Source organism: Corynebacterium wankanglinii (genome assembly GCF_013601005.1).
GTDB classification, from domain to species: Bacteria; Actinomycetota; Actinomycetes; order Mycobacteriales; family Mycobacteriaceae; genus Corynebacterium; species Corynebacterium wankanglinii.
This window is the reverse complement of record NZ_JABFED010000007.1, coordinates 1-112,987: the sequence shown is the minus strand read 5'-3', so window position 1 is coordinate 112,987 and position 112,987 is coordinate 1. Positions and strand designations below refer to the sequence as shown.

General features: G+C 64.8%; 105 protein-coding genes, 6 tRNA genes, 1 rRNA gene and 1 pseudogene (1 of these 113 cut by a window edge). 80 read left to right on the top strand and 33 right to left on the bottom strand.

Annotation, left to right across the window (positions count from 1 at the left end; genetic code table 11):
• The 4 genes from HMA55_RS09735 to HMA55_RS09720 all read left to right on the top strand — a co-directional run.
• On the top strand, window positions 1–1,013 hold the 3' portion of the coding sequence (locus HMA55_RS09735) for a SpaH/EbpB family LPXTG-anchored major pilin (RefSeq protein WP_181192851.1). 676 nt of this gene lie to the left of the window's left edge; 1,013 of the gene's 1,689 nt are visible here — the last part of the coding sequence; its start codon lies off the left edge, out of view; it ends in the stop codon at window positions 1,011–1,013.
• A gap of 171 nt (window positions 1,014–1,184) precedes the next feature.
• A complete protein-coding gene (locus HMA55_RS09730) occupies window positions 1,185–2,093 on the top strand; it encodes a class C sortase (protein ID WP_181192850.1) in 909 nt (302 codons plus the stop codon).
• Complete coding sequence (locus tag HMA55_RS09725; protein WP_181192849.1) at window positions 2,093–3,016, top strand: prealbumin-like fold domain-containing protein; 924 nt, start codon at window positions 2,093–2,095, stop codon at window positions 3,014–3,016. Before HMA55_RS09730 ends, HMA55_RS09725 begins: the two co-directional genes overlap by 1 nt.
• Window positions 3,017–3,040: 24 nt before the next feature.
• A complete protein-coding gene (locus HMA55_RS09720; RefSeq protein WP_181192848.1) occupies window positions 3,041–6,451 on the top strand; it encodes an LPXTG cell wall anchor domain-containing protein in 3,411 nt (1,136 codons plus the stop codon).
• A 179-nt stretch (window positions 6,452–6,630) separates the two neighbouring features.
• Here HMA55_RS09720 and HMA55_RS09715 read toward each other — a convergent pair whose 3' ends face one another.
• Window positions 6,631–7,062, bottom strand: a complete 432-nt coding sequence (locus HMA55_RS09715; RefSeq protein ID WP_181192847.1) for an HNH endonuclease — start codon at window positions 7,060–7,062, stop codon at window positions 6,631–6,633.
• A 546-nt stretch (window positions 7,063–7,608) separates the two neighbouring features.
• Here HMA55_RS09715 and HMA55_RS09710 point away from each other — a divergent pair.
• The 7 genes from HMA55_RS09710 (at window position 7,609) to HMA55_RS09680 (ending at window position 13,524) form a co-directional block, all read left to right on the top strand.
• On the top strand, window positions 7,609–9,399 hold the full coding sequence (locus HMA55_RS09710; RefSeq protein WP_181192846.1) for a metallophosphoesterase family protein: 1,791 nt from the start codon (window positions 7,609–7,611) through the stop codon (window positions 9,397–9,399).
• Window positions 9,400–9,510: 111 nt separating this feature from the next.
• Window positions 9,511–10,017: a hypothetical protein gene (locus HMA55_RS09705; RefSeq protein ID WP_181192845.1), complete on the top strand. Its 507-nt coding sequence runs from the start codon at window positions 9,511–9,513 to the stop codon at window positions 10,015–10,017.
• A gap of 26 nt (window positions 10,018–10,043) precedes the next feature.
• Window positions 10,044–10,781: a hypothetical protein gene (locus HMA55_RS09700; RefSeq protein ID WP_181192844.1), complete on the top strand. Its 738-nt coding sequence runs from the start codon at window positions 10,044–10,046 to the stop codon at window positions 10,779–10,781.
• 68 nt (window positions 10,782–10,849) lie between these two features.
• Complete coding sequence (locus HMA55_RS09695; RefSeq protein WP_257802556.1) at window positions 10,850–11,563, top strand: sortase family protein; 714 nt, start codon at window positions 10,850–10,852, stop codon at window positions 11,561–11,563.
• A gap of 135 nt (window positions 11,564–11,698) precedes the next feature.
• Entirely contained in the window at window positions 11,699–12,595 is an 897-nt protein-coding gene (locus HMA55_RS09690; protein ID WP_181192843.1) for a hypothetical protein, read from the top strand.
• Window positions 12,596–12,737: 142 nt separating this feature from the next.
• Window positions 12,738–13,022 (top strand): type II toxin-antitoxin system TacA family antitoxin, encoded by a 285-nt coding sequence (locus HMA55_RS09685; RefSeq protein ID WP_181192842.1) that lies wholly within the window; start codon window positions 12,738–12,740, stop codon window positions 13,020–13,022.
• Between the two features lie 73 nt (window positions 13,023–13,095).
• A complete protein-coding gene (locus HMA55_RS09680) occupies window positions 13,096–13,524 on the top strand; it encodes a GNAT family N-acetyltransferase (protein WP_219910519.1) in 429 nt (142 codons plus the stop codon).
• 4 nt (window positions 13,525–13,528) lie between these two features.
• On the opposite strand, the gene HMA55_RS09675 is transcribed toward HMA55_RS09680, so the two are convergent.
• Window positions 13,529–17,338 carry a Pls/PosA family non-ribosomal peptide synthetase gene (locus HMA55_RS09675; protein WP_181192840.1) on the bottom strand — a complete coding sequence of 1,270 codons (3,810 nt, stop codon included), beginning with the start codon at window positions 17,336–17,338 and terminating at the stop codon, window positions 13,529–13,531.
• A 235-nt stretch (window positions 17,339–17,573) separates the two neighbouring features.
• Between HMA55_RS09675 and HMA55_RS09670 the strand changes: the two genes are divergently transcribed.
• Window positions 17,574–18,512: a PDDEXK family nuclease gene (locus HMA55_RS09670; RefSeq protein WP_181192839.1), complete on the top strand. Its 939-nt coding sequence runs from the start codon at window positions 17,574–17,576 to the stop codon at window positions 18,510–18,512.
• Between the two features lie 160 nt (window positions 18,513–18,672).
• Here the strand turns inward: HMA55_RS09670 and HMA55_RS09665 are convergent, their stop codons facing one another.
• On the bottom strand, window positions 18,673–19,110 hold the full coding sequence (locus tag HMA55_RS09665; protein WP_181192838.1) for a MarR family winged helix-turn-helix transcriptional regulator: 438 nt from the start codon (window positions 19,108–19,110) through the stop codon (window positions 18,673–18,675).
• Window positions 19,111–19,155: 45 nt separating this feature from the next.
• Window positions 19,156–19,452: a rhodanese-like domain-containing protein gene (locus HMA55_RS09660; RefSeq protein ID WP_181192837.1), complete on the bottom strand. Its 297-nt coding sequence runs from the start codon at window positions 19,450–19,452 to the stop codon at window positions 19,156–19,158.
• A gap of 19 nt (window positions 19,453–19,471) precedes the next feature.
• Between HMA55_RS09660 and HMA55_RS09655 the strand changes: the two genes are divergently transcribed.
• The 4 genes from HMA55_RS09655 (at window position 19,472) to HMA55_RS09640 (ending at window position 24,529) form a co-directional block, all read left to right on the top strand.
• On the top strand, window positions 19,472–20,173 hold the full coding sequence (locus HMA55_RS09655; RefSeq protein ID WP_181192836.1) for a sortase family protein: 702 nt from the start codon (window positions 19,472–19,474) through the stop codon (window positions 20,171–20,173).
• 123 nt (window positions 20,174–20,296) lie between these two features.
• Window positions 20,297–21,250, top strand: coding sequence for a hypothetical protein (locus HMA55_RS09650; RefSeq protein ID WP_181192835.1), 954 nt, complete (start codon window positions 20,297–20,299; stop codon window positions 21,248–21,250).
• A gap of 25 nt (window positions 21,251–21,275) precedes the next feature.
• Window positions 21,276–22,001, top strand: coding sequence for a hypothetical protein (locus HMA55_RS09645; protein ID WP_181192834.1), 726 nt, complete (start codon window positions 21,276–21,278; stop codon window positions 21,999–22,001).
• Window positions 22,002–22,057: 56 nt separating this feature from the next.
• Window positions 22,058–24,529 carry a hypothetical protein gene (locus HMA55_RS09640; protein ID WP_181192833.1) on the top strand — a complete coding sequence of 824 codons (2,472 nt, stop codon included), beginning with the start codon at window positions 22,058–22,060 and terminating at the stop codon, window positions 24,527–24,529.
• Between the two features lie 387 nt (window positions 24,530–24,916).
• Here the strand turns inward: HMA55_RS09640 and HMA55_RS09635 are convergent, their stop codons facing one another.
• Entirely contained in the window at window positions 24,917–25,450 is a 534-nt protein-coding gene (locus HMA55_RS09635; protein ID WP_181192832.1) for an inorganic diphosphatase, read from the bottom strand.
• A 74-nt stretch (window positions 25,451–25,524) separates the two neighbouring features.
• On the opposite strand from HMA55_RS09635, the gene dacB reads away from it, so the two are divergent.
• The 18 genes from dacB to HMA55_RS09545 all read left to right on the top strand — a co-directional run bounded on the left by dacB (window position 25,525) and on the right by HMA55_RS09545 (window position 45,464).
• Window positions 25,525–26,775, top strand: a complete 1,251-nt coding sequence (gene dacB / locus HMA55_RS09630) for a D-alanyl-D-alanine carboxypeptidase/D-alanyl-D-alanine endopeptidase (RefSeq protein ID WP_181192831.1) — start codon at window positions 25,525–25,527, stop codon at window positions 26,773–26,775.
• On the top strand, window positions 26,775–27,659 hold the full coding sequence (gene tilS, locus HMA55_RS09625; RefSeq protein WP_181192830.1) for a tRNA lysidine(34) synthetase TilS: 885 nt from the start codon (window positions 26,775–26,777) through the stop codon (window positions 27,657–27,659). The genes dacB and tilS overlap by 1 nt, the downstream gene beginning before the upstream one ends.
• Window positions 27,660–27,772: 113 nt before the next feature.
• The gene (gene hpt, locus HMA55_RS09620; protein WP_181192829.1) at window positions 27,773–28,372 is read left to right on the top strand and encodes a hypoxanthine phosphoribosyltransferase; all 600 of its coding nucleotides are present in this window, start codon (window positions 27,773–27,775) and stop codon (window positions 28,370–28,372) included.
• A gap of 11 nt (window positions 28,373–28,383) precedes the next feature.
• Entirely contained in the window at window positions 28,384–30,702 is a 2,319-nt protein-coding gene (ftsH, locus tag HMA55_RS09615; protein WP_181192828.1) for an ATP-dependent zinc metalloprotease FtsH, read from the top strand.
• Window positions 30,695–31,270, top strand: coding sequence for a GTP cyclohydrolase I FolE (gene folE, locus HMA55_RS09610; protein ID WP_181192827.1), 576 nt, complete (start codon window positions 30,695–30,697; stop codon window positions 31,268–31,270). The genes ftsH and folE overlap by 8 nt, the downstream gene beginning before the upstream one ends.
• Window positions 31,271–31,273: 3 nt before the next feature.
• Complete coding sequence (gene folP, locus HMA55_RS09605) at window positions 31,274–32,116, top strand: dihydropteroate synthase (protein WP_181192826.1); 843 nt, start codon at window positions 31,274–31,276, stop codon at window positions 32,114–32,116.
• The gene (gene folB, locus HMA55_RS09600) at window positions 32,109–32,480 is read left to right on the top strand and encodes a dihydroneopterin aldolase (protein WP_181192825.1); all 372 of its coding nucleotides are present in this window, start codon (window positions 32,109–32,111) and stop codon (window positions 32,478–32,480) included. Before folP ends, folB begins: the two co-directional genes overlap by 8 nt.
• A gap of 2 nt (window positions 32,481–32,482) precedes the next feature.
• Window positions 32,483–32,941 (top strand): 2-amino-4-hydroxy-6-hydroxymethyldihydropteridine diphosphokinase, encoded by a 459-nt coding sequence (gene folK, locus HMA55_RS09595; RefSeq protein ID WP_181192824.1) that lies wholly within the window; start codon window positions 32,483–32,485, stop codon window positions 32,939–32,941.
• Window positions 32,938–33,405, top strand: a complete 468-nt coding sequence (locus HMA55_RS09590; RefSeq protein WP_181192823.1) for a DUF3180 domain-containing protein — start codon at window positions 32,938–32,940, stop codon at window positions 33,403–33,405. Before folK ends, HMA55_RS09590 begins: the two co-directional genes overlap by 4 nt.
• Before the next feature lie 10 nt (window positions 33,406–33,415).
• The gene (locus tag HMA55_RS09585; protein ID WP_181192822.1) at window positions 33,416–34,216 is read left to right on the top strand and encodes a DUF6779 domain-containing protein; all 801 of its coding nucleotides are present in this window, start codon (window positions 33,416–33,418) and stop codon (window positions 34,214–34,216) included.
• Complete coding sequence (locus HMA55_RS09580; RefSeq protein WP_181192821.1) at window positions 34,217–34,918, top strand: 6PGD fold domain-containing protein; 702 nt, start codon at window positions 34,217–34,219, stop codon at window positions 34,916–34,918. It abuts the gene before it with no gap.
• Complete coding sequence (locus tag HMA55_RS09575; protein WP_181192820.1) at window positions 34,919–35,710, top strand: pantoate--beta-alanine ligase; 792 nt, start codon at window positions 34,919–34,921, stop codon at window positions 35,708–35,710.
• Window positions 35,711–35,730: 20 nt separating this feature from the next.
• On the top strand, window positions 35,731–36,981 hold the full coding sequence (locus HMA55_RS09570; RefSeq protein ID WP_181192819.1) for a protein kinase family protein: 1,251 nt from the start codon (window positions 35,731–35,733) through the stop codon (window positions 36,979–36,981).
• Between the two features lie 16 nt (window positions 36,982–36,997).
• The gene (gene lysS / locus HMA55_RS09565) at window positions 36,998–38,509 is read left to right on the top strand and encodes a lysine--tRNA ligase (RefSeq protein ID WP_181192818.1); all 1,512 of its coding nucleotides are present in this window, start codon (window positions 36,998–37,000) and stop codon (window positions 38,507–38,509) included.
• 84 nt (window positions 38,510–38,593) lie between these two features.
• Complete coding sequence (locus HMA55_RS09560) at window positions 38,594–40,624, top strand: glucose PTS transporter subunit IIA (RefSeq protein ID WP_181192817.1); 2,031 nt, start codon at window positions 38,594–38,596, stop codon at window positions 40,622–40,624.
• Window positions 40,617–42,308: a phosphoenolpyruvate--protein phosphotransferase gene (ptsP, locus tag HMA55_RS09555; protein ID WP_181192816.1), complete on the top strand. Its 1,692-nt coding sequence runs from the start codon at window positions 40,617–40,619 to the stop codon at window positions 42,306–42,308. Before HMA55_RS09560 ends, ptsP begins: the two co-directional genes overlap by 8 nt.
• A gap of 62 nt (window positions 42,309–42,370) precedes the next feature.
• A complete protein-coding gene (locus tag HMA55_RS09550) occupies window positions 42,371–42,604 on the top strand; it encodes a hypothetical protein (protein WP_374680609.1) in 234 nt (77 codons plus the stop codon).
• 130 nt (window positions 42,605–42,734) lie between these two features.
• On the top strand, window positions 42,735–45,464 hold the full coding sequence (locus tag HMA55_RS09545; RefSeq protein ID WP_235961921.1) for an ATP-dependent Clp protease ATP-binding subunit: 2,730 nt from the start codon (window positions 42,735–42,737) through the stop codon (window positions 45,462–45,464).
• Here the strand turns inward: HMA55_RS09545 and HMA55_RS09540 are convergent.
• A complete protein-coding gene (locus HMA55_RS09540) occupies window positions 45,425–46,873 on the bottom strand; it encodes an alpha/beta fold hydrolase (protein WP_181192815.1) in 1,449 nt (482 codons plus the stop codon). The two genes, HMA55_RS09545 and HMA55_RS09540, sit on opposite strands and share 40 nt — an antisense overlap.
• Before the next feature lie 24 nt (window positions 46,874–46,897).
• On the opposite strand from HMA55_RS09540, the gene HMA55_RS09535 reads away from it, so the two are divergent.
• Complete coding sequence (locus HMA55_RS09535) at window positions 46,898–47,068, top strand: DUF4236 domain-containing protein (RefSeq protein WP_144242453.1); 171 nt, start codon at window positions 46,898–46,900, stop codon at window positions 47,066–47,068.
• On the opposite strand, the gene HMA55_RS09530 is transcribed toward HMA55_RS09535, so the two are convergent.
• Window positions 47,047–47,928, bottom strand: coding sequence for an A/G-specific adenine glycosylase (locus tag HMA55_RS09530; RefSeq protein ID WP_181192814.1), 882 nt, complete (start codon window positions 47,926–47,928; stop codon window positions 47,047–47,049). The genes HMA55_RS09535 and HMA55_RS09530 overlap by 22 nt on opposite strands.
• Here HMA55_RS09530 and HMA55_RS09525 point away from each other — a divergent pair.
• Complete coding sequence (locus HMA55_RS09525; RefSeq protein WP_181192813.1) at window positions 47,927–48,547, top strand: carbonic anhydrase; 621 nt, start codon at window positions 47,927–47,929, stop codon at window positions 48,545–48,547. The genes HMA55_RS09530 and HMA55_RS09525 overlap by 2 nt on opposite strands.
• Window positions 48,548–48,556: 9 nt before the next feature.
• The gene (locus tag HMA55_RS09520; RefSeq protein ID WP_181192812.1) at window positions 48,557–49,264 is read left to right on the top strand and encodes a hypothetical protein; all 708 of its coding nucleotides are present in this window, start codon (window positions 48,557–48,559) and stop codon (window positions 49,262–49,264) included.
• 4 nt (window positions 49,265–49,268) lie between these two features.
• Here HMA55_RS09520 and radA read toward each other — a convergent pair whose 3' ends face one another.
• Together radA and HMA55_RS09510 are read right to left on the bottom strand one after the other, a co-directional pair.
• Window positions 49,269–50,624 (bottom strand): DNA repair protein RadA, encoded by a 1,356-nt coding sequence (radA, locus tag HMA55_RS09515; protein WP_181192811.1) that lies wholly within the window; start codon window positions 50,622–50,624, stop codon window positions 49,269–49,271.
• 89 nt (window positions 50,625–50,713) lie between these two features.
• Window positions 50,714–51,253 carry a hypothetical protein gene (locus tag HMA55_RS09510; RefSeq protein ID WP_181192810.1) on the bottom strand — a complete coding sequence of 180 codons (540 nt, stop codon included), beginning with the start codon at window positions 51,251–51,253 and terminating at the stop codon, window positions 50,714–50,716.
• Between the two features lie 181 nt (window positions 51,254–51,434).
• Here HMA55_RS09510 and HMA55_RS09505 point away from each other — a divergent pair, with 181 nt between their 5' ends.
• From HMA55_RS09505 to rlmB, 9 genes are all read left to right on the top strand, one after another.
• Complete coding sequence (locus HMA55_RS09505; RefSeq protein WP_181192809.1) at window positions 51,435–52,025, top strand: CarD family transcriptional regulator; 591 nt, start codon at window positions 51,435–51,437, stop codon at window positions 52,023–52,025.
• A gap of 1 nt (window position 52,026) precedes the next feature.
• Window positions 52,027–52,704: a 2-C-methyl-D-erythritol 4-phosphate cytidylyltransferase gene (gene ispD / locus HMA55_RS09500; protein WP_235961920.1), complete on the top strand. Its 678-nt coding sequence runs from the start codon at window positions 52,027–52,029 to the stop codon at window positions 52,702–52,704.
• 156 nt (window positions 52,705–52,860) lie between these two features.
• Entirely contained in the window at window positions 52,861–54,345 is a 1,485-nt protein-coding gene (locus HMA55_RS09495) for an HNH endonuclease signature motif containing protein (protein WP_181192807.1), read from the top strand.
• On the top strand, window positions 54,342–54,827 hold the full coding sequence (ispF, locus tag HMA55_RS09490) for a 2-C-methyl-D-erythritol 2,4-cyclodiphosphate synthase (RefSeq protein WP_181192806.1): 486 nt from the start codon (window positions 54,342–54,344) through the stop codon (window positions 54,825–54,827). Before HMA55_RS09495 ends, ispF begins: the two co-directional genes overlap by 4 nt.
• A gap of 62 nt (window positions 54,828–54,889) precedes the next feature.
• Window positions 54,890–56,146 carry a hypothetical protein gene (locus HMA55_RS09485; RefSeq protein ID WP_181192805.1) on the top strand — a complete coding sequence of 419 codons (1,257 nt, stop codon included), beginning with the start codon at window positions 54,890–54,892 and terminating at the stop codon, window positions 56,144–56,146.
• Window positions 56,147–56,155: 9 nt separating this feature from the next.
• Window positions 56,156–56,713: a hypothetical protein gene (locus tag HMA55_RS09480; RefSeq protein ID WP_181192804.1), complete on the top strand. Its 558-nt coding sequence runs from the start codon at window positions 56,156–56,158 to the stop codon at window positions 56,711–56,713.
• Window positions 56,714–57,274, top strand: coding sequence for a hypothetical protein (locus HMA55_RS09475; RefSeq protein WP_181192803.1), 561 nt, complete (start codon window positions 56,714–56,716; stop codon window positions 57,272–57,274).
• A gap of 11 nt (window positions 57,275–57,285) precedes the next feature.
• A complete protein-coding gene (gene cysS / locus HMA55_RS09470; protein WP_181192802.1) occupies window positions 57,286–58,611 on the top strand; it encodes a cysteine--tRNA ligase in 1,326 nt (441 codons plus the stop codon).
• Window positions 58,612–58,614: 3 nt separating this feature from the next.
• Window positions 58,615–59,547, top strand: a complete 933-nt coding sequence (gene rlmB, locus HMA55_RS09465; protein ID WP_181192801.1) for a 23S rRNA (guanosine(2251)-2'-O)-methyltransferase RlmB — start codon at window positions 58,615–58,617, stop codon at window positions 59,545–59,547.
• Here rlmB and HMA55_RS09460 read toward each other — a convergent pair.
• The 6 genes from HMA55_RS09460 to thrE are packed head-to-tail and all read right to left on the bottom strand — an operon-like array spanning window position 59,522 to window position 64,482.
• Window positions 59,522–60,292 carry an alpha/beta hydrolase family esterase gene (locus tag HMA55_RS09460; protein ID WP_181192800.1) on the bottom strand — a complete coding sequence of 257 codons (771 nt, stop codon included), beginning with the start codon at window positions 60,290–60,292 and terminating at the stop codon, window positions 59,522–59,524. The genes rlmB and HMA55_RS09460 overlap by 26 nt on opposite strands.
• A complete protein-coding gene (locus HMA55_RS09455) occupies window positions 60,274–60,972 on the bottom strand; it encodes a trehalose-phosphatase (RefSeq protein ID WP_181192799.1) in 699 nt (232 codons plus the stop codon). The genes HMA55_RS09460 and HMA55_RS09455 overlap by 19 nt, the downstream gene beginning before the upstream one ends.
• Window positions 60,969–61,379: a hypothetical protein gene (locus tag HMA55_RS11345; protein ID WP_181192798.1), complete on the bottom strand. Its 411-nt coding sequence runs from the start codon at window positions 61,377–61,379 to the stop codon at window positions 60,969–60,971. Before HMA55_RS11345 ends, HMA55_RS09455 begins: the two co-directional genes overlap by 4 nt.
• Window positions 61,349–62,626, bottom strand: coding sequence for an alpha,alpha-trehalose-phosphate synthase (UDP-forming) (locus HMA55_RS09445; RefSeq protein ID WP_181192797.1), 1,278 nt, complete (start codon window positions 62,624–62,626; stop codon window positions 61,349–61,351). Before HMA55_RS09445 ends, HMA55_RS11345 begins: the two co-directional genes overlap by 31 nt.
• Window positions 62,627–62,974 carry a hypothetical protein gene (locus HMA55_RS09440; protein ID WP_181192796.1) on the bottom strand — a complete coding sequence of 116 codons (348 nt, stop codon included), beginning with the start codon at window positions 62,972–62,974 and terminating at the stop codon, window positions 62,627–62,629.
• Window positions 62,975–63,027: 53 nt separating this feature from the next.
• Window positions 63,028–64,482, bottom strand: coding sequence for a threonine/serine exporter ThrE (gene thrE / locus HMA55_RS09435; protein ID WP_257802560.1), 1,455 nt, complete (start codon window positions 64,480–64,482; stop codon window positions 63,028–63,030).
• A gap of 66 nt (window positions 64,483–64,548) precedes the next feature.
• Between thrE and HMA55_RS09430 the strand changes: the two genes are divergently transcribed.
• From HMA55_RS09430 to HMA55_RS09420, 3 genes are all read left to right on the top strand, one after another.
• A tRNA-Thr gene (locus HMA55_RS09430) sits at window positions 64,549–64,624 on the top strand.
• A 135-nt stretch (window positions 64,625–64,759) separates the two neighbouring features.
• The gene (locus tag HMA55_RS09425) at window positions 64,760–65,467 is read left to right on the top strand and encodes a response regulator transcription factor (protein WP_181192795.1); all 708 of its coding nucleotides are present in this window, start codon (window positions 64,760–64,762) and stop codon (window positions 65,465–65,467) included.
• Between the two features lie 5 nt (window positions 65,468–65,472).
• Window positions 65,473–66,849, top strand: coding sequence for a sensor histidine kinase (locus HMA55_RS09420; protein ID WP_181192794.1), 1,377 nt, complete (start codon window positions 65,473–65,475; stop codon window positions 66,847–66,849).
• Here HMA55_RS09420 and HMA55_RS09415 read toward each other — a convergent pair.
• On the bottom strand, window positions 66,827–67,243 hold the full coding sequence (locus tag HMA55_RS09415) for an HIT family protein (protein WP_181192793.1): 417 nt from the start codon (window positions 67,241–67,243) through the stop codon (window positions 66,827–66,829). The genes HMA55_RS09420 and HMA55_RS09415 overlap by 23 nt on opposite strands.
• 31 nt (window positions 67,244–67,274) lie before the next feature.
• On the opposite strand from HMA55_RS09415, the gene purD reads away from it, so the two are divergent.
• Together purD and purB are read left to right on the top strand one after the other, a co-directional pair.
• Window positions 67,275–68,522: a phosphoribosylamine--glycine ligase gene (gene purD, locus HMA55_RS09410; RefSeq protein WP_181192792.1), complete on the top strand. Its 1,248-nt coding sequence runs from the start codon at window positions 67,275–67,277 to the stop codon at window positions 68,520–68,522.
• A gap of 8 nt (window positions 68,523–68,530) precedes the next feature.
• Window positions 68,531–69,955 (top strand): adenylosuccinate lyase, encoded by a 1,425-nt coding sequence (gene purB, locus HMA55_RS09405; RefSeq protein WP_374680610.1) that lies wholly within the window; start codon window positions 68,531–68,533, stop codon window positions 69,953–69,955.
• Here purB and HMA55_RS09400 read toward each other — a convergent pair whose 3' ends face one another.
• Entirely contained in the window at window positions 69,956–70,483 is a 528-nt protein-coding gene (locus tag HMA55_RS09400; RefSeq protein WP_181192791.1) for a hypothetical protein, read from the bottom strand. It abuts the gene before it with no gap.
• Between the two features lie 19 nt (window positions 70,484–70,502).
• Between HMA55_RS09400 and HMA55_RS09395 the strand changes: the two genes are divergently transcribed.
• Together HMA55_RS09395 and HMA55_RS09390 are read left to right on the top strand one after the other, a co-directional pair.
• On the top strand, window positions 70,503–71,399 hold the full coding sequence (locus HMA55_RS09395; RefSeq protein WP_181192790.1) for a phosphoribosylaminoimidazolesuccinocarboxamide synthase: 897 nt from the start codon (window positions 70,503–70,505) through the stop codon (window positions 71,397–71,399).
• Window positions 71,396–73,483 (top strand): S9 family peptidase, encoded by a 2,088-nt coding sequence (locus tag HMA55_RS09390; protein ID WP_181192789.1) that lies wholly within the window; start codon window positions 71,396–71,398, stop codon window positions 73,481–73,483. Before HMA55_RS09395 ends, HMA55_RS09390 begins: the two co-directional genes overlap by 4 nt.
• Here the strand turns inward: HMA55_RS09390 and HMA55_RS09385 are convergent.
• Complete coding sequence (locus HMA55_RS09385; RefSeq protein ID WP_181192788.1) at window positions 73,480–74,955, bottom strand: DUF222 domain-containing protein; 1,476 nt, start codon at window positions 74,953–74,955, stop codon at window positions 73,480–73,482. The genes HMA55_RS09390 and HMA55_RS09385 overlap by 4 nt on opposite strands.
• Before the next feature lie 165 nt (window positions 74,956–75,120).
• Between HMA55_RS09385 and HMA55_RS09380 the strand changes: the two genes are divergently transcribed.
• On the top strand, window positions 75,121–75,795 hold the full coding sequence (locus HMA55_RS09380; protein ID WP_181192786.1) for a DUF2334 domain-containing protein: 675 nt from the start codon (window positions 75,121–75,123) through the stop codon (window positions 75,793–75,795).
• Here HMA55_RS09380 and HMA55_RS09375 read toward each other — a convergent pair whose 3' ends face one another.
• The 4 genes from HMA55_RS09375 to HMA55_RS09365 all read right to left on the bottom strand — a co-directional run bounded on the left by HMA55_RS09375 (window position 75,796) and on the right by HMA55_RS09365 (window position 82,233).
• The gene (locus HMA55_RS09375; protein ID WP_181192785.1) at window positions 75,796–76,614 is read right to left on the bottom strand and encodes a metal ABC transporter permease; all 819 of its coding nucleotides are present in this window, start codon (window positions 76,612–76,614) and stop codon (window positions 75,796–75,798) included.
• Window positions 76,611–77,282: a metal ABC transporter ATP-binding protein gene (locus tag HMA55_RS09370; protein WP_235961919.1), complete on the bottom strand. Its 672-nt coding sequence runs from the start codon at window positions 77,280–77,282 to the stop codon at window positions 76,611–76,613. Before HMA55_RS09370 ends, HMA55_RS09375 begins: the two co-directional genes overlap by 4 nt.
• A 10-nt stretch (window positions 77,283–77,292) precedes the next feature.
• Window positions 77,293–78,177: a metal ABC transporter solute-binding protein, Zn/Mn family gene (locus tag HMA55_RS11340; protein ID WP_235961917.1), complete on the bottom strand. Its 885-nt coding sequence runs from the start codon at window positions 78,175–78,177 to the stop codon at window positions 77,293–77,295.
• A gap of 93 nt (window positions 78,178–78,270) precedes the next feature.
• A complete protein-coding gene (locus HMA55_RS09365) occupies window positions 78,271–82,233 on the bottom strand; it encodes an ExeM/NucH family extracellular endonuclease (RefSeq protein WP_181192783.1) in 3,963 nt (1,320 codons plus the stop codon).
• A gap of 259 nt (window positions 82,234–82,492) precedes the next feature.
• Here HMA55_RS09365 and purS point away from each other — a divergent pair, with 259 nt between their 5' ends.
• From purS to purL, 3 genes are read left to right on the top strand one after another with little or no spacing between them, the layout of a single operon-like run.
• On the top strand, window positions 82,493–82,723 hold the full coding sequence (gene purS / locus HMA55_RS09360) for a phosphoribosylformylglycinamidine synthase subunit PurS (protein ID WP_074432067.1): 231 nt from the start codon (window positions 82,493–82,495) through the stop codon (window positions 82,721–82,723).
• Window positions 82,720–83,394, top strand: a complete 675-nt coding sequence (gene purQ / locus HMA55_RS09355; protein ID WP_181192782.1) for a phosphoribosylformylglycinamidine synthase subunit PurQ — start codon at window positions 82,720–82,722, stop codon at window positions 83,392–83,394. The genes purS and purQ overlap by 4 nt, the downstream gene beginning before the upstream one ends.
• A gap of 7 nt (window positions 83,395–83,401) precedes the next feature.
• Window positions 83,402–85,678, top strand: coding sequence for a phosphoribosylformylglycinamidine synthase subunit PurL (purL, locus tag HMA55_RS09350; RefSeq protein ID WP_181192781.1), 2,277 nt, complete (start codon window positions 83,402–83,404; stop codon window positions 85,676–85,678).
• An 11-nt stretch (window positions 85,679–85,689) separates the two neighbouring features.
• Here purL and HMA55_RS09345 read toward each other — a convergent pair whose 3' ends face one another.
• Window positions 85,690–86,697, bottom strand: coding sequence for an acyl-CoA thioesterase (locus HMA55_RS09345; protein ID WP_181192780.1), 1,008 nt, complete (start codon window positions 86,695–86,697; stop codon window positions 85,690–85,692).
• Window positions 86,698–86,721: 24 nt separating this feature from the next.
• On the opposite strand from HMA55_RS09345, the gene HMA55_RS09340 reads away from it, so the two are divergent.
• The 3 genes from HMA55_RS09340 to purM are packed head-to-tail and all read left to right on the top strand — an operon-like array spanning window position 86,722 to window position 89,715.
• Window positions 86,722–87,102, top strand: coding sequence for a sterol carrier family protein (locus HMA55_RS09340; protein ID WP_181192779.1), 381 nt, complete (start codon window positions 86,722–86,724; stop codon window positions 87,100–87,102).
• Window positions 87,103–87,126: 24 nt separating this feature from the next.
• Window positions 87,127–88,635, top strand: a complete 1,509-nt coding sequence (purF, locus tag HMA55_RS09335) for an amidophosphoribosyltransferase (protein ID WP_181192778.1) — start codon at window positions 87,127–87,129, stop codon at window positions 88,633–88,635.
• Entirely contained in the window at window positions 88,636–89,715 is a 1,080-nt protein-coding gene (gene purM, locus HMA55_RS09330) for a phosphoribosylformylglycinamidine cyclo-ligase (RefSeq protein ID WP_181192777.1), read from the top strand. It begins immediately after the preceding gene.
• A gap of 53 nt (window positions 89,716–89,768) precedes the next feature.
• Here the strand turns inward: purM and HMA55_RS09325 are convergent, their stop codons facing one another.
• A complete protein-coding gene (locus HMA55_RS09325; protein WP_181192776.1) occupies window positions 89,769–89,966 on the bottom strand; it encodes a DUF3073 domain-containing protein in 198 nt (65 codons plus the stop codon).
• Window positions 89,967–90,097: 131 nt separating this feature from the next.
• A complete protein-coding gene (gene ygfZ, locus HMA55_RS09320; RefSeq protein WP_181192775.1) occupies window positions 90,098–91,150 on the bottom strand; it encodes a CAF17-like 4Fe-4S cluster assembly/insertion protein YgfZ in 1,053 nt (350 codons plus the stop codon).
• Window positions 91,151–91,172: 22 nt separating this feature from the next.
• On the opposite strand from ygfZ, the gene HMA55_RS09315 reads away from it, so the two are divergent.
• Window positions 91,173–92,066, top strand: a complete 894-nt coding sequence (locus tag HMA55_RS09315) for an aminodeoxychorismate lyase (RefSeq protein WP_181192774.1) — start codon at window positions 91,173–91,175, stop codon at window positions 92,064–92,066.
• Window positions 92,067–92,081: 15 nt separating this feature from the next.
• On the opposite strand, the gene HMA55_RS09310 is transcribed toward HMA55_RS09315, so the two are convergent.
• Both HMA55_RS09310 and HMA55_RS09305 read right to left on the bottom strand, forming a co-directional pair.
• Window positions 92,082–92,750: an FABP family protein gene (locus HMA55_RS09310; protein ID WP_181192773.1), complete on the bottom strand. Its 669-nt coding sequence runs from the start codon at window positions 92,748–92,750 to the stop codon at window positions 92,082–92,084.
• A complete protein-coding gene (locus HMA55_RS09305) occupies window positions 92,737–93,504 on the bottom strand; it encodes an LmeA family phospholipid-binding protein (RefSeq protein WP_181192772.1) in 768 nt (255 codons plus the stop codon). The genes HMA55_RS09310 and HMA55_RS09305 overlap by 14 nt, the downstream gene beginning before the upstream one ends.
• On the opposite strand from HMA55_RS09305, the gene mshD reads away from it, so the two are divergent.
• The 5 genes from mshD (at window position 93,503) to pstB (ending at window position 98,709) form a co-directional block, all read left to right on the top strand.
• Window positions 93,503–94,375, top strand: coding sequence for a mycothiol synthase (mshD, locus tag HMA55_RS09300; protein ID WP_181192771.1), 873 nt, complete (start codon window positions 93,503–93,505; stop codon window positions 94,373–94,375). The two genes, HMA55_RS09305 and mshD, sit on opposite strands and share 2 nt — an antisense overlap.
• A gap of 164 nt (window positions 94,376–94,539) precedes the next feature.
• Window positions 94,540–95,682, top strand: a complete 1,143-nt coding sequence (pstS, locus tag HMA55_RS09295; protein WP_181192770.1) for a phosphate ABC transporter substrate-binding protein PstS — start codon at window positions 94,540–94,542, stop codon at window positions 95,680–95,682.
• A 156-nt stretch (window positions 95,683–95,838) separates the two neighbouring features.
• The gene (gene pstC / locus HMA55_RS09290; protein WP_181192769.1) at window positions 95,839–96,918 is read left to right on the top strand and encodes a phosphate ABC transporter permease subunit PstC; all 1,080 of its coding nucleotides are present in this window, start codon (window positions 95,839–95,841) and stop codon (window positions 96,916–96,918) included.
• Window positions 96,919–96,933: 15 nt separating this feature from the next.
• Complete coding sequence (gene pstA, locus HMA55_RS09285; protein WP_181192768.1) at window positions 96,934–97,896, top strand: phosphate ABC transporter permease PstA; 963 nt, start codon at window positions 96,934–96,936, stop codon at window positions 97,894–97,896.
• Between the two features lie 36 nt (window positions 97,897–97,932).
• Complete coding sequence (gene pstB / locus HMA55_RS09280) at window positions 97,933–98,709, top strand: phosphate ABC transporter ATP-binding protein PstB (RefSeq protein WP_181192767.1); 777 nt, start codon at window positions 97,933–97,935, stop codon at window positions 98,707–98,709.
• A gap of 79 nt (window positions 98,710–98,788) precedes the next feature.
• Here the strand turns inward: pstB and HMA55_RS09275 are convergent, their stop codons facing one another.
• Window positions 98,789–99,520 carry a phosphate signaling complex PhoU family protein gene (locus HMA55_RS09275; protein ID WP_308239993.1) on the bottom strand — a complete coding sequence of 244 codons (732 nt, stop codon included), beginning with the start codon at window positions 99,518–99,520 and terminating at the stop codon, window positions 98,789–98,791.
• A 28-nt stretch (window positions 99,521–99,548) separates the two neighbouring features.
• The gene (dusB, locus tag HMA55_RS09270; protein ID WP_235961916.1) at window positions 99,549–100,709 is read right to left on the bottom strand and encodes a tRNA dihydrouridine synthase DusB; all 1,161 of its coding nucleotides are present in this window, start codon (window positions 100,707–100,709) and stop codon (window positions 99,549–99,551) included.
• Between the two features lie 189 nt (window positions 100,710–100,898).
• Here dusB and HMA55_RS09265 point away from each other — a divergent pair, with 189 nt between their 5' ends.
• The 3 genes from HMA55_RS09265 (at window position 100,899) to HMA55_RS09255 (ending at window position 104,376) form a co-directional block, all read left to right on the top strand.
• Window positions 100,899–102,407 (top strand): acetyl-CoA hydrolase/transferase family protein, encoded by a 1,509-nt coding sequence (locus HMA55_RS09265; protein ID WP_181192765.1) that lies wholly within the window; start codon window positions 100,899–100,901, stop codon window positions 102,405–102,407.
• 52 nt (window positions 102,408–102,459) lie between these two features.
• A tRNA-Lys gene (locus HMA55_RS09260) sits at window positions 102,460–102,532 on the top strand.
• Window positions 102,533–102,672: 140 nt separating this feature from the next.
• Window positions 102,673–104,376 carry an alpha-keto acid decarboxylase family protein gene (locus HMA55_RS09255; RefSeq protein WP_181192764.1) on the top strand — a complete coding sequence of 568 codons (1,704 nt, stop codon included), beginning with the start codon at window positions 102,673–102,675 and terminating at the stop codon, window positions 104,374–104,376.
• Window positions 104,377–104,388: 12 nt separating this feature from the next.
• Here HMA55_RS09255 and HMA55_RS09250 read toward each other — a convergent pair whose 3' ends face one another.
• Window positions 104,389–105,255 (bottom strand): urea transporter, encoded by an 867-nt coding sequence (locus HMA55_RS09250; protein WP_181192763.1) that lies wholly within the window; start codon window positions 105,253–105,255, stop codon window positions 104,389–104,391.
• 61 nt (window positions 105,256–105,316) lie between these two features.
• Between HMA55_RS09250 and zupT the strand changes: the two genes are divergently transcribed.
• The 8 genes and pseudogenes from zupT to HMA55_RS09210 all read left to right on the top strand — a co-directional run bounded on the left by zupT (window position 105,317) and on the right by HMA55_RS09210 (window position 107,989).
• Window positions 105,317–106,105 carry a zinc transporter ZupT gene (zupT, locus tag HMA55_RS09245; protein ID WP_374680611.1) on the top strand — a complete coding sequence of 263 codons (789 nt, stop codon included), beginning with the start codon at window positions 105,317–105,319 and terminating at the stop codon, window positions 106,103–106,105.
• A gap of 68 nt (window positions 106,106–106,173) precedes the next feature.
• Window positions 106,174–106,246, top strand: a tRNA-Glu gene (locus HMA55_RS09240).
• 1 nt (window position 106,247) lies between these two features.
• Window positions 106,248–106,324 (top strand) — tRNA-Asp (locus HMA55_RS09235).
• A 26-nt stretch (window positions 106,325–106,350) separates the two neighbouring features.
• Window positions 106,351–106,886, top strand: a pseudogene (locus HMA55_RS11590) (ATP-binding cassette domain-containing protein); the annotation flags it as partial.
• A 68-nt stretch (window positions 106,887–106,954) separates the two neighbouring features.
• A complete protein-coding gene (locus HMA55_RS11585) occupies window positions 106,955–107,407 on the top strand; it encodes an excinuclease ABC subunit UvrA (protein WP_181192761.1) in 453 nt (150 codons plus the stop codon).
• 63 nt (window positions 107,408–107,470) lie between these two features.
• A tRNA-Asp gene (locus tag HMA55_RS09220) sits at window positions 107,471–107,544 on the top strand.
• 25 nt (window positions 107,545–107,569) lie between these two features.
• Window positions 107,570–107,642, top strand: a tRNA-Phe gene (locus tag HMA55_RS09215).
• A gap of 56 nt (window positions 107,643–107,698) precedes the next feature.
• Window positions 107,699–107,989, top strand: a complete 291-nt coding sequence (locus HMA55_RS09210; protein WP_181192760.1) for a GNAT family N-acetyltransferase — start codon at window positions 107,699–107,701, stop codon at window positions 107,987–107,989.
• A 5-nt stretch (window positions 107,990–107,994) separates the two neighbouring features.
• Here HMA55_RS09210 and epsC read toward each other — a convergent pair whose 3' ends face one another.
• Both epsC and cysK read right to left on the bottom strand, forming a co-directional pair.
• Window positions 107,995–108,594, bottom strand: a complete 600-nt coding sequence (gene epsC, locus HMA55_RS09205; RefSeq protein ID WP_181192759.1) for a serine O-acetyltransferase EpsC — start codon at window positions 108,592–108,594, stop codon at window positions 107,995–107,997.
• 121 nt (window positions 108,595–108,715) lie between these two features.
• Window positions 108,716–109,657, bottom strand: coding sequence for a cysteine synthase A (gene cysK, locus HMA55_RS09200; protein ID WP_181192758.1), 942 nt, complete (start codon window positions 109,655–109,657; stop codon window positions 108,716–108,718).
• A gap of 306 nt (window positions 109,658–109,963) precedes the next feature.
• On the opposite strand from cysK, the gene ramA reads away from it, so the two are divergent.
• Entirely contained in the window at window positions 109,964–110,806 is an 843-nt protein-coding gene (gene ramA / locus HMA55_RS09195) for an acetate metabolism transcriptional regulator RamA (RefSeq protein WP_181192874.1), read from the top strand.
• 44 nt (window positions 110,807–110,850) lie between these two features.
• Window positions 110,851–112,101: a UDP-N-acetylglucosamine 1-carboxyvinyltransferase gene (gene murA / locus HMA55_RS09190; RefSeq protein WP_181192757.1), complete on the top strand. Its 1,251-nt coding sequence runs from the start codon at window positions 110,851–110,853 to the stop codon at window positions 112,099–112,101.
• Window positions 112,102–112,154: 53 nt separating this feature from the next.
• Here the strand turns inward: murA and HMA55_RS09185 are convergent, their stop codons facing one another.
• Window positions 112,155–112,484 carry a hypothetical protein gene (locus HMA55_RS09185; RefSeq protein ID WP_181192756.1) on the bottom strand — a complete coding sequence of 110 codons (330 nt, stop codon included), beginning with the start codon at window positions 112,482–112,484 and terminating at the stop codon, window positions 112,155–112,157.
• 178 nt (window positions 112,485–112,662) lie between these two features.
• On the opposite strand from HMA55_RS09185, the gene HMA55_RS09180 reads away from it, so the two are divergent.
• Window positions 112,663–112,987 (top strand): 16S ribosomal RNA (locus HMA55_RS09180); the annotation flags it as partial.

The window sequence follows — 112,987 nt, the reverse complement described above, 5'->3', positions numbered from 1 at the left end:
CCTACACCCTGAAGTCTCGCGTGCCTTCCGCCCAAGAAGGCCAGGCGCTGAATGACTTCGGTTTCATCGATACCTACGACAAAACCGAGATTAAGTTTGACCTGAATAAGGTCACCGTTGACGCGACGTTGCGGAACGGTCAGGCCGTTACTGCCGACGACTACAAGATCATCGAGCTGACCGAAGAGCAGGCTAAGTCGTACAACAAGGCTGAAAAGGTTAACGCCGGCTACTACATCAAGTTCAACGAGCCGTGGATGCTGAAAGCAGACTCCGAGGTCACCGTGACCTTCACGGGTGCCAACCTCCTTGATGGCGCAGATGACCACATTAACAACACGGTGCGCCTGGTCGCGAACGAGATCACCCCGAAGGAAGGTTGGGATCCGAATAACCCGCCGGAGGACACCCCGCCGGGTGACACCCCGCCGGGTGACACTCCGCCGACGGACGAACCGCCGGTGCCGCCGGTGACGGTCAACACCTACAAGGGCGACATTGTCATCAACAAGTTCAAGGACGAAAACTCGAACGGTGCTAAGGACGGCAACGAGGGCGCTCTTAAGGGTGCGAAGTTCGCGCTGTACAAGAACTGCGATACGACCGACAAGGCAGCCTTGACCGCTGACACTAATTCGGCGAACCTGATCCGCACTGGTGAGACTAATAAGGACGGCAAGCTGGTTTTCAACGGTCTCCACGTCACTGACCTGCAGAATGACACTGAGGCCATTGACAAGAAGTACTGCGTGGTCGAGACCGAGGCCCCGGCAGGCTACATCCTGAACCCCAACGTCTTCGAGTTCACTTTGAAGAAGGAAGGCGTTGAAGCGGGTGAGGATGGCAACCTCGTCATCGAGGCTGCGAAGGATGTGCCTAACAAGCCGGATACGACTACCCCGCCACTGCTGCCTTCCACCGGTGGCATGGGTGTGCTGATCATCGCGCTGGCTGGCCTCGCGATCATCGGCGGCGGTGTCTACGCGGCACGCCGCAACTCCCAGTCCGCATAGGCGCAAGCGCGGACCTAGGTCTAGTGGCTGCTAGCAAGCGCTAGGCCGGACGCCGCCCCGGCGAACCGACCGGGACGCGCACGCCCGCCGGCAGGAGGGCGAAAAATTCCTGCCCCAGTTTGAAACCTGAGGTCGTCGATAGGCGATGACCCCAAAGAGAGGACACGACAGGTGACTACTGCAGTGAAGGCGAAGCACCGGCAGCAGCCGGCGCAGAAGTCGTTCTTCCAGCGCGTCGGCCTGCCTGTCCTCATCATTCTCGTTGGGCTGATCGTGCTGATGTACCCGGTGATTTCCACGCAGTGGAACAACCACGTGCAAGAGCAAGTGGCCAAGCAGTACGAGGAGAAACTGCAGGTCGTGCCGCCGGAGCAGGTCAACCGCGCGTACGAGGCAGCGGTGGAGTACAACCGCACGCACACTGACGGCCCGATCCTGGATCCATGGCTGGCGCGCATCAGCGAGGACAACGCGGAGTACAAGGAGTACGAAAGCCACCTCGCAGGTGTGTCCGCGATGTCGCAGCTGGCGATCCCGTCCATCGACGTTCGCCTGCCTGTCTACCACGGCACCAGCGACAACACGCTGCAAAAGGGCCTCGGCCACCTGTACGGTTCCGCGCTGCCCACCGGCGGCGAAGGGTTCCACTCCGTGATCACCGGCCACACTGGCCTGACCACCGCGACGCTTTTTGACGACCTCGTGGACGTCAAGGAAGGCGATGCAATCTACATCTCCACCTTCGGCAAGCGCCTGAAGTACCAGGTGTACAAGACCGAGGTCGTGTTGCCGGACGAGACCGACAGCCTGCGCGCGGAGGCCGGCCGCGACCTGCTCACGCTGGTGACCTGCACCCCGTACGGCATCAACACTCACCGTCTGCTGGTGCACGCCGAGCGCGTGCCGCTGGATCCGGACGAAGCCAAGGTGCTCGACGAGTCCACCTCCACCGTCCAGTGGTGGATGTGGGTGCTCGGCGCCGTGGCGCTCACTGTTCTGCTGGCGCTGATCTGGTGGATCATCCGCGAGAAGAAGAAAAGCGACCGCAAGGACGCCATGACTAGAGAGGTTCTGTCCTAATGCGCACTTCGAAGTTTGTGGCGGCGCTCGGCGCGGCGTCAGTCCTTGCGTGCGGGTTCTTCGGCCCCGCTGCCGACGCGAAGGTGATCAGCGGCAATGACCGCGACATCCCGGCGGCGAGCGTGGACACCACCCAGCCGATCTCGTTGATGGTGAAGAAAGCGGCGACGAACCCGTACGACGATGTGCCGGCAGGGGAGAAGCCGCCGGCCATCGCCGGTGCGACGTTCAAGTTGTCGTTGGTCAAGGGCGTGGATGTCACCACGGATGAAGGGCGCGCGGGTGCCAAGAAGCTTTCGCTTAACGACGCTAAAGCCAAAGGCCTCACCCCAATCGCCACCGCCCAGACGAGCGAGAAGGGCGCAGCCGGCTTCGACAACCTGAAGCCCGGGCTTTACCTGCTGGAGGAAGACGCCCCGGACGACGGGCACGAGTACCACGTGTCCAGCCCACAGCTGATCATCCTCCCGCTCGGTGACGTGCGTGGCACCCAGTTCAAGTATGAGAACGTGGTGGTGACCAAGTGGGATGGCAGCGACGGCGGCGAGCCGCCAACCTCCACCCCGACGCCGTCGCCATCGACGTCGACGACGACGGAGCGCACGACCGAGAACACCACGGAGAAAACCACCGAGACCTCCACCGAGCGCACCACGGAGTTCACCCCGGTTGAGTCCACGATCACCTCAACGATGCCGAACGGCTCGACCACGGTGATCACCACGCGGCCGTCGACGTACGTGACCACGCAGCCGAACGGTTCCGTCACCACGGTGACGCAGCCGCCAGCAGATAAAGAACGCAGCGGCGACCTGGCCTACACCGGCGCGAACGTCCTGTGGGCGGCGGGCCTGGGCGGCCTGCTGATCCTGGTCGGGTTTGTCCTGGCCCGGCGCAGCAAGAACGTAGAGCAATCACGGTAGAACAGCGGATTTAGGAAAACGATTATGCGAAAGATTTTGAAGCCTGCAGCGCGAACTGCTAGCTCGCGCGCACGTCGCTCGGTCCGCGGCGTTGCTGCCGTGGTTGCCTCCGTGGCACTCGCCGCCGGTCTGGGCTCGTACCCGGTGGACGCGCAGGAGACTGCGGCTGAGACAACGACGAGTGCTGCCGAAACTACTGCTTCCACGACAACCGCGACCGAGACTCCGTCTTCTTCCCAAACGTCTTCTGCTACACCTAAGCCGGCCGTGGCTGAGCCGAACTCTGTGACGGTCGAGCGTGAAGGCGATGTCGACCACATCACCATTCGCGACACAGATGACAACCCCTGGGACTCCGGCCGCAAGGCATCTGACGAGTACATCTGGGGCGTGAAGCGTATCGGTGATGGCGACATCACCCGCATCGTGAAGGTTGTCGCCGACGGCGAAGAATTGGAGCCTGAGTACTTCGGCTACGTCAACGGCGAGGACTTTGACGTCATCGGTATCGACGAGGACGCCTTCTGGACGATTCCGCCGATGAAGATCGAGATCGAGGTCGAAACCACCGAGGCCGGCGAGTACGCAATTGCGGAGCCGGACGAGGTACCGACCGCCCGTGAGCTTTCGGAAACCGGGTACGGACGCACCGACCAGGCTGCGGCGACCGTGAATCCGGAAGGTGTTGGTATGGCGCGTGCTGCGACGCAAGGTAATTCACGGATTGGTCTTTCGCTAAACCAAAAGAGCTACAGTGGTATTTCCGGTCCGAACGGCGATACAGCGCCCCGAGGCACGCTCAAAACGAGTATCGGCGGTCAGTACGCTGCGAGGAACGTGTATCTGACCGAGCTGGTGCTGACCCACAACAACACCTCTGCGAAGTACTCACTTTCCGGACCGATCACCATTCGTAAGAACGGTGGTACCGAAACCTGCGCGGTCCAGCCGCATCAGGTCACCGAGTTGAGCCGTCGTTCCGCAGCGAATGGTGGGTCGGTTAACTCCATTTCTATTGACCTGAGCGCTTGTGATCCCCAGATCGCCGTTTGGCAAGGATCAGGCGACAACATCGAGATTGATTTCAGTGGTCCCGGGACCGGAAACGCACAGTCGGATTACACGATGGAGCTGTATGGGTCGTACGAGTCGGGCGGTGGTAAACGATTCAATGTGGTTGCTGACCCGAACGGCTCGGTTAAGTTGAGCCCGGCGCGGACAGAGGGAGACAACCCTTACACCACCACTTCTTCCTTCGACGATCGTACAAATTTCGAGCGTGCACTCGTAGAAGTGAGTGCGCCCAACAGCTTCCTAGCCGTGGAAAACTACGGTCTGACGATCGATCTTATCGAGAGCGGAGTCACTCTGGAGCGTCGTGTAATTTCGGCGTCGAGCAACTCGGTGACTTTCGAGGTCTACCCAGTCAAGAATGGTAAGCGTGTTGAGAGTGCCCTTGTAGAAAAGGGTGCGAACTTGAAACTGACGACAAGGTTTAGTGACGGACCAGTTGATATTGACGCAAAAGTGACGGTTTTCGGAACTTCAGTTCAGCGGCCGCCGGAAGCGACGGAGCCTGTGTCCGAGCCGGATCGGTCCAATTTTCTTCCCGGACGAGTGCCGAATCCGGCGCTTCCAGAGAAGTGCGGTTTGAAGATCGCAATTGTTGCAGACGTCTCGACGTCGTTGCAATATGCTGATGGCGTCGACGCTTTCGAGAAAACCAGAACTTCAGCCAAATCCTTGGTAGACAAGCTCGCCGGCACCACGACGAAAGTAGGGGTCTACAGCTTTGCTCGTACCGCTCAGACCCAGACTCCCGGCGGTGCAGTATCTATCCAGACACAGCAGGGAGTGAACCAGGTAAAAAATGCCATCAACTCTTGGACGGAGCAGAATGGTGGTGCGACAAACTGGGAGGCAGCTCTGTCTCTTGTCGGCGGCAAAGGTTATGATGCCGTATATTTCATAACGGATGGCATGCCTACCTGGGATGACAGTGGATGGCAACCGCTGCTCAGTGCGAGTAAAGGTCAGATGAATTCCGGTGCGTTTGTGCAGGCAACATCTCTAAAGAATGCCGTTCACGCTGCTAACGAGCTTAAGGCAGACGGAACTAGAGTGGTGCCACTCATGGTCGATCTGAAGTTGCGAGCCGGAAACACGGTCGAAGGCGATTACGTGTTAAAGGACGTTATACCTAACTGGGCGGCACCGAAAGGCGCGCTTGGCATGAGCTCTACCAGGTCACTCCGTTATCCCGAGGATGACCGCATGGTGTACCCGGGGAATGGTTTGGATACGGTAGTGAACGCCAAAGAAGCGGTCGATAGAAAGTATTTGAAGTTCTATATCAAGGACGACCGCGAAATTACTTCCAATCAAAGTTTGTGGACCTACGGCTACCGCAGTGTCGTGACGATGGGTGAAGATATCTCCGGTAATGGCGACGCCATAAGGGTGGCGGGTGGATACGCACAGCTCGGTAAAGAACTAGACGCGATCGCTTCGAAGTTGAAGGAGAACTGCGAAAGTAGCTTCACCGTCAAAAAGAATATCGTCGACCAAGACGGTAAGTTGCTTGAAGAAGGTGCTTCTGACTGGACTTTCAACACTTTGAGTACTTCTGGTTCAGTCCTCGACCCGGGCGACGGAACTCTTACTGCAAACTCCTCCAAGACAACAAACCAGGATGGTCTCGCATCTTGGCGTATCGAGTCCAAGGAAGCCACTAACATTGAGGTGGCTGAGACGCTGAAAGATGGCTACAAACTGCTCCCGATAAATGGAGCAAACGCGAAGTGCACCCAGTCTGTAGGGGATTTCGTTGCGGACGTCCCTATGGTTAACGATGGAGATGCTGGCTTCAAGGTTGAAGTGCCGGTTTTCAGTCATGTGACCTGTGTCGTTTCGAATTACGAGCCCAAGGACGAGTTCGTAAAGCTCGAGCTTGAGAAGCTCGATGCGACCGATATGTCAACGCTTTCGAACGCGAAGTTTGAAGTTCGTTCGGAACGGAAAGGTGAAGGCCCGTTCGCAGTCAATTGGGACGAGGACTCGCAGACGTACAAGACTGAGGCGAAGCTCGGTTCCGCGAAGACGTACTACCTCGTCGAGACGCAGGCACCTACCAAGGATGGCCAGCAGTACTCCCTGCTCGTCGCGCCGGTGGAGTTCCAAATCGTGTCCGGTGAAAACGGATACGTCGTCCAGATTCGTGACGGCGAGGACTGGAAATCGGAATTGATCGGTGCCGGACTGTGGACTGAGCGTCCGCAGGAGTTCGACGCAGCCACCGGATACCTCCAGGTCGCCAACGTCCGCCAAGGCAACATGCCGAAGACCGGTGGCGTGGGTGTCCAACTCCCGATCCTGATCGGCGGTGCGCTCATCGCCGCGGGTGCCTTGATGGGCAGGCGCAAGGTCACAGCCTAAGCACCGGAGTGCGGTCTAACCGAGCGTCGTGGGGGCCCAGCTAATCAGCAATGATTAGCTGGGCGTCTTGGTGTGGCTTTCCGCTTAGAAACCGTCTGGATAAGAGAAGAAAACCTATGCAAAGTTGTTGCAGACCTTGGGGCTGGGAAGTTCTCGTGTACTCCTGCTCGCAGAAGGCATTACGTGAATTCTGGCCGGATCGTACCGTTAACAGTGACGAATTTGAGCCTGCCCGATTTGGCTGCGGGGCTATCTGACAAGTTAAGCCCCTTGGTAGTCAGATAAGATGGAATAGCTTCGATGCCCAGTCTCACGTGCGAGCTGCAATTGTTTTTATGTGCTAGAGCGAGATTTTCATCTTGAGTCAGCCACCAAGGTGTGAGCCCGAAATCCACCACGCCAATGTCAAACGGAACGATATGGGTGACCTGCAATATTCCAGTCTTGCCTTTACAGTGTGCACATTTTTCACCGTCACGTTTGATGATTGCTTCGCGCCGCTTACCTGAAAACCTCCGTGGTACTTCTTTCCTGTAGGTCTCCCATTCACTAGGAGTTAACCAAGTTTGTCCAGAAAAACCGGCTGGATCTTTTAGGGCTGGCGAAGTCATTCTTCCTCACTTCATACCGTAAACGAAAGGAGTCTTAAATTCGGTCGATGGCTATGATTTTAGGGGAACTGGATAGCGCGTGTTGGAAAATGTTTGGGCCACTTCGTTAATACTGGTGTGGTGGGTATCGAGTAGCGCTCGGCCCGGCGCGCCTTCAACGAGAGGTCGGGTAGTGGCTCCACATCAACTGCAGGGGTACCTTGCGCGCACTCTCGCGCATTGGCCACACCATCAGATTGATCGGAGCGAAATTCCCATGAGCATGATTGTCTCCAGGGTGCGTACTTTAGTGTGGTGCAACGCTTGCTGATGCTGAGGGTTTCCGATTCTTTGTGTGCGGGGGCAACCACCGTAGGTCAACGTTTTGGTGAGAGCGTCGCTCAGCAACGCGACACCTTCATCTGGCGAGAGAACCCCCGGTAGTTCAAAAATGGTTGTCGCAATCTCCGGTTAAAACCAGTTTCAGGAATACGGAAGGTGAACGTTGCTCGCCTAACCTCCAAGTTCGCGCTGCGTGATCTCTCAGGTGGCGCTAGTTTTTGACGCATGATGTCCCGCCGCGCACTCGCCGTCACCACCTTTGCCGTTTTCACCGCCACAGCCGCCACCACAACCGTTCCCGCCAACGCCTCCCAGCCGGAGGCGTTCCCCGAATCCACCCGCCCGTACCTGTACTTCCAGAGCTTCGACGGGGCGGACAACCCCGCCCACTTCACGCACGACCTGCCCAAGGGCTGGTCGCAAGACGTCGACGGCGTGACCTCGGGCGAGGCCCGCTGGAACGGGTGGACCGTCTCGGACGTGCGCCACTGGACCTGGGCCGCCGGCACCGACGAGCGCCACTTTTTCACCCAGGGGCACGACCAGTTCGCCATCATCGATTCGAAGCAGCAGCGCCTCGCCGAGCGCGACTCCATGGACGCGCGCATGACCACCGAGCCGATCGACATCGCCGGCCAGAGCAAGGTCGCGCTCGAGTTCGACCAGCACTACCGGCAGGGCAAGAAGGGGCAAACCGCACGGGTTGCGGTGGGTTTCGATGGTGGGGAACCGGAGGTCGTCGATAGGCTAACTAGCGATCGCTACTCCTCCCACGAGTACTTCGAGCTCGACGTGCCGGAAGGCGCCAAGACGATGCAGGTGACGTTTAGCTACCTCGGCGGCAACGACGACTACTGGTGGGCAGTGGACAACGTCGCGGTGCGCGCGCCGTTCACCCAGGCCGCGGAGAAGCCGAACACCGTCATCGACGTCATCTCCGATACGCAGGACGACCCGGAGGATTTCAAGCTGGCTGTCCGGCGCCTCAACGCCATGCCGGAGAAGGCCAGCGCGCTGGTGATCAACGGCGATCTGGTGGATAACGGCAGCCAGGAGCAGTGGGACAAGTTCCTCGCCGCGCGCAAGGAGGTCCCGCACGATTCGGGCGTGGAGCTGTGGACCATCGGCAACCACGAGATGTACGGCAAGGAAACCTCGGAGGTGCACATGCAGCGCTTCCTCAAATACTCCGGGCAGGACAAGCCGTGGAACGAGGTGGTGGTGGACGACACCCCGCTGATCAGCATTAACACGGAGTACTACTCGGACGTCGACCGCGACGGCAAGGAGCCGTTCCAGCGCATCTCCGCCGAGCAGCTGAAGTGGCTGGACGAGCGCCTCGCGCACTGGGATAAGCAGGGCGTGACCGCGCTGGTGTTCACGCACCCGCTGCTGCCGGGGACGGTGTCGATGAGCCATTCCGCCTGGTACCAGAACGATTTCGAGGACGAGCAGGCCATCTCGGATGTGCTGTCCAAGTACAACGACATCGTGGCGTTCACCAGCCACTCGCACTCCTCGCTGAAGCAGAACAACTGGTGGGGCACCAGGCGTTACGACGGCACCCCGCAAGGCGCCATCGGCTTCCCCGTGGTGAACACGGGCGCGATCCTCAACGAGTACCTGCCGGACGGCGACCACGACGAAAAGATCGTGGACGACAAGGCCGCCACCGGCCTGCGCGTGAAGGTTTACGACGACCGCATCCGCGTCGAGGCCTGGGACTTCAAGGACGGCCGCAGCCTACTCAACCCCGACGGCGAGGCAAAGATGCTCAAGTACCAGGACTTTTCAAAGCAGCACCGCCTATCGACGCCTCCGGTACAGCCCCCGGCAGAGCCCACCCCGGACGCTGATGCTGATTCTGATTCGGCGGAGGGCTCCTCTGCCGGAGCGAAGGCCGCCCTGGTCATCGGCATCGTCGCGGCGCTTGGCGGGGCCTTCGCGTTCATCGCCTCGCAGTTTGGCGACCAGTTGCGCGGGTTGCTCCCGGCTCCGATCGCGGGGCTTCGGTAGCGCTGAGGGGTTGCAGCGCGCGTTTCGACGGAACTGCCCGGGGTAGCAATGCCCTAATCAACGGCATATGCTCACACTTAGTTGAACTGGGCTACAGGGAGGAGGAGTTCCGTGAGACTTACCATCGAACAAGCCGCATCTGGATATCGCGTGGATGCGTCGTTGCTGCAAGGCATCGTCGATAAAGGGTTGGTTGCTCTGGATGCGAACGGGACGGTCAACCACCTGTTAGCCCAAGCGATGTCGCGTTATGTATCGGACGAGTTCGAGGCTTTGTTCGGCGCTTCGGCGACTCTGCCCGGCCTCGACCTCGTGTTCACCGGAATGACCAACGTGCCCTGCGCGCGATTTGTGCAAGCTGGAACGGGGCTGTTGGGTATCGAGAGATTCGGAATCGTGCCTGGGGGACGGCAGTTTTACCAGGTATCTGATTTCGGGGCGCTTTATTCCGCTGGAGTTACCGAATTGTCCGATCAAGTTAGCTCTCACGGTTTCCTCATCCGGGAGGAAGACACCAGCGAAATGCAGGCTTTTGCGGATGCGTACATGCTTGGAGATACACGCGTTCAGACCGCGATTCGGACTCACCTCGCTTCAGCCTCCAATACTGCTGCTTAACAATGGCAGCGAATATTTTCCAGCACGTGGCCGAAGCTGCTGAAATCCTCGACGGACAAGATTGGTTGTTAGTCGGAGGGGCGATGACCCAGGTGCACTGCGTTTTAGGGGAGGTCACCTACGAGCGCCCCACATCCGACGTGGATATTGTCGTGGATCCTGTTCGAGATTCGACGCTAATCGGAGTTGCGGCATGCCTTGAAAAGAACGGTTTCGAAAGAGTCGACCAATTGCATAGCAGTGGGGCTCTCCATCGCTTCGAACGGGAGAACGGTTTCGCCATCGATGTTATGGGGAAAGACAGTAACCTCACGCCTGATCGCTGGTTGGGGTTTCGCGTCGTAAAGTGCCCGGGGTCAAAGTCCGCTCTGGGGCGATATTCGGACGGCAAGCAAAAAGAGATTCTTGAGGTAGATGTGGGCGAGGGCCGGAGCGTCCGTATCCCCAATGTCTGGTCCGCTCTAGCAATCAAAGGGTGGGCACTACGCCAGCCGGACGCCAACCGCCAGCGGCACGTGCAAGACTCCCTAGCGCTTCTCGCTTGCGCATCAGTCACTGAGCCGAAGCGCAATCTCACCAAGTCGGAGCGCAAGGCGATTAATTTCGTGCTCTCCAGCGACTACCTCAGTCACATGGAGAATTGGGGACCGCTTTCTGACCGACACTGGCAAGCGGTATTAACCGAGATCCGGAGACTGCGTCCTCAAGGCGAAATCGGAGTTCCTGATCCTTTGAAGCCGATGCTCCCGCCGCCGAAGCTCTAGAACGCCGAAAATTGTCTTGGTGCCCAGCAGGACTACTATCGCGTCATTGAACTGGGAAGGAGTACGCCGTGGCATCACATTCTGGGCGGTCCGTGGTTGGACCTTTGGTCGTCGTCACGCTGCTGGCCCTCGTATACCTGTGGTGGACCGGCAACGACCAGCCCACCGACGAGCCCGCGCCCGAACCGCCCGCCGCCGAGGCCCCCGCGCCGGCGCCGCAGCAAGAGGCGCCGTTCATCGCGGACAGCCGCCCGCTGGAGATGTACATTCCCGCGATTGGCCTGGTCGCGGACTTCGAGCCGAATGATTGTCGCGCGCACGACGGCACCATCGACCCGGCCACGCTCGACCTCGCGTGCGCGTACACCTCACCCGACCGCCCGTACGCGCTGCCGGGCTCGCAGGCCGAGGACATTGTGGTCATCGCGGGTCACACAGGTTCCGGGGTGGAGGCAGTCTTCGACAAGCTTTACGACGGCTCCGCCGACCACCACACCGTCCGCGCCGGCGACGTGCTGTACCTGCGCACCGAGGCCTCCGGCGAGGCGTGGCTGAAGTACACGGCGACGGACTTCCACGACCCGGTGAAAGCGTCACTAAGCAGCGACACCTCCATCTGGGGTGACGGCCCCACCCCTGGCAGGTTGCTGACAATCAGTTGCATCCAGCCGCCGTTCTACCAACAGTCGGTGCGAAATGCGGTTGTGGGCTGGCAGTTTGCAGGTGTCGCCGGGCCTATCGACGGCTCCGCCGAACCCGCCCCAGTCATCCCCCGGGGATAGCTCGCGGCGCCCATCGTGCGTGGATTTCGTATCGAACTGACAGGGTGTGTGGAGGGTCCGGTTGTAACGTAACCGCGCCACCTGGCCGATGCATTAGGTGGGTGGGATAAACAACCGAAAGTGAAGGAGCAGACAATGCGTTTGAACAAGACTGCAATCGCACTGACGACCGCCGCTGCACTTGGTGCTGGCGTAATCCCGACTGCGGGTGCTCAGGAGAGCAACGCGCCGAAGCTCGACGACGGCGTGCAGCAGGCCACCGACAGCCCGAACGATGCCGATATGAGCATCTTCGGCAACGGCACTGGCGACGGTGCCGCGCAGGCGACCGGCAACGCCCCGGAAAACCCGAACGACCAGCTGCTTCCGGGCGCCCCGGAGGGCTCGGAGCCGGCCTCGTCGAACTCCCTGGGTTCCAATGAGCAGGCTGCGACCGAGACCGAAACCGCCACTGCTACCGCGACGGCCACGGAAACGGCAACGGCAACGGCGGGCGACTCGGGCGCTGCCGCGGGCACTGAGGGCACCGCCACCGGCACCGCGACGGCAACTGCGACGGAGACCGCGACAGGTACCGCCACTGCCACCGCCACGCCGACCACCAAGGACAACACTGCCGCGATCGTGCTCGGCTCCCTGGGTGCACTCGCCGGCCTGGGCCTGATCATCGCCGGTGTGCAGTACTTCGTGAACAAGGACGGTGACCTGGTCAAGGACCCGAACCGCGTCGACCAGCCTGCCTCCCCGGAAGAGAAGGCCGAGTCTGAGCAGGTGAAGAAGGACCACGGCGATGAGATCGCCAAGCAGGTCGAGGCCAACGGCGGCGCCCCGGCCGCCGGCGCTGGCAACGCAGGTAACGCTGGCGCTGGCGCCGCGGCGAACGGTGCCGGCAACGCCGCCGCAGCGAACGGCGAGCGCGGCATGAACGCTTCCACCGGTGTGGCGGAGCTGCCCGCCGGTCTGGTCGCGCTGCTGATCCTGTCCATCGTGGGCGCTGCGGGCTACGCCTTCAGCCGCCGCGAGACGGTCTAAGGCTCTATAGCGCCGAAGTGCTCTGAGATCGTCGGCCCCGCTTTGCGATTCGTCGCAAGGCGGGGCCTTCGCTTGTTGAAAGCGGTTGCGCGAAGAATTGTCGTGTGTACAATGTGCGTACGCATGAGAGGGGAGAGTCAAAATGACAGTGAAAGATCGCCGATTGAACCTTCGGACCACGGCACTGCAAGATGATCGGCTCAGGCAGGCCGCAGAGGCGACCAATAAGTCAGTCTCGGAGTTTGTGTTGGAGAGTGCGGTTGAGCGAGCTGAAATGGTGCTCGCTGATCAGCGCTGGTTCGTTCTGAGTGAAGAGAACTTCTCGCATGTAGAGAAACTTCTAGAGCGGCCAGCAGATTTTGGGAAGTTGGCTGAGCTGTTTGCGGGCGAAAGCCCATTCGGGAAGGAATTCAGCTTTGGTGGCTGACGGAGTCCTTCAGTCACCGCGGCAATTGGTCAAGAGCGATGATCGGGCGTCGTTTCGGTGTGGGGTCGCTTCCTTGGACTTGTGGTTCCACCGGTATGCACTACAAAATCAGCGTGCGAAAAACTGCGCTGTCTATGTGTCGACGTGGAACGCGCGGGTCGCCGGATATTACGCGATCTGCACCGGGGGATTGGAAAAGGGAGCGGCGCCGGGAAACTTCGCAAAAGGTCGGCCGGATCCGATTCCCGTAATTATTCTTGCTCGACTGGCTGTGGACGTGGATGCGCAGGGCAAAGGTGTCGGCAGAGCGTTGCTGCGCGATGCTTTAGCGCGATGTTTCACGGCTGCCGCGGCGGTTGGGGCGGCGGCCGTCGTGGTCCACGCGTTGGATCAACAGGCGAAGGATTTCTACCTCCGACACGCCGATTTTCACGAAATACCGGGGGAGCCGTTGCATCTGCTGCTGCCGATGAAGGGGATTGAGCAGATCGTAGGGCCGTAAACCCCTACTGCGGCTCCACCGGGTTGCCCTGCCACACGGTCATGGCCGGCACCTCGTCGCCACGCATGACCAGCGAGCCCGGGCCCACCGTCGCGCCGGCGCCGATGACGGAGCCTGGCAGGGAAACCGAGTGGGCGGCCAGCGTCGCCGAGTCCAGGATCGAGACCGTGTCCAGGGACATCACGCGGTCCTGGAACAGGTGCGTCTGCACCACCGTGCCCGGGCCGACCGACGCGCCGCGGCCCACCACGCACAAGTCCGTCTCCGGGAACCAGTAGGACTCGATCCACGCGCCGCGGCCGACGCGCACGCCCAGCGCGCGCAGCGCCAGGTTCATCTCGCCGGAACCGGAGGCCCAGTTGAAGAACCACGGCGCGGCCACGACCTCGACGAACTGGTCCTGCAGCTCGTTGAGCCACACAAACCAGGAGTACAGCGGGTGCTCGCCAGCGCGGTGGCGGCCAACCAGCACCCACTTCGCCACCACGGCGGACAGCACGGCCAGCACGCCCACGGCCATCCACACCAGGCCGCCGAGCAGGAACGGCCAGAAGCCGAAGCGCTCCAGAAGCGTCACCACAAAAGCGGCGAACACCGCCGCCAGCACGGCTTGCGTCATGGGGGCGAGCAGCCGCAACGTCTCCACAAACCCGCGCTTGCGCATCAGCGACGCGGACGGCTTGTAGGTCGCCTCGCCGGCGGCCTCCACCTCGACGCGGCGCATGCGCTCCGGCGGCGAGCCCCACCAGTTCGAGCCCGCCTTGGATTTCTTCGGCGACGCTGACAGCACCGCCACCAGCGACTGTTTCGCCAGCTTGCGGCCCGGCGCGACCATGCCGGAGTTGCCCACGAAGGAGCGTTTGCCCACCACGGTGCGGTCGGTGCGGATCCAGCCGCCGCCGAGTTCGTAGGTGCCCACCATGGTGTCGTCGGCGAGGAAGGCTCCGTCGCGCACCTCGGTCAGCTTCGGCACCATCACGGCGGTGGAGACCTCGGCGTTCTCCCCGATCTGCGCGCCGAGCGAACGCAGCCACACCGGCGTGGCCATGCCTGCGTAGATGGGGAAGTAGCGGGTGCGGGCGTCGTCCATAAGCCTGGTCACGGTCCACAGCGCCCAGCCATGCAAGCTGCGCACGGGGAACACGCCGGGCTTTACGCCTATCGACGTCAACCTCACGGCCACCCACGTCAAACCCAATCCAGCGGCGATGTAGACCAGACCGCCGACTGGTGCGAACACCAGCAGGCCCCACACCGACGTGGTCTGCACCAGGCGCGCCAGCCCCACCGTCGCGGCGACGCCGGCGACACCGGCCGTCGCCGGCAGCAGCGCCAGCACCAGCGACGTCAGGCCGTAGCCCAGCGCCCACAGCGGGCGGCGCGGCGGGCGCTCGTCCGGGAAGCGGTGCTTGGACCGGCCCACCTTGCGGGCAGGCGACCCCGCCCAGCGCGCGCCCTTCTTCACGGGTTTCTCGCCGGTGACGGTGGAGCCGGCCTCCACGTGCGCGCCGTCGCGGATCTCAGTTCCGGGCATGAGCGTGGAGCGCGCGCCGACGCGGGCCTCCGCGCCGATGCGCACCTCGCCCACATGCAGCTCGTCGCCGTCGAGCCACACGCCCGATAAGTCCACCTCGGGCTCGATGGCGGCGCCCTCGCCGACCGTGAGCAGGCCGGTGACCGGGGCGAAGGTGTGCATGTCCACGCCCTTGCCAATCGTCGCACCCAGCATGCGGGCGGTAATCTTGGCGGCGTTGGCGCTGGAGATGTTCAGCGCGCCAGATGCCGTAAGCCACCGCTCGGCGGCCCACAAGCGCACGTGCTGCGCGCCTCCGCGCGGGTACACACCGGGTTGCACCCGGCCACGGATCAGCCGTGCGCCGAGCGCACCGATGGGGATGCGGCCGAACGGGGTGCACAGCACCACAAACGCGGCGGCGAGCCACGCCCAGCTCAGCTGCGTCAAGCCCAACAGGTTCGCGGCGATGGCCACCCAGGTCACGGCCGTGGCGGCCTTCAGGGTCATCACCGGGACCATCAGCAGTGTCTGCGCGATCCTCGTACCAGCGCCGACGGGCGCCACGTCGCGTTCGCGGGTTGCGGTGCGGTGGGAAAGCGTGAGCTCGTCGATAAGCGAGGCAAGCGTTTCCAACCTGGGGTGGTCGTAGAGGTCGCGCACCGCGATAGTGGGCACACGCTCGCGCAGGCGCGTGATCAGCGCGGCGGCCGCGAGCGAGGAGCCGCCGAGTTCGAAGAAGTCCGCGTCTCGGCCCGGCACGTCCAGGCCGAGGACCTCGACCCACTGCTGGGCCACCCACGCCTCGGTGTCGGTCAGCCCCACGGCGTCGACGCTGGCGGGCAGCGGCCACGGCAAGGCCTTTTTATCCACCTTGCCGGAGGTGCGGATGGGCAGCTCGTCCATCACGTGCAGGCGCGGCACAAGCGCGGCCGGCATGACCTCGGCGAGGCGCTCGCGCATCTGCTGAACGTCCAGCTCCGCGCCCTCGTTGGGGGAGACGTAGCCCACCAGCACCTTGTCGCCGCTCGGCAGCGTTTGCACCGCCACGGCGGAGTTGTACACCCCGTCGAGGGCGGCGACGTTGGCCTCCACCTCACCGAGCTCGATGCGGCGTCCGCCGATTTTCACCTGGTCGTCGGCGCGGCCGATAAACGCCAGGCCGTTGTCGGTGAGCTTGACGTGGTCACCGGTGCGGTAGGCGCGCTCCCATTCGCCCATCGGCGCGTACTTTTCCGCGTCCTTCTCCGGGTCCAAGTAGCGGGCCAGCCCGACGCCGCCGATGATCAGCTCGCCTTGCCCGTCTTCGCCATCGCTTGCGATGGCGAGATCCCATCCGTCCAGCGGCCAGCCGATGGTCACCGGCTCACCCGGGGACAGCTGCTTGGCGCTGGCCACCACGGTCGCTTCGGTGGGCCCGTAGGTGTTCCACATCTCGCGGCCCGCAGCCAGGCGGTCCGTCAGCTCCTGCGAGCAGGCCTCGCCGCCCACGATGAGCAGACGGATGTTATCCAGCGCCTCCTTCGGCCACAGGCCGGCAAGGGTGGGCACGGTGGAGACCACCGTGATGTCGCGGCGGATCAGCCACGGTCCCAGGTCCTGGCCGGAGCGCACCAGCGCGCGCGGGGCGGGCACCAGGCAGGCGCCGTGGCCCCACGCCAGCCACATCTCCTCGCAGGAGGCGTCGAAGGCCACGGACAGGCCGGCCAGCACCCGGTCGTCCGGGCCCAGCGGGTTGTCCTGGCAGAACAGGCGCGCCTCCGCGTCCACGAACGCGGCCGCGGAGCGGTGCGTGACCGCCACGCCCTTTGGTTTGCCCGTCGAGCCCGAGGTGAAAATGATCCAGCAGTCGTGGTCCGGGGTAACCTCGCCGAGCTCGCCCGGCTGCGCGGGCTTGAGCACCCGCAGGCCGTCGTCGGTCCAGATCGCGTCCACGTCCGCCTCGCCGAAGACGGTCTCCGCGCGCTCGTCCGGGTCGTCCGCGTCCACCGGCACGTACGCGCAGCCCGCGCGCATGGTGGACAGGATGGCGAGGTAGAGCTCCCTGCTTCCCGACGTCATCCTGATCCCCACGCGACCCCCATCGCGCACGCCCTTGGCACGCATGCCAGCCGCGCGGTGCTCGATTTCCTCCACCAGCTCGGCGTAGGTGAGCACGCCGTCGTCGGCGGAGTTGGCGCCGCCGTCATCGATGGCGGCGGCATCGGGGTGCTCGGCGGCGGTGGCCGTGAGGACGTCGATAAGCGTCCGCTCCGGCGGCGCCAAGTGGCTGCGGAGGAGGGGATTGTCGGGCTGAGACATGCGGATAAGGCTAATGGTGCCGGAAGAATCCGCAAATCGTGGGAAACGCCAACTATTTGGTTGCGCCCATTGAGACCGCCGCCCCCGCGGATCCAGCTACCAAGAACCAGCTAACCGCCCCCTAGAGCCTTGGTAGCTGGGCCTAGATAGCTGGATCTGCTATGGCATGCGCGGACCCGAGGACGCCGCTAACCTCAGAGCCGCTGCCTCAGCAGAGGCCGCTCCAAGGGGGAACATGGATCACGCACAGTTGGTGGCGCCGCTAGTGGCGCGCGGGGACGTGGACGAGCAAGAATGCGTGCAGCTATCCGCAACGAAATTTGTGCCGCTAGCGCACTGGCAGGGTCTGAAACGCTACCAACAGGAGTTTCTCCGCTGCTACGCGCACGGGGTGAGCGCCCATAAGGCGGTGCTGATGGGCAGATCGGCAGCACGGGTGTACGGCATGTGGGTCGTGGGCAAAGACGCCGAGACTGTTGAGCTGGCGCAGCGAAACGGGCACCCGCCGTCCAAGTCGCAGTGGCCCGAGGGCGTGATCTACCGCAACATCACCGTCCCCGACATCGACGTCAGGGAATTCGACGCGTTCGACCCTGCCGGCGGCGACGGCCAGCTCCGTCTCACAACGATGTCGCGCACTGCTGTAGACATTGCCCGTTTCCACGGCGTACGCGACGCCGTCGTGGCCATAGACGGCCTCTACCGCGACAAAACTCCACTTCAGATCGATGCCGTCCAGGCGGCGCTTTCGTCCACGATCACTCGGCTTACGGGCAAGAAGGGAGTGGGTCAGGCTAGGCGGGCGTTGGAGCTCAGCTCGGCGAAATCCGAATCCGCAATGGAGTCGCTTTTCCGCATCATCCTAGCCGAACACGGCATTGAGGTCCTGGAGCAGATGTGGGTGGGCCGGCACTTCCGGGTCGATCTGTTGTGGGGCAACCTAATCATCGAAATCGACGGCTACATCAAATTCGAAGACATGCCGCATGCCGAGGTGATGAAGATGACCCGGCGCGAAAACTGGCTGAAGGAGCAGGGCTACGAGGTGCTCCATCTGTTTCCGGTGGAAATTCTTTTCCAGGAGGCCGAATGCATCCGTCGCGTGGTCGAAGCGAAGGCGCGCGCGGATCGCCGTGGACCTGTGACCGTCCCGGCGACGCGGTATCGGCCGTAGCGGGGGCTCGGGTTGGCGGGGCTTGAGGTGGATCCAGCTAGTAGGTGCCAGCTATCACGCCCCTGGAGCCCTGATAGCTGGGGCCTACTAGCTGGATCTGTGAAAAACGGGGCGGGCGGAAAAACGGGCGAACGAAAAACCCGCGCGCGGGCAACCCCGTCTAGTCCTCCGCCTCCAACGCCTGGGAGAGTTTGCGCAGGCTCTTCAGCTGCTTGGAGGATGACGCCTCCAGCGCGCGGTCCTCCGCCTCCGCGACGTCGCCGCCGAGCTTGGTCAACGCCTTCGAGCCCTTCTTCGTGGCGGCGACGATCTGGCGCCGCCTGTCCTTCGGGTCGCGCTCGCGGGTGACCCAGTTGTTCTTCTCCAGAGAATCGACGAGACGCACCATGTCCGAGGCGTCGATGCCCAGCAACTCCGACAGCTGGCGCTGGCTCATCGGTTGCACGTCCACGCAGGTGAGGATCCAGTACTCCCGCATGGTGGAGTCGTGGTTGCCCAGTGCGCGCTCCACCTCGTCTTTCGTGTGTCTGCGCACGCGTTCGATCTGGAAGTGGGGGGACTTGGCCAGGGCGGACGGCAGTTCGGGGAGCGTCGACATAGGGTCTATCTTAACTGTCTGACCGCGCCCAACAATGGGCGTTACCTAACTTTGGTGGGGCAGGCCTTGTTCCACCCAGGCGGTGGTGCCGCCGGCGACGTTGATCACGTTGTCCCAGCCGCGCGCCTGTTCCAGGAACTCGCCCGCCTGGGCGCTGCGCCCGCCGGACTTGCAGATCAGGTAAATGTCCTGGTCCGGATCGATCTCGTCGGCGCGGGCGACAAAGACGGACAGGGGAATGTTCACGGCGCCTTCCGCGCGCACGGCGGCGAACTCGTCGGGCTCGCGGACGTCGATAAGCTGCGCGCCTGCGGGGACTTCGGTGACAGAAACTTCTTTCATGGCTCGTATGATAACCGCTGTGAAGTACCACGTCCGACGCCTTGTCGCGCTGCTGATTGTCATCCTGGTCATCCGCGCGGGTGCGAAGGCACTGCTTCACGACGCCCCTTCGGACCCGCCACCGCCCGAGCCCACGCAGACCACGTCGGTCGCGGCGGAGCCCCGCCGGCAAGCGGCCAGCTCAATTGCCCAAGCCCGACCCGTGGAGATGGTTGTGCCGGTGCTGGGTCTGCGCGCCGGTTTCGAGCAAGCGGACTGCCGCGTGGTGGACGGCAAGATCGACCCGAAGACCATGGATAAGGCATGTGCGCTGACGGGTGAGGGCTATCCGTATGCGCTGCCCGGCACGGACGCGGGCGACATCGTGGTGGTGGCGGGCCACACGGGCGCGGGCGTGAACGCGGTGTTTAACAAGCTTTACGACGGCAAAGCCGAGCACCACAACGTGGCCAAAGGCGACACCTTATTTATGCGTACCGAATCGTCCGGGGAGGACTGGCTGAAGTACACGGCGACCGACCTGCACGAGCCGGACAAGGGGGCGCTGGCGGGCAACGCCGAGATTTGGGGGTCAGGCCCGATGCCGGGGCGGCTGCTCACCATCTCCTGTATCCAGCCCGCGAATCCGCTCGCGGACAGTGTGCGCAACGCCGTGGTGGGGTGGCAGCTGGCTGGGGTCGTCACCGGAGAGGAGGTGCAGGCGGCCTTCGAACCTCGGTAGCGTGCGATTTTCCAGGCGTTTTCCAAAAAGTCTGAAGTTTTTGTTGAGACCTGTGTGAAACCAGTTTACTGTTGGGGCGTAACCCTCGACTTGAGGTTAAGACTTCCCGATAGGAGCCCCCGCATGAAGCGCACCATTCGCACGCTGACCGCTGCCACCATGGCTGGCGCGATCGCGTTCTCTGCCACCCCCGCCGCACACGCCATCGAGCCGGACCAGCTCGCCCGCTTGGTCGAACAGGGCCTGCCCGAGGCCTTCACCGACGAGGCCGGCAACTACTACCGCCTGGTTGGCGGCGAGTACGTCAAGTCGGAGCTGCCCGCGACGGCCGCAGACGTCGCAGCAGCGCCGAAGATTGTGGAGAACGCCGACGGGAGCTTCTCGGTTGAGGGTGGCGTCAACCCCCAGCCCGCAGACCCGGCGCCGGCGACGGCCCTGGCGGATCTCCCGGGCAACGTGGACATCGCGGTCGAGGGCGACCAGGCAGCAAACGTGGATGCCGTCGTCGAGGGTGTTACTGATACCCGCGCCGGTGCCGCTGGCCGCGTCGCCGAGGCGAAATGCGGCAAGGACTCCTGGTACCTGACCAAGGACGGCAAGGCGTACGTGGCGGATGAGAAGCTTGTGGACGCTGCCCAGCTGCCCGCCGACGCCAAGGTCCGCACCCCCGAGTCGGTGCAGAATGACTGCGTGTTCGTCGACACTGCGGCTGGCGACGACGCCGGTGACGCTGCGGCTGCCCTGTCCCCGGCCGCGATCGCGGGCATCGCTGCCGCGGCTGTCGGCCTGCCGATCGTGATCGCTGGCGTGACCTACTTCCTCAACCAGGACGGCGAGACCCTGGTCGGCTCCTCCGACCGCGTGAACCAGCAGCCGACCCCGGAAGAGAAGGCCGCTTCCGACCGTCTCCGCGCAGAGCACGCTGAGGAGATCGCGGCACAGCAGGCTGCTGCTGCAACCCGTGGTGTTGAGGCCGAGACCGGTTCCAACACGGTCGCGCGCACCCTGTTCGCGCTGGTAATCGCGTCCGTGCTGGGCGCCGCCGCCTTCCTTGCAGGTCGCCGCTTCCTGGTGTAGCCGTCAAACCCCCGAGGAGACCCCAATGAACCGCCCCACCCGTGTTGTCGCAGGCCTGGCCGCCGTGCTGATTGCTGTACCTGTGGCCGCCGCAGCGCAGGACCTGCCCACCCAGACCGCTGACGCGCGCGGCGAGCAGTACTTCCTCAACCAGGAAGGTACCCACTACGTGCGCAGCGCGCAGGAAGCGGCCAAGCCGTACGCGCAACTGGACGCCTCGCAACAGGAGCGTGCGGTTGCTGTCGCGGACGCGGCGGTCGCAGGTCTCATCGACTCCGGGGTTATCCGCGACCAGCCTGCGGACCAGCCGACGGACGCCCCGGCCCCGGAGAACGCTCCCGAGGAGCCGCTCGGTGCCGAGGACGTCGACCCATCCGTCGAGGCGCCGGTGGCAAACGGGCTGATCAAGTATCCGCCGGTGCTGACCCTGGACGGCAACACCTACTTCCTGAACAAGGACGGCCACACGTTCGTTGCCGACGTCACCCGTGTCAACGCCGACGTCACCCCGGAGGAGGCGGCGACGTCAGAGGCGTTGGTTTCGGCCAACACCGGCGAGGTCGGGCGCCAGGGGCTCGAGGCGGCAAGGGCGGGGGGCGAAGCGGACGTCGACAAGCAATATGCGGCTCCTGCCCGCGGTCTTGAGGCGGAAACCGGTTCGAACACCCTCGTGCGCGCCCTGTTCGCGCTCGTGTTCGCGTCCGCGCTCGGCGCCGCGTTCTTCGCGTTCGCGCGCCGCCGCCTTGTCTAGGTTCAGCGCATTCACCGCGGTTGGCCGGGGCCAGACCAATGGTATTCTCTGGCCCCGTGAACTATAGACATCTTCTTTCCGCCACCTGCGCCTCCGCGATCACCCTCGGCGTTGTAGCCGCACCGGCGGAAGCGGCCGTCGACCCCATCGGCCGCGAGTGCAAAGCTGCCACCGCCGCGGCGAAACTGGGCCAGCCGATTCCCAACATTGGCAACTTCGTCTTCGGCCCCAACGAGAACGTCATCGACGGCAACCTCGTGCGCATCTACGCCCCCGACAAGTACAAGCCGTACGTCACCAAAGCCACCGACCAATGGACGAGCGCAACCGGGGGCCTGATCCGCTTCGAGTACGTGAACCAGCCCGGCTACAAGGTTGTCACCGTGCGCGAGGCAAACCTGGGCGGTTACGTCGTGGGGCGTGTCCAGGGCACGGTGGACAACATGCAGCTGCTGCTCAACCCGGACATCTTGCGCAACGGTTACACCGACAGCCTGGTCATGACCATCACCCACGAGCTCGGCCACGCCATGGGGCTTGCGCACTCCTGCGACGGCGCGCTGATGAAAGACGGCTCGAACCGCGGCAAGGTGGCTACGACACTGCAGCCTCTGGACGTGCAGGTGCTCATCCAGGCCAACAACCTCCGCCAGTACGGCGGCCGCCCGGCGACAACCACGACTGCAGCGCCCGCGCCGCAGACGCTCGAGGAAGCTCAGGCAGCGCTTGCCGACGCCAACTCCGCCCTCACCGCCGCCCAGCGCAACCTCGACGCCGCGCAGGCCAAGTACGACGCGATCCCGGCGTGGCAGATTCTCAGCAAAACAGCTGCTGAACAGGAAGTTAACGCTGCACAGGGGCGCGTTGCCCGCGCCCAATCAGCGGTGCAGTCCGCAGAGGCCCTCGTTGAGAAATTCTCGCCGACTCCGGCGCCCGAGGCTCCCACGGCATCGCCCACTACCGCAGTGCAGACCGCTGCACCGGCGACGACCTCTGAGCCGTCGATCGTCTACGTCACCGAGACCGTCCCCGCCCCAGAGCCGACCGTTGAGCCCACCTCCGAAGCCCCGCAGCCCGTGACCTCCACGGTGGTGGTGGAAGATGAGCCGACGCCAGAGACCACATCCTCGGAGGCTGAGCCGACTACGTCTGACACCCAGGTTGCGTTACCGAAGCCGACTTCCCTCCGCGAGGCGCAGCAAGCTTTCGAGGTGGCCCAGGCCGAGTACGTAGCGGCACTCGACGCGCTACAGGTCGCACGGGTCACAGGGATCGGCTTGGCCAAGGCCCAGGAAGAGTTCGCAAACGCCCTGGCCGCGTACGGTCAGGCGAGCGAGAACCGGCGAGAATACATCGCCGCCCACCCGGATGAGGTGCTCGAAACCACCTCAAACCAGCAGCCTTCAGCACCATCTGAACCGTCACCGACGACAACCTCCGCGCCTTCGAGCGAAGAGCCTGCGCCGTCGTCAACTGTGCCGACTTCGGCCCCGTCTCCGGTTGGAGCTGCAACGTCCACGCAACAACCCTCGCAGGCGCCGTCTACGACCACGACCCAGAAGACGACCGCAATCTCTGTGAGCACCCCGGCGCAGTCCTCGACCAAGCAGCCGACTTCGTCGGAGGCTGCAGCGACTCCGGCGCCATCGACGGTGCAAGCCGTAACTCCCGCGCAGGAAACGACTTCGACCGTGACAACCACGCGCACGGCTGCGCAGCAGTCGACCGCGACGCGGGCAACTAAACTTGCAGTGTCGACCTCCTCGACCACGACGCAGCGTGTTTCGATGGCGCCTTCCAGCACGCCCCAGAGGACGACCTCAATCTCTGTGAGCACCCCGGCGCAGTCGTCGAGCAGTACGCCAGCGTCGTCGGAGGCTGCAGCGACTTCGGCGCTATCGACAGTGCAAGCGGCAACACCCGCGCCGCAGGCGACTCCGACCGCGACGCGGGCAACTAAACTTGCAGTGTCGACCTCCTCGACGATGCCGAGCTCCTCTGAGATCTCGACGTCGGCGACAACGTCTGCGAACTCCTTGACCTCCTCGACTTCCGCGAGCACCACGAAACCGCGGGAATCGGAGGCGGCGGGGACCACCGTGGCTTCGATAAGTGAAGAGCACACTTCGACCTCGAAGCCGAGCAACGTCATTGAGATCACCGGGGAGCACCGCGCTACCACGATGCAAGTGGGGCCGACTCGGGCACCGAGCAGTGCGACGACGAGCCGCGAGCCAGAAACGACTTCGAAGCAGGCACCCGTGGCTACCACCAAGGTGACGACTTCTACCGAGCCGGCAGCCGCAACGCAACCTCAGTCGAGCACATCCGCTCCTGCGATCTCCCGCGAAACCAGCACGGTAAACGTGGACATCACCGTCACCAACGGCGATCAACGCGACGTGAAGGAGGGCGACGCTGTTACGAACGGTGGATCGCCCGTCGCTGCGATCATCATCCCCGTTGTCGCGCTGCTGCTCGCGGCGCTCGGTGCTACAGGTTGGGCGCACATGAACGGTTTGTTCTAAGCCTCGCGCAGACGCGGAAGGGGAATGTGGCGGAAAGTAGCGCGATTGTCGATTCTGGGGTGCTCGGCAAGGGCGGTATAGCAGTCCGCTCCAGCCCGCTATACCGCCCGCGGCGAGCGACTGGGTTTTCCCAGGTTATATTGGAAAACGTTGTCGATTATTCACACGTGGTATAGCAGGCGAGGCGCGCTGCTATACCACGTGGGCGCAAGGGGAGGGCAGAGGGGCGCAGGGGGCAGAGGTCAGCCAAGTCAGAGCAGCCGAGTCAGAGCAACCTACCCGGGGCAGCGGGCACAGACCCGAGGCCAGCGAAGGCCAAGACCGGGAACAAAAGAAGCCGGGCCGCGCAAGGAGCGGGCCCGGCTTTAGACGTCGATAGGCAAGAGCCTAGTTTTCCGTCTTGGCTTCCTTCTCGGCCTCGAGGCCCTCGCGGGAGTTGTCGCCCACGCGCTTGAACTCGTCGAGCGCGGCCTGCAGGATCGCTTCGGCCTCAGCCTTGTCGCCCCAGCCGGAGCCGGTGACTTCCTTGTTCGGCTCGAGGTCCTTGTAGTGCACGAAGAAGTGCTCGATCTCGTCCTTGACAAAGTCGGAGACGTCGGAGATGTCCTGGTAGTTCTCGTAGCGCACGTCGTCGATGACGCAGAGCAGTTTGTCGTCTCCGCCGGCCTCGTCGGTCATCTTGAACACGCCGATCGGGCGCGCGATCACGGTCACGCCGGGGAAGACGGGCTCCGGGCAGATGACCAGTGCGTCGAGCGGGTCGCCGTCGTCGGCCAACGTGTTGTCGATGAAGCCGTAGTCCGCCGGGTACGCCATCGGGGTGAACAGGTAGCGGTCGAGGAAGACCTTGCCGGTCTCGTGGTCGACCTCGTACTTGTTGCGGGAGCCCTTGGGGATCTCGATGATGACCTCGATAGCCATAACTTCTCCTTCGTTCGGTGTCTGAGTTCGGTGAATGACCGCACGCCATCTTACTTCGGCTACCATCTTGGCCGATGAAGGTATGGACATGGGTCGGCAGCGCCGTCGCACTCGCCGCCGTCGGTGGGGTGGCGGGCTTCGGCATCGCGGCGCACGAGCAGCTCTCCGAGATCACGCACGAACCTCCGTACCGGCTCCAGTCCGCCCCTCAAGCGCTCGAGCCCGCGACGCCCTCGCCTATCGACGACGCTTCGCTGCGCACCACCCTGGCCACCCTCGCCGACAATCCTGCGCTGGGCACCTTCCACGGCCGTGTGTCCACGGCAGACAACGAGACGGTGTTTGACCGAGCCTCAGACGAGCCGTTGCAACCTGCGAGTGTGACGAAGGTGCTCACCGCCTCTGCGGCCCTGCTGAGCTTGGGGGCGCAGGACCGAATCACCACCGAAGTGGTGCGTGGCGCGGACCCGGGCGCGGTGACCATCAAAGCTGCGGGCGACGTGTGGCTCGACGCTGAAGCGCTCGACGACCTGGCCGAACAGGTTGGCACCGCGGATGCCGTGTACATCGACACCTCCGCGTGGGACGGCATGGCCGAGATGCTGCCCGGCTGGAACCCGCTGGACATCGACGGCGGGTTTGTCGCGCCGCTGCAGCCGGCGATGCTTTCGGGCGGGAGGTTAGGCGGGGAGACCACCGGCGACGTGCCGCGCTCCCACGCCCCTGCTCTAGACGTGGCGCAGGCGCTGGCGGACCGCGTCGGAGCGCAGACCGTCGGCCTGGGCCCTGCGGACGGGGAGGTTGTCGCCGCGGTGGAGTCGCCCACCCTGGTGCAGCGCCTGGAGCTGATGATGAAGAATTCCGACAACGTCTACGCGGAAGCCATCGGCCGCGAGGTGGCGCTCGAGCGCGGGACGAAGGACGGGCCGGGTGCGACCCTGTCGGTGCTGGAGGAGCGCGGCTACGACACCTCTGGGGTGGTGCTGCGCGACAACTCCGGGCTGTCCACGGAGGACCGCATCGCGCCAAAGCTTCTCAACGCCCTGTTGCACGACGCCGTGGCCGAGCCCGCTTTGCGGCCCCTGTTGTCCGCCCTTCCGGTCGCCGCGGGTGAGGGCACGCTCGAGGACCGCTTCGGCGACTTGCCGGGCCGCGGATGGGTCCGTGCAAAGACCGGCACGCTCGATGGCACGGCCTCTCTTGCTGGCACGGTGACCAGCGTTAACGGCAACGTCTACACCTTCGCGCTGATCTGCAACGACGCCGACGTGCTGGCGGCGCGCCGGGCGATGGACGAATTCACCTCGGCGCTGCGGAACTTCTGATGCAACCGTTCTGGCCGCGTCGCTCGCGGCACTTTCTCGCTTGTCGACGAGCCGTCCGGCCGTTCGACGCACCTGCGGTGATCGGCCTGTCCGGCGGGCCCGACTCCCTCGCCTTGGCCGCGGCCGCCGCTGCGGAAGGCAAGGACGTGCGCTGCGTGGTGGTGGACCACGGCCTGCAACCCGGCTCGGCGCAGGTAGCCGGGCAGGCAGCCCGCGCTGCCCGCGGGTTCGGGTTGCGCGCCGACGTGGCACGCGTGGAGGTCGGCGCGGGCAACCTCGAGGCCGCCGCCCGCGAGGCTCGCTACGCCACGCTGCTGTCGTACGGGGAGGATGTGTGGGTCGCCCATACCGCCGACGACCAGGCCGAGACGCTCGTCCTTGGCGCCTTGCGCGGGAACCCGTCGGGGATGTCTCCGCGCAACGGCCGGGTCGTAAGGCCGTTTCTGGGGGTGCGCCGCGCGGATACGGTCGGTGCGTGCGAGGAGCTGGGGCTCGAGCCCTGGCACGACCCGATGAACGCGGACCCCGCCTTCCGGCGCGTGGCCGTACGCCGCCAGGTGCTGCCCCTGCTAAGCGAGCTGCTTGGCGGCGACGCCGTGCCCGCACTCGCCGCCACCGCCGACCGGATCGCGGCGGACCAGGCGCTGATTGCGTCGCTGACCGACCTCACGCCCACCACCTCGTGTGCGCAGTTGCGGGCGGATGCGGGGCCGGTCCGGAGGCGTCGATTAGCGGCGTGGCTTCTGGGCGAGGGCGTGCCAGTGCAGGGGGATCAGTTGGCGGCGGTGGAAGCCTTGGTGGTGGATTGGCATGGACAGGGCCCGGTCGCGGTTGCCGGCGGACGAAAGGTGGTGCGCGACGGCGGCACGTTGGCGCTTACGTAGGCCAAACCCCGCAGGTGGTTGTACCTTCTCGCAGCCAGGTGGCAAGATGTGGAAGTTACGCGCACGTGAACGCAAACTGACGCGCAAGAACCGCGAGAGGGAAGGGCCAGCCCATGACCGAGTTGCACGACACCAAGGACTACAACGTCCCACCGCACCGCTACGGCGATGACGTGGAGGCGATCCTCATTCCGGAGGACGTGCTGCAAAACCGTATCCAGGAACTGGCGGACATGGTCTCCGAGAAGTACCGCGACTCGGAGGAAGACCTCATTTTGGTGTGCGTGCTCAAGGGTGCCGTGTTCTTCCTCACTGATTTCGCCCGCAAGCTCGCTATCCCGGCTGAGATGGAGTTCATGGCCGTGTCTTCCTACGGCAACTCCACTACCAGCTCGGGCGTCGTGCGCATCCTGAAGGACTTGGACAAGGAGATTGCCGGCCGCGACGTGCTGGTGGTCGAAGACATCATCGATTCTGGGCTGACTTTGTCCTGGCTGCTGCGCAACCTGCGTAACCGGAACCCGAAGAGCCTCGAAGTCGTTACTCTTCTGCGCAAGCCGGACGTGCAGACGGCGCAGATCGACCTGCTGGACATCGGCTTCGATATTCCAAACGAGTTTGTCATCGGCTACGGCCTGGACTACGCCGAGCGCTACAGGGATTTGCCGTATGTGGGCACGCTGCATCCGCGCGTGTACGCAGACGCTGACTAGAACAAGGGTTTATGAGCAAAAATACAAAGGTTTTGCGGTGGGGCATCATCGGCGCCATCGCGCTCATCGTCCTCTATCTGCTCACGCTGATCGGGGACGATTCCCGCGCCTACCAACGCGTGGACACGTCTGTAGCTATAGAGCAGCTGCAGAACCACAATGCGGAAGAAGTGCAGATCGACGACCGCGAGCAGCGCGTCCGCATCGACCTGCGTGAGCCGATCACCGTAGACGAGCGCGAAGGCGTGGAGTCCATCTCGGCGCAGTACCCTGCCCGCACCACCCCGGACATCTTCGCCGCGGTGCGCGAGTCGGAGGCGGACAAGTACCAGACGAATGTGACACAGGAATCTTTCCTGATGTCCATGCTCGGCTTCATGCTGCCGATGGTCCTGGTCTTCGGCCTGATCTTCTACTTCATGTACCGCATGCAGGCCGGCGGCGGTGGGCCGTTCGGCATCGGCGGCTCCAAGGCAAAGCAGCTGACCAAAGACAACCCGACCAACACGTTTGCGGACGTGGCCGGCGCGGACGAGGCGGTGGACGAGCTGCAGGAGGTCGTGGACTTCTTGACGGATCCGTCCATTTACGAAAAGCTCGGTGCGAAGATCCCGCGCGGCGTGCTGCTGTACGGCCCGCCCGGCACGGGTAAGACCCTGCTGGCGCGAGCAGTCGCGGGCGAAGCCGGCGTGCCGTTCTACACCATCTCCGGCTCCGACTTTGTGGAGATGTTCGTGGGCGTGGGTGCCTCCCGTGTCCGCGACCTGTTCAAGCAGGCGCGCGAGAACAGCCCGTGCATCATCTTCGTCGACGAGATCGATGCCGTGGGCCGTCAGCGCGGCTCCGGGATGGGCGGCGGCCACGACGAGCGCGAGCAGACCCTGAACCAGCTGCTGGTGGAGATGGACGGTTTCTCCGGGCGCGAAGGCGTGATCCTCATCGCGGCGACGAACCGCCCGGACATCCTGGATCCGGCCCTTTTGCGCCCGGGCCGCTTCGACCGTCAGATCCCGGTAACCAACCCGGACCTGGCGGGCCGCGCGCAGATCCTCAAGGTGCACGCGAAAAACAAGCCGCTTGCCGAGGATGTCTCCCTGGACGCCCTGGCCAAGCGCACCGCCGGCATGTCCGGCGCCGACTTAGCCAACGTGCTCAACGAGGCCGCGCTTCTGACCGCCCGCATCGGCGGCAACGTCATCACGGCGGATGCGCTGGAGGAGGCCACGGACCGCGTCATTGGCGGCCCGCGCCGCTCCAGCAAGGTCATCTCGGAGCACGAGAAGAAGGTCACCGCCTACCACGAGGGCGGGCACACGCTCGCCGCGTGGGCGCTCAAAGACATCGAGCGCGTGTACAAGGTGACCATCCTCGCGCGCGGGCGCACCGGCGGTTTCGCCATGACCGCGGACGAGGACGACAAAGGTATGTACACCCGCGACGAGCTGTTCGCCCGCATGGTGTTCGCGATGGGCGGCCGTTCGGCGGAGGAGCTCGTCTTCGGTGCGCCCACAACCGGCGCGTCCAACGACATCGAGCAGGCCACCAAGATCGCCCGCGCCATGGTCACCGAGTACGGCATGACCTCCGCACTCGGTGCGGTGAAGTACGGCCAGGAGCAAGGTGATCCTTTCTCCGGCCGCGGCGCCGGAGGCTCGCTGGAGTACTCGCCGGCTGTCGCGGCGAAGATCGACGAGGAAATGCAGTTGCTTCTCGACGAAGCGCACAAGGTCGCCTACGCCACTCTCGAGCGCTACCGCGACGAGCTGGACACGCTCGCTTCGAAGCTCCTGGAGAAGGAGACGCTGCGCCGCGGTGACTTGGAGGCCATCTTCGACACCGTTGAGCCGACCCGCCCGGTGCTTCCCGCCCACGACTCCCGTTTCGGCCGCCAAGACAACCGCGAGCCGGTGAAGACGCCGGTGGAAATTGCCAAGGAGCGCGGTGAGGAGCCGCCGAAGCGCTTCTCCATCCTGGAGGCGTCCAAGGCGACCCGTGAACGTCGCCGCGCCGAGCGCGAGGCGGAGCAGAACCCGGCGCCGAAGAAGGGCTCCACCCGCTGGCAGCAGCCGAAGGCAGGCGCGCCGAACTACGGTGGCCCCAAGCCGCCGGAGGGGTGGACGTATAAGGGCGCTCCGCAGCAGCACCCCGGTGCGCAAAACTACCCGGCCGAAAACACCGAGCAGATCGGGTTCCGCCTGCCGGAGCACGAGCGCCCGGACCACGCGTCTCGCGGCCCAGAGCCGGAAACCACTCCGGCGACCCCGGACGAGGAAACGACCCAGCTGCCGCGCGAAGAGCGCCAGCCGAGGCACAGGAGGGACAATGACTAACGCGAACTTCGACCGCGAGCGCGCGGAGGCTGCGGTGCGCGAGCTGCTCATTGCGGTAGGTGAGGACCCGGACCGCGAAGGGCTGGCCGAGACACCCGCCCGTGTCGCCCGCGCCTACGAGGAGGTCTTCGCGGGCCTGCGCGAGGACCCCAAGATTCACCTGGAGAAGTCTTTCGCCGAAAACCACCGTGAATTGGTGCTGGTGCGCGACATCCCCATTTACTCCACGTGCGAGCACCACCTGGTGCCCTTCTACGGTGTCGCCCACATCGGCTACATCCCTGGCCCGGAGGGCAAGGTCACCGGCCTGTCCAAGCTTGCGCGCCTGGCGGACATGTACGCCAAGCGCCCGCAGGTGCAGGAGCGGCTCACCGCTCAGATTGCAGATGCGATTGTGGAGAAGCTCGACGCTTCCGCAGTGATTGTTGTCATCGAATGCGAGCACCTGTGCATGGCCATGCGCGGGATCCGCAAGCCGGGCGCGACCACGACCACCTCGGCGGTGCGCGGCGGTTTCCAAAACAACGCGGCCTCGCGCGCGGAAGTACTGAGCCTGATTCGGGGATAAGCCATGACCACCGTTGCCGACCTGACCGCGCCCGGACGCACCACTGTGATGGGCATTGTCAACGTCACGCAGGACTCGTTTTCAGACGGGGGCAAGTGGCTCGCCGCGGACGACGCCATCGCCCACGCGCACGAACTCGTCCGCCTCGGCGCGGACATTATCGACGTCGGCGCGGAATCCACCCGCCCCGGCGCCACCCGCGTCCCGGCGGAGGTGGAGGCCGAGCGCATCCGCCCCGTGATTCGGGCGTTGCATGCCGACGGCATCCGCACGTCCGTCGACACCATGCGCTCCTCCACCGCCTTGGCCGCCGCGGAAGAGGGCGTGGACCTGATCAACGACGTCTCGGGCGGGTTAGCGGATGACAACATGTACCGCGTGATGGCCGACACCGGCCTGCCCGTGTGCCTCATGCACTGGCGCGCGGACGCCTTCGTCAACGCGTCCGGCGCGGCGGACCATGGCGGGGACGTGGTGAGAGATGTGCGCGAGGTGCTTGCGGAGCTCGTCGATAAGGCGACGGCGGCTGGCGTCCAGCAGAGCCAGATCACCCTGGATCCCGGCCTCGGTTTTGCAAAGACGGCCGCGGACAACTGGGCGCTGCTCCATGCGCTGCCGGACTTCGTCGGCGGCGAATTCCCCATCCTCGTCGGCGCCTCCCGCAAGCGCTTCCTGGTGGAGATCCGCGCCGACAGGGGCCTCGAGCATTCGCCTCTCGACGCCGATCCCGCCACCGCAGCCGTCACCGCGCTTGCTGCCCAGGCTGGTGCCTGGTGTGTGCGGGTGCACGAGGTGGCGGTCTCGCGCGACGCGGTGGACGTGGCAGCGAGGTGGCGACATGGCTGACCGCATTGAACTCACGGGCCTGCAGTTCCACGCCAACCACGGCGTGCTCGAACACGAAGCGGAATTCGGCCAGACATTTTCGCTGGACATCACGTGCTGGCTGGAATTTGCCGACGCGGCGCGCGACGACGATTTGACGCAGACCGTCAACTACGCCGAGCTCGCCGACACAGCGCTGCGCATCGCGACCGGCACGCCGCGGCAACTGATCGAGACCGTGGTGGTAGAGATCGCCGAGACAGCGATGCGGGACTACGACGCGCTGCACGCTATCGAGGTGACGTTGCACAAGCCGCACGCGCCCATTCCGGCCGTGTTCGAGGACGTCGCGGTGGTTGCGCGGCGCTCGCGGAAGCGGATGTAGTCATGCGCGCGGTGCTGTCGTCTGGGTCGAACATGGGGGATGCGCGCGCGCATTTGCAGTCGGTGGTGGACGAATTCGCGGGCGAGATCGTCGCTGCGAGCTCCCTCTACGCCACGGCGCCGTGGGGCAAGACGGACCAGCCGGACTTTCTCAACCAGAGTCTGCTCGTGGAGGTAGAAAATTCACCGCGTGAGCTTCTCGCCTGCTGCCAGGAGCTGGAGCAGCGTGCAAACCGCGTGCGCGAGGAGCGGTGGGGACCGCGCACCCTGGACGTGGACATAGTTTGGATAGAGGGCTACACCTCCGATGACCCGGAGCTGACCGTGCCGCACCCCCGCGCGCACCTGCGCCAGTTCGTGCTCGCGCCCTGGCTTGAGGTGGATCCGGAGGCGGTGCTCGACGGAGTGCGGATAAGCGAGCTCCTCGACGGCCTCGGCGACCAGGGGGTGCGCAAGCTATGAAACGCACGCCGTACGAAGGCTTGATTGCTGTCGCCGGGTTCTTCGCGGCCGCGGCGGTGATTCTGGTGCGGCGGTTCTACGGCCTGCTGGAGTCACTGGACATGGTGGTGCCGCTGTCGCTGTGGGTGATGGCGGCGATCGCGGGCTGGCTGGCGTGGGTGGTGCGCAAGCGCAGGCAGGAGGGCAAGGTGGGCTTGGACCGCAGCCAGCTCAACCCCATGCAGGCGGCCAACTTTATGGTCTTTGGCAAGGCCTGCGCGTGGGCGGGGGCTGTGTCTGGTGGGGTGTACGCAGGCACGCTGAGCTACGTGCTGACCAAACTCAAAGTGCTGGCCGCAGCACCGGGGGATGTTCCGCCGCTGGTCGCCGGGTCGCTGGGAGGGCTCGCGCTGTGCGTGGCGGGCATCGTGCTGGAGAAAATGTGCGAGGTGTCGCCGCCCAACGAGGGGCAGGGCGTTAGCTAGAGTGATGGGCATGAGTGCCCAGAATGCGTCCCCAGACCGCACGAGCCTGTGGGTCATCGTGCCGTTCGTGGTCGCTGTGATCGGCACCGTGGTCATGCTGTTTACCAACTCCGCCAACGCGTTGAAGGTCGCCCTGATCTTCGCCCTCTGGGCTGGTGCAGCTGGCATCCTGGTCAACGCTAAAGTGCGCCGCGACCGCGATGCGGCTGCGTCGGAGGCCGCGGCCGCGGAGAAGCGGATGCACGAGCAGGAGGAGCGCCACCAGGAAGCGCTGGCGGCCAAACCTGCGGCCCAGCCGGTTGACGTGGAGGCGTTGCGGGAACTGCAGGATCAGATCCAGGCGCTGCGCACCCAGTTGGAGGAGCTTAACGGCCGCGTCTTCGAATACGAGCCTGCCGCCGTGCGCGCTTCCGCCCGCCGGATCAGCGAGCTCGAGCCGACGCCGAAACCGGAACCGAAGCCAGAGCCCAAACCCGAGCCAAAGCCAGAGCCGCAACCGTCCCCGAGACCGTCCACGGACGACACAGTGGTGATTAGCCGCGTGCGCCCCACCGGCACGTCCCGCCCCACCGGCGCGCCGAGCTCCGACGCGATCGCCGGCCGCATCGGCACCCAGCCGTCCTCCCGCCCGGCGCGCAACCCGCTGTCCGACTTGATCAACGAGCGCGAAGCGGAAAAGGCGAAGCCGGAACCGAAACCCGAACCGGTGCCGGAACCGCAGACCGAGCAGCGCACGGGACGCCGCCGCCGCGACGAGCGCGGTGACGGCGCGCTGTCCGTCGCTGAGCTGCTCGCGCGCCAGGGGAAGTAGATGCCGCCACGCCTGCTCGTAGGCGCGGTGTTCGGCCCGTCGCCGCTGGCGGAGCAGTTCGAGCGCGCCGGGCACACCGTCCGCCCGCTGGACGTGCGCGAGGATCCCGGTGCGGTCGCGCATGTGGACCTCGTGCTTCTCGACGGCCCGTTGGCCGACATCCGCACCGCCTCCGAACTCGTGGCGGACTACGCCCGCCCGCGCCAGATGTTCTTGCATACGGCGCTGGACGAGGGCCAGCAGCTGCTGGACGAGGTGGAGACCTCACATGCCATCACGATGTGCGCGCATAACTTGTTCGACAACGTGTGGGTGACCTCTGCCGCGGACGAGCTGGGGGAGACGGTTGTGGGGTTGCTCATCACGGAAATTGGCGGGGTGAGCCTGCGCATCAACGACCAAGCCCGGCCGCTGATCGCCGCAGCACAGGAGCTGCGCGCCATGGAGTCGGTGGTGCGCGACGACGCGATGGAGCTGCTCACGCACGCCGTGCCGGATTTCGAGGCGGTTGTGCAACAGTTCCTGAGCGCCCCGCACGGCCAGCGCAGCGCCCACGACCCGGAGCACCTGGAGCGGCTCGTCGCGGCGGTGCCGGACCCGGGCGCCAAGCGTTTGTTTGTGGACCTGGTGCGCCGGCGTGGTGAAGTTGACGGCGACACCGACACGGAGCTGTGGGCGATACATAAGTACGAGGGAGGATAAATGGCGTTTGAACCAGGCCAAGCTGTGGTGGTCACCGACGAGAAGTTGCTTGCCACCTACGGCCGCGCATTCCGCAAGATCGGCAAATCTGTGGTCGTCGTGCCGCTGGGGGATGCGATCCACGGCGGGCACGTGGAGCTGATCCGCGCGGCGAAGTCGCTTCTTGGCTCTTACGTGGTGGTGACCTACTCCGGAAAGGACGTGCCGGAGGTCTTTGCGGAGGAAAAGGTCGACGTAGTCTTCCACGGCGCGCTCGCCACGTCGGTGCGCGTGGATTCCGGCGTGGAACCGCTGGAGAACCCGGAAGACACGCAGCGCGAGGTGGCGCGCATCCTGGCCACCATTAACGCTACCCACGCCACTGACGTGGTCCTCGGGGAAAAGGACTTCGAGGTGCTGGTGGCCACCCAGTACGCGGTGTCCGGACTGCGCGTCGAGTGCAAGCTCCACAGCGTGCCCACGGTGCGCACACCCGACGGGTTGGCGCTGTCGAACAGGAATGCGCGCGTAGCCGTCGATAAGCGGGACGCTGCGCTCGCGCTTTCGGCCGCGTTGACCGCCGGGGCGCACGCCGCGGAGCACGGGAAGGCGCGGGTTCTGGAAACCGCCCGCGGGGTGCTTGAGGCGGCTGGAGTGGAGCCGGCGTACCTGGAGCTGCGGGATCTAGCCATGCGTGAGGCGCCCGAGGAAGGCGACGCCCGTTTGCTTGGTGCCGTGGATCTTGGGGGTGTGCACCTGACGGACAACGTGGGGTTGCCGCTGGGGGTCGGCTTCAAACACGTCGAGGCTTGACACCCGGTAGACTTTCGCGCATGTCCAACGCCACTATCGCCGGAATGCTCGCCGACCGCTTCGGGTTCACCTTCACGCCTGAGCAGGTTGAGCAGACCGGGAGTACCGAGACGTCCACCCTCTACACCGCCACCGACGACACGGGGCACGGCGTGGAGGTGGAGGTTTTCGGCACTCCCGTCGATTCCGCGGTCGGCGAGGAAGTCAACACCCTGAACTCCCGCCTGGCACTTGCGGCCCACCCGGGCGCGTTCCAGCCGCGCAGCGTCGGCACCACCGAGGACGGAAAGCTGTTCGTCCTGCGTGAGGCCCCCACTGGTACGCCGCTTTCAGATCTCATCGCGGAAAAGGGTGCGACGTTCACGGCCCAAGAGGTGCGCGACCTGCTCGCACCTGTTGCAGAGGCGATCGACGATTACGACCTCAAGGGCCTGTCCGGCTTCGTCGCCCGCTCCATCACCCCCGAGCGCCTCTTGGTGCAGCCGCAGTGGTCCAGCACGCCGGTCAAGCTCACCCTGGTGGGGCCGAGCACGGACCCGGCGGGCAGCGACGAGGAGGCGGCGCGCGCCAACGTTGAGAAGTTCGCAAACGTGGTGGCGCTGATGACGGGGGAGCAGCCGCGTGACGGCGCCCGCACCTGCGCCGGTGTGTTGGAGACCGCGCCGGCGGAGCAGGTGGACATTGAGCGCCCCGACGACTCGGTGGCACCGCGCCCGCAGGACGGGTACCGCAAGCCGCCGGAGCCCTACGCGTACGGCGCGGACGGCAGCTACGCGCGCCCGGAAGAGCCGAAGAAGAGCACACCCTGGCCGTGGATCATTGCCATTCTCGCACTACTGCTGATCGCCCTGGGCGCACTCTGGTACTGGAGCACCCACCGCGGCGAGGAGTGGACTGGCGCCGAGGCGCAGATTGCGGAGGCGTACCCGAAGGTTGTCTCCGAGCGCGCCGGACTGAAGGGTTGGAAAGACCTCACGTGCGAGTCCGGTTCCGCCGACGTCGACCAGGTGGGCAAGATCCGCTGCGCGAACGAGAGTCTCGGTGTGTCTGTGGCCCAGTACGCCACCCAAGCGGACCGCGACGATGCGGTGCCGGATCCGAGCGAGGCCGTTGTTCTGGGGTCTGGGGAGTGCACCATCTACTCCTACGAACTGCCGGACGCCACCCCGCCGGCGTTTGTGATGACGCCTCAAGACAAGCCTGAGTACCTCTTCATCGTTAATGGCGACGACGCGGAGAACCAGCGCCTAGACCTCCCCGTCTGCGAATAAGCTACGATTATTCGCCGTGACTACGCAGGACTTTTCAGAGCAGCAGCAGATCCGCCGGGAGAAGAGGCAGAGGCTTATCGACGAAGGGCGGGACGCCTACCCCGTTGAGGTCGACCGCACCACGTCTCTGAAGGACCTGCGTGCGAAGTACGACGGCACGCTTGAGCCCGGGGACGAAACACAGGATGTGGTCGCCGTCGCTGGACGCATCATGTTCCAGCGCAACACCGGCAAACTCTGCTTTGCCACCCTGCAGGAGGGCGACGGAACCCAGCTGCAGGTCATGCTCTCCCTCGCAGAGGTGGGTGAGGAGGCTCTGGCGCAGTGGAAGGCGGACACCGACCTCGGCGACATCGTCTCTGTGCGTGGCCGGGTCATCGCGTCTAAGCGCGGCGAGCTGTCCGTGATGGCCACGTCTTGGCACATGGCCTCCAAGGCCCTGAACCCGCTGCCGGTGGCGTTCGCGGACATGAACGAGGAGCAGCGGGTGCGCCGCCGCTACACCGATCTCATCATGCGCGAGGACGCCCGCACGAATGCCATGACCCGCATCAAGGTCATCGCGGCTGTGCGTAAGTACCTGACGGGCCTGGACTTCGTGGAGATTGAGACGCCGATGCTGCAGACGCTGCACGGCGGTGCGGCAGCCCGCCCGTTCGTCACCCGCTCAAACGCGCTCGACATCGACTTGTACCTGCGCATTGCCCCTGAGCTGTACCTCAAGCGCGCCGTCGTTGGCGGCATCGAGCGCGTCTTCGAGATCAACAGGAACTTCCGCAACGAGGGCGTGGACTCTTCCCACTCCCCGGAATTCACCATGCTGGAGACCTACCAGGCGTGGGGCACCTACAAGGACGGCGCCGCCACCATCAAGGGCCTAGTGCAGTTCTGCGCGGAAGAGGTCTTCGGCTCCCAGAAGGTCACGCTCGCGGACGGCACGGAGTACGACTTCGGTGGGGAGTGGCAGGTCTTGGAGATGTACCCCTCGCTCAACGAGGCGCTGCAGCGCAAGTTCCCGGGCCAACCTGAGGTCACCATTGACACGGACGTGGACACGCTGAAGGGCATCGCCGCCGCCATCGGCTTGAAGGTGCCGGAAAACGCCGGCTGGCTGCACGGCAAGCTGGTGGAGGAGATCTGGGAGGAGCTGTGCTCCGACCAGCTCTACGAGCCGACCTTCGTGGTCAACTTCCCGGTGGAGACCTCGCCGCTCACCCGCGACCACCGCGACAAGCCCGGCGTGACCGAGAAGTGGGACCTGTACGTGCGCGGCTTCGAGCTGGCCACGGGCTACTCCGAGCTGGTGGACCCGGTCATCCAGCGCGAGCGCTTCGAGGACCAGGCCCGCCTGGCCGCCCACGGCGACGACGAGGCCATGGTGCTCGACGAGGACTTCCTGGCCGCCATGGAGCAGGGTATGCCGCCGACAGCCGGCACCGGCATGGGTGTAGATCGCCTGCTCATGGCCCTGACCGGCCTGGGCATCCGCGAGACCGTGCTGTTCCCGATGGTCAAGCCGGAGGCGTAGCTGGAGCGCTCCGCTTGGAGCTGGTGGTTATAACCAACTAAAGTTTGGTGCGATCAATCTTTTGTGATTGGAAGGAGCGCCACCATGGCAACCACCAAGGCAAGCCTGGAGGACCAGGCTGCCGATATCCTCGCCGGCATCGGCGGGGCGGACAATATCGCGTCCATGACGCACTGCGCGACGCGTCTTCGCTTCGAGCTAAACGACACCTCACTGGCGGACAAGGACCGCCTCGAGGCGAACCCGAAGGTGATGGGCGCCGTCCCGCAGGGCGGAAGCCACTACCAGGTCATCGTCGGCGGCGACGTGGCCACGGTGTACAACGCAATGAACCGCCTGCCGGAGATGGCCGGCCGCGACGTGTCCAACGAGGACCTGAAGGCCCAGCAGCGCGACAAGGCCAAGGGCAAGGTCCCGTGGCTGGACGCGTTCTTCGAGTACCTCTCCGACTCCTTCCGCCCCATTTTGGGTGTGCTGCTCGGCGCGTCGCTGATCATCGCTTTCGCCGCATTCCTGGACGCGTTCGGCATTGTGGACTTCCGCGCAGAGGTGAAGACCCCGGGCTGGCAGTTCGTGGACGCGATGTGGAGCTCCGTGTTCTTCTTCCTGCCGGTCGCGGTGGCTTACAACGCGGGCAAGAAGCTGGACATCGACCCGTGGGTGCCGGCCGCGGTCATGTTGGCGCTGTTCACCCCTGACTTCACCACGCTGGAGGAGCACCCGGACGCCCGCGTGGTGGACATCTTCGGCGAGCCGACCAACGTGGTCGACGTCTTTGGGCTGCCGATGATCCATAACGCCTACAACGGCAACGTGTTCGTGCCCCTGATCATGGCCGCGGTCGCTGCGTTGCTCTACAAGGGCCTGCAAAAGATCATCCCGTCCGCGGTGCACATGGTTTTCGTGCCGTTTTTGACGCTGCTGGTCATGATCCCGGTGACCGCGTTTTTGATCGGCCCGTTCGGCTACCTACTCGGCGCCTGGATCGGCACCGGCCTGGCGTGGATGAACGGCAACGCCCCGTTCGTCTTCGCGCTCCTGATCCCGATGCTCTACCCGTTCCTGGTGCCGCTGGGCCTGCACTGGCCGCTCAACGCGCTCATGCTGGTCAACATTGACACGCTCGGCTACGACTTCATCCAGGGCCCGATGGGTGCATGGAACTTCGCCTGCTTCGGCGCCACCGCCGCGGTGCTGGCTCTGTCCATCCGCGACCACGACCCGCTGATGCGCCAGACCTCCGGCTCCGCCCTGGCGGCGGGCCTGCTCGGCGGCATTTCCGAGCCGTCGCTCTACGGCATCCACCTGCGCTACAAGAGGATCTACCCGCGCATGCTCGTGGGCTGCTTCGCAGGCGGCTTGACCATCGCCATCCTGGGCAACCCGTACGGCGGTGTGAAGACGGACGCGTTCGTGTTTACCTCCATTCCGACCATGTTCGTGTTCGACCCGATGTGGGTGTACATGGTCGCCATCGCCGTGGCTTTCTTCACCGCCTTCTTCATCATCCTCATCACGGATTACCGCACCCCGGAGGAGAAGGCCGAGGCCCTGGCCCGCGCGGCTGCTGCCCGCAACGACGAAACCGAGGAGGCTGAAGAGGTCGCTCCGGCGCAGGTTGCGGCGGAGCAGGCGTCGCAAAGCAATGTGGTAGCCCCGATCGCGGGCGAGGTCGTGGCGATGGAGGCGCTGAATGATGCAGCCTTCGCGTCCGGCGCGCTCGGTCAGGCAGTCGGTATTACGCCTGCGAACGAGACCCTCACCGTGGTCGCACCCGCGGCCGGCAAGGTGATCTCGGTGGCTAAGACGGGCCACGCCTACGGCATCAAGACGGACGACGGCGTGGAGCTGCTCGTGCACATCGGCATCGACACCGTGAAGCTCGCCGGCGAGGGCTTCACCCCGCTGGTGGAGAAGAAGCAGATCGTCGCTGCCGGCGACCCGCTGGCGGAGGTGGACTTCGCCGCTATCGCAGAAAACGGCGTGGACACCACCGTGATCACTACAGTGGTGAATGCGAAGAAGCTCGGCGGCGTCAACGACGTGGCGGACGGCACCGTCGTCGCCGGGGATCCTGTCCTCGAGGTCGTTCCGAAGGTGGAAGAACATGTCTAACCGCACTGTCCTGCACGGCATCGGCGTCTCCGCCGGCACCGCGTCCGGCCCCGTCGCCGTGGTCACGCCCGCCGTGGGCATCGACGAACACGAACCGGCCTCCGTCGACCCGGAGGCAGACGGCGAGCGCATCCGCGGTGTGCTGCAAGACGTCTCAGCGTCGCTTTCCGCACGCGCCGAGCACGCGAATTCCGACGCCTCCAAGGCCGTGTTGGAGGCGACGGCGGCGTTGGCAAACGACAAAGGCTTGATCCGTGGCGTGGACAAGGAGCTGAAGAAGGGCGCCGGCGCCACGAAGGCCATCCACGACGCGGTGGAGGTCTACGCCGCCAAGCTGCGCAAGCTCGGCGGGTATATGGCCGAGCGGGTCACCGACCTGTACGACATCCGCGACCGTGCCACCGCCCGCCTGCGCGGCTTGCCGGAGCCGGGAATCCCGGATATGGCGGAGCCGTCCGTCCTGGTCGCGCACGACCTTGCGCCGGCTGAGACCGCAACACTGGACCAGAACCTGGTGCTGGGCATCATCACCGAGGCCGGCGGCGCGACCTCCCACACCGCCATCCTGGCCGCGCAGCTGGGCATCCCGTGCGCGGTGCAGGTCAAAGGTATTGCCGAAGCGATTATCGACGCCCCTTCGGTCGCCCTCGACGGCGGCGTGGGCGAAGTCATCGTCTCCCCCAACGAATCCGATGTAGCGGAATTAGAGGAGCGTTCCCGCCGCCGTGCGGCCGCCCTGGCCGGATCTTCGGGCGAGGGCGCAACCCGCGACGGGCACAAAGTGAAGCTGCTGGCCAACATCGGCACCGCCGAGGACGCGGAGAAGGCGGCGAAGCTGGACCTCGAGGGCTCCGGCCTGTTCCGCTCCGAGTTCCTCTTCCTGGACCGCGAGGCCGCACCGAGCGTGGAAGAACAGGCCGAAACCTACACCAGAGCCCTGCGCGCTTTCGGCGACCGCCGCGTGGTGGTGCGCACCCTGGACGCGGGCGCGGACAAGCCGCTGTCGTTCGCGGACCTCGGGGAAGAAGAAAACCCCGCGCTGGGCCGCCGCGGCCTGCGGCTTTCCCAGGCGCGCGAGGATCTGCTGACCGACCAGCTGGAGGCGCTAGCAGCCGCAGGCCAAGCGGTACCGGACGCGGAACTGTGGGTCATGGCTCCGATGGTCGCCACCGTGGAGGAGGCGAACTGGTTCGCCGAGCGCGCCCGCGCCGCTGGCCTGGCCAAGGTTGGTGTGATGGTGGAGACCCCCGCCGCTGCGATCCGCGCCCGTCAGGTGCTGGAGGAGGTGGACTTCGCCTCCATTGGCACCAACGACCTGTCCCAGTACACGATGGCCGCGGATCGCATGCAGGGTGAGCTCGCCGAGCTGCTGTCCCCGTGGCAGCCTGCCGTGCCGTCCATGATCCGCGAGACGTGCCGGGGCGGGGAGGCCACAGGCAAGTCGATCGGCGTGTGCGGCGAGGCGGGCGGCGACCCGCTCATGGCCCTCGTGCTGGTTGGCCTGGGTGTGAAGTCGCTGTCCATGGCGCCTGGCAAGGTACGTGCGGTGCGTGCGGCACTGCGCCTGCACGACTTCGACACCTGCCGCCAGATGGCCAACTTCGCCGTCGACGCCCGCACCGCTGCGGGTGCCCGCGAGGCCGTGTTCAACCTCGCCGATCCGGTGTTGAAGGATCTGCTCTGATCCACGGAATCGACGTCGATAAGCACGGGCGTTGTGCCCACTGGCACTCGGAGCGCGACGTCGTGGCCAACACGTGCGGCGCATGCGGGAAGCTGTGGGCGTGCGCGCTGTGCCACGAAGCGCTCGCGGACCACAGGTTCGAGCCCGTCGATAGGCAACTGCGCTCTGTGATGTGCGGCGTGTGCGGGCACATGATGACCTACGCCGAATACGGCGCGTCCTGCCCCGCCTGCCGCCACCCCTTCAATCCGGGGTGCAAGCTGCACGAAAACACCTACTTCAAGCCCGTTCGCTAAGGGTGAACACGGGCGGTTACCTGCGCTTATCGACGTCCATTCGGTACGAAACCTCGTAACCGGGGAAGTGATGTCGGACCCCGGCGTTATGGTGGGGGACAACTGATTTAGGAAAGAAGGGGTCAGCCACATGTTCGAGCGGTTTACCGACCGGGCCCGACGCGTCATCGTCCTTGCACAGGAGGAGGCGCGCGAGCTCAACCACAATTACATGGGCACCGAGCACATCTTGCTCGGCCTGATCAAGGAGGGCGAGGGCGTCGCCGCCAAGGCTCTCGAGTCCATGGGCATTAACCTCGACGACGTGCGCCGCGAGGTCATCGACATTATCGGCCACGGCTCCCAGCCTGTGACCGGCCACATTCCGTTCACCCCGCGCGCGAAGAAGGTTCTCGAGCTGTCCCTGCGCGAGGGCCTGCAGATGGGCCACAAGTACATCGGCACCGAGTTTCTGCTCCTCGGCCTCATCCGCGAGGGCGACGGCGTGGCGGCGCAGGTGCTGATCAAGCTCGGCGCCGACCTACCGCGTGTGCGCCAGCAGGTGATCCAGCTGCTCTCTGGCTACGAGGGCGGCGAGGGCCAGAACCCGGAGGCGCTGCAGCAGGGCCAGCCGGGCTTCGCAGGTGCAGGTGCTGGCGCCGCCCGTGGCGGTGCTGGCCCGCAGGGTGGCGAGCGCTCCAATTCTCTGGTTTTGGACCAGTTCGGCCGCAACCTCACCGCGGCTGCGAAAGAAGGCAAGCTCGATCCGGTTGTCGGCCGCGACAAGGAAATCGAGCGCGTTATGCAGGTGCTGTCGCGCCGCACCAAGAACAACCCGGTGCTCATCGGCGAGCCGGGTGTTGGTAAAACCGCTGTTGTGGAGGGGCTTGCGCTCGACATCGCCAACGGTAAGGTGCCGGAGACCCTGAAGGACAAGCAGGTCTACTCCCTCGACCTCGGCTCCCTGGTGGCAGGCTCCCGTTACCGCGGTGACTTTGAGGAGCGCCTGAAGAAGGTGCTCAAGGAGATCAACCAGCGCGGCGACATCATCCTGTTCATCGACGAGATCCACACCCTCGTTGGCGCAGGTGCCGCTGAAGGCGCCATCGACGCAGCCTCGCTGCTGAAGCCGAAGCTGGCCCGCGGCGAGCTGCAGACTATCGGCGCGACCACGCTGGATGAGTACCGCAAGCACATTGAGAAGGACGCCGCGCTGGAGCGCCGCTTCCAGCCGGTGCAGGTGGACGAGCCGTCCGTGGAAGACACCGTCCAGATCCTCAAGGGCCTGCGCGACCGCTACGAGGCGCACCACCGCGTCTCCTACACCGATGACGCTTTGAAGGCGGCCGCGACCCTGTCGGACCGCTACATCAATGACCGTTTCCTGCCGGACAAGGCTGTGGACCTCCTCGACGAGGCCGGTGCACGCATGCGCATCAAGCGCATGACCGCCCCGGAGGACCTGCGCGAGGTGGACGACCGCATCGCCGAGGTACGCAAGGAAAAGGAAGCGGCGATAGACGCCCAGGACTTTGAGAAGGCCGCCGGCCTGCGTGACACCGAGCGCAAGCTCGGGGAGGAGCGCTCCGCCAAAGAGAAGAAGTGGCGCTCCGACGACCTGGAGGACATCGCCGAGGTCGGTGAAGACCAGATCGCGGACGTGCTGGCCAACTGGACCGGTATCCCGGTGTTCAAACTCACCGAGTCCGAGTCCTCCCGCCTCCTCAATATGGAAGACGAGCTGCACAAGCGCATCATCGGCCAGGACGAGGCTGTCAAGGCTGTGTCCCGCTCCATCCGCCGCACCCGTGCTGGCCTGAAGGACCCGAACCGCCCGTCCGGCTCCTTCATCTTCGCCGGCCCGTCCGGTGTGGGTAAGACGGAACTGTCCAAGGCGCTGGCGGAGTTCCTCTTCGGGGACGACGACTCGCTGATCCAGGTCGACATGGGCGAGTTCCACGACCGCTTCACCGCCTCCCGCCTTTTCGGTGCCCCTCCGGGATACGTTGGCTACGAGGAAGGCGGCCAGCTCACCGAGAAGGTGCGCCGCAAGCCGTTTAGCGTGGTGCTCTTCGACGAGATTGAGAAGGCGCACAAGGAGATCTACAACACCCTGCTCCAGGTGCTCGAAGAAGGCCACGTCACCGACGGCCAGGGCCGCAACGTTGACTTCAAGAACACGGTGCTGATCTTCACGTCCAACCTGGGCACCTCCGACATCTCCAAGCCGGTCGGTCTGGGCTTCAGCGGCGACACCGCCACGGACTCCGAGGCGCAGTACGAACGCATGAAGGGCAAGGTCCACGACGAGCTGAAGAAGCACTTCCGCCCGGAGTTCTTGAACCGCATCGACGAGATCGTGGTGTTCAAGCAGCTCAGCCAGGATGAGATTGTCCAGATGGTGGACCTGCTTATCGGCCGCGTGGACAAGAACTTGACTGCGCAGGACATGGGCATCGAGCTCACCGAGAACGCGAAGAACCTGCTCGCGGTCCGCGGCTTCGACCCGGTCTTGGGCGCACGTCCGCTGCGCCGCACGATTCAGCGTGAGATCGAGGACGTGCTGTCCGAGAAGATCCTCTTCGGCGAGATCGGCGCAGGCGAGATCATCACGGTGGACGTAGAGGGCTGGGACGGCGACATCGAAGCCGCACGCAAGGACCGCGGCAAGGCCGCCCCGGACGCGAAGTTCACCTTCACCCCGCGCCCACGCCCGCTGCCGGCAGAGGCATTCGACGTGGAGCCGGAGGAAGAGGTGCGCGATATCGAACCGGAGCGCACCGAGCCGGAGTCAGAGGCCTCTGAGTTCCCGGACGAGCGAGAGGACAACGACGTCCAGGATCAGAACGGCAACGAGGGCAACGGGCCCGAGCCGGTGTAAACCCACCACGCCAGGGCGCCGAGTGCGCCAAGCAGGGAGAACACGATGCCGGTGATCTCCACGGCGTTGAGCCCCTCCACCACCTGATATTCGGGGTGGTCGGAGGGGCACACCTGTTTCATGGGCTTGCCCTTGAAGCGGTCGGACATCCAGTCCGCAACATTGCCTGTCTGCAGCACCAGCGGTAGCGCGTGGCCGGAGCCGGGGGCGCGCGGGGTGAGTTCTCTGCGGCCGGATGACAGTGGCTGCGTCGGGGAACCGGGCACCACTACGCGGCGGTACTCCACCTGCGCGCCGATGGCGCAGTAGTCGGTGGCGAGCTGGGTTGCCTGTGGCTCGGGCACCAGATCATCGTCCAGGTTGGTGAGCACCATGATCGGTGCGTTCGGTTTCACTTTGCCCAGCTTGTTCAGCTCGAGGTACTTGCCAAGGCGCTCGTCGGCCTCCGCGATCTCCGCGAAGGATTTGCCGCCGATGAAGATGTCGTCGAAGGACCTGGGGGAGTGCATGGATGCATCCACCACGCAGGAGGCCTTCAAACCCTCAAGCCAGACTTTGCCCTCGTCGGTGAGATATTCCTCTAATGCGTCGCGGAACTCTGGATAGGTTTCTGAGTAGCTGGCGGCAGCGAAGCCGGCCACCGCGGTGAGCATGGGTGCCGAAGCCTGTTGCAGTACGCCGAGCGGGTCTGCTGGGGGAGCGCCGGCAAAGGTCCCCACCACGTCGAGCTCTGGGGCATAGTCGCCCACCAGCTCCGCTGCTGCGGCAGCGGCGCCGCCACCTTGGGAATAGCCCCAGAAAGCGATTTTCTCGTCGGGTTTGGCTACGGCGCGAGCTGCGTCGATAAGCGCGTGGCCTTGATCCACCCTGTTCAAGTAGGTGTGCAGACCGTCCGTGCCCAACCCCATATAGTCCGTGACCACGACGCGGTAGCCGGCGTCCCTGAGCATCTGCACCATCGGCGCCTCGTAGTTGAGGTTGACCGTGCCGTCGCGCTCGATGGACGACAGCATTGACGACGCCGCCGAGGGCGCGCACTGGTCGCCCAATCCCCGCGTGCCGGGGGCGAGCGCGATCAGCCCCTTGGAAAACGGGCGATCGTAGAGAGCACCGGTGACGGGCACCTTCTCGCCGCGCTCGTTCACGGAGGTGTAGCGGATCCGCTTCCCGTCTGATCCGGCGACGCGCTTCTTCGCTTCGAGCTTGCCCGCTGTCGGACCAGCCGCGCCGCCCAGTGCGGTGGAGGACATCTCCGGGATGGAGGACAGGGACGACGCGTCGTCCATGACCTCGAGGGTGGACGAGCCGACGGAGGCAAGGGATGACAGAGACTCCGCGCTGAGATCCGCAGCTTGCGCCGAGGGGCTGAGCAGGACTGGGACAGCAAAAAGACACCAACTTTTACGCATAAACAGCAGTGTAAGCTGCCCGCTATGGGAATTCAGTACCGCAAACGCCAAAAGATCAGCGACGACAGCTGGCTCAATTACTCCAAATCCGGCGTCTCCGCCTCGAAGAAGATCGGGCCGGTCACTTTCAACTCCCGCGGCGGCGTCTACGTCAAGCTGCCGGGCGGCCTTCACTACCGCGGCAGGTGGAAGTAGCCGTGCTCGTCTTGCTCGGCGAGCCCGTCGTCGAGCAACGAAAACAGGGCTCGGGAGAGTTGGGTTTGGTCGTGCCAGACGGCGTCGATGCGCTCTTGCTCGACGGGTCCGTGCGCCTCACGCAGCACGCGCATGATCTTGCCGCGCACCTGCCGGTCGGTTCCGGCAAACTTCTGGGAACGCGCCTGCGTTGGCGCCGCAGGTCTGCCGGCGGCGAGCCACGCGCACTCTGCGCTGAGCGGGCAGGCCTCGCACTTCGGTGCGCGGGCGGTGCATATGAGCGCGCCCAGCTCCATCAGCCCCACTGAGAACTCCGGGCCGTTTTCCGCCGGCAGCAGCGCCGCGACCTGCTCAATCTCTTTTTTCCCCGGCTTGCCAAGCGCCTCGCCGCGCTCCACTCGTGCGACCACGCGTCGCACGTTCGTATCCACCACCGGCACGTTCTTGCCGTACGCGAAGCACGCCACCGCTCGAGCGGTGTAGTCCCCGATTCCAGGGAGCGCAAGAAGCTTATCGACGTCCTCCGGCACCTCCCCACCGTATTCCCGCACAATCACCTGCGCGCATTCCTTTAGGCGGAGCGCCCTGCGCGGGTAGCCAAGGCTGCCCCAGGCGCGCAGGATCTCGTCGGTGCCGGCGTTGGCGAAGGCGGCTGGGGTGGGCCAGCGATACATCCACTCCTGCCAGATCGGCGCCACCCGCTCCACCTGGGTCTGGTGGCTCATCACCTCGCTGAGCAGCACACCCCAGGGTGATACGGCGTCGCGCCGCCACGGCAGGGCGCGGGCGTTAGCGCGGTACCAATTGATGATCTTGTCTGGGCGCAGGTTGGTCACAATGCATGCAACAATAGTGGGCATGACTACCGCAACCGACCTCCAAACCGCCGCCACTCCCCGCGAGGTGTGGGAGCTGCTGAAAGCCGGCAACGAGCGATTCGCCACAGGCAACACCGCCGACCCGCACCGCGACCCCGAAACCCGGCAACAGCTGACCGCCGGACAGAACCCCGCTGTGTGCGTGGTGGGTTGCTCGGACTCGCGTGTGCCGGTGGAGCTGCTCTTCGACGCCGGTTTCGGCGACATCTTCGTCATCCGAACCGCCGGCGGTTGTGTGGATTCCGCAGTCGCCGCGTCCGTGGAGTTTGCGGTGGAAGGCCTTGGCGTGGACCTCGTGCTTTTCCTTTCCCACGAGACCTGCGGTGCTGTGGGCGCGGCGGTCGGCGCTTTGGAATCTGGCGAAATTCCGGCTGGTCTGACCCGGCTGTTCGTGGAAAAGATCGCCCCGTCCGTCGCCGAGGCACGGACGCGCGGTGAGCAGATCGAGCAGGCGCACGCCCGCAACGGCGCAGAGCACCTTGCAGCCCGTATCCCCTCCGTCGTGGCCGGTTTGGAGGAGAAGAAGATCGGCGTGGTCGGGGCGCGCTACCGCTTGTCGGACGGCCGTGTCGAGACCACCTACGAAAACTTCGGCGATTAAGTTATAGGCATGTCGAACCAGCGCCCACTGCCTCCGGAGATCTACATGCGCCGTCGCGTGGCGGCACTCGTCATCCTGTTGGTTGTTGTGGCGCTGTTGGTGTGGGGGCTGTCCGCGTTCGCTCGCAGCGGCAAATCGGACACAACCGAGGAAGCCCCGCAGACCACCGCCGAGGTCACCGAGACGCCGTCCACCACCTTGGCGACGGAGCCGACCGTTCAGCTTTCCGGTGAAACCGAAACTTCCACCACAGCCACCGAGACGACGCGAGTCACCGAAGCAACCGGGGCCTCCAGCACCGCGGAAGCCGCACCCGTGAAGAAGGGAACCTGCGAGCTCCAGGACCTGCGCATCCAGGCCTCCAGCAACCAACCCTCGTACGCTGAGGGCACGCAGCCGGTGTTCTATATGGAGGTGCAGAACCCCACTGACACCGAGTGCACGATCGACTTGGACGACAACCTCCTACGCTTCGAGGTCTACGACATGGCCTCCAACGACCGCATCTGGTCCGACACCGACTGCTACCCGCCAGTGGCAGGCGGCTCCGTGAAGTTCGCTCCCGGGGAGAAGCGTCGCTGGGAGGCTCGCTGGTCCGGCACCGCGTCCCAGCCGGGGCAGTGCGAGAACCGCCCCACGGTAAAGCCTGGTTCCTACTTCCTCCACGGGGTGATCGGGGAGAATGCCTCGGACGCCAGCCCGTTCAACATCACCTAGAACGCTACCGCTGCAGCAGCGCCAGCGCTTCGCCCAGTGTGGAGATTGAGTGAACCGTCATGCCGCTGACATGTACCTCCTCGCCCGCCGGAACGATCGCGTTGGTGTAGCCCATACGTGCCGCTTCCTGCAGGCGCCGCCCGAGGTTGGGCACCCGGCGGATCTCGCCGGCGAGGCCGACCTCGCCCACCACCACGGTTTTCTCGGGCAGGGGGGTGTCGTGGAGGCTCGACCACGTGGCGAGCGCCACCGCAAGGTCCGTTGCGGTTTCCGTAATTTTCACCCCGCCTACCGTGGCCACGTACGCGTCCTTGTCGTTTGTGCGTTCCCCGCACCGCGCCTGCAGCACCGCCAGCACCATGGGCACGCGGTTGAAATCCAAGCCAGTGACTACACGCCGGGGGCTCTTATTTACCGGATCGACGGTCAGCGCTTGTACCTCCGCGAGGATGGGGCGTACGCCGTCCATCGCCACCGTCACGGCGGAGCCGTCCGGCGTCTTCCCGCGGTGGGAAAGGAACAGCCCGGATGGGTCGGGAACCTCCCGGATTCCGCCAGCTGTTTGCTCAAAACAGCCGACTTCATCCGTCGCCCCGAAGCGGTTTTTGATGCCGCGGAGCATCCTTAACGACGACTGCCGGTCACCCTCAAAGTTCAGCACCACATCCACGAGGTGTTCCAGCACGCGGGGCCCTGCAACATTGCCGTCCTTAGTCACGTGGCCCACCAGCAGGACCGGGATGTTCGTGGTCTTTGCCAGGGTGGTCAGCGCAGCGGTCACCGCCCGCGACTGAGCCACGCCACCGGCGACACCCTCGACGCCTGCCGCGTGCATGGTTTGCACCGAATCCACGATAAGCAGCGAGGGCTTGAGCTGCTCTACGTGGCCGAACACGACATCCAGGTTCGACTCGGCGGCGAGGTAGAGCGTGTCTTTGAGCGCATCCGTGCGCTCGGCACGTGCGCGAACCTGGCCCGCAGACTCCTCCGCCGTGACGTAGAGGGCCTTACGCCCGTGGGCAGCCCAGCGCGACGCGACTTCGAGCAACAGCGTGGACTTACCCACTCCTGGCTCGCCCGCCATCAGCACGACGGATCCAGGCACCACACCTGAGCCAAGGACGCGGTCTAGCTCCCCGATGCCAGATTTCACCGTCCTCGTAGCGGCAGCCTCCACCTTCGTAATGGGGCTCGCGGGCGCTGCAGGAGTCAGCGCCGAGGATTTCACCGGCCCCGCGGCTACGGGCGCCTCCTCTTGCAGGGTGCCCCAAGACCCGCACTCCGGGCAGCGGCCCAGCCATTTGGGGGAGGAGTAGCCGCACTCGGTGCAGGTGTGAATCACGCGTGGTTTCTTCGCCATGCGCCACACCGTATAACACCGCCCCGACACGGCATTCGAACACGAAAAAACCGCTGGTCAAACCAGCGGTTTCGGATACGAGGCGAGGACTACTTCTCGCCGACCTCACGCTCAACCTGACCGGAAGCGAGCGTCGGCGCGGACACCGTCGCCACAACATCCACGGAGCCGGTGTCGAAGTTGAAGGTGACCGGGATGTTGCCGCCGTACGCGAAGCCGTCGTTCGCCACAGAGGTGGCGGTGTACTGGATGCAGTTGTCGTTCTTGTCCTGCGGCATGCGCTCCAGGCCGTCCCTGGAATCGGCGACCAGCGCGCAGTTGTAGGAGATCGTGCCGGTGTTCGAAAGGGTTGCCTTCTGGCCGTCCACGTCCACCGACTGCAGGGTGTGGTCCTTCATGGAGGTGTCCTGGTTCGTGGCGGTGAACTTCACTGCAGCCTGGCCGTCCTCTGCAAGCACAACCATCACGTCGCGCACGGCGAGGGCACCGTCCTCGGTGGAGCCGCTTGCGCCGTCGACGGCCGCGACCTGGTTCGAGGTCTGGGTGATCTGGCCGGCGGAGCAGCCGACGAGGGCCAGGGTTGCGCAGCCAGCGACTGCGGCGACAGCGGCGCGCTTCAGGGACTTCACGGGGTGTCCTCCATCAATCAACTCATTCGAGGGTTTTCTCCGCCTTACTCTAGCGTCTGCACAGCAAGTTTTCCCACTTACTCCCCCTATAAGGAGCGGGGACCTTTGGTCGTCGATAAGCAAAATGCTCGGTGGTAGGGTGTTGAGGTCTGAACTTCGCCCATCGACGCAAGGAGCCGCAATGGAATTCAAGGTCGGAGAAGTGGTTGTGTACCCGCACCACGGAGCGGCCCGCATCACCGACATCGAGCAGCGCGAGATGCGCGGGGAGAAGCTCGATTACCTGGTGCTGCAGATCCTCCATTCCGACCTTGAAGTGCGCGTGCCGGTGAAGAATTCCGAGCTGGTTGGCGTGCGCGACGTGGTCAACGAGGATGGCCTGCAAAAGGTGTTCTCGGTGCTGCGTGAGACGGACGTGGAGGAGGCTGGCAACTGGTCCCGCCGTTACAAGGCAAACCAGGAGCGCCTCGCGTCCGGGGACATCAATAAGGTTGCCGAGGTTGTGCGCGACCTGTGGCGCCGCGATCAGGGCAAGGGCCTTTCCGCCGGTGAGAAGCGCATGCTGGGCAAGGCCCGCCAGATCTTGGTCGGCGAGCTCGCGCTGGCTGAACCGGTGGACGAGGCCAAGGTTGAGGAGATGGACAAGGAAATCAAGGCCGTCATCGACGAGCAGGTGAAGGCAGGAATCTCCGAGGACCCGGGCCAGATCGACGACGATGACGAGGTGGATCTGGACGACCTCTCCTTCGACGACGAGGACGACGACAACTAAGTTGCGCCGCGAATCAGTTGCGGTCATCGCCGCCGCTGGCAAAGGCACCCGTCTCGGCGCGCAGGTGCCGAAGGCGTACGTTTCACTCGGCGGCCGCACCCTGTTGGAGCGCTCTGTGGCGACCATGTCTGCTGTCGTAGACAGGGTGGTTGTGGTGGTGAGCCCCGACATGGAAGCGCGGGCGCGGGACATACTCTCCCGTTACAACGTGGAGCTGGCCCATGGGGGTGCTGAGCGCGCGGACTCTATTCTCGCCGCGCTCAACACAATTTCGCTTACCGACGGCTGCGTGGTCGTCCACGACGCCGCCCGTGCCTTAACCCCACCCGAGATGGTTCACCGCGTGGTGGACACGGTGCTTGGGGGAGCACCGGCGGTGGTTCCCGTGGTGCCGGTGGCGGACACCGTTAAGCGGGTTGATGGTTCAGCGATTCACGAGACCTTGGACCGCTCCGCGTTGCGCGCCGCGCAGACTCCGCAGGGGTTCGACCTGCGGCTACTGCGAGAGGCGAACCGGCGGTACCTGGCGGAAAAGCCTGCGTTTGTGGCCACCGACGACGCCTCCCTGATGGAATGGTTCGGGGTGCCGGTGATAGCCGTGGAGGGGGATCCCATGGCGTTCAAGATCACCACGCCGCTGGATCTCAAGCTCGCTGAAAGCGTGGTCGGTTCTTTCTAGGTCCCCTGTGTCGGGGTCGTCTGCTATAGCTATGGATGGGCAGGTTTGCCCAAATTTACATTCGAAAAAAGGTGCGGAAAAAGTTTAGAAAAAGCCTTGACAGTGTCTTTGTGTCGTAACTATATTCGATTGCAAATATAGAAGGAGGGGTGATGCATGGACGGATATTTCGCAACCGAGCGGGAGGGTTGCCCAGCTGCGGCCGCGGGCCAGGCGCGACGGGAGGCGGAGTTCCAGATCTTCCACCGCTACGTCAGGCCACTGGCTGAGGTGGACGATTTCGAACTCGAGGCCTGTTCCATTGCGCTGGCGACCGGGGAGAGCCAAAACTGGGCGGAGACCGGCATTCTGGGGTACTCGGTGCTCGCGGACCTGCCTCAGCTGCGTGAGCTGCAGGAAGAAACTCGCAGGCTCGATGTCCGGCGCTTGTCTGCCATCGAGTCCACCTTGAACCGCCTCAATGACCTGGCCACGCCGGATATCCTTGCGGATATAGACGAGTATCTGGTGAAAGTCTTTACACCGCGCAGAGTGGGGGCGGAGTTGCCTTCGCCAAGCTCGCTGCGTCGCCGGCTGCGTGAGCGGATTCAGCGCATTGACTCGGACCTTGCGCCCAGCCAGAAGAAGATCAAGGACCGCAAGAAGAGGAAGGACGCCCCCTTCGGGACATGCCGGGGATGCTTCTACGGCCAAGACGACGGGGACGCGGGTCTGAGCGTCTCGGGCGACGCCGCCACGATCGGTTTGATGGAGCGCTACACCGAACAAGTTGCGCGCGAACACAAACTCTCGCAGGACGACGCGCTCGAGGCCATCCTCACCGGCCGGCTCAGGGATACACCCAAGGTTGTCCTTTACATGTTCACCTCGAAAACGCCCGGGAGCTCCTACTACATTCCCAACTTCGGCTGGACCGACGCGGAGGGCACGGCAGCGGTGGAAGAGATGTTAGAGAGCGCTGCCACGCACGTCGTCGACTTGGACGAGGCTGAGCAGGCCGAAACCGAAGCGTATGCGCCAACTACCGCTATCCGCGCATTGGTCCAAGCACGCGACGGTGTGTGCCTCTGGCCCGGCTGCAACGTGAAGGCGGAGAACTGCCAGCTGGACCACCGGATCCCGTTCGACGAGGGCGGCAAGACCACCCCGTCCAACCTGTTCAGCCTGTGTGCACACCACCACAACCTCAAAACCGACCGCAGGGTGTTTTACGTGCCCGACCCGGTTACAGGGGAGATCGTGTGGCTGCACGCGGACGGTACGTTCCACGTCGCGGAGCCGGAAGGCTACCTCACTGGCTATCTGCAGCCAGCACATCCGCGATGGAAGACGACGCTGGAGCAGCGCCGGCAGAAGCGCAAGGACCGGGCGGAGTTCTACCACCGCTGCCACTCGGCGGTGGAACAGTACGAAAACGACTGGGATTACGACACATGTATGGCCACCATCCGCGCGATGGAGGACAGGTTCGGCATGACGTTCGAGTACCCGCCCAGGAAAGAGCCGGAGGACACCCCACAACTGCTTGCGGCCCTCGAAGAACATCTGCGGGATCTTGAACTCAGCCCCGAGGACTTCTATGTGCGGGACTACCCGCTGGACCACGACTTTGGAGACCCTGAAGTACCGTCGTACGCATGACAAACCTTCGAGTTGGCAGCGCGTTCGACGCCCATCAGATTCAAGCCGGGAAGGAATGCTGGATTGCCGGCATCCTCCACGACGGCCAAGACGGTTGCGAGGGCCACTCCGACGGTGACGTGGTCAGCCATGCCATCGTCGATGCCGTGCTCTCGGCCGCCGGGCTCGGCGACCTTGGCTCCTTCGTTGGGGTTGGTCGTCCAGAGTACGACGGGGTGAAGGGTGTCCAGCTGCTTCAGGAGCTCAAGGAGCTTCTCGCGAACCACGGACACAGTGTGGTCAACGTTTCCGCACAACTGATCGGCCAAACCCCAAAAATGGGACCGGTGCGCGAGGAAGCGGAACGGGTCCTTTCGGAGGCCTTGGGGGCTCCGGTATCCGTGTCGGCCACCACAACAGACCACATGGGGTTCACTGGCAGCGGCGAGGGCCGGGCGGCGATAGCCACGGCGCTGGTGGAACGAAAGTTCCCGATTGCGTAACTAAAGTTCCCTGCCTGCGGTTTTAGCTTCCTTGCAGTCGACGCGCGGGTTACCGTAACCACATGCGAAAGATCATGACAGCGGTCGCTGCTGCGGTTACGGCAGCCGCGGTGGCTCACGCGCCGATCGCGGGTGCCATTCCGGCGATGCCGCAGGGCTACCCGATTGAGAACTTCGGCACGAAGTGCGATGCCGGTGTCACCCCGGAGTGGCGCTACGGCGAGACGGCACGCCGGTACCTGGCCGACGGCACCCTGCAATTCACTAACCGCACGGATCAGACGGTGCCGTACACCGCCACGGTGGAAACGGGCACGAACCGCAAGATTGAGGCGAATTCCAAGGCCGCGCTGCCCAGTGGGTGGGACACCACCGCGAAGACGGATATCGGTCTGAAGGAATCCAACGGCTGGATCGAAGGCGAGACATTCGGGCCCATCGAGCTCGGCCCGGGCGAGTCCTTCCGGGTGGACTACGGCGTGCTGGAGAAAGACTTTATCTCCATGTTCGTCACCTGCGACAACGGGGTGCTTCGCAACGCCCCGGGCGCGAACGTCATTCGCGGAACAGGCCCCGCGGAGCGCTACGCATTCGCCTACATCATTAAGGCGGATGGCTCGGTCTCCGATGTGGCTATGGAAATCCCGTCGCGGAGCCAGGGCGCAAACTCCAAGCCGGTTGATGACCAGACGTACAACGCTGTTTCTGGTCCCAGCTTGGAAAAGGTGGCGGGGGAACGGGACGTCGTCGTGAAGCCGGACGCAAGCTTCCGCCGCGACGCCAACTGGCCGCAGCTCAACCAGCCCGCCCGGAAGCGCGACATGTCCTACTACCCGTACGACATCGAGGCGGTGTCGCCGACGTTCCGTAAGCCCGGGTACTCGCAGGACTTCTTGAACTGGTCGAAGGGGGACTACACGTTCACCCCGGTGACGGACTACGTCGTGGGTGCCGAAAACGCCCAGTACCTCAACTGGATGGGCGCGAACGGGCAGCTGCCGGAAGGCTGGCTCACCTCCGTCGGCGCGGTGAAGCGCGCGTACATGCCGGTTGGCACGGCGCTCAAGCCCATCGACCTCAAGCCGGGTGACCGTGTCCGAGTGGAGTACGGCACCACGATGACGCGGATCAACTACCGCGAGCTGTCGGCTGGTCGCGACGGCACCTACTCGCGGGTGACATCCCACCCGCAGTCCGCAGCCCCCACCGGTTTCTGGGCAGAAGCCACAGTGACCGGCAAGGACGGATCCACACGGACCATCGACGTCACGCCGGATCAGTACCGCAACCTCCCAGTTCCCACCCAGACCTACCTCTAAGGACACACCATGAAACGCACCATCGCTTTGCTCACCACAGCTGCTCTCGCACTCGCCCCGGCCGCCAACGCCCTGCCGCAGCGCAACTACGACGCGACGAACCCGACCACTATCGGCGCACCCTGCGCCAACCCGGGCGACCGCGGCCAAACCGTGGAGATCGTCCGCAGCTACTTCGACGGCTCCGCAGGTTCCTGGACCGTGTCCAACTACAACGACGAACCGCTGCCGGTCACCCGATCGGTGACGGAGTCCAAGACGAAGACGTGGAACGTCACCGCAGGCCTCAGCTTCGACGTGGCCAAGCTAATCCAGTTCACATTCTCCACCAGCTACACGGACCAGCAGTCCTACGAGGTCGGCGAGAAGATCGGCCCGTACAACATCGCGCCTGGCAAGACCGCTGTGTTGCAGGCTGGCTGGATCGTGTCCGACTTCCGCGGCCAGGAAACGGTCTGCGGCGCCGACGGCAAGTGGCAGGGCGCCGGCAACACCTTCACCGCAACGATGCCGAAGGAGCGTCACGTCCGAGTGAGCACCCGCGACAACATGGACTGGGGTGCGTAAATGAAGAAGCTGGTGCCGGCGCTAGTGGCGTGCCTGGCCTTCTCTGCCGCTCCCGCCCACGCGGCGCCGTACGAGTTTGAGTTGCCGCAGCGCTGGAACGAGGAGCTCGCCCCGGGCAGCCACTGCGCCACCCCGGGCCGCACGGACACGTACGTGGACGCAACCCGCCGGTGGTTCAAGCAAACCGATGCGGCGAGCGTGGGCAACGACACCGAGGGTGCAGTTCCGGTGGAGCAGACAGTGAAGGAAAAGCGCGTCCAAACCTTGGAGGTCTCAGGTACCTTCACGCCGAAGGGCGACCTGGTCAAGAACGTCTCCCGCGCGTACGGCTGGAAGTACGTGCACCAGGTGACGTGGTCGCTGAACCAGGTGGTCGGCCCGTACTCGCTGGACGCGGGCAAGCATGGCCGGCTCGTGTGGGGCTTCATCATGCTGGACGGCGACGCCCAGGATGTGAAGTGCAGTGCGGACCAGGTGTGGGAGCCGATTGGCACGCCCTACGATTTCAGCGTTCCTGAAGCTCGCTACTCGGAGCTGAGGGTAGAGGAAGCGTCTCTGTAGACTGCGGTGTTGTGAATCAACGCATCTTCGACACCAAGACCCGCACGCTGCGCGACTTCGAGCCGATACGCCCCGGCCACGTCTCGATCTACTTGTGCGGCGCCACCCCGCAGGCCAAGCCGCACATCGGCCACTTGCGTTCAGGTGTCGCATTCGACATCGTCCGACGCTGGTTTTCCGCCAACGGTAACGACGTCGCGTTTGTCCGCAACGTCACGGACATCGACGACAAAATCCTAGCCAAGGCGAGTGAGCACAACCGCCCGTGGTGGGAGTGGGTGTCCACCTACGAGCGCGAGTTCACCCGCGCGTACGACACCCTCGGCGTGCTCCCGCCTTCCGTGGAGCCGCGGGCGACCGGGCACGTCACCCAGATGGTCGACTACATGCAGAGGCTTATCGACGCAGGCTTCGCCTACACCCGCGACGGCTCCGTCTACTTCGACGTGAACGCCTGGGTTCGCGCTGGCGGGGACTACGGCTCGATCTCCGGCAACCGTCTGGAGGACATGACGGGAGAAGACCCCGACTTCGCGCTGTGGAAGGCCGCCAAGCCCGGAGAGCCGAGCTGGCCCACGCCCTGGGGGCCCGGCCGCCCCGGCTGGCACCTGGAATGCTCGGCCATGTCCACCTGGTACTTGGGCTCCGAGTTCGACATCCACGGCGGCGGGCTGGATCTACAGTTCCCGCACCACGAGAACGAGCAGGCCCAGTCCCACGCCGCCGGCGACGGCTTCGCGCGGTTCTGGATGCACAACCACTGGGTGACCATGGCCGGCGAGAAGATGTCGAAATCGCTCGGCAACGTGCTCTCCATCGACGCGATGCTGGAGCAGGTGCGCCCGGTGGAGCTGCGCTACTACTTAGGCTCCGCGCACTACCGCAGCGTCTTGGAGTATTCCCCGGAGGCGCTGCAGGAGGCGGCGGCAGGCTACCGCCGCATTGAGGAGTTTGTGAAACGCGCCGGCATGCCGGAGCCCACTACGTGGACCGAGGGGTTCGAGCAGGCGCTGAACGACGACTTCGCTGTGCCCAAAGCACTCGCCGAGATCCACAACCTCGTGCGCGAGGGCAACAAGGCGGATGACGCTACGCCGTACGCCGCACAGGTGCGTGCGATGGCGGCGGTGTTGGGGGTGGATCCGGGGGCGTGGCCGTCGTCGACAAGCAATAGCACCGCGCTCGATGTCTTGGTTGCCGCTGAGCTGGAGCGACGGGCGACCGCCCGCGCCGAGAAGGATTGGGCGACCGCCGACGAGGTGCGCGACCGCCTCGCCGCGGCCGGCATCGAAGTGACCGACACGGCCGAGGGGCCGCAGTGGCAGGTGAAGGAGTAGACCATGGCAAAACCGTACGAGCGGCCCGACAAGCAGAAGAAAAGTAAGAAAGGCCCGACGAAGGGCTCCGGCGGGCAGCGCCGCCGCGGCCTGCGCGGCAAAGGAGCAACCCCGAAGGCGGAGGACCGCGTCTACCACGCGGCGCACAAGCGCAAGCTGGAGCAGCAGCGCCGCGCGCAGGGCCGCCACGACCGCGAAGTGGCCGACATGGTGGTGGGCCGCAACCCGGTGGTGGAGTGCCTCAAGGCGAAGGTGCCTGCGGAGGCGCTGTACGTGGCGGCCGGTACCGGCCACGACGAGCGCCTCAGCGAGGCGGTCAGCCTGGCCAACTCGAAAGGCATTCCGGTCCACGAGGTGCCGCGCCAACAGCTCGACGCGATGACCGGCAACGGCATGCACCAGGGCGTTGGTCTGAAGATCCAGCCGTACAAGTACGCGGATTTGGACGACCTCCTGGAGTCTGTGGACGGGCCGGGCATGTTCGTGGTGCTGGATAACATCACGGACCCGCGCAACCTCGGCGCGGTGATCCGCTCCACCGCGGCGTTCGGCGGCAACGGCGTGATTATCCCCGAGCGCCGCTCGGCGCAGGTCACGGGCGTGGCGTGGCGCACCTCCGCCGGCACCGCGGCGCGGCTGCCTGTGGCGCGGGTGACCAACGTGACGCGCACCGTGAAGCAGTTCCAGGACAACGGCTACACGGTGGTCGGCCTGGATGCGGGCGGGGAACACACCCTGGATACGTTCGACCAGGGCACCGACAACGTGGTCATCGTCGTCGGGTCCGAGGGCAAGGGCATCTCGCGCCTGGTGCGCGAAAACTGCGACGTGATCATGTCGGTGCCCATGGAGGACTGGGTGGAATCCCTCAACGCCTCGGTTGCGGCGGGCGTGGTCTTAAGCGAGTTTGCTAGGCAAAGAAGAACTGCTGGATAAGCTCCCCGCCGGTGGGGGTCTTCGGGTTGTGGCCGAGGCGGGGGTCGAGGTCTTTGTCCACCGGCACCATGTGGCCAGCGCCCTCCAGCGAGACAAGCCGCATCGGGTGTTTGCCGGTCCAGTCGTCCACGCGGAGCGTTCCGCTTGTCGACGTGACGTGTCCGTCACACCCGTTCAGCCCGGCGAAGAACTCGGCGGAGCCGGTAGCCGACCGGGTTTCTCCCCGGTTGTTGCCCCCGATGCCGGCCATCCCGCCGTGGTAGGGCACGAGCGGGTCCTCGGTGCCCTGGACCGATAACAACCTCGTGGGCTGGTAACGCTGCGTGCTGATCAGGGTGTTGTCGGGGGTCGGCATGGACGCGCCGAAGGTGGCGGCGCCGGTGAGCAGGCCTGGGGCGTCGAAAAGCAGGCGCATGATCATCTGCCCGCCGTTGGAAAACCCGCAGCCGATGACCGCGTCGGCGTTGTATCGCTGGACCAAGGTGGTGAGGAACCCGACGTCGTCGATGCGCAGGCGGCGCGCGTCCTCGTTGAAGCCCGTGCGCAGGTCGTTGAAGTGGTGCTTGACCCCGTCCGGGTAGACCACGGTGGGGCCGAGGCCCTCGAAGGTGCGGTCGGTGAAGTTGCGCATGACGTTGCCCGACTGTAGTGAGCCGTGGAGTACGAGCAGGAGGGTGTTCGCGTCCCCTGGGATCTCGATCCAACGTCGCTCGCGGCCCTGGTGGACTAGCGTGTGGCGCTCCATGCTTCCCTTTCGTCGGCGAGTTGGGTGAGCAATTGTGCCATGGCGTCGACGTTGGGAACCCGGCGGGTGGCGGCGGAAGGTTTGTGCCCCACCTTGATGCCGAAGTCGTTCGGGCCGAGCACTGCGATGGCGTGCTCGTCGGTGTCGTCGTCGCCGGCGAATACGGTGGTGTTGAAGCGTTTCTTGTACTCGCGCAGCCACGTGCCTTTGGTGGTCTCTACCGCCGAGAACTCCACCACGTTGTGCCCCTGCGTTGTGGGGCGGCCGCCCGTGTCGATCCGGCTGGCGGCCGCGAGGATCGCCTCGGCGCGCGCCGGGTCGGCCACTTTCGCCACGTGCAGCACCCGCTGGAAGGGCTTGGCCTCCACGTACGCGCCGTCGGTGGCGATGCGGTGCAACTGTTGCTCGATGCGCTCCAGGTAATCCAAGTCCTCGGGTCCGAGTTCCGGCCCCGGCTCCGCGCCGTGGGAACCGATGAGGGTCACGGGAAGATCGTCAGGCAAGACCTGGCGTATCCCGGCGATGTGGCGGCCGGTAAGGAGTACCACCTCGGTCTCCGGGAGCGAGGCGAGGCGCCGGATTGCCCGCTCGGCGTCAGGGTGGATGCGCACGTTGTACGGGTCCGGGTCCAGCTCGGCAAGTGTGCCGTCGAAGTCCAGGCAGATCAAAAGGGAGCTCACTGCAGCATCAGCCTTATCGTTTCGCCGCCGGTGTGTACCAGCACGAGCTCGAAATCCGCGGGGCGCGCCACGCGGAACTCGGCGCCGTCGACCAGAAGCGGCGCGAGCTGGTCGTGGGTCTGCCGGGCCCAGCCGGAGCAGTTGCCCGGGTCGCCTATCCGCACCCCCGACAGGGTAATGGGGGAGTCCCCGTCAAACGTTCCGGTGACGTCGGTGCAGCCGGTGGTGCCGGTAAACCTGTGGTCGTCGATACGCACCCGCGCAAGCGAGGTTTCGGTGGCTGGCTGCGCTTCGCTGGTGCGCACGGACACCACCTGCCACGCGGGCGCAGGAGCACACGCAGCAAGGGTGGCAAGCGGCAGCAGCGCGAGCCGCTTCACAGTTCCTCCAGGAAGGACTGCGCCCACGCGGCAACATCGTGCTCCATGACCCAGTCGTGCATGTGGCGCATGCGGGCGGGGTCTGGGTCGGTGGCATCCATAACCGCGGCTTTGACCGATTCCAGGTCGAAGGGGTTGCACAAGTACGCCTGGTCGAGCTCCACCGCCGCGCCGGCGAACTCCGAAAGCACGAGCGCGCCGTCTCCGTCCGGGTGTGCGGCGACGTACTCCTTGGCCACCAGGTTCATGCCGTCCTTGAACGGGGTGACCAGCATGATGTCTGCCGCGGAGTAGTACGTGCCCAGCTGGTCTTTGGGGATGCTGCGGTGGACGTAGTGCACGATCGGCCGGCCCACCTCACCGAAACGGCCGTTGATGCGACCGATCGCCTCCTCCACTTCCCGCCGGGTGGTGCGGTAGTGCTCGATCCTCTCGCGCGACGGGGTGGCCAGCTGGACGAACGCGACGTCCTCCAGCTTGCCTTCGTCCAGGAGCGACTCAAGTGCGAGCAGCCGCTGCAGGATGCCCTTCGTGTAGTCCATGCGGTCCACGCCCAGCAGTAGATGCTTCGGGTCTCCCACAGCCTCCCGCAGCCTGCTTGTCGACGCCTTCGGCGCCACCGCAATTTCCCCCGAATCAATGGAGATCGGGAACGTGCCCGTGCGGATCTCCTCCGTGAGCAGGCGGAAGTTGTCTTCGTCGGTGTGGCGCTGGAAACCGATGAGGTCGCAGCCCTTCAAGCCCTCCAAGATCTCGTTGCGCCACGGCAGCTGCTGGAACAGTGCCGGGGCAGGGAAGGGGATGTGGAGGAAGAACCCGATGGTGACATCGGGGCGGATGGCCTTGAGCATCCCCGGAACGAGCTGGAGCTGGTAGTCCTGCACCCACACGGTGGCGCCCTCGGCGGCGGCTTCCGCAGCGGCCTCCGCGAACTTGCGGTTCACCGCCACGTAGCGTTCCCACCACTCCTGGTTGTACTCCGGTTGGACGATGAGGTCGTGGTAGAGCGGCCACAACGTTGAGTTGGAAAACCCCTCGTAGAAGCCCTCGAAGTCGTCTTGGTCGAGGGAGACCGGCAGCAGAGCGATGCCGCCGAATTCGAACGGATCGAGCGTTTCGCCGATGTTGCCGGGCCACCCCACCCAGCACCCCTCGCGGGCGCGAAGCACGGGCGCGAGCGCGGCCACGAGGCCGCCGGGGGACACTTCGTAGTGGTCCTCCACCTTGTCCACCGGCAGGCGGTTCGCCACAACGACGAACTCGTTGTCCCCCATTTAGGCCTTCTTGGCCGTCTTCTTCGTCGACTTTTTCTTGGTGGCCTTCTTCGTGGCCTTCTTCGTCGACTTCTTCTTGGTGGCCTTCTTCTTGGTGGCCTTCTTCTTCGTGGCTTTCTTGGTCGCCTTCTTCGGAGCTTCCTCTTCGGCCTGCTTCTCCAGGTCCTCCACGTAGCGCTTGTACACAAATCCCTTCGGGGCTACGCCCAGCATGGACATCAGCGTCACGCCGTCAAGGAAATCCTCAGCGTACGTTGCCACGATCCGACGGGCACCCGAAGCCGTCTGCTCCTCGACAGCGTGCATCGCCTCGGCGGTAGGGCGCGAATCGGTGATCTTGGGTGGCACTACGGTCTCCTCCTTGCATCGGGCGTCAAGGGCTCTCATCCTACGCGATGAGCTTATCTACGGCGGCGTACCCTTCGCAGCTGCTCGAAGGTGGAGCGGCCCGCACGCTTGAACGCTTGGTATGGCACATACAGCTGTGGGGCGCGAATTCGGCGGGCGATCCACTCGCCGAACACCACGCCTGCGGCCAGCGCCATACAGGTGCCAATGGCGGTGAATATGTTCATCATGCCCAGAAGCATCTGCTCGTTCATCAACGCGTACATGCCGCGGTAAATCCAGGAACCTGGAAGGAAGGGCGTCACGCCTGCGACGGCGGTGATGACCGGATTGATCAGGAACCGGCGCGAAATCAGGCCGCCGACGAGGCCGACGGCAATAGCGCAGGCGGCGGTGGCCGACAGCCGGCCCAGGCCGAGCGGCGTGAGCAAGAGGTAGTACATGGACGAGCCGACCGCGGCGGTGAGAAACGACAGCACGATCGCAGGCCGTTCCGCGAAACAGGTCACCGCGAACGAGGCCGCAGCCATCCCGCCGCCGATGATCGTGAGCACAGCGCTGGAGTAGGCGGCGCTGCCGGGAAGAAGCTCCACCGGGGGCAGCGGCATGCCGACCATCTCGGAGACCGCTACGCCGGTGGCGACACCGGAGACGATGCCGCCGGTGTTGAGCATGGCGGAAAAGAAGCGGGCTGAGGCGTTTAAGGGGGAGCCGGTCACGCCGTCGAGAAGCGATTGCACAAGCGTCAGGCCCGCGAGCAGCACGATGATGCCCGTCGCGATCAGCTGGCTAGGCACGATCGTGTGGCCGATGGAGGCCGAGAAATCGTAGGTGATCGCGGCCGGGACCGTGGCCAGAAAGCCGCCGATGACGTTGTGGAAGAATGCCGGCAGCCCGCCGCGGGATAAGAGCTTGTTGAATCCCATGATGAGGAAGGCAGTCAGGCCGCCGACTGTCATCATGAGCAGGTCGCCGCCGAGCAACATCGCCACGAAAAAGCCCATCACGGTCCAACCCGCGAGGTTGCGGGTGTTGCGGTGGGGGATGGGGGCGGTGTCGATGTCGTTGAGGATCTTTTCCGCCATCTCCGGCGGGGTGGCACCCGAACGGATGGAGCGGATGAGGCGGTCCACTTCCTGCAGCTTGTGGTAGTTCTCGCTGATCATCGTGACCACACGGAACACGTTGACGGGGGTGCGCTGATCCACGCCGATAATGGTGTTCAGCGTGATGGTGTTCACCGTGATGGAGACGTGGACGTAGTGCAGGCCGTAAGACGAGCACACCGTGTGGATCTGCTTCGCTGCGTCCGCGGATGTTGTCGCGTTCGCGATGAGAATCTCACCAATGCGTGCCGCGATGTTCATCACCGCGGCGACCTCGGCGGGGTCTGCCAGGTTGATGGGTGCGAGTACGGACGGCGGCGGCGAGGTGCGGGCTTCGTCGATAGTTGCCACTCGCTGCCGCGAGTCGGTGATCCTTCCCCACAAAGAGTTGCTTTCTGCCACACGCTCACAGTAACGGTTGGCCGGTTGTGACGCAGGCGCGGGGCGCGTGTAAGATTTTGCACCACTGCTGGAGTGGCGCAATTGGTAGCGCAACGGTCTTGTAAACCGTAGGTTGCGGGTTCAAGTCCCGTCTCCAGCTCCATTTCTTTTTGGGGAAGTCCGCTAGACGTGCTCAGGGGACGTACAGGAAACGTGCAGAGTCGTGCGCTTTAATCGTTCTATCGTGTACTGAGGGCTTGTGTTTGGCCCTAAACAACGTTGAAACGGAGTGGATGACATGGCTGAGAATGCCCAAAACCTGAAGGTGCTTGTCGTTGATGACGAACCGAACATCGTGGAGCTGCTGACTGTCTCCCTGAAGTTCCAGGGTTTTGAGGTGGAGACCGCGAACTCCGGGCCCGCGGCGATTGAGCTCGCGCACTCCTGGAGGCCAGACGCCTACATCCTCGACGTGATGATGCCGGAGATGGACGGGTTCGAGCTGCTTAGCAAGCTCCGCAGCGAAGGGCTCGACGCCCCAGTGCTCTTCCTCACCGCGAAGGATGCGGTGGAAGACCGCATCCACGGCCTGACTATCGGCGCTGACGACTACGTGACAAAGCCGTTCTCCCTGGAAGAAGTGATCACCCGCCTGCGCGTGATCCTGCGCCGCGGCAACGTCACCGACGGCTCGAACGAAGACTCCACGCTGCGCTACGCGGACCTCACACTCAACGACGACACCCACGAGGTAACCAAGGCCGGCGAAATCGTGGAGCTCTCGCCCACGGAATTCAACCTGCTGCGCTACCTCATGCTCAACGCGGAGGTGGTGGTGTCGAAGGCGAAGATCCTGGACAACGTGTGGCACTACGACTTCGGCGGCGACGGCAACGTGGTTGAGTCCTACATCTCCTACCTGCGCCGGAAGGTGGACACCGGCGACGTGCAGCTCATCCACACCGTCCGTGGCGTGGGCTACGTGCTGCGCACCCCGCGCCAGTAGCCGCCATGCCGTACTCGGTTCTCTCAGCGCCATCGAAAAAGCCGCTCAAGCGCCAGCTTGTCGCGGCCGTCATGGTGGCCTCCACCCTCGGCATCGCGTTGAGCTCGGTGCTGATCTCCACGGTGATGCGCCATTTCCTCTTCGACCGCGCCGACGACCAGTTGCGGGAGGGGTTGGCCACCTGGGCGCAGCAGACGCCCGCGTGGCAGTTCAACTTTCTCAGCCTGCCCAGCGAATTTCACCAGGCCACGCTTTACCCCGGCCACGAGCAGCTCGTGCCGCGACGCGGTACCGCCAACCCGCCGGACTACTCGCGGGTGAAACGCCTCGACACGCCCACCACCATCACCTCCGTGGAGGGTTCTGAAACCGGCATGAGGTGGCGCGCGATGGCGCACGCCGAGCCTGACGGCACGGTGCAGTACGTGGCGAAGTCTCTAGAAGCCGAGGGCAAGATGCTCCGCGCCCTCGCCTGGGTGGAAGCGGGAGTCGGTGTGCTCGCGCTCCTTGGCATCGCGGTGGCCGCGAACTACATGGTTGCCCGGGCGCTTGCGCCGCTGAAGATCGTGGAAAACACCGCGCTCGCCATTGCCAACGGCGACACGGACCGCCGCGTACCTGCCTGGTCGCGCGAGACGGAGGTGGGCAGCCTCTCCTTCGCCATGAACACCATGGTGTCCAGGCTGCAGGATTCGTTGGAAAACGCGAAGACGCAGGAGGAACAGATGCGCCGCTTCGTCGGCGACGCCTCGCACGAGCTCCGCACCCCGCTCACCAGCGTGCGCGGCTACACCGAGCTTTACCGCAAGGGCATGGCCAACGACCCGGAAATGGTGCTGAGCAAAATTGACGAGGAATCCGCCCGCATGCAACTGCTGGTCGAGGATCTGCTCGCGCTTACCCGCGCCGAGGGTGCGCGCCTGAACACGAAGCCCACGGACGTGCTCGAGTTGGTGCTGTCCGCGAAAAGCACCGTCGACGCCGCGTTCCCGGACCGGCGCGTGGAGGTCATCGCGGACACTCCGGACGTGGCGCAGGTGAACGGGGATCCCGACCGGCTGCACCAAGTGCTGGTGAACCTGATCACCAACGCGTACAAGCACGCCGGCCCGGACGCCGAGGTCACCGTGACCGTCCGGCACAACCTCGACCGCGTGGTCATCGACGTTGCCGACAACGGCTGCGGCATGGAACCCAGGGACGCCGAGCACATCTTCGAGCGCTTCTACCGCGCCGATTCCTCCCGCAACCGCGCGACCGGCGGCTCTGGACTGGGGCTGGCCATCACCAAATCCCTCGTGGAGGCCCACGGTGGCACGGTGAGCGTGACCACCGCGCCGGGCGAGGGATCCACGTTTACTATTTCGATCCCGTCGCTGTAAGACCCCTGCGGATCGTTTCCGCCGCGGCGTCCATCTTCGCCGGATCCGTTTCGTCGTGGCGCATTGCGCTGGAGAGCGTGTACCCGGACATGTCGTTGGCGGGGAAGACGTGGATGTGCGCATGCGGCACTTCAAAGCCGGCGATGAGGTAGCCGGCGCGCTCAGCATCGAATTCGTCGACGATGACCTTGCCGATCTTCTGGGCGACATCGTTCATGTGCGCCCACAGCTCAGCGGGGATATCGGTCCACTTATCAATCTCTTCCACCGGCACGACCAGCGTGTGGCCGTACGCAACTGGCTCGATGGTGAGAAACGCGGCGACGGTGTCGTCCTGGTACACGATGCGGCCCGGGATCTCACCAGAAATGATCTTGCTGAATACGGTGCTCATGGTCTCCGACGCTACCGGTAAATTGGGGCCCATGCGCATCCTTGTCATCGGCTCGGGCGGCCGCGAACACGCCCTTCTCCATGCAATGCAAGGCCACGAGCTTACGGTCGCGCCGGGGAATGCGGGCATGTCCCGCTTAGCGACGGTACGTTCCGTCGACGTCGCCTCCCCGGACGAGATTGTCGCGCTGGCCCGCGACACCGAAGCGGAGCTCGTCGTCATCGGCCCTGAGGTGCCCCTGGTGGCGGGCGCGGCCGACGCACTGATTGCAGCTGGCATCCCCGTGTTCGGTCCGACGAAGGCAGCGGCCCAGCTTGAGGGCTCAAAGGCGTTTGCGAAAGACGTCATGGCATCCGCAGGGGTGCTCACCGCGTCGGCGACCCGCGTGGAGGCCGTCGAGGACGTGGAGGCCGCGTTGGACCAATACGGTCCACGCTACGTGGTCAAGGACGACGGGCTAGCCGGCGGCAAGGGCGTCGTGGTCACCGAAGACCGCGCCGAAGCGCGGGCACACGCGGAGGCGGTGCTGGCGGCCGGCAACCCGGTGCTGTTCGAGTCCTTCCTGGAAGGCCCGGAGGTGTCCCTGTTCTGCCTCGTGGACGGCGAAACGGTGGTGCCGCTGCTGCCGGCGCAGGACCACAAGCGGGCGTTCGATGGGGATGCCGGCCCGAACACCGGCGGCATGGGCGCCTACGCCCCGCTGCCGTGGCTGCCGGAAGGCGGCGTGGAACGCATCGTGGACGAGATCGCGCGCCCGGTCGCCGCCGAGATGGTGCGCCGCGGCATCCCGTACCAGGGCCTGCTGTACATTGGAGCGGCGTGGAGGCCGGAAGGCCCGGCGGTGGTGGAGTTCAACGCCCGCTTCGGCGACCCCGAAACCCAGGCTGTGCTCTCTCTGCTGGAGACCCCGCTCGCGGAGGTGCTGCTGGCGGTGGCGGAAGGCCACCTGTCCGAGGTAGGGGAGCTGCAGTGGCGCGACGGCTTCGCGGCCATGGTGGTGCTCGCCGCTGAGGGCTACCCGCAGGCCGCGAAGACAGGTGGCGCTATCACCGGCGAGGCGCTGGATGATCCGGCGAAAGTGCTGCACGCCGGCACGGCGTTGGAGGGCGGCGAGTACGTCGCATCCGGCGGCCGCGTGCTCGGCGTGGTGGGCCAGGGCGCGACGCTGGAAGAAGCGGTGGGAAACGCATACCGGGTCATTGAGGGCATCGAGCTGCCCGGGTCCTTCTACCGCAGCGACATCGCCCGCCCCGCGATCGAGGGGGCCATCTCCTTATGATGAACACCGTGAAGCCGAACAACGCGAATGTTTTAAGTAACCGGTACGCCTCCCCGGAGATGGCCACCCTATGGGCCCCGGAGCACAAGATCATTCTGGAGCGCCAGCTGTGGATCGCGGTGCTCAAGGCGCAGAAAGAACTTGGTGTCGAGGTAGCCGACGGTGCGATCGAGGACTACGAGAAGGTCATCGACCAGGTCGACCTCGAGTCGATCGCCGAGCGCGAGCGGGTGACGCGCCACGACGTCAAGGCGCGCATCGAGGAGTTCAACGCGCTGGCGGGCCACGAGGAGATCCACAAGGGGATGACGTCGCGCGACCTGACCGAGAACGTGGAGCAGCTGCAGGTGCGCCGCGCGCTCGAGCTCACCCGCGACAAGGCGGTAGCCCTGCTGAAGGCGGTGGGCAACCGCGCTGGGGAGTACAAGTCCCTGGTCATGGCCGGCCGCTCCCACAACGTGGCCGCGCAGGCGACGACGCTGGGCAAGCGCTTCGCCTCCGCCGCCGACGAGATCCTGGTCGCGGTGGAGCGCATCGAGGAGCTACTCGAGCGCTATCCGCTGCGCGGCATCAAGGGCCCGATGGGCACTGCCCAGGACATGCTGGACCTCATGGGCGGGGACGAGGAGAAGCTGTCCCGGCTCGAGCAGGAGATCGCGGCTGGCCTCGGCTTCGACCGAGTCTTTGACTCGGTGGGGCAGGTCTACCCGCGCTCACTCGACTTCGACGTCGTCTCCGCCTTGGTGCAGCTGGGTGCGGGCCCGTCGTCGCTCGCCACCACCATCCGGCTGATGGCCGGCAATGAAACCGTGACTGAGGGTTTCAAGGAAGGCCAGGTCGGCTCGTCCGCCATGCCGCACAAAATGAATGCGCGTTCCTGCGAGCGCGTTGGCGGATTCCAAGTCATCCTGCGCGGCTACCTCACCATGGTGGCGGACCTGTCGGGCCAGCAGTGGAACGAAGGCGACGTGTTCTGCTCGGTGGTCCGCCGCGTGGCGCTGCCGGACGCGTTCTTCGCCATCGACGGGCAGCTGGAGACCATGCTGACCGTGCTCGACGAGTTCGGTGCCTTCCCGGCCATGATCAACCGCGAACTAGACCGCTACCTGCCGTTCCTCGCCACCACCCGCATCCTCATGGCGTCCGTGCGCGCCGGCGTGGGCCGTGAGACCGCGCACGAGGTGATCAAGGAGAACGCGGTCGCGATGGCGTTGGATATGCGTGAGCGCGGCGCGGAGCAGAACCTGGTGGAGCGCCTCGCCTCAGATGAGCGGCTGCCGCTGGATGCGGATGCGCTAAACGAGGCGCTGGCGGACCGTCACGCGTTCATTGGCGCCGCCGAGTCTCAGGTCGATCGCGTACTTGGCCGGGTGCAGAAGCTCATCGACGCGCACCCGGAAGCCGCCGCGTACACCCCGGGCGACATTCTGTAGCTACTTCCAGGTCAACGTGGCGTCGTGGCTGTGTAGCTCGACGCCCGTGCCAACGATCCCCGGGTCAGCGCTGCCAGCCCAGGAGGCGACGTAGCTGGTGTACGTGTCGTTTTCCCGCAGGTCGCCGGTGTAGCCGGTGAGCGTGGGCTCGCCGCAGTAGCCGGGGTCGGCCGTGTTGGCGGCCAAGGAGCCGTCGATAGGCACGAGCTCCGGCAACGCGACCGTGACGTCTCTGGAGAAGTCCCCGATAGCCACGGGGGTGAAGGCGACGGGGAAGCAGACGAGGGTTTTGGCGTGCTCGGCGCTGCGGGGAGCGCGGGCTGTGGTGGGTGAATCCACCGTGACTTCCCACTGGACCGGCACGTGGTAGCGCACATCTTCGGTGACCACCTTGGCGGTTTGGCCGAGGCGGAAAGTGGCACCGTCGCGCGACGGGGTGAACTGCGGCATCTCCCCGTCAAATTCCGAAGGCGCAGCGCAGGCCGCCAAAGCAAGGGGGAGGAGGACTGCGGTCGCGCGAATTTTCACGACGAATATACTAGCGCGCATGCGTCCAGAGCTTTCAGATTACTCACACATCTCCGGCGGCAAGGTACGCGAGATCTACGAGGTGGACGAGCAGACCCTGCTCATGGTCGCGACCGACCGCATCTCCGCCTTCGATTTCTCCCTCGAGCCGGAGATTCCGGACAAAGGCCGGATCCTCACCGCCACCTCGATGTTCTTCTTCGACCTGCTCTCAGACGTGCCCAACCACCTCGCGGGCCCGATCGACGACGAGCGCATCCCCGAGGATGTCCTCGGCCGCGCAATGGTGGTGAAGAAGCTGGACATGGTGCCGTTCGAGTGCGTCGCCCGTGGCTACCTCACCGGCTCGGGCAAGAAGGAGTACGACGCCACCGGCCGCGTGTGCGGCGTGAAGCTGCCCGAGGGGCTCACTGAGGCGTCCAAGCTGGACGAGCCGATCTTTACCCCCGCCACCAAGGCGGAGCAGGGCGACCACGACATCAACGTCACCTTTGAACACATGGCCAGCAAGCTGGGGTCCGATCTGGCTGAGCGGCTGCGCACCGCGACGCTAGACGTGTACCGCCGCGCCGCGGACTACGCGGAGAGCAAGGGCATCATCCTCGCCGACACGAAGCTCGAGTTCGGGCTGGACGACAGCGGCGAGCTCGTGCTTGCCGACGAAGTGCTCACGCCCGATTCCTCCCGCTACTGGCCGGCGGACGGCTACGAGGCAGGCCGCAGCCAGCCAAGCTTTGACAAGCAGTACGTGCGCAACTGGCTCACCGGCCCGAAGTCCGGCTGGGACCAGGAGGAAGGCACCACGCCGCCGGAGCTTCCCGGTTCCGTGGTGGAAGCCACCCGCGACCGCTACATCGAGGCCTACGAGCGCCTCTCCGGAGCCCGCTTTTCCGAGTGGCCGGGGGAGCACGCATGACCCCACCCGTAGCTGACAAACGCCCGATTGTGCGCGCGTTCCACGGCCGCGAGTTCGTGGACAACTACGAGTGGCTGCGCGACAAGGACAACCCCGAGGTCATCGCCCACCTGGAGGCGGAGAACGCGTACACGGAGTCGCGTACTGCCACATGGTCCGGCCTCGTCGACGACATCTACGGCGAGATCAAATCCCGCGTGAAGGAAACGGACATGTCCGTGCCGCAGCGTCAGGGCGAGTGGTGGTACTACGGCCGCACGGTTGAAGGCAAGGATTACGGCATATCGTGCCGCGTGCCCACCGCCGACGACCCGTGGCGCCCGCCGAAAGTGTCCGATGACATGCCAGGCGAGCAGGTGCTTCTCGACGTCAACGAGCTGGCCGCCGGCCACGAGTTCTTCTCCCTGGGCGCGTCCTCAGTGTCTACCTCCGGCCGGTTACTTGCGTACTCCTACGACACCGAGGGCGACGAACGCTTCACCATGCGGGTGAAGGATCTGGATAGTGGCGAGCTCCTGGGAGACGAGCTCGAGGGGGTTTTCTACGGCGCAACTTGGGCGGGCGAAGAGTACTTGTTCTACGTGCGCGTGGACGACGCATGGCGCCCGCACCAGGTATGGCGCCACAAGCTGGGTACCGCGGCGTCCGAGGACGTGCTGGTCTACGAGGAGCCGGACGAGAAGTTCGGTGTCGGCGTGGGCGCGGATCGGGCTGAACGCTACCTCATGATCGTGTCCTCCTCGTCGCTGACCTCTGAATACCGGGTGGCGCCGTTGGCGCAGCCGACCGCAGAGTTCGAAGTGCTCTGGCCGCGCGAGTCGGGCGTTGAGTACCACATCAATCTCGCGATCCTTTCCGGCCATGAGCACTGGGTGGTCACCCACAACCAGCACGGCCCGAACTTCTGCGTATCGACGGCTCCTGTCGGCCAGCTGCCCCCTCTGCGCGACCTTGACGTGCTGGTGCCGCACTCCGAGACCGTGCGCATCGAGGGAGTGGACACTTACCGCGACTTCGCCTTCATGGAGTACCGCCGCGGCGGGATCTCGCGGTTGGCGGTGGCGCCGTTGGGGGATCGCTTCGGTGAGTTCACCGAGCTGGAATTCTCCGAGGAGCTCTACACCGTGGGGCTCGGCGGCAACCCGGAGTGGGACGCGCCCGTGGTGCGGGTGGGGTACTCGTCGTACGCCCAGCCATCGCAGGTGCTCGACTACGAGGTGGCCACCGGGACTCTGACGCTGCTGAAAGAGCAGGAGGTCGAGGGCGGGTACGACCCGGACGAGTACGAAGCGTTCCGGTTGTGGGCGACAGCCGCAGACGGGGCGCGCGTGCCGGTGTCAGTAGTCCGGCGCAAAGGGGTTTCAGGACCCGCGCCGCTGTTGCTGTACGGCTACGGCTCATACGAGGCATCCACGGACCCGGGGTTTTCCGTGGCGAGGCTGTCGCTGCTGGACCGTGGCATGATTTGGGCGTGCGCCCACGTCCGCGGCGGCGGCGAGATGGGCCGCGCGTGGTACGACAACGGCAAGATGCTGCACAAGGTCAATACGTTCACCGACTTCATTGCGTGCGCAGACGCGGTGGTCGCAGAGGGGCTGACCACGCACGGGCAGATGGTCGCTGAGGGCGGTTCCGCCGGCGGCCTGCTCATGGGCGCGGTGGCGAACATGGCGCCGGAGAAGTTCGCCGGTATCCAGGCGATCGTGCCGTTCGTGGACCCGCTGACGTCCATTTTGAAGCCGGAGTTGCCGCTGACGGTGGGGGAGTGGGAGGAATGGGGCGACCCGTTCCATGACCCGGAGGTGTACGACTACATGGCCAAGTACGCCCCGTACGAGAACGTCACCGCACAGGACTACCCGGACATTTTGGCCGTGACCAGCTTAAACGACACCCGCGTGCTCTACGTTGAGCCCGCGAAGTGGGTGGCCAAGTTGCGCGAGGTGGGCACGGGCGGCGAAATCCTGCTCAAGACCGAGATGTCCGCTGGGCACGGTGGCGTGTCCGGCCGCTACGCGAAGTGGAAGCAGACGGCGTTCGAGTACGCCTGGACGCTGGTGAAATCTGGGGCGGTGGAGGCTTAGCCGTCCGGATCGAAGAGGGCGGGATCCGGTGGGCGGTTGTGTTCGCCGCCGTGGCGTGAGCGCGCCTGTTGGGCGACCCGTTGCCCCGGTGAATTTCTGTACTGGTAGGTGCTCGTGTGCCGGGGCGGGTCCCCGTTGGCTGGGTAGTAGAGCACGTCGCCGCTAGCGGGGTCGCGGTCGAAGTGTCCCTTGTTTCCGGCTCCGTCCCTGTTGTCGTTGTTGCACATGTGGTGCTCGCGGCACAGCAGCACGAGGTTGTCCATTGCTGTTAGGCCACCGCTGAGGTAGGAATCCAAGTGATGCGCCTCGAGCTCCACGCCGGGCTTGGTGCAGCCGTTCCAGGCGCATACCCCCTGCATGGCCAACAGTGCGATCTTTTGTTCCACGGAAGCGAGGCGGGCGCGGCCCAGTGAAAGAGGACCCCCGGTGGCCGAGTCGAGCTGAAGGATGAAACTGTCGCCGGGGAGACCGAGACGGACGATGTCTAGCGGGGTCAGCGAGGCGGTGGTGTTGGTGGAGAACTCCGTGAACGCGTCCGCACCCAAAAGATCTTCGAGGGTGAGCGTGATTACCACCGTGCCCACGCCCCCGCGGGCCTTCGTGGTGGCGTTGCCGTAGCGGTCAATCACATGCATCAGCTGGTCGAACCGGCGCTGGTGCTTGCGGCGTGTATCTTTCGCCGCGGCGTTATCCCCCTCCATGTTCGACCCCAAGTGGTCTCCGGTGGCAAGGCAGGCTTCCAGCTTGGCGCGCGAGGCGGCATCGAGGTACACCTTGGCGTATGAGCCGCCGTCGGAGTCTTGCTCACTGAGCCAGATGCCGCGTTTCTTCCAGGCGGCGAGGGGATCTTTCTTCCCTTCGTACTCGCGCCCGCGTTTATTGGCACGCTTGACCAAGTCCCCGACAAACTTCCGGAGCTCCTCGGCGGTGCGGGTTTCGGCCGCTTCCATCGCCTGGGCGAGAATCTCCTCGTATCCGGGGTCCGCATGCTCATTGAGGTGCTTGAGGGCGTCGGTGATGATGCGCTTCTTTTCGGCGTTTGCTCGTTCGGCGGCTTTGCGGGCCCGCTCCTGGGCCTCGCGGGCTTTCTTTCGGCGCGCCTCCGCTTCCCGCTCCTTGCGTTCCTGGTCCGCTTGGTCTGCGCTTGCTTCCGGCTCGGGCACCTCCGGCTCGCCGTAGAGCTTCTGGCCCTGTTCGAGCAGCGAGAAGGCCTCGCGCCGCGACAGCCCCAGGCTCCGGGTGAGGTATTCCACTGCGTGGTTGGCGCCGACGAGGGCGCCAGCGCCGTCGCGCTCGCAGACGAATGCGAATGCGGTGTCTGCAACGGACAATAGCGGTAGGGCGGCGTGAAGGCGCTCCATGGCTATGTGGGTAGAAGCGAGGTGGACCGACTCTGGGGCCCGCATCACCTCTGCGAGGGACCGCAGCCCGGCGACGATTTGGTTGATCGATTGGTCGAGCGTTGCATTCATGTGGAGCACCTCCTTTCATCCCTACTTGGCTTCGCATAGTAGAACGCGCTCCGACACCGCCACTCTCAATACGCACAAACATTCGATAACACAGTGTTTAGCTGCGGCTTTCCAGGCTCACGCTTCGTCGCGCGGACACCGATTTGGTGTGAGATAATCGCACCTATGCCTGGGCGCGTGCTTGTTTCCATCTCCTCAATCTTCGATGCGACGCTGGGGGACGTCACCAGCCTGGTGCGCGACTTGGACCGGGAAGGGCTGCCGGTGTCTTTGCTGGTCGCGCCGCACATCGATAAGAAATGGCACCTGGCCAAAGACAAAACAACCCGCGGATGGCTGACGGAGCAAATGGGGCACCGCGCCCTGATGCTCAACGGCTTCGACCAGCCGGTGCAGGGGCGACGGAGCGAGTTTGCGAACCTGGGCACCCATGAGGCCCGCCTCCGCTTGAAAGGGGCCACCCGCCAGATGTCGGCGCTCGGTTTCGACCTAGACATGTTTGCCCCGCCACGTTGGCGCATGTCCGACGGCACGCTGGAGGTGCTCGACGAGTTTGGATTCGCGGTCGCCGCGTCCACGAAGGGCATCTACCGCCTGGACCGGGGGGAGTTCGCCCAGGCGCGCAACTTGTCGGTGGGGGAGGGGTACGGCGCGGCGAAATGGTGGCGCCGCAACGTGATCAAGGCTGCGGAGCGCGGGGCGGAGAAAGGCAACACGATCCGCCTCTCAGTGTCCGGAAGAGAGTTGGGCCAGAAGAAGGTGCGCCGGGACTTCCTCGCCGCAGCCGACGCCGCGATGGACACTGGCGCGCAACCCGCCGACTACCGCGAGTACCGCTAGCTATCCCCGCACCCGGGCGATTACCCGGCACACCAGGTAAATCCCGAACGAGATAAAGGCGACGAACACGCTCACCGGCAACCCCGGGGCGAGGGAGAGCACCATACCACCCACTGCGGCCACCTCGGCAAAGATTACGGACAGCACCACCGCCATCCGCGGGTTCGCCGTCACTTGCGCCGCAGCCGCGCCGGGAGTGATGAGCAGCGACATCACCAGTAACGCCCCGACGATCTGCACGGACTGCGCCGAAGCGATGCCGACCAGAACCGCGAACACCAGCGCCATCGAGCGCACTGGCACCCCGCACGCGGCGGCCATAACGGGGTCCGCGGACGCGAACACGAGCGGCCGCCACAGTGCCAGCACCACCCCGACCACTAACACCGCGGTCCCTGCCAGTAGCGCCACGTTCTGTGCCGACACCCCGACGATCTGCCCGGTCAGCAACGACAGCGCCCGGTTGGAATTTCCCGGGTACAAGTGGATGAACAATACGGACAGCGCCATGCCGAAGCTCATGGCCACGCCCACGGCGGAGTCCTGCTGCCCCTTCAGCCCTAATGCAGCTAGCACCAGCGCCGCCACTACTGCGCCAAAAACCGCGCCGAAGCCGACGTTGAGCCCGAACAGTAGAGCCGCCGAAGCGCCCATCAGTGCGAGCTCTGAGGTTGCATGCACTGAAAACGACATTTGGCGCAACACGATCAGTGGCGCCATGACGCCGGACAGGACTCCCAACAGGGCGCACGCGACCAAGGTCGTCTGCACGAACCCCTGCCCCAGCAGGTATGAGGTATCTGCTAAGAACGCGCTCATAGGATCACCATCCGTCCGTCAACTTCCACCACGTCCACGCGGGTGCCGTAGAGCTCGCTGAGTACGTCGGAGCGCATCACCTCGCCAACGGATCCGACAACGTGGCCTTCCGGGCCGATGTACAGGACGCGGTCTACTACCCCAAGTACTGGGTTGATCGAGTGAGTCACGCACACCACAGCCGCAGGATGCTCGTGTAATCGCTGCACGGTGTCGCGGGCGCGGCCGGGGTCGAGGGAGAGCAGGGGCTCGTCGCAAAGCAACAGCTCCGGATCCTGCGAAAACGCCTGCGCCTGGCGGATGAGCTGCTGTTGGCCGCCCGAGAGCAGCCCCGCGCGGCGGTCGGCGAAGGCCTTAGCGCCCACGGAGGCGAGTTGCTTATCGACGTCCTCCGGCCGCGCCCGCCGCCCCATCGCCAGTGAGACGAGGTCGCGCCCGCGCACCGGTAAGTCTTTCGGGAACATGTGCTGCTGCGGGATGAAACCGACGCGGCCGCGGACGCTCACGGACCCGCCGGTGAGCTTGCGCGTGCCCATCATCGTGCCCAGCAGCGTGGATTTGCCCACGCCGTTCGGGCCGAGGACCGCGATGAATTCGCCCGGCTCCACGGCGAGGTCAATGCCGTGCCAGAGCGGGTCGACGGAGGCGCTGCGAAGCTCAGCGATCAAGGGGGCCTGCCTAGTGGTCGTGGTGGCCGCTCGGCTCGGCGTGCGCGGCGATGTCCGCGATCTGGTCCACGATCTGCTCGAAGTAGTCGAGGAAGTTTTGGCCGGCCGGGGGCGTCTCCCGGATTTCAACAACGGGAACATTATGCTCCCGCGCGGCGTCGGCGAGCCGCTGGGTCGCGCTGTTCGTGCTCTGGGGGTTGACAAAGAGCATGTCCACCTCACCGTTTTCCAGCTGCTCGAGGAAGGCGGCGACGGCCGCGGCGGATGGCTCCTGGTGGTTCAGGCTGGCCTTGGCGTACTCCTCAGGAGTGATGTCGTGGAGCTGCGTGTCCTGCACCAGTCCCGCGGCGATCGGCTCGGTCATGCCGATGCGCATGTGCGGCAGGGCGGCGAGCTTAGCTTCAGCCTCGCTTACCCGCTCGTCCACGGCTGCGGCATCTCCGCCCGTCTTCGCCGCGACCGCGTCTGCGACCTGACGGATCTTCTCCGGTGAGAACCAGGCGTGCTCCAGCTCATCGTGCTCATGGTCGTGCTCACCGTGCTCGTGGGCCTCTTTAGCGTCGATAGGCGGGATTGCGAAGATGACTCGGTCCTGCTCGGCGGCGGTGTAGAGAGCGGCGTCGTACGCGCCGCCGTTGGCGACGACGGTGCCGGCGCCCTTGATGCGCGCAATATCCTTCGCGGTGGGCTCGAAATGGTGGGGATCCACTGCGTCGCCGGCGATGATCGCGTCCACGTCACCGCCCGCGACCGCCGAAGCCACGTCCGCCCACACGCGGGTGGTGGCAACGATCGCCCCGTTGTCCGGGGGTTCAGTGGAGCAACTGCTTATCGACGCCCCTACGGCCACCGCCGCAGCCACCACAAGCGCACTGTATTGGAAACGATTTCGCATAAGGAAATCATAACCACTACTGGAAACCGTTTTCAAATAGAGCGCCCCGGCCCGGATCGACCGGGTCGGGGCTAGCTGCGTGCCCTCACGGGGCTACTTGGAGGAGCCGCCCTCGGTGGAGCACAGCGTGGCCAGGGTGGCAATCGCCGCAATGGCCAGTGCCGTTCCAGCGACGCCGCCTGCGACCTGCAGCATCTCCGGGGACATCGGCAGCTGGTTCTGCATCGCAGCGCCAACCGCGTTGATCTGCTCCTTCACCGGAGTCAGCGCCGGGATGTCCATGGTGGCGGCCAGGCCAAGCGGGATCAGCGCGAACAGCGGCAGCGCGATGATGCCCACGGACGGTAGACAGCGGTCGCTCACGCTGGAGCCCTCGCCGGCCGGGGCCGGAGCGTTCACGCCGTCCTTGCCATCCTTGCCGTCGGCACCGGTGACGCGTCCGAGGTTCTGGGTCTCACCATCGGTGTAGGTGGCAATCAGCTCGCCGTCCTCGTCGACCTCCAGGTTGACGATGCCGCGGCCATCCTTGCCGTCCGCACCGTCTGCGCCTGCAGCGCCGGTGTCGCCCTTCGGGCCCTGCTCGCCGCCTGCGCCATTTTCGCCGGTTACCTTGCCTAGGTCTGCAGTTTCCCCGTCGGAGTAGGTGACAATCAGGTGGCCTTCGTCATTGACCACGAAAGCCGTCACACCGCGGCCGTTGGTGCCGTTGGCGCCGTCCTTGCCGTCTTTGCCTGCGGGGCCTTGGTCGCCCTTGTCGCCCTTGGGGCCCTGTGCGCCGGTGTCGCCCTTGTCGCCCTTGGGGCCTTGCGCGCCGGTGTCGCCCTTGGGGCCTTGCTGGCCGTCCTTGCCGTCGGCACCGTCCTTGCCATCCTTGCCTGCGGGGCCCTGTGCGCCGGTGTCGCCCTTGTCGCCCTTGGGGCCCTGTGCGCCGGTGTCGCCCTTGTCACCCTTGGGGCCCTGTGCGCCGGTGTCGCCCTTGTCGCCCTTGGAGCCCTGTGCGCCGGTGTCGCCCTTGTCGCCCTTGGGGCCCTGTGCGCCGGTGTCGCCCTTGGGGCCCTGTGCGCCGGTGTCGCCCTTGTCACCCTTGTCGCCCTTGTCGCCCTTGTCGCCCTTGTCGCCCTTGGGGCCCTGTGCGCCGGTGTCGCCCTTGGGGCCCCGTGCGCCGGTGTCACCCTTGGGGCCGTCAGCGCCAGCCGCACCGTCTTCGCCCGTGACTTTGCCGAGGTTCTCGGTCTCGCCATTGTCGTAGGTGACTACGAGGTCGCCGTCCTTAATCTCGGCCTTGACAATGAAGCGGGGCTTTTCCTCTTCAGCCTTCGGCTTCACGTGGACCACGATCTTGACGGTGTCGGTGGAGTTGTCTGGGTAGGTGACGGTGATTTCACCTTCCTGACCATCGCCGACAGTGGCGGTGTCGGCAGGCTTAGTCCACTCGAACTTCGTGCCTTCCGGCAACTTGTCTGCGTCCTTAATTGCAGTGATTGCCTCAGGCAGGGCATCGCCCTGAGTAACGGTCACCGCCTCGTCTGCCCCTGGAGCGAACTTGTTAGCGTCCTTTTCGTCGAGCGCGGCGCTGAAACCGACCTTGACCGGATCGTGGTCGGAGGAACGGAACGGGTTGCCGTGACCGTAGAGCGGGTCCGCGCCCTCGCCGAAGAAGTCCTGCACGTTGTATTTACGGCGGGAGTACTCGAAGGCAGCCGATTCATCACCGTTGATGTTCCAGACAACAGAGTCCTTCACCATTTCCATTGCCGCCGCGTTAGCGAGCACGTGATCGAGGGTGCCCAGCTGACCGTCGAACTGGTAGGACGCCTGGTCAAAATCTTTTTCCGACTCGACGAGTGTGAATCCGCCGTCGACCAGCGTCGTGATCGCGTCTTCCTTGGTGTAGGCGTTGAAGTCGCCAACTAGGAAGGTCGGGAGATCGGCCCACTTGGTCTGGGCGCCGAGGTGCTTAAGTAGAGCCTCTGACTGTGCTTTACGCACGTTGGCATTGTTCCCCTGGCCGTCACCGGTGTCTGCATCGCCCCTGGCAACGGAGCCCTTCGACTTGAAGTGGTTAACCACCGCGACGAAGTTCTTGTCCTGGTCGTTGTCAACGGTGTCGAACTCCTGCGCAAGTGGTTGGCGCGCCGTGCGGGTGAACGCAGCGTCGTCGAAGATGATGGACTCGCCAACCGGCTTCACCTTTGCGGGCTGGTAGATGAAGCCGACGCGGATGAAATCCTCGTCTGAACCCAGATTCTGCGGGGACTTGACCAAATCCCACTTGCCCGGTTCCTTTTCGTTGAGTGCGTCCACCAGGTTCTGCAGGGCTTCATCGCGCTTTGCGACGTCGCCGGTCACCGTGGCGGTGTTCTCAATCTCCGACAGGCCCAGGACATTCGCGTCCAGTTTGTTAATGGCGGTGACGATCTTGGCCTGCTGATCCCTGAAAGCATCCTGCGAGAAAGCGCCGCGCACCGTGCAATTATTCGCAGCGACAGGAGTTTCGTACATATCGTTGTACGCCTTACAACCAGACACATCCCGGCCGAGCGTGGAGAAGTAGTTCAGGACGTTGAAGAAGCCGATCGAGTAATCGCCGGCGACATTGTCAATGTCGTTGTACGCGCCAGCGCGCGAGTCTTCCCAGGAGATGGGCAGTTCTTCCGCCGCATTCTTGCCGGTAACCGGCTGCAGCGGCTGGAAGCGCCACTGGTCGAAGGAGTAGTCGACCACAACGTCGGTTTGGAACTGCACCTGGTCGCCGGTGCGGATGGACTTGATGCCCTTGTCTGAGGTGACAAGGTACGGCAGCGGCGTGTTCTTGTCGGTGCGGAAGTAGTTGGCGGTGCGGCCGTCGTCCAGGTAGACGACTTCAGCGTCCTGCTTCGCTTGCAGCTCGTTCGCCGGCGCGCCGGGAGCAACCACGTCGGTCGGGGTGCGGTGCGCGAGGGCGCCCGGTGCCAGGCCCAGGTCGCCGGTGTTGTTGAGCGTGTAGTTGTTGGTTACGGTGTACGGACCCTTCGGGCGCACCAGCATGCCCTCGTACGGCTCGCGGGCGTCATCGCCGGCGGGAAGGGTGTCGATCTCCACGGCCTTCGGTGCCGCAAGTGCTTCCGTGAGTTTCTCAATGGCGGATGCGGTGATCTGCGTTTGGTTGAAGTACTCACTCACCTTGCCGCTCACCCGGAGGGAATCGCCACGCATCGGGTAATCGGTGCGGGTGCCCATGTAGATGAAGATGCCGTCGGACGCATCACCCGGGTTCTTCACGGCACCGGTGCCGGCGGTCTGCAGGAAGAAACCCTTCTTGCCGCCCTCGTCGTACACAGCGGTGACGACGCCTTCGGTGGTCACTGTTTGCCCCTCCAACGGAGACGTTGCGCCGGTGCCCTGGATGTCGGCGATCGGGGTGATTGCATCTGGCTGCGGCTGTGGGGCGGGATCAGGATCGGTCGGAACTGGGGCGACAGGGGTTCCGCCTGCGTTACTGGAATTCTTTGGCGTCGGCTCTGCAACAATGAAGTCGTCCGCGTTGTTGTCACTGTCGACGCCGACCGTCTTGCGCTGAACGGAAGTGCCGTTCGTGGTCTTAGCCGCTGTCGCTTTCTCAAACTCTGCTGCGCCACCCCAACCAAGGAGGTCGGCAATAGAGCCGTTGGCGTCTATGAGCTTGGCTGTAGCTTCCGTGCCGCTGAAGTTGAACCCAGCCTCCGCGTCTGCGTTCGGAAGGGCGTTGCCCTGATCGCCACCGGCACCCGAGATGAGGAAGTATCCCTGAGCGGGAATTGTTCCGGCGAGGGTGACTGCGGTTCCCAGATTTCCCTTCGCGGAGTATTGCTCCATCTTCCATCCGGTCAAGTCAATCGGCTTGCTGGTCGGATTGTAAAGCTCCACAAAGTCTTTGTTGTACGCTGCGCCTTTGTTGCCGCCACCTCCGTACACCTCATTGATGACCACGTTGGAGCCGTCGGGTGCTGCGGATGCAGTAGGGGCGACGACGGACACTGTGCCGGCAGCGAGCGCAATCGCAAACGCTGCACCGAGACTCTTGCTGGGAGTTGACATGAGGACCTCTCGGAAAACTGAAGCGAAAATGGGTAATAGCAGACTCAAACTAGCTGCAGTTCTTAGTATTGGCACGGTGAGATGCCAGGTTTATCCAAGATTTAAGGCGTTGTTCACTTGGTGTTCCGAAGGTGACGTCGATAAGCAAAGGACGCCGCTTGGGCTGGTCAGCAAGGGTTTCGGGCCGTGTCGGAGCGTCCGATATACTGACGCGCGTACCGCAAAGGTCCATCCACCTCCCGAAACGTGAAGGATTCTCATGGCACGAGTCGTCGTCAATGTCATGCCCAAGGCCGAAATTCTTGATCCGCAGGGTCAGGCGGTGCTCCGCGCACTGGGCCGAATCGGGGTCGAGGGGGTGACCGATGTCCGCCAGGGCAAGCGCTTTGAAATAGAGGTGGATGATTCGGTCTCCGACGCCGAGCTGCAGCGCATGGCCGAGACGCTGCTGACCAACACTGTTATCGAGGACTTCGAGGTTGTGCGATGAGCGCAACCATCGGAGTCATTACTTTTCCGGGCACGCTTGATGACGTTGACGCCCTCCGCGCCGTCCGCCTCGCAGGTGCCGAGCCGCGCCAGTTGTGGCACGCGGACAACGACCTCACCGGCGTGGACGCTGTTGTCGTCCCGGGCGGGTTCTCGTACGGCGACTACTTGCGCTCCGGCGCGATCGCTGCGCAGGCGCCGATGATGGGGGCCGTGGTGGAGGCCGCCAAGAAGGGCATGCCGGTGCTGGGCATCTGCAACGGTTTCCAGATCCTCACCGAGGCGGGACTCCTGCCGGGCGCGCTGACGCGCAACCAGGGCCTGAACTTCCACTGCGTAGACACCTATCTTGAGGTGGCCAACACCGACACCGCGTGGACGACCCAGCTGGGCGAGCGCATCTACGTGCCCGCCAAGCACGGCGAGGGCCGCTTCCAGGCTGCGCCGGAGACCATCGAGGCCTTGGAGAAGGAGGGCCGCGTGGTGTTCCGCTACACGGACAACTTCAACGGCTCCGTCAACGGCATCGCCGGCGTGACCAATGAGACCGGCCGCGTGGTCGGCCTCATGCCGCACCCGGAGCACGCCATCGAGACACTGACCGGCCCGTCCACAGACGGCCTGGGCCTGTTCACTTCCGCCATCGACGCTATCTCGAAGATCGGAGCGTAGACCCGAAATGACCGTGCACAACGACACTGTCCAAAACGCCTTCGACACCCCGGAGCTGGAGCAGCCGTACGCCGAGCTGGGGCTGAAGGACGATGAGTACGCCAAGATCAAGGCAATCTTGGGCCGCAGGCCTACCGACGCAGAGCTGACGCTGTACTCCGTCATGTGGTCCGAGCACTGCTCCTACAAGTCCTCCAAGACGCACCTGCGCTACTTCGGCCAGACCATGACCGAAGAGATGGCGTCCAAGATCCTCGCCGGCATCGGCGAAAACGCCGGCGTGGTGGACATCGGCGGCGGCGACGCCGTGACGTTCCGCGTGGAAAGCCACAACCACCCCTCCTTCGTGGAGCCCTACCAGGGCGCCGCCACCGGCGTCGGCGGCATCGTCCGCGACATCATGGCCATGGGCGCGCGCCCGATCGCGGTGATGGACCAGCTGCGTTTCGGCCCGCTCGACGCGGACGACACGAAGCGCGTGCTACCGGGCGTGGTCCACGGCGTCGGCGGTTACGGCAACTGCCTGGGCTTGCCTAACATCGGCGGCGAGACCGTCTTCGACGCCGCTTACGCCGGCAACCCGTTGGTCAACGCCCTGTGTGTCGGCACGCTCAAGGTGGAAGACCTCCACCTCGCGTTCGCGTCCGGCACCGGCAACAAGGTGATCCTGTTCGGCTCCCGCACGGGCCTCGACGGCATCGGCGGCGTGTCCGTGCTCGGCTCCGCCACCTTCGAGGAGGGCGAGGAGCGCAAGCTCCCGGCCGTGCAGGTGGGCGACCCGTTCGCGGAGAAGGTGCTCATCGAGTGCTGCCTCGAGCTCTACGCCGCCGGCGTGGTCGAGGGCATTCAGGACCTGGGCGGCGGCGGGCTTTCCTGCGCCACCTCCGAGCTCGCGGCGTCCGGCGACGGCGGCATGACCGTCAACCTGGACAACGTGCCGCTGCGCGCGGAAAACATGTCCGCGGCTGAGATCCTCGCCTCCGAGTCGCAGGAGCGCATGTGCGCCGTCGTCGCGCCGGAAGATGTGGACAAGTTCATGGAGATCTGCGCGAAGTGGGACGTCGGCGCCGCGGTGATCGGTGAGGTCACCTCGGACGCAGACCGCCTGCAGGTCTTCCACAACGGCGAGCTGGTGGTGGACGCCCCGCCGTCAACCATCGACGAGGGTCCGGTGTACGAGCGCCCGTACGCGCGTCCGGATTGGCAGGATGAGGTGCAAGCCGGAGGTGACGTCGAGAAGCAAGGTGGCATCAAGGACGCCTGGCTGCAGATGGTCGCCTCGCCGGCACTGTGCTCGCGCGACTTCATCACCGAGCAGTACGACCGTTACGTGCGCGGCAACACTGTGCAGGCCAAGTACGCCAACTCCGGCGTGCTGCGCATCAACGAGGAGACCAACCGCGGCGTGGCCGTCTCCGCAGATGCGTCGGGCCGCTACACCTACCTCGACCCGAACATGGGCGCACGCCTCGCGCTCGCCGAGGCCTACCGCAACGTCGCGGTCACCGGCGCGACCCCCGTCGCCGTGACGAACTGCCTTAACTTCGGCTCCCCGGAGAACCCTGATGTGATGTGGCAGTTCCGCGAGGCGGTGCACGGGCTTGCCGACGGCTCCGCTGAACTCGCCATCCCGGTCTCCGGCGGCAACGTGTCGTTCTACAACCAGACCGGCGAGACCCCGATCCTGCCCACCCCGGTTGTCGGTGTGCTCGGCGTGCTGGAGGACGTGGAAAAGGCCATCCCGCACGCGCTGCCGTCCGCAGACGAGCAGTACACGCTCATCCTGCTGGGCGAGACCAAGGACGAGTTCGGCGGCTCCGTATGGCAGGACATCTCCGGCGCGGGCCTGTCCGGCCTGCCGCCGCAGGTGGACCTGGCCAACGAGGCGCGCCTGGCTGAGTTCTTCGCCGGCAACGCTGCCGGTATCGCGGCCGCGCACGACCTGTCCGAGGGCGGCCTGTCCCAGGCCGTATTCGAGTTACTGCTCGGTTCCGACAAGGGCGCGCAGCTTGGACTTGAGGGCGTGCACGAGGACGCGTTCACCGCGCTGTTCTCCGAGTCCGCCTCCCGCGTGCTCGTCGCGGTGACCAGCGACCGCGCCGAAGCCGCCGTCGAGCAGGCAACCGCCGCCGGTATCCCGGTTGCGGTGCTGGGCGAAACCACCGACGACGGCGTGCTGAGCGTGGCTGGCGAGGAGATCCAGATGCTGGAGCTCGCCGGTGCGTGGGCTGCGACCATGCCGTCGCACTTCGCCGCCGCTACCGCGCCAAACGCAGCGGTGTAAGCAGGCCAGCGCTAGAACGTGCGCTGCACGGCCGGTGCCGGCTTGACCAGCGGCACCGGTTCGTACTGTCCGCGCAGATCCTTGAGCCTCTGGGTGTGCTCCCAGAGGCGCTTATCCTCGTCGGTCACCGGCGTGAACTGGCGCGCCGGCAGGGGGCTGCCGTCGATGTCGATGCCGATGTAGGTGAACGTGGCGTGGATGGCGTCCACCAGGTTGTCCCGGCCACCGCGAGGATCGCCGGCGCGCAGGTGGACCGATGTGTGAATGGAACGCGAATCGGTGCGAGTGATGCGGGCATCGACCTCGATCAAGTCACCGATGTGCACCGGGTGGTAGAAGCGGATCCCGCCCGCGTAGACCGCTACAGTGCGCTCACCGGACCACTCCATGGTGCAGGCCAGGCCGGCCTCGTCGATCCACTCCATCGCCGTGCCGCCGTGGACGTTGCCGCCCCAGTTCACGTCCGTTGGCTTGGCCATGAAGCGATGCACGATGCGGGGAGCCGTCGAATCGTCGGTGTAGGTCTGCGCCTCCATCTCAGTCTCGATGGCTTTGCGCAGCCCGATGCGCGACTTCGCTGCCTCGGCCACGCGGCGCTCCTCGTCGTCCGTGGGCACGAAGGTGGGCACGGCCATGGGCTTGCCGGTGCCGGGGTCCTTGGCCACAAACACCACCAGGCAATCGCAGGCGCGCGTGAATACACCCTCGCGCGGATCGGCGGAGAGCACCTCGTTGACGATGTGCATGGAGGACCGGCCCGTCATGGCGATGCGTGAGCGCACCTCCACGATATGGCCCGAGGGAATAGGGCGGGTGAAGTGGATGTGGCCCACGTAGGCGGTCACGCAATAGGTGGCGGACCACTGGGCTGCGCAGGCGTATGCGGCCTTGTCAATCCACTCCAGCACACGCCCACCGGAGACACCTTGGGCGCCGTGGTGCAGCACGTCGGTGGGTGAGGCCATGAATCGCAGGGTCACGGACGGGGATCGCTCGGCGGCAACGGGGGTATTTGGCATGGGGCCACCTTAATATGGTCCTCTATGGTGCAGAAACAGGACCCGGCGCTGACGTGCGAAGCAATCCAGCAGGTGGCGGGGTGGTTGGAGGGTGGGGACGCGGAGCCGTCGAGAAGCGAGCTTGCAAACGCATGCCGCCGCACCGCGCGCACGCTCGCCGAGGAGCTTCCCGGCCACTCGGTGGAGCTGCGCGTGCCGCCGTTTGTGGCGGTGCAGTGCGTCGAAGGCCCCCGTCATACGCGCGGCACCCCGCCGAACGTGGTGGAGATGAAACCGGAGGTGTGGCTGCGGCTAGCTACCGGCCTGACCACATTCGACGCGGAGCTCGAGCGCGGGACTATAGACGCCTCCGGTTCCCGCGCACACGAGATCGCCGCCGGCCTTCCGGTGATTGCGCTGCGCTGAGCCGTCTCGGATACAGTGAGGGGCGTGCGTACGGAGAGCCCTAAACCAAGTCAGGACTTCGAGTTCAACAGCGACACCCCGCGCGACGAGTGCGGTGTCTTCGGCGTCTGGGCGCCGGGCGAGGATGTAGCCAAACTGAGCTATTTCGGCCTGTTCGCGCTGCAGCACCGCGGCCAGGAAGGCGCCGGCATTGCCGTGGGGGACCACGACAAAGTGGTGGTGTTCAAAGACACGGGGCTGGTCAGCCAGGTCTTCGACGAGCCCGTGTTGGAGGCACTGCAGGGCGAGGTGGCGATCGGCCACACCCGCTACTCCACCGCAGGCGGAAACTCCTGGGAGAACGTGCAGCCGATGTTCCGCACGTCCCCCAACGGCACCGACATCGCGCTGGCCCACAACGGCAACCTGGTCAACTACATGGAGCTGCAGGCGGAGGCGATTGAGAAAAAGCTCATCCCGGCCGCCGGCGTGAAGGGGCAGGGCTCATCCTCCGATACGGCGGTGGTCTCGGCGTTGTTGGCGGATCTGATCACCGACGACCGGACGCTCGCCGATGCCGCGCGTGAGCTCCTGCCTCGCGTGAAAGGTGCCTTCTGCTTCATGGTCACCGACGGCCACACCTTGTACGCCGCCCGTGATCCGCACGGTGTGCGCCCACTGTCGCTGGGGCGCCTCGACGGCGGCTGGGTGGTCGCCTCCGAGACGTGCGCGCTGGACATCGTCGGTGCCTCCTTCGTCCGCGACATCGAGCCAGGCGAGATGGTGGCCATCGACGAGACAGGGGTACACTCCGAGCGCTTCGCCGAAACACCGAAGGCGCACTGCGTGTTCGAGTACGTCTACGTGGCGCGGCCTGACTCGGTGATCGACGGCCAGACCGTGAACGCCTCGCGCATCGAGATCGGTCGCCGCCTGTCCAAGGTCAACCCGGTCGAGGCGGATCTGGTCATGCCTGTGCCGGAGTCGGGCACCCCTGCGGCTATCGGTTACGCCGAGGCCTCCGGCATCCCCTTCAAGCAGGGCATGATGAAAAACGCGTACGTGGGCCGGACCTTCATCCAGCCCTCCGACACACTGCGCCAGCTGGGCCTGCGTTTGAAGCTCAACCCGGTGCGCGAGGTCATCGAGGGCAAGAAGCTGGTGGTGGTGGACGACTCGATCGTGCGCGGCAACACTCAGCGCAAGCTCATCCGCATGCTGCGCGAAGCGGGTGCGGCGGAGGTGCACGTGCGCATCGCGTCCCCGCCCGTGAAGTGGCCGTGCTTCTACGGCATCGACTTCGCCAGCCCCGGCGAACTCATTGCCAACCACGGCCACACGGACAACGACGAGGCGATCGCCGAGTCCATCCGTACGATGATCGGTGCAGATTCGCTGGCATTCGTGCCTATCGACGACATGATTGCCGCCTCACACAAGCCCAAAGACAACCTCTGCGCGGCATGCTTCACCGGCCACTACCCCCTGGGCCTGCCGGAGGGCAACCCGAACGCCGACCTTGTCCGACGCATCCAGAAAGGTGCAGAAGCCTAAATGAGTACTGATCACAACCCGGCGCACAACCCTGTGTCCTACGAAGCAGCTGGCGTGTCCATCGAGGCCGGCGACAAGGCCGTAGAGCTGTTCGCCCCGCACGCCAAGCGCGCCACTCGCCCGGAGGTCCGCGGCGGGCTCGGCGGCTTCGCCGGCCTGTTCGCGCTGGGCAAGTACAAAGAGCCGCTGCTTGCCGCCGGTTCCGATGGCGTGGGAACGAAGCTCGCGGTGGCGCAGGCCATGGACAAGCACGACACCATCGGCATCGACCTGGTTGCCATGTGCGTGGACGACCTGGTGGTCTGCGGTGCCGAACCGCTCTTCCTGCAGGACTACATCGCCATCGGCAAAGTTGTGCCCGAAAAGGTCGCCGAGATTGTCTCCGGCATCGCCGAAGGCTGCGTCCAGGCTGGCTGCGCTCTGCTCGGCGGCGAGACTGCGGAACACCCGGGCGTGATGGATCCGGACGAGTACGACGTCTCCGCGACCGCCGTCGGTGTGGTCGAGGCCGCCGAACTGCTGGGCCCGGACAAGGTGCGTGAGGGCGATTCCATCATCGCCATGGCATCGTCGGGTCTGCACTCCAACGGCTACTCCCTGGCCCGCCACGTGCTGTTGGAGCGCGCCGGGTTGCCGCTGGACGCGGAGATGGAGGAGCTGGGGCGCACGCTCGGCGAGGAACTGCTCGAGCCCACCCGCATCTACGCCCTGGACTGCCTGGCGCTGGCTGCGGAGTGCGACGTGCGCACCTTCTGCCACGTCACCGGCGGGGGCCTGGCCGGCAACATGGAGCGCATCATCCCCGAGGGCCTCGTGGCGGAGATGCGCCGCACCTCGTGGACCCCGGGACCGATCTTCCGTACCATCAAGTCCGTCGGCCAGGTGCCGGATGCGGAGATGGAGAAGACCTTCAACATGGGTGTGGGCATGGTTGCCGTGGTCAGCCCGGAGGACCGCGACCGCGCCTTGGCCATCCTGGCCGCGCGCCACATCGACGCATGGGATCTCGGCGAGGTCCGCGCGGCTAGCGAGGGGGATAGTGCCCGCGCAGTGCTCACCGGCTCGCACCCGCAGTACTAGGCACACGGAAAGGGCACCCCGGACGGGGTGCCCTTGTTGGTTGAGGTAGACGTTTAGCGGTCGTCCTTGTCGTCCCAGTTGGCGTAGTCCGCGTACTGGTCGTCCACCTCGGTCTCATCGTCGTCCCAGCTGCGTCGCGGTGCTTGGCCTGCGAGTTCCCGCTGCAGGGAATCCAGGTCCATTTCAGGAGTGTTGTACTTCAGCTGGCGAGCAACCTTGGTCTGCTTGGCTTTTGCGCGTCCGCGGCCCATGGCGTGACCCCCTTGAGGTGGTTCTTGGGCGGCCTTCAAAAGAGGCGGCCTCATACTTATTTACGATATTTTCCTGTAGGACACTATAGCTTGCCCTCAGCAAAAATGCGCTTTGGGGGTCAGAGCTGGGATTACGCGTCGGATTCCGGGCCGCGGCGCAACCTATCTACGGCCCTGCGCCCCGCGTGCTCGCCTTCATCCACAGGCAGCGACGACGCGTCCACGGACGCGGCCGTGCCTCCGATGTCCAGCGGCGCCTCTAGCGCCGAGCGCTTCACCAAGGCGAGCGCGACCGGTCCCTCGTCCGCGTCGTGCACCACGGTCCCCAGCCGGCCCACTTTGCGCCCGCCGGCGGTGATCTCGGCGCCGATCTCCGGCTCGGTGGGAGCGGAGCCATCCAGTTGCAGCTTGACCAACAGCCTGGGGGAGCGGCCCAGGTTTTCCACACGCGCCACAGTTTCCTGGCCGCGGTAGCACCCCTTTGCCAGGTGCACGGCGCGGATTTCTTCTCCGCGGTTGATCAGATACGGCGCCTCGTGCGGGATGGATTTCTCGTCCAGATCGGCGCGTATCTCCGGCTCGCCGGCCGCCACACGGTAGGCAGTGAACGCCATGAGCCCGGCCAGTGGAAACTCGCCGGCAACCTCGCGGATCTGGGCTCGTGGCACGGCGATGTCTACGCGGCCTACCCCGCCCCAGCCGTCGAGGCGGCGGGTGAAGGCCTGACCGAGCTGAAGCGGCCCCACCGGTCCGAGGATGCTCAGCACGCCTAAGTCGGATTCTTCGATGGAGACGTCAGACCAGAACACCATCTTGCGCAGGAAGTCTGCGAATGGTTCACGGTGGTAGGAGGGTAAGTCTAAGTAGTAGACGCTGCCTGCGACGGCCACGTCGGCGTGGTGGAGGATCCGCCCCTGCGCGTCGAGGTCGAGGGAGGACGCGGCGAATCCGTCAGCGACGTCGTCAAGCTTCTGCGAAAGCAGATTGTTCAGAAACGCCGCGGCGTCGGGGCCCGAGACGGCAAGCACGGCGCGGTGGGAGCGATCAACCAGCACCGGCTCGGTGATGCGCTGTTCGCCCAGCGGGTTGCCGTAGTGCCAGGGGACACCTTCGGCGTCGATAAGCGAGGGCCCGGGCAGCTCCTGGGCCCCGGGGAATGCGAGTAGCTCCGATGCGTAGGCCATGAGCGCCTATCATAGGAGCATTATGGTTTCTTCCCAGCTCCCTCCCGCGCCCGTGATCTACCTCGTGGAGCCTTTCGGCGGCTCGGTGCGGCGGCAGAACCCGAACATGCCGCACGTGTTCTGGGACGACGCGGCGGTGACCCGCGGCGACGGCATCTTTGAGTCCATCCTGGTGCGCGGTGGCGCACCGGTGAACTTGGACAAGCACCTCGACCGCTTTGCGCGTTCGGCGAAGCTTTTGGGCTTGCCGGATCCCGGGCGCGAGCACTGGACGCGCGCGACCGAGGAGGCGGTGGCGGACTACTGCCGCGAGCGCGGCGACGACAACGCGGAGGGTAAGTGCACCTGGACCCTCACCCGCGGCCGCGAGACCACCGGCGTTCCCACCGCGTGGCTGACGGTGCGGGCGCTGCCGGAAGACGTGCTGCGCCAGCGTGAGCGGGGGGTGAGCGTGGCGACAACTGCCCGCGGCTTCAGCATCGACAACGATGTCCCCTGGATGCGCGAAGGGGCGAAAACCCTCAACTACGCGCTGACCATGGCAGCGCTGCGTTGGGCGGGGGAGCAGGGCGCGGATGACGTCATCTTCGTCGACCCGGAGACCGACCGGGTGCTCGAGGGCGCCACATCCAGCGTGCTCGTGGTGAAAAAAGGCGGTCGTTTGCGCACTCCGGCCCCGGGCGCAGGGGTGATGGCTGGCACGACCCAGGCCGCGATCTTCGAGCATGCGGATTCGCTCGGCTGGAAGTGCAAGGCGAAGGACATCTACCTCAGCGAGCTGTTCAAGGCCGAGTCCGTCTGGTTGGTGAGCTCCACCCGCATCGCCGCGCGGGTGAAGCGCCTTGACGGCACGAAGCTGCCCGCCCCCGACAATGCGCCGGAGATCAGGCAGCTGATCGAGGGGGCGTTAGCGTAGCGACGTCCGCTTCGCCTAGCCCGCGACCCTTTTCAGCTCGGCGGACATGTAGGGCACCATCTCGCCGTCGACGGCGCGCTCGTCCACCCAGCCCAGGTTGTTGTTGGGCATCAGGCCATAGAGGCGCTTGCCCGGGCCGTGCGCGGCCGGGCCGGTCTCCGTGGCGATGGTGGAGGCGCTGGTGAGCTGCCAGGCACGCTCGTTGACCGGCTCGCCGTACAAGATCTCCACTAGCCCGCGGGAGTTGGTCAGTGTCACCTCAATCTCGTCCTTGAGGGAAATGCGCCAGAACCCCACCTCGCGCTGGTCCGCGCCGGTCGCGTTGCCCTCGGAATCCAGGCGCCAGGTGCGGGACTCGAAGCGCAGGTAGTTTTCGCCGTCGTGGGAGACAACGAGCTGCTGGCCGAAGGCGTATTCTTCGCCCTCCGGGTCGGACGGGTCGTTTGCCTGCCCGGAACCGGTCCACACGCCGACGAGGGGGAGGAGCGCCAGCAACCCGTCGTGAAGCGAAGGCCCGTAGCGGAGATTGGCGGTGTCCGCCTCGAGCGGCATGTCCTCGAAGCCGAGTTCGGGGATATTGCGGTGGGCGGTGTCCTTCGCCTGCTCAGCGGCAAGGTTCACCGCGTCGTTGCCGTTGAGTTTGTTCCCGGCGGTGTTCTCACTGGTGTTTTCATTGTCGGTCATGCCGCTCAAGCGTAGACGCTTTCGCCAGCGGCTCGAGATCCACGGCCTGGATCGCGGTATTCACGCGATCGCGGCCGAACTCTAAAGAACCGCCAGTGAGCTGCACTAAGTCCGCAGGACCGCCCAATGGGAGAGACCGCGTGTCCAGGTCGAGGGTAAACCCCTCCAGCACCTCGCGCTCGGTGCCGGAAGGAACCTGGATGAGTTGGCTCGGACGCATGTGGAAAATCCCGTCGACCAGGCGCAGCGTCACTATCGCTGTGGCCGGATCACTCGTGCCAGGCACAGTGCCGGTCAGGCGCGCCTCGCTGGCTACGCCGCCGGACGGGGAGATGTCGTAGGGGTTAGCCATGTCGAGATCGGTGATGCCGAGCAGGTTGCCAAAACCGACACCGTCCAGGCGGATCGTGCGGCGCACGAGGCGCGCATCCGCTCCCACGATTTCCCCACTCAGGGCATCCGCCGGCGTTTCCAGCTTCAGGTTGAACATCTCTACGCTCACCGTGCCCACACCGGGCCCCGGGATGTCCGCGTCCGTGCGCCGGACCGTCACGCGGGGGATCCGCCCGGTCACGCCGGACAACACAAACGGCGCGGCGGTGACATTGATCTCTGCGCCAGGCGGGGCGAGGGTGCGCTCCACGTGGGAGGCGAAGGCGGTGTCCCCGAGGCCGAGTGCGGCAACGAGCGCGGCCGCGACGACGATTTTTCTGCGCACCGCGCCCTCCTTCCTCCACGTAGCCTTGGGAGCCATGACTGTAAGTATCCTAAGCGCCCATCTGCCCGGCGACCGCGTGCGGGCCCTCCTCGACGCTGCTGAGAAAGCCGACGGCATCGCCGCTTTCTCGGAGGCATTTGTGCAGGGGCTTGACGACGCCCGCTTGCGCCACACCCACTTCCTGGCAGAAGACAACGGCCAGGTGGTGGCCTGTGCAGGTCTCGCAGAAGACGGCTCCGCTGAGTTGGTGGTGCACCCGCAACGCCGGCAAGAGGGGATAGGTGAGGCGCTGGCCGAGGCGGTGCGGGCGGAAGACTCGGATGCGGGATTGTGGGCGCACGGCAACCTTCCGGCGGCGCAGGCGATGGCAGCGTCGCTTGGCCTGCGAGTGGACCGGGAACTGCTGGTCATGGGGATTGACGCTGAGGAGATTCCAGCGGGCGGCCCGGACCTGCCGGAGGGGTTCGAAGCACTGAATTACGTGGAAGCGGGAAAGCGGTGGGGGCGGGACGTCGTCGATAAGCAATGGCTCGAGGTCAACAACGACGCGTTTTCCTGGCACCCGGAACAAGGCGGGTGGGACCTTGAGCGGCTGCGGCGGGCGATGGAGGCGGAGTGGTTCGATCCCGCGGGCGTGCAGCTGCTGTACCACGGAGACGAACTGGCGGGCTTCCACTGGACGAAGCGCCACCCGGATGGGACAGGCGAGGTGTATGTGGTTGGGTTGGCTTCAAGGTACCGGGGGGAGGGAATGGGGGGACCATTGATGCAGATGGGGCTAGACCACCTGGTGCAAGCCGGGTCTGCGCAGGTCATCCTCTATGTCGAGGCGGATAATGAGCCTGCAGTAAAGCGGTACCGCCAGTTGGGTTTCGCTGTGCGTGAAACTCACGTTGTCTACCGGTAGCCTGGCTGTAACCTGCGGAAATGGCGTGGCGGCTGGAAGTTCACCAGTTATTCACCTAACTGGCTACCGGCCATTAACCAGGATTCCGTAGGTTTGCTCCCGTGAGTAATCGGACAGGAACTCCGAAACTCGAAACTGAACTGTTAGCACCGGAAAGGTATCCCGTGATCCGTAACTTCAAGCGCACCGCCGCAATCGCTGGCGTCGTCGCAGTATCTTCCGCTTCCCTCGTCGCTTGCGGCGACTCCGATGACAACGCAGCGTCCACCGCTGTTGAGTCCGCAACAGAGACCGTGACGTCCGACGAGAAGAAGGACGACGAGAAGTCCGGCGCCTACGAACTGTCTGGCCAGGAGGGCACCCTCGTCGCCGAGGGCGCTTCCTCCCAGCAGAACGCGATGGACTACTTCGCGTCCGTCTACGCATCCGAGGTTCCGGGTGCGCAGCTCGCTTACACCCCGTCCGGTTCCGGCGCGGGCCAGAAGAACTTCATCGCCAACCAGGCTGTCTTCGCTGGCTCCGACTCTCCGCTGAAGGACGACCAGATCCAGGCTGCCGCTGACCGCTGCGGCGGCAACGAGGCATGGCACCTGCCGTTCGTCATCGGCCCGGTTGCAATCGCCTACAACCTCAACGGTGTGGACGAGCTGAACCTCACCGTCGACAACATCGTCGAGATCTTCCAGGGTGTCATCACCACCTGGAACGACCCGAAGATCGCCGAGGCGAACCCGGGCGTCGATCTCCCGGACACGCCGATCAACGTCTTCTACCGCTCCGACGAGTCCGGCACCTCCGACAACTTCCAGAAGTTCCTGGCTGCCGCTTCCGACGGCAAGTGGGAGTCCACCGGCAAGGCGTTCCCGAACGCTGTGGGCACCGGCGCCAACGGTTCCTCCGGTGTGGCACAGGAAGTCAACGCGACCGAGGGTGCTATCACCTACGTCGAGGCTGGCTTCGCAGACAAGAAGGCCAACATCGACTTCGGTAGCGGCCCGGTTGAACTCAGCGATGAGTCCGTTGAGAAGACCCTGGACAACCTCGAGTTCAAGACCGAGGGTCACAACATGGTCGTGGACTCCGAGAAGCTGTTCAAGACCGACGCTGCTGACGCCTACCCGCTGGTTCTGACCACCTACGAGATCGTCTGCTCCGCCGGCTACGACGAGGCAACCTCCAACATGGTCAAGGACTTCCTCAACGTTGCACTGGACAGCCAGGACGACGAGCTCGCAGCTGAGGGCTTCATCCCGGTCAAGGGCGCACACGCTGAGCGTCTGCGCGAGGCCATCAACGCCATCCAGTAGCACGCACTGGAGACCGGTCTCTGCGGTCTAGCGCCGCCGGAGGCAGAGAGACCCCCCACTGATTCCGATCGCGGGGGGTCTCTCTATGCGAAGAAGCGGTAGCAATCCCGCTTTCAACGCCGTCCACAACGTTTCATTTTCGAAAGATTCGAGCATATGGCTGCTAACGATCACCTCGACCGCGGTGCAGGACCCGCGACCACAACCGAACCTGTCGTCCAGAACTCCACGGGTACACCGGCGCGCGACGGCCAGGATCCCGCAACCGAGAACACCCCGATCACGGGTGACGCGAACAAGGGCGCGGGCGTAAAGCGCCCGGGCGACCGCGTCTTCGAGTTCCTCTCCACCGCCTCCGCGACGCTGATCACCGTGCTCGTCGCGGCGATCGGCATCTTCCTGCTCATCCAGGCACTCCCGCCGCTGGCCCGCAACGACGGCGGCCTGCTGGGCTTCTTCACCTACGGTGGCCAGTGGCAAACCTCAAACCTGGACGCCATGAAGTTCGGTATCCCGAACCTGTTCTTCTCCACCGTGACCATCTCGCTGATCGCGCTGATCATCGCAATGCCCATCGCGCTCGGCGTGGCACTGTTCCTGTCCAACTACTGCCCGCCGAACCTGGTTCGACCGCTGGGCACGCTGGTGGACATGCTCGCCGCTGTGCCGTCTATCGTGTACGGCCTGTGGGGCGCGCAGGTCCTCGGTCCGCTGCTGGGCGATTTCTATAGCTGGGTCAACAGCTGGGGCGGCGACTTCTTCCTGTTCGCCACGTACCAGAACTCCCCGCCGTTCGCGACCGCCCGCAACATGATGACCGGCGGCATCGTGCTGGCCATCATGATCCTGCCGATCATCGCGGCAACCGCCCGCGAGATCTTCGTGCAGACCCCTCCCGGCCAGATCGAATCCGCCCTGGCGCTCGGCGCAACCCGCTGGGAAGTCATCCGCATGACCGTGATCCCGTTCGGCATGTCCGGCTTCATCGCCGGTTCCATGCTCGGCCTCGGCCGCGCCCTCGGCGAAACCATGGCACTCTACATGGCCGTGGCCCCGGCAAACGATTTCCGTGGCTCGCTGTTCGACGGCGGCACCACCTTCGCCACCGCGATCGCCAACGCCGCCGCAGAGTTCAACAACCCGGTTTCCGCAGGCGCGTACATTGCCGCCGGCCTGGTGCTGTTCCTGCTTACCTTCATCGTCAACTCGATCGCCCGCGCGATCGTTAACAAGTAAGGAGCGCAAGCAGAAATGTCTACTGCAGTTCCGAACAACGGCTCCTCGCAGGTAGCCACCAAGCAGGCCGCCCCGGCAAACCGCGCAGCCCGCGGTGGCGAGAACCCGTTCACTGACATCGCCTCCGGCCGCAAGACCACCAACTCGATCATGGGCGGCCTGATGTGGCTGTGCATGATCCTCGCCCTGATCCCGCTGCTGTGGCTGCTCATCACCGTGGTGACCCGCGGCATGGGCGCCGTGCTGGACCCCGCCTGGTGGACCCAGGACATGGTCGGCGTGCGCTCCTCCAAGCCGGGCGGCGGCGCCCTCCACGCCATCGCCGGCACCCTGATGCAGACGCTGATCGCGTCCCTGTTTTCCATCCCGATCGGTATTTTCACCGCTATCTACCTGGTGGAGTACTCCAACGGCAACAAGCTGGGCAAGCTGACCACCTTCATGGTGGACATCCTCTCCGGCGTGCCGTCCATCGTCGCCGCGCTGTTCGTCTACGCCCTGTGGATCACCATCCTGGGCCAGCAGCGCTCCGGTTTCGCGGTCTCCCTGTCGCTCATCCTGCTGATGATTCCGGTCGTTGTCCGCAACACCGAGGAGATGCTGCGCGTCGTGCCTATGGATCTTCGTGAAGCCTCGTACGCACTGGGCGTTCCAAAGTGGAAGACTATCGTGCGCATCGTGCTGCCGACCGCGCTGTCCGGCATCGTCACCGGCGTCATGCTCGCCATCGCCCGCGTGATGGGTGAGTCCGCTCCGGTGCTGATCCTCGTCGGCTCCACGCCGACGACCAACTGGTTCAACATGTTCGACAAGCCGCAGTCCTCGCTGCCGCTGTTCATGCTGGACATGTGGAAGTCCGGTGCCACCGGCCCGGCAAACGACCGACTCTGGGGCGCGGCGCTGACGCTCGTGATCCTCGTTGTCACACTCAACCTGCTCGCACGCTTTGTGGCGAAGCGCTACTCGGTCAAGAAGTAACCCACCCGCGTTCCCACCCATCCAGGAGAAACCCAGATGTCTACCAAGCTTGAACTCAACGACGTCAACATCTACTACGGCGACTTCCACGCCGTGCAGAACGTCAATATGCAGATCCCGGCCAAGTCCGTGACCGCCTTCATCGGCCCGTCCGGTTGCGGCAAGTCCACCGTGCTGCGCACCCTGAACCGCATGCACGAGGTCATCCCCGGCGCGTCCGTGAAGGGTGAGATCCTCCTCGACGGCCACGACATTTACGGCAAGGACGTCGACCCGGTGGCCGTGCGCAACACCATCGGCATGGTGTTCCAGAAGGCGAACCCGTTCCCGACCATGTCCATCGAGGACAACGTCGTTGCCGGCCTGCGCCTGTCCGGCGAGAAGGACAAGAAGAAGCTCAAGGAGGTTGCTGAGCAGTCCCTGCGCGGCGCCAACCTGTGGGACGAGGTCAAGGACCGTCTGGACAAGCCGGGCGGCGGCCTCTCCGGTGGTCAGCAGCAGCGCCTGTGCATCGCCCGCGCGATCGCGGTGCGCCCCGAGGTGCTCCTCATGGACGAGCCCTGCTCCGCCTTGGACCCGATTTCCACCCTGGCCGTGGAGGACCTCATCCACGAGCTGAAGAACGACTTCACCATCGTCATCGTGACCCACAACATGCAGCAGGCAGCCCGTGTGTCCGACAAGACCGCGTTCTTCTCCCTGGAGGCCACCGGCAAGCCGGGCAACTTGGTGGAGTTCAACGACACCACTACCATCTTCGAAAACCCGGAGCAGAAAGAGACCGAGGACTACATCTCCGGTCGCTTCGGCTAAGCCCTTCCGCTTCTTGACGCCCCTTCGGTCCCCACCGCAAGGGGCGTCGCCGGTTTTTACATCATCCGCGCCAAAGGGTCTATTTACGCATCCGGAACTTGCGCTCGATGGTGGCGAACTTCTGCTCGGGGTCGTAGTCCACCTCGTCGCGCTGGCGCAGGTACGCCTCAGGCTTGAGGCCCGTGATGAGGAAGACCATGCGGCTGGCTACGCTCACGCAACGGTCCGCGTAGCGCTCGTAGTACCGCGCCAGCATTGCCAGGTCCACGGCCTCACGGGTGGTGTACTCCCACTGCCGGTCTGAGACCAGGCTGCACAAGAAGGACTTCATGTCGTCCACGCCCTCGTCGATAGTATGCAGCTCCACGGCGGCGTCCGCGTCCGGTTCGACGAGGAGCTTGCGGGTGGACGCGCCCATCTCGTGCACCAGGCGGGCAAGCTCTTCGACGTAGCCGTGCAGCGCCTCCGGGTACACGGGGGAGGGGTGACGCTGCCGCGCAAGCAGCGCGATGTTGCGGGCAAGCGAGCCCATGCGCTCGAAGTTTTCCACGATGTAGATGGCGGACACCACTTGGCGCAAGTCGGTGGCCACCGGGTTTTGCAGGGCCAGCAGGCGCATGCTGCGGTCCTCGCAGCGCTGGCTGATGTCTTTTAAAGAATCCGCTTCGGTCAGCGCAGCCTCCGCGTCTTCCAGGGACTGCTCCAGCAACGCGGCGGTAGCGTGGCCCATGATGTCGCGCACGGTGTCGCACATTTCGAGGACGTCCTGGTTGAAGGCCTCAAGATGTTCCCTGTACACGGTGCGCAGCATGCGTTTCATGCTACGCGGAGACGCGTAGTTACCCGCCGTTATTTTCAATTTCGGCGCCCTCCGGCACAGTGTCGTCCTCCGGGTCTTCCAGCCACCCCTCGGGCAGCGCGATCTTGCCCGCGGAGCCTTGGCGCCCGCGGGCGTCGTCGGCGTGCTCGGCAAGATCGGTGGAATCCGCAATTGGGGCCAGCCGCTCCCGCAGCTGCGCCAAGGAGCTCACCTGGGCGAGGGATTTTCTGAATTCCCCGCCGACTGGGAAACCGCGGAGGTACCAGCCGGTGTGCTTGCGGATGTCACGGCACGCGTGGTCCTCGCCGTCGTGTTGGGCTAGCAGCTCCGTGTGCCGGTAGATGATGCCCGCCACCTGGCCCAGCGTGGGCTCCGGCGGAATCTGCTCGCCACGCAGCTGGGCACCCAGCTGTGCGAATAGCCAAGGCCGGCCCAGGCACCCGCGGCCGACCTCGACGCCGTGGCAGCCGGTCTGCTCCATCATCTTGGCCGCGTCGTCCGCGGCGAAGATGTCGCCGTTGCCGATGACGGGCACGCCGGTGCCGTCCATGTGTTCCACCAGGCGCGCGATCTCGTCCCAGTGGGCCGCGCCGGAGTACCGCTCCGCACCCGTGCGGGCGTGTAGCGCTACCGCCGCGGCGCCGGCTTCGGACGCGATGCGTCCAGCGTCGAGGTGTGTGTGGTGCTCGTCGTCGATGCCGATGCGGAACTTCACCGTGATGGGGATCCCGGAGCCTTCTGCCGCTCGCACCGCAGCATCGACGATGTTGCCGTAGAGGCGCCGCTTGTAGGGGATCGCGCAGCCGCCGCCCTTGCGCGTGACCTTGGGTACGGGGCACCCGAAGTTCATGTCCACGTGGTCGGCGATGTTCTCCTCCACGATCATGCGCACAGCCTCGTAGGTGAACTTGGGGTCCACGGTGTAGAGCTGCATGGACCGCGGAGTCTCCACGTCGGCGAACGCTGTCATATGCAGGGTCTTCTGGTTGCGCGCCACCATGGCCCGTGCGGTGATCATCTCGCAGACGTAGAGGCCGGACGAGGTGCCGGTGAGCTCCTCCTCGATCTCCCGGCAGAGCACGCGAAACGGCATGTTCGTCACCCCCGCCATCGGCGCGAGGATGACGGGGGAGTTCAGGTCGATGCCGCCGATGGTCAGGGCGGGGGCAACTGCAGTCATAGTGCCGCTCATTCTTCCCGCGGGGCGGCCCTTCCGTCCAATCGGGGTGGCTACGCCCGTTCGGGGGTACGGGGGCGTCGATAAGCAGTTGCTTTGCGACGAGCTCCGCGCCCGTCATGGCAGTAGGGCGTAGGTCACAATAATGTGGTGACTGTTACATACCCGTACGAAATGATTTGAGGGAGCATCATGAGCGATCGCATCGCAAGCGCCAAGCTGCGCGACAAGGTCATGACCGCCGACGAGGCTGTCCAGTTTGTCAACCACGGAGACAAGGTCGGCACTTCCGGTTTCACCGGCGCTGGCTACCCGAAGGCTATGCCCGCCGCGATTGCGGAAAAGGCGAAGGCGGCACATGAGAAGGGCCAGGACTTTTCCATCGACATGTACACCGGCGCCTCCACCGCCCCTGAGTGCGACGGGGTGTTGGCGGAGGCCGGCGCGCTGCGCTACCGCATGCCGTACCAGTCCGATCCGACCATGCGTAACAAGATCAACGCCGGCGAGCTGAAGTTCCAGGACATCCACCTGTCCCACTCCGGCATGATGGTGGAGGAGGGCTTCTTCGGCGAGGTTGACCTGGCCATCGTGGAAGCGGTGCGCATCACCGAGGAAGGCAACATCGTCCCGTCCTCCTCCGTGGGCAACTCCGTTGAGTTCCTCAACGCCGCGAAGAAGATCATCATCGAGGTCAACTCCTGGCAGTCTGAAGAGCTTGAGGGCATGCACGACATCTGGACCGTGCCGCCGCTCCCGAACCGTGTGCCCATCCCCATCACCAAGTGCGGCGACCGCATCGGCACGACCTACATTGAGATCGACCCGGAGAAGGTTGTCGCCGTCATTGAGACGAACGACCCGGACCGCAACGCCCCCTTCAAGGCGCCAGACGAGATCTCGGAGCAGATCGCCGGCAACTTCCTGGACTTCCTCGAAAACGAGGTCAAGGCGGGTCGCCTCACCTACGACGGCTACGTGATGCAGTCCGGCGTGGGCAACGTCCCCAACGCGGTGATGGCGGGCCTGATGGACTCTAAGTTCGAGAACATCCAGGCGTACACCGAGGTGATCCAGGACGGCATGGTCGACCTCATCGACGCGGGCAAGATGACCGTCGCCTCCGCCACGTCCTTCTCTCTGTCGCCGGAGTACGCGGAGAAGATGAACGCCGAGGCGTCGCGCTACCGCGAGTCCATCATCCTGCGCCCGCAGTCCATCTCCAACCACCCTGAGGTGATCCGCCGCACGGGCCTGATTGCTTCCAACGGCATGATCGAGGCGGACATCTACGGCAACGCGAACTCCACCCACATCAACGGCTCCCGTCTGATGAACGCGCTCGGCGGCTCTGGCGACTTCACCCGTAACGCCTACATTTCGTCGTTCATCTCCCCATCGGTGGCCAAGGACGGTGCCATCTCCGCCATCGTCCCGTTCGCCTCGCACATCGACCACAACGAGCACGACGCCATGGTCTTTATCACCGAGTACGGTGTGGCCGACCTCCGCGGGCTTGCGCCGCGCGACCGTCCGGCGAAGATGATCTCCATTGCGCACCCGTCGTACCGACCGCTGTTGGAGGAGTACGTCGAGCTGGCTTCCAAGTGCAAGTACCAGGCAACGCCGCACGACCTGCGCCACGCCTTTGACTTCCACCTGCGCATGGAGGAAACCGGCACGATGATGAAGGAGGGCTAAACCCCACCCGATTACCGGACCGGTGGTCCCGGGGGCTACGATAAGTCCTCGCGGGCCTTTAGCTCAGTTGGTAGAGCTACGGACTTTTAATCCGCAGGTCCCGGGTTCGAGCCCCGGAGGGCCCACCTTCAACCCCCGCCACACTCGTGGCGGGGGTTTGTTTCGTGCGTCACACTCGAGGCCGCCAGTCGCCGAGATTATGGTGCTATCAAAGCACATCGTGCCTATCGTTGGTGTCCCCTACACCGTCGAGGAAAGGCGAACCATGGAAACTACCGTCGGCCACTACCTGGCCACCCGCTTGGAGCAGATCGGCCTGGAGCACTACTTCCAGGTCCCGGGCGACTACAACCTGCAGCTCCTGGACGAGCTGCTAAAAAACGAGAATCTGCAGATGATGAGCTGCACCAACGAGCTCAACGCCGCCTACGCGGCCGAGGGCTACGCCCGCGCGAACGGCGCATCCGCATGCGTGATCACCTTCAACGTCGGCGCGTTCTCAGCGCTCAACGGTGTGGCCGGCGCGTACGCGGAGCGCTTGCCCATGATCTTCATCTCCGCAGGCTACAACACCAACGACGAGGCCTCGGGGCGTTTCCTGCACCACACCATCGGCACCACGGACTACTCCTACCAGGAGGAAATGTTCCGCCCGGTGACCTGCAAGACGGTGCGTATCCTCACCGCAGAGGAGGCCCCGGCAAAGATCGACGACGCCATCGCCACCGCCCTGCGTGAGTCCAAGCCCTGCTACATCGAAATTGCGTCTAATCTGGCGGACGCCGAATGCCCTGCGCCCCAGCCGGCACGGTTCGAGCGGGCATGGGAGGTCGGTTACGATCGCGAGGCAGTGGAAAAGGCAGCCACGGAGATTGCGGCCCAGCTCAACGCCGCGGAGAAGCCGCTCCTGCTGGCTGGACCGCACCTGCGACCGTACGGTGCCGTCGAGGCGTTTCGGCGGGTGGCGGAGGCAATCGGATGCGCCGTGGCTGTGCAGCCGAACGCGAAGAGCTTCTTCCCCGAAGACCACCCGCAGTACATCGGGCACTACTTGGGCACATCCTCCGCGCCGGGCGTTGAGGCCATGGTGGACCTCGCTGACTGCGTGCTCGCGGCGGGTCCGATGTTCACCGACTACTCCACGGTGGGGTGGACCACCACTGTGCCGTCGGATAGCGGCTACATCGCGGTCGCCGAAAACGGTGTGACCACACCCGAGGCCACGTACACCGGCCTGCCCATCGCGGCGGTGCTCGAGGCGCTCGCCGGCAAGGTGGAGCGAAACACTGCAACCGTCGACCAGTACAACCGCGACGACGTCACCGGCCAGCAGGCCGATTACACCCCTGCCGTTGACACGGCGCAGCTCACCCGCGCTGAGATGGTGCACCAGATCAACGAGTTGCTCGACGGCAACTCCACCCTGTTCGCCGAGACCGGTGACTCCTGGTTCAACGGCCTGCACATGCAGCTGCCCGCCGACGCCGGTTTTGAGATTGAGATGCAGTGGGGTGCCATCGGCTGGTCCGTGCCGTCCTCGCACGGCTACGCAGTGGCCAAGGGCCAGGACCACCACACCATCCTCATGGTCGGCGACGGCTCATTCCAGCTCACCGCGCAAGAGGTGTGCAACATGATCCGCTACGAGGACAACATCACCGTCATCGTGGTGAACAACACGGGCTACGTCATCGAGTCTGCTCTGCACGAGGGGCCGTACAACTACTACAAGAACTGGGACTACGCTGCCCTGATCGAGGCGTTCAACGCCGAGGACGGTGAAGGCATAGGGATCACCGCCACCACAGCGGGCGAGCTTCGCGACGCGCTCCGCGTCGCCCGCGCGAACACCCGCCGCCCGGTGCTGATCGAGGCCCAAATCCCCCACGACGACATGACCCAGGATCTAGTCAAGTGGGGCAAGCCGGTCTCCGCCGCAATCGGCCGCCCGCCCGCTCAGCAACAGTAGGCCGAGTGCGGACTATCCCCGCTTGACCTCGGCGGGGGTAGGAAGCAGCGCGAAAATCCACGCGGTGATGACAAACGGCCACGTGTATGTGGGCACGGGCAGACCCGACATCGCCCATTGGATACACAGGGTGAGCACCACGCCCGTTGCGGCGCCAGTAAGGCGCGCCGCCCAGCCGGCGCGCGGCCAAAGCACTGTCCCCACCGCGATGGCGGTCAACACTGCCGAGTAGTTGAACATGCCGGTGGAGACGGGTACCACGTCTAAGTGCGCCGCCCACGCGAGTGCCAAACCGAGCGCGCTGCCGAGCAACGCGAACCCGCCGACCTGCACGGACGCGACACACAGGGCGGCGAGGATGATTAGGCCAGGCACAATTCCGTCGGCCAGGACCACCTCGGAAAAACCGTCGAAAAGGCCGCTGGTGAGACCGGTCATCAGCTGTGAAGACGCGACCGGAGGGGTTGTTTCCCACAGATTTCCCAGCGGGCCGAAAAGGAGCCCCGCAACAATGCAAAAGGGGGCTGTGACGGCGGGAATACGGGGGACGCGGTCAAACACCTGCTGCAGCGGAATCACCGCGGCAGCGCCCGCTGCGGTGAGGGCAGCCGCAATGTGCAGCGGCGCGCCGGAGGCGGCGGCTGCAGCCCCGACGAGGGCGCCGTTGTATCCCATGAGGCCGCGGGATGCGCCGTCGACATGCAGTGCCGCGGCAAGGGCCAGCTGCACGGCGTTGCCAAGCATCGCGAGCGCTGCTAGCTGCCAGCTGCTCAGCGCCATCGCGCAGACGATCAGCAACCCGCTCAGCGCGTTCTGTGTGAGGAAGATTTGGGAGAACCCGCGGAAGTACGCACACACCCTGGGGAGAATCGGAGCCATGCTGGGGGAATATACGTGCCCCGGGGCTGAACTCGCGCGGCGGGAGACTAGATTGCCCTGTATGGAAATGGAAGCGCTGAGTTTTTCCGCCGTCGCGGTGGCATTTGGGCTCTCGCTGCTCGCGGGCCTAGCCACGGGCCTCGGCGGTTTACTCGTCGCCCTCAAGCGGAACCCGAGCGACAGATTTCTCGCTGCCTCCCTGGGTTTTTCCGCAGGCGTGATGGTCTATATTTCGCTGGTGGAGCTGCTACCGGAGGGCGTCGATGGGCTTGACGGCGAGGGGATGCGCGGACAGCTGTGGGGCACGGTTGCGTTCTTCGCCGGCATCGCGGTGATCGCGTTGATCGACCGGTTCGTGCCGGAAGACATCAACCCGCACGAGGACAATGCGGGTGGGGCAATGCGCAACGTCGGCGTGGTCACCGGGCTGGCAATTGCGGTGCACAACTTCCCGGAGGGCTTCGCCTCGTTCATATCCGCGCTCGAGAACCCGACGCTGGGGCTTCCTATTGCGATCGCCATCGCGATCCACAACATTCCCGAAGGCGTGGCCGTGGCGGTGCCGTTGCGCGAGGCAACCGACTCTAAATGGAAAGCGGCGGGCTGGGCCACACTCTCCGGCCTCGCAGAACCGCTGGGCGCCGTGATCGGTTTCTTGGTGCTGCGGCCGTTTCTGGGCCCTGAAACGCTGGGCCTCACCTACGCTGCTATCGCGGGAGTGATGGTGTTTGTCAGCATGGACAAGCTATTGCCCACGGCCATTAAGACGGGCAGGCACCACACCGCGATCTACGGGCTCATCGCGGGCATGGCGGTCATGGCCATCAGCCTGCTCATTTTGCCGGGGTAAACCCCACTGTAGTGCTCGTTTGGTTGCTGGGGTGGGGCTGTCGTATGATCGAGCAGCTGTCATTCAGCGCCCCCATCGTCTAGAGGCCTAGGACTCCGCCCTTTCACGGCGGCAACACGGGTTCGAATCCCGTTGGGGGTACGGCCCTGTGGCGCAGTTGGTTAGCGCGCCGCCCTGTCACGGCGGAGGTCGCGGGTTCAAGTCCCGTCAGGGTCGCCATCAGCTCGAGGTTTGCCTCGGGCTTTTTGCTTTGCGACGGCTACGCTATCCCCGCGACTACTCAAACCGACGCCCACGACGCGATCGTCGTCAACGGAGCAAACGAAAACAACCTCCAAAACGTCTCCTTGGAAATTCCGAAGCGCCGGCTCACCGCGTTCGCCGGGGTGTCTGGTTCCGGCAAGTCCTCCCTGGTCTTCGACACCATCGCCGCCGAGTCCCAACGTTTGATCAACGAGACGTACTCGAGTTTCGTGCAGGGTTTCATGCCCTCGATGGCGCGGCCCGACGTGGTGGGGCTTTCGGGCGTGACCGCCGCGATCGTGGTGGACCAATCCGCCCTGGGATCGAACGTGCGCTCCACCGTAGGCACAGCCACGGACGTCACCCCGATGCTGCGCGTGTTGTTTTGCTGCGCGTGTTGTTTTCCCGCATCGCCGAGCCGCCCGCGGGCGGGCCGGGCGCGTATTCCTTCAACGTGCCCAGCGTCTCCGGCGGGGGCGCGCTCACAGACGCGACGGGCAAGAAAACTGTGGTGAAAAACCGACGGTTGGCCTACACGCCGCGGACATCAACCGCCTCAATACACTGCTGATCGCCCTCCGGGACAAGGGCAACACCGTCCTGGTGGTGGAACATCGCCCGCAGACCATCGAAATCGTGGACCACGTGGTCGAGCTCGGCCCAGGCGCTGGCACCGAGGGTGGCGAGGTGGTGTTCGAGGGCACAGTGGAGCAACTTCGCAGCTCCGGCACGCGCACTGGCAAGAGCCTCGCACTCGGAGTCGAGCTCAAGGATGATCCCCGTGCGCCGTCCGGATGGCTGCAGCTCCGCGGCGCGAAGCTGTTTGACCGACTCGTGGATTCTGGCGCTAGCGTCATCGTCGTCGAGCACAACCTGACACTAGTGGCCCGCGCCGATTATGTCGTCGACCTTGGGCCGGGCGCAGGCTCCGCCGGCGGCAGGGTGGTTGCGGCGGGGACGGTGCGGCAGGTCGTCGATACGTACGAGCAAACCGGGTCCGAAACTGGACGATACCTTGCCTACGCTGCTGATTTGTCCGTGCACAACGGGTCTGTGTAATGTATCAACTCGTGCAAGCGACAGTGCGAACGCGCTGGAGCGGGCACGAAAACAATAGAATATGGCCCTGTGGCGCAGTTGGTTAGCGCGCCGCCCTGTCACGGCGGAGGTCGCGGGTTCAAGTCCCGTCAGGGTCGCTGAATTGCTTGTATGAGTAGTTCCGGCCAGATAGCTCAGTTGGTAGAGCACACGCCTGAAAAGTGTGGGGTCGCCAGTTCGATCCTGGCTCTGGCCACATACAGAAACCCCTTCCGCAGCATCGCGGAAGGGGTTTCGCATATAGTCGGCCGCATGTCTGAGCATCCCGAAATTAATGTGCGCAAGAACGAAGCCGACAGCCAGTACGAGATCGTTGTCGGAGGCGAGGTGGCAGGCTTCGCCACGTATACCGACCGTGACGGTGTCCGGGATCTCCCGCACACGGTGGTGGACCCGAGGTTTCGCGGACAGGGCTTGTCCAAGCCGCTCATCCAGGCCACTCTCGACGACGCCCGGGCGGACCGCCTGAAAGTGACGCCCACCTGCCCCGCAGTGGAACGTTACATCGAGCAAAACCCCCAATACCGGGACCTGCTCGCCTGAACGCTTTAGATGATGTAGCTGCCCGGATCCACGTAGTTGTCGGGGTCGACCAACTTCACGCACTCTTCCGACTTGCGGGGGCGGAACTTCGCCGGAATCCCCACGGCGATGGAGTTCTCCGGCACGTCTTTGGTCACCACCGCGTTCGCGCCGATAGCGGAGCCTGCGCCGATGGTCACCGGGCCGAGCACCTTCGCACCCGCGCCGATGGTGACGTTGTCGCCGATGGTGGGGTGGCGCTTGGTTTGCGTGAGCACCTGGCCGCCCAACGTCACGCCGTGGTAGAGCATGACGCCCTCGCCGATCTCGGCGGTCTCGCCGATGACGATGCCCATGCCGTGGTCGATGAAGAAGCGGCGGCCGATGGTCGCCCCGGGGTGGATCTCAATGCCGGTGAAGAACCGGTTCAGCTGCGCCAGGATCCGCGCCGGGCCCTTCCACTCGCGCTCCCACATGGCGTGGCAGATGCGGTGCACCCAGATGGCGTGCAGGCCCGAATACACAATGGCGTTCTCTACGTCGCCGCGCGCGGCTGGATCGTGGTCGCGCGCATTTGCCAAGTCCTCACGGACAGCGGAAATTACCTTTGCAGCCAGGGAAAGCATGGGGCGAAGTGTACCAAGCGGTTCATTTCGCGTGGAGATAAAGATTCCCCCACGCGTCCCGCGGTGTGCGGGGGCGTGGGGGAGCGAAGCTGACGTCGATAAGCAGCCTGTGTAATGCGGCTTAGTCGCGGATGTCTTCGTAGAGGACGGTGGAGACGTAGCGCTCGCCGAAGTCGCAGACAACGGTGACAATGGTCTTGCCCTCGTTCTCCGGGCGAGCGGCGACCTCGAGGGCCGCCTTGACATTGGCGCCGGTGGAGATGCCGCCGAGGATGGCGTCCTTGACTGCGAGCTCACGGGAGGTTGCGATCGCGTCCTCGTTGGTCACGGTGATGATCTCGTCCACGATGTTGCGGTCGAGCGTGCCCGGCACGAAGTTCGCGCCCAGGCCCTGGATCTTGTGCGGGCCGGCCTCGCCCTTGGAAAGCAGGGGAGACGCTGCCGGCTCGACGGCGATAGCCTTGAAGTCCGGGTTCTGCTCCTTCAGGTACTTACCCGCGCCAGAGATGGTGCCGCCGGTGCCCACGCCGGCGACGAGGATGTCTACCTGGCCGTCGGTGTCGTTCCAGATCTCCGGGCCGGTGGTGGCGTAGTGGATCTTCGGGTTCGCCTCGTTTTCAAACTGGCGGGCCAAGATCGCGCCCTCGTTCTGCTCCACCAGCTCGTTAGCCTTTTCCACGGCGCCCTTCATGCCGGCCGCGCCCGGGGTGAGCACGATCTCCGCACCGTAGGCGCGAAGCAGCACGCGGCGCTCGTTGGACATGGTCTCCGGCATGGTGAGGATGACCTTGTAGCCCTTCGCCGCGCCAGCGAGCGCGAGCGCGATACCGGTGTTGCCGGAGGTCGCCTCGACGATGGTGCCGCCCGGCTTGAGCTCGCCGGAGGCCTCAGCGGCCTCGACGATGGCCTTGCCAATGCGGTCCTTCACGGAGTTGGCGGGGTTGTAGTACTCCAGTTTGGCTAGGACGCGGGCCTTCGCGCCGTGAGCCTCGGCGATATCCTTCAGCTCCACCAGCGGGGTGCCGCCGATAAGGTCCAAAACGTTGCTTGCAATCTTTGCCATGATGATCCCCTCCTGGGGTTTTCGCGGTGTAATGCTTGTCCGAATCAGAGCATACACCGGAAAGTAGACCGTACGGTTTGTTTCCTGCGAACCGTGCGGTTCATGCCCGTGTTGGGGGCGGATCTTGCGTGCCTCCGAATCGCACCGAACCCTCGCACGCGGGTGCCGCGCTGCGTGTCCAACCAGCGGGGCTAAGTTTGGCTACCCCCGTTCGCGCGATATGATCGCAGTGGTTTTTGAGTCCTATTCGGCTCTGTGTGCCCCCAACGGGTGCACCCGGAACGGTGGAAGGCGACACGTATGACGATGGATGCTCAGCGCATCAAGGACGACGATGACGCGATCCGTGCGGCACTGACCGCTCTGAAGACCGCAACCGGTATCCCGGTCGCGATGTACGGCACCCTCCTGCCCGATAACAGGATCCAGATCACGCAGTGGATCGGCCTTCGCACCCCGGCGCTACAAAATCTCTGCATCGCCGAGGGGGCCGGCGTGGGCGGGCGCGTTGTGTCCACTCGCCGCGCGGTCGGCATCGCAGACTACACCCGCGCGTCCGTCATCTCCCACGAATACGACCAGCAGATCCAGGACGAAGGGCTGCACTCCATCGTGGCAGTGCCCGTGATCGTGCACCGCGAAATTCGCGGCGTGCTCTATGTGGGCGTCCACTCGCCGGTGCGCTTGGGTGACAAGGTGATCGAAGAGGTGGCGATGACCGCGCGCACGCTCGAGCAGGAGCTGGCGGTCAACGCGGCGCTGCGGACTTCGGACGGGGCGGAGCGCGCGGGCGCGAAAGCAGGCCGGGCGATGAACGGCGCCGAGTGGGAGCAGGTGCGCGCCACCCATTCCAAGTTGCGGATGCTGACCAACCGCGTGGAGGACGAGGCCCTGCGCAAGGAGCTCGAGCAGCTGTGCGAGCAGCTCGTCTCCCCGGTAGCCGTGAAGCAGACGACGAAGCTGTCCGCTCGCGAGCTCGACGTGCTCGCCTGCGTGGCCCTCGGCCACACCAACGTGGAGGCGGCCGCCGAGATGGGCATCGGCGCCGAAACGGTCAAGTCTTACCTGCGTAGCGTCATGCGCAAGCTCGGCGCCCACACCCGCTACGAGGCGGTCAATGCCGCCCGCAGGATCGGGGCGCTGCCCTAAGCTTCCGCCTATCGACGTCCTTTCGGTTCTGTACTGTGGCGGACGTGAAAGAACGGTTTTTGGTTTCAGGCGGCGCCCGTCTCGCGGGCGAAGTTCGCGTCGACGGCGCCAAGAACAGCGTGCTCAAGCTGATGGCTGCGGCCCTTCTGGCCGAAGGCACCACCACGCTGCGCAACTGCCCCCAGATTCTGGACGTCCCGCTGATGCGCGATGTGCTCGTCGGCCTCGGGTGCGACGTGGATATCGAGGGTGACGTGGTGCGCATCCACACCCCGGCCCAGGTTTCCCCACACGCCGACTTTGACGCCGTGCGCCAATTCCGCGCTTCCGTGGCGGTGCTCGGCCCCCTGGTTGCGCGCTGCACCGAGGCGTACGTGGCGCTGCCCGGAGGCGACGCCATCGGCTCCCGCCCGCTGGACATGCACCAGTCGGGCCTTGAAAAGCTGGGCGCGACCACGCATATCGAGCACGGCGCCGTGGTGGCGCGGGCGGACAAGCTCACCGGGGCCTCCATCAAGCTGGACTTCCCGTCCGTGGGGGCGACCGAAAACATCATCACCGCGGCTGTGCTTGCAGAGGGCCAAACTGTGCTGGACAACGCCGCACGAGAGCCCGAGATCGTAGACCTTTGCACCATGCTCAACTCAATGGGCGCGCGGATCGAGGGCGCAGGCACCTCTTGCATCACCGTAGACGGTGTGGAAGCCCTGTCGCCCACCGAGCACACGGTGGTGGGGGACCGCATTGTGGCTGGCACCTGGGCGTACGCGGCCGCCATGACCCAGGGCGACATTACGGTTACCGGCGCTGCCCCCGGCCATCTGCACCTCGCGTTGTCCAAGCTCAAGCTCGCTGGAGCAGACGTGGAGACCTACGACAACGGATTTCGCGTGCGCATGGACGGGCGTCCCCGCGCAGTTGACTACCAGACGCTGCCGTACCCCGGCTTCCCCACAGATCTGCAGCCGATGGCGATCGCGCTTTCCGCGATTGCCGACGGCGTCTCCGTGATCACTGAGAACGTCTTCGAGGCACGTTTCAGGTTTGTCGACGAGATGATGCGCCTGGGCGCAGACGCCAACGTGGATGGCCATCATGTGATGCTGCGCGGGGTCGACACGTTGTCGTCCACGGACGTGTGGGCCTCCGACATCAGGGCAGGGGCAGGGCTCGTGCTCGCCGGCCTGGTCGCTGATGGCGTGACCACCGTGCACGAGGTGCACCACATCGACCGCGGATACCCCGCGTTTGTAGAGCAACTCAATGCGCTTGGGGCTCATGTCGAGCGCGCTTAAAACCGTTGTTTAGCTGCGGGTTTGTGTTGTGTGTGGGGTGTGTGTAACTTATATTAAGTCAGCGAGACCGACAACGCCCCGCTGGAGAGCGAGATGATGTTCTCTGGTTTGTGTGGCGGGCAGGAAAACAATCGCTGGTGGATTCCAAAGTCGCTTTGATGCTGGCTCACTGTGTGTGGGTTGGTGTTGGGTGTGCTGGTGTTGTTTGAGAACTCGATAGTGTGCCAATGTACTTTTGTTGCGTGGGTGTGTTTGCCTGCCTTGTTGTGCACTGTGTTGGTGTGTGCCTGTGTTTGGGTGTGTGCCGGTGGTGGCGTGGTTGAATTCCAATAACTAATCGCGTCATCTTTTTGGTTCAGTGTGCGTGGGGTGTGGTTGAACATGTTTCACGTATGTGTTTTTTGATCGGCCCTGTTTTGCCCCGTCGGGTTGGGGTCGGTTGTGTTTGAACCTTTGTAATTTTTGGATTTTTGCCAGTCCGGCACTGCGTTGTGTGGTGTTGGTTGGTGTGTTTTTGGTTGGGTTTTGGGCTTTTCACGGCCTGTTTCTTGCTGAAACGTTTTTGTGGAGAGTTTGATCCTGGCTCAGGATGAACGCTGGCGGCGTGCTTAACACATGCAAGTCGAACGGAAAGGCCTCTGCTTGCAGAGGTGCTCGAGTGGCGAACGGGTGAGTAACACGTGGGTGATCTGCCCTGCACTTCGGGATAAGCCTGGGAAACTGGGTCTAATACCGGATAGGACGATGGTTTGGATGCCATTGTGGAAAGTTTTTTCGGTGTGGGATGAGCTCGCGGCCTATCAGCTTGTTGGTGGGGTAATGGCCTACCAAGGCGTCGACGGGTAGCCGGCCTGAGAGGGTGTACGGCCACATTGGGACTGAGATA

What these genes read in the sequence shown, in the direction of transcription:
- HMA55_RS09425 (WP_181192795.1), top strand. Translation starts at nt 64,760, where the DNA reads ATGGCTGAGAATGCCCAAAACCTGAAGGTGCTTGTCGTTGATGACGAA.
- HMA55_RS09310 (WP_181192773.1), bottom strand. Translation starts at nt 92,750, where the DNA reads ATGACCGACAATGAAAACACCAGTGAGAACACCGCCGGGAACAAACTC.
- HMA55_RS09445 (WP_181192797.1), bottom strand. Translation starts at nt 62,626, where the DNA reads ATGGGGGACAACGAGTTCGTCGTTGTGGCGAACCGCCTGCCGGTGGAC.
- HMA55_RS09305 (WP_181192772.1), bottom strand. Translation starts at nt 93,504, where the DNA reads ATGGCTCCCAAGGCTACGTGGAGGAAGGAGGGCGCGGTGCGCAGAAAA.
- folK (WP_181192824.1), top strand. Translation starts at nt 32,483, where the DNA reads ATGCGCGCGGTGCTGTCGTCTGGGTCGAACATGGGGGATGCGCGCGCG.
- pstB (WP_181192767.1), top strand. Translation starts at nt 97,933, where the DNA reads ATGTCTACCAAGCTTGAACTCAACGACGTCAACATCTACTACGGCGAC.
- HMA55_RS09210 (WP_181192760.1), top strand. Translation starts at nt 107,699, where the DNA reads ATGTCTGAGCATCCCGAAATTAATGTGCGCAAGAACGAAGCCGACAGC.
- HMA55_RS09645 (WP_181192834.1), top strand. Translation starts at nt 21,276, where the DNA reads ATGAACCGCCCCACCCGTGTTGTCGCAGGCCTGGCCGCCGTGCTGATT.
- HMA55_RS09580 (WP_181192821.1), top strand. Translation starts at nt 34,217, where the DNA reads ATGCCGCCACGCCTGCTCGTAGGCGCGGTGTTCGGCCCGTCGCCGCTG.
- HMA55_RS09415 (WP_181192793.1), bottom strand. Translation starts at nt 67,243, where the DNA reads ATGAGCACCGTATTCAGCAAGATCATTTCTGGTGAGATCCCGGGCCGC.
- HMA55_RS09255 (WP_181192764.1), top strand. Translation starts at nt 102,673, where the DNA reads ATGGAAACTACCGTCGGCCACTACCTGGCCACCCGCTTGGAGCAGATC.
- HMA55_RS09570 (WP_181192819.1), top strand. Translation starts at nt 35,731, where the DNA reads ATGTCCAACGCCACTATCGCCGGAATGCTCGCCGACCGCTTCGGGTTC.
- HMA55_RS09385 (WP_181192788.1), bottom strand. Translation starts at nt 74,955, where the DNA reads ATGAATGCAACGCTCGACCAATCGATCAACCAAATCGTCGCCGGGCTG.
- purS (WP_074432067.1), top strand. Translation starts at nt 82,493, where the DNA reads ATGGCACGAGTCGTCGTCAATGTCATGCCCAAGGCCGAAATTCTTGAT.
- dusB (WP_235961916.1), bottom strand. Translation starts at nt 100,709, where the DNA reads ATGACTGCAGTTGCCCCCGCCCTGACCATCGGCGGCATCGACCTGAAC.
- ptsP (WP_181192816.1), top strand. Translation starts at nt 40,617, where the DNA reads ATGTCTAACCGCACTGTCCTGCACGGCATCGGCGTCTCCGCCGGCACC.
- HMA55_RS09345 (WP_181192780.1), bottom strand. Translation starts at nt 86,697, where the DNA reads ATGCCAAATACCCCCGTTGCCGCCGAGCGATCCCCGTCCGTGACCCTG.
- HMA55_RS09575 (WP_181192820.1), top strand. Translation starts at nt 34,919, where the DNA reads ATGGCGTTTGAACCAGGCCAAGCTGTGGTGGTCACCGACGAGAAGTTG.
- HMA55_RS09690 (WP_181192843.1), top strand. Translation starts at nt 11,699, where the DNA reads ATGCGTTTGAACAAGACTGCAATCGCACTGACGACCGCCGCTGCACTT.
- HMA55_RS09380 (WP_181192786.1), top strand. Translation starts at nt 75,121, where the DNA reads ATGCCTGGGCGCGTGCTTGTTTCCATCTCCTCAATCTTCGATGCGACG.
- ramA (WP_181192874.1), top strand. Translation starts at nt 109,964, where the DNA reads ATGGATGCTCAGCGCATCAAGGACGACGATGACGCGATCCGTGCGGCA.
- HMA55_RS09685 (WP_181192842.1), top strand. Translation starts at nt 12,738, where the DNA reads ATGACAGTGAAAGATCGCCGATTGAACCTTCGGACCACGGCACTGCAA.
- dacB (WP_181192831.1), top strand. Translation starts at nt 25,525, where the DNA reads ATGAAGGTATGGACATGGGTCGGCAGCGCCGTCGCACTCGCCGCCGTC.
- epsC (WP_181192759.1), bottom strand. Translation starts at nt 108,594, where the DNA reads ATGCTTTCCCTGGCTGCAAAGGTAATTTCCGCTGTCCGTGAGGACTTG.
- ispF (WP_181192806.1), top strand. Translation starts at nt 54,342, where the DNA reads ATGACAAACCTTCGAGTTGGCAGCGCGTTCGACGCCCATCAGATTCAA.
- HMA55_RS09390 (WP_181192789.1), top strand. Translation starts at nt 71,396, where the DNA reads ATGACCCCACCCGTAGCTGACAAACGCCCGATTGTGCGCGCGTTCCAC.
- folE (WP_181192827.1), top strand. Translation starts at nt 30,695, where the DNA reads ATGACTAACGCGAACTTCGACCGCGAGCGCGCGGAGGCTGCGGTGCGC.
- HMA55_RS09590 (WP_181192823.1), top strand. Translation starts at nt 32,938, where the DNA reads ATGAAACGCACGCCGTACGAAGGCTTGATTGCTGTCGCCGGGTTCTTC.
- HMA55_RS09635 (WP_181192832.1), bottom strand. Translation starts at nt 25,450, where the DNA reads ATGGCTATCGAGGTCATCATCGAGATCCCCAAGGGCTCCCGCAACAAG.
- purL (WP_181192781.1), top strand. Translation starts at nt 83,402, where the DNA reads ATGACCGTGCACAACGACACTGTCCAAAACGCCTTCGACACCCCGGAG.
- HMA55_RS09560 (WP_181192817.1), top strand. Translation starts at nt 38,594, where the DNA reads ATGGCAACCACCAAGGCAAGCCTGGAGGACCAGGCTGCCGATATCCTC.
- purQ (WP_181192782.1), top strand. Translation starts at nt 82,720, where the DNA reads ATGAGCGCAACCATCGGAGTCATTACTTTTCCGGGCACGCTTGATGAC.
- purD (WP_181192792.1), top strand. Translation starts at nt 67,275, where the DNA reads ATGCGCATCCTTGTCATCGGCTCGGGCGGCCGCGAACACGCCCTTCTC.
- HMA55_RS09670 (WP_181192839.1), top strand. Translation starts at nt 17,574, where the DNA reads ATGGATCACGCACAGTTGGTGGCGCCGCTAGTGGCGCGCGGGGACGTG.
- rlmB (WP_181192801.1), top strand. Translation starts at nt 58,615, where the DNA reads ATGGCAAAACCGTACGAGCGGCCCGACAAGCAGAAGAAAAGTAAGAAA.
- HMA55_RS09720 (WP_181192848.1), top strand. Translation starts at nt 3,041, where the DNA reads ATGCGAAAGATTTTGAAGCCTGCAGCGCGAACTGCTAGCTCGCGCGCA.
- HMA55_RS09505 (WP_181192809.1), top strand. Translation starts at nt 51,435, where the DNA reads ATGGAATTCAAGGTCGGAGAAGTGGTTGTGTACCCGCACCACGGAGCG.
- radA (WP_181192811.1), bottom strand. Translation starts at nt 50,624, where the DNA reads ATGGCGAAGAAACCACGCGTGATTCACACCTGCACCGAGTGCGGCTAC.
- tilS (WP_181192830.1), top strand. Translation starts at nt 26,775, where the DNA reads ATGCAACCGTTCTGGCCGCGTCGCTCGCGGCACTTTCTCGCTTGTCGA.
- HMA55_RS09710 (WP_181192846.1), top strand. Translation starts at nt 7,609, where the DNA reads ATGATGTCCCGCCGCGCACTCGCCGTCACCACCTTTGCCGTTTTCACC.
- HMA55_RS09475 (WP_181192803.1), top strand. Translation starts at nt 56,714, where the DNA reads ATGAAGAAGCTGGTGCCGGCGCTAGTGGCGTGCCTGGCCTTCTCTGCC.
- HMA55_RS09715 (WP_181192847.1), bottom strand. Translation starts at nt 7,062, where the DNA reads ATGACTTCGCCAGCCCTAAAAGATCCAGCCGGTTTTTCTGGACAAACT.
- HMA55_RS09365 (WP_181192783.1), bottom strand. Translation starts at nt 82,233, where the DNA reads ATGTCAACTCCCAGCAAGAGTCTCGGTGCAGCGTTTGCGATTGCGCTC.
- HMA55_RS09495 (WP_181192807.1), top strand. Translation starts at nt 52,861, where the DNA reads ATGGACGGATATTTCGCAACCGAGCGGGAGGGTTGCCCAGCTGCGGCC.
- HMA55_RS09585 (WP_181192822.1), top strand. Translation starts at nt 33,416, where the DNA reads ATGAGTGCCCAGAATGCGTCCCCAGACCGCACGAGCCTGTGGGTCATC.
- hpt (WP_181192829.1), top strand. Translation starts at nt 27,773, where the DNA reads ATGACCGAGTTGCACGACACCAAGGACTACAACGTCCCACCGCACCGC.
- folB (WP_181192825.1), top strand. Translation starts at nt 32,109, where the DNA reads ATGGCTGACCGCATTGAACTCACGGGCCTGCAGTTCCACGCCAACCAC.
- pstA (WP_181192768.1), top strand. Translation starts at nt 96,934, where the DNA reads ATGTCTACTGCAGTTCCGAACAACGGCTCCTCGCAGGTAGCCACCAAG.
- HMA55_RS09250 (WP_181192763.1), bottom strand. Translation starts at nt 105,255, where the DNA reads ATGGCTCCGATTCTCCCCAGGGTGTGTGCGTACTTCCGCGGGTTCTCC.
- HMA55_RS09660 (WP_181192837.1), bottom strand. Translation starts at nt 19,452, where the DNA reads ATGAAAGAAGTTTCTGTCACCGAAGTCCCCGCAGGCGCGCAGCTTATC.
- HMA55_RS09325 (WP_181192776.1), bottom strand. Translation starts at nt 89,966, where the DNA reads ATGGGCCGCGGACGCGCAAAAGCCAAGCAGACCAAGGTTGCTCGCCAG.
- ftsH (WP_181192828.1), top strand. Translation starts at nt 28,384, where the DNA reads ATGAGCAAAAATACAAAGGTTTTGCGGTGGGGCATCATCGGCGCCATC.
- pstC (WP_181192769.1), top strand. Translation starts at nt 95,839, where the DNA reads ATGGCTGCTAACGATCACCTCGACCGCGGTGCAGGACCCGCGACCACA.
- HMA55_RS09650 (WP_181192835.1), top strand. Translation starts at nt 20,297, where the DNA reads ATGAAGCGCACCATTCGCACGCTGACCGCTGCCACCATGGCTGGCGCG.
- HMA55_RS09535 (WP_144242453.1), top strand. Translation starts at nt 46,898, where the DNA reads ATGGGAATTCAGTACCGCAAACGCCAAAAGATCAGCGACGACAGCTGG.
- HMA55_RS09340 (WP_181192779.1), top strand. Translation starts at nt 86,722, where the DNA reads ATGGTGCAGAAACAGGACCCGGCGCTGACGTGCGAAGCAATCCAGCAG.
- ygfZ (WP_181192775.1), bottom strand. Translation starts at nt 91,150, where the DNA reads ATGGCCTACGCATCGGAGCTACTCGCATTCCCCGGGGCCCAGGAGCTG.
- HMA55_RS09375 (WP_181192785.1), bottom strand. Translation starts at nt 76,614, where the DNA reads ATGAGCGCGTTCTTAGCAGATACCTCATACCTGCTGGGGCAGGGGTTC.
- HMA55_RS09665 (WP_181192838.1), bottom strand. Translation starts at nt 19,110, where the DNA reads ATGTCGACGCTCCCCGAACTGCCGTCCGCCCTGGCCAAGTCCCCCCAC.
- cysK (WP_181192758.1), bottom strand. Translation starts at nt 109,657, where the DNA reads ATGGCAAAGATTGCAAGCAACGTTTTGGACCTTATCGGCGGCACCCCG.
- HMA55_RS09395 (WP_181192790.1), top strand. Translation starts at nt 70,503, where the DNA reads ATGCGTCCAGAGCTTTCAGATTACTCACACATCTCCGGCGGCAAGGTA.
- zupT (WP_374680611.1), top strand. Translation starts at nt 105,317, where the DNA reads ATGGAAATGGAAGCGCTGAGTTTTTCCGCCGTCGCGGTGGCATTTGGG.
- HMA55_RS09185 (WP_181192756.1), bottom strand. Translation starts at nt 112,484, where the DNA reads ATGTTCAACCACACCCCACGCACACTGAACCAAAAAGATGACGCGATT.
- HMA55_RS09545 (WP_235961921.1), top strand. Translation starts at nt 42,735, where the DNA reads ATGTTCGAGCGGTTTACCGACCGGGCCCGACGCGTCATCGTCCTTGCA.
- HMA55_RS09520 (WP_181192812.1), top strand. Translation starts at nt 48,557, where the DNA reads ATGTCGAACCAGCGCCCACTGCCTCCGGAGATCTACATGCGCCGTCGC.
- HMA55_RS09480 (WP_181192804.1), top strand. Translation starts at nt 56,156, where the DNA reads ATGAAACGCACCATCGCTTTGCTCACCACAGCTGCTCTCGCACTCGCC.
- HMA55_RS09725 (WP_181192849.1), top strand. Translation starts at nt 2,093, where the DNA reads ATGCGCACTTCGAAGTTTGTGGCGGCGCTCGGCGCGGCGTCAGTCCTT.
- HMA55_RS09315 (WP_181192774.1), top strand. Translation starts at nt 91,173, where the DNA reads ATGGTTTCTTCCCAGCTCCCTCCCGCGCCCGTGATCTACCTCGTGGAG.
- HMA55_RS09540 (WP_181192815.1), bottom strand. Translation starts at nt 46,873, where the DNA reads ATGCGTAAAAGTTGGTGTCTTTTTGCTGTCCCAGTCCTGCTCAGCCCC.
- purM (WP_181192777.1), top strand. Translation starts at nt 88,636, where the DNA reads ATGAGTACTGATCACAACCCGGCGCACAACCCTGTGTCCTACGAAGCA.
- HMA55_RS09530 (WP_181192814.1), bottom strand. Translation starts at nt 47,928, where the DNA reads ATGCCCACTATTGTTGCATGCATTGTGACCAACCTGCGCCCAGACAAG.
- folP (WP_181192826.1), top strand. Translation starts at nt 31,274, where the DNA reads ATGACCACCGTTGCCGACCTGACCGCGCCCGGACGCACCACTGTGATG.
- HMA55_RS09460 (WP_181192800.1), bottom strand. Translation starts at nt 60,292, where the DNA reads ATGGAGCGCCACACGCTAGTCCACCAGGGCCGCGAGCGACGTTGGATC.
- HMA55_RS11340 (WP_235961917.1), bottom strand. Translation starts at nt 78,177, where the DNA reads ATGCGAAATCGTTTCCAATACAGTGCGCTTGTGGTGGCTGCGGCGGTG.
- mshD (WP_181192771.1), top strand. Translation starts at nt 93,503, where the DNA reads ATGACTGTAAGTATCCTAAGCGCCCATCTGCCCGGCGACCGCGTGCGG.
- HMA55_RS09485 (WP_181192805.1), top strand. Translation starts at nt 54,890, where the DNA reads ATGCGAAAGATCATGACAGCGGTCGCTGCTGCGGTTACGGCAGCCGCG.
- HMA55_RS09275 (WP_308239993.1), bottom strand. Translation starts at nt 99,520, where the DNA reads ATGCTGCGCACCGTGTACAGGGAACATCTTGAGGCCTTCAACCAGGAC.
- HMA55_RS09420 (WP_181192794.1), top strand. Translation starts at nt 65,473, where the DNA reads ATGCCGTACTCGGTTCTCTCAGCGCCATCGAAAAAGCCGCTCAAGCGC.
- HMA55_RS09525 (WP_181192813.1), top strand. Translation starts at nt 47,927, where the DNA reads ATGACTACCGCAACCGACCTCCAAACCGCCGCCACTCCCCGCGAGGTG.
- HMA55_RS09675 (WP_181192840.1), bottom strand. Translation starts at nt 17,338, where the DNA reads ATGTCTCAGCCCGACAATCCCCTCCTCCGCAGCCACTTGGCGCCGCCG.
- HMA55_RS09265 (WP_181192765.1), top strand. Translation starts at nt 100,899, where the DNA reads ATGAGCGATCGCATCGCAAGCGCCAAGCTGCGCGACAAGGTCATGACC.